Raw genomic sequence first — 115,006 nt, 5'->3', positions numbered from 1 at the left:
GGCGAAGCGGTCCTGCTCTCACACGGCGGAGTGCTCGAACTTCAGGTCGGCGGTCCCGAGCCGATTGTGGTTGACCCGCAAGCCTTTGTCGGCGTATACGGCAACGTGCAGACCGAGCTGAAAACGGCGATGTCCTGGCGTGACGCGGTGGGACGCGGATCGGGTGAAGCGATGCAACTCAGATGCGTGGGGCAGGGAATCGTGTACGTGCAGGCGTCGGAGGAGAAGCTGTGAGCCAAATCCTGAACCCGAACAACCTGCCGGGTGACGACAACATCCCGGACAACAACTATGCGTTCTGCATCGAACTGAACAATCCCTGGTTCATCCGCAAGGGCGCCATGATCGCCTACTACGGCCAGATGAACTTTCAGGCTCTGACCCATGGGCTGCAGGCGGGCCTGATGCACATGGTGTCCCAACAGTTTTCGGCACCGCTGTACTTCGGCGACTACACGGTCGCCGAAGGCTTCGGGAAACTGATCATCGGCGACCGCGGCTACGACATCAATTCCTACGACCTCGACGCCGGCAACCTGACCATCCGCGCGGCGAATCTGCTTGCCTTCCAACCTGGTTTGTCCCTCAACCAGTCCATCGTGCCCGGCTTCGTGACACTCATCGGCACCGGCAAATTCCTGGCGTCCTCTAACGGTCCGGTGATGTTCGTTCAACCACCGGCGCGCGTCGACCCCGAAGCGCTGGTCGGCTGGGCGGACTGCCCGTCACCGAGTCATCACTACGACCAGCGCTGGATCACCAGCTTCGTCGCGGCCGGCGCGGCCCGGTTGGGGTTCAACTCCGGTGAGGAAAGGCAGTTCGACTTCACCGGCGAGGGCACCATCCTGGTGCAGTCCAGCGAGAAGGTGCTCAACGACTCAATGATGGTGCGCACCATCGAGTCTCAGCTGTACGGACTCTCCAGCGGGGGTTTGCAGCGCCTGAACCAGGTGATCACCGCGCAGCTGTCCCAGCAGCACCGGGTCTAATTGTGGCGACCCGCGGCGCCCGGCTGCGCCGCGCTTGCGATCGCCACGGGCCTGACGCCTCAGTCTTTGCGCCCCGCCGTCCAGCGCAGACCCCAGCTGTAGGCCTGGTCGAGGATGCGCTGGCTGCCGTTGATGTACTGCACCTCGCGGTTGACGTGCAGCGCGCCCTGCGCGTAGTAGACCTGGGCGATCGCGCAGATGCGCGCCTCGTTGTTGGGCGAGTCCATCCGCACCTCGATCTGCGGACCCGACGTCGGGAACATCGTCACCACACCGTCAACCGCTGCCCAGTTCGGCGCGCCCTCGTAGATCATCGCAAAGATCAGGATCCGCCGAAAACGTTCCGGCACTTCGAGATTGATGCGCATGTTCTCACCGCCCGAGGAGGACCCGGACCGGTCGTCGCCGTCGAGTGAGATGTAGGGCGGCTGGTTTTCGCTCCCGAAGGAGTTGCCCAGCGCCTGCACGACGCCCTTTTGCCCAGTCGACAGTTCATAAAGGCAACCCAGGTCGAGATCGATTGCCCCGCCGTACGGGTTGGCGTTCCAGTTCAGGTTGACCCGCATAACCCCTTGTCGCTCACCGGCTTTGGTCAGGCTGATCCGCGGGGCATCCTTGGTCAGTTTGATCTTGGACAGGCTGACTCCGGGCGATGCCGGGGGAGCCTGAGACGGCGGGTAGGACGGGGGAGGGGGTGCCGCAGGCGGAGGTGGATAGGCCGGCGGCGCGGGTTTGGACTGCGGCCGCTTGTTGTAATCGATAGCCATGGCAACCCTTTCGTAGCGGAATCGGCCCGCTAATCGACCTCGGCAGGCTGACGTTCCGGAAGCTCTTCTTCATGTTCCCGGCGGTTGCGCACCACACTGGTAAGGAATGCGGCACCGATCAGCACCACGCCGATCGTTCCGGTAACGATCTCGGGGATCTCGATTGTTCCGGTGGTTATCAACAGGATCGTTGCCAGAGCGCCGATCGCCCAGTGCGCACCATGCTCTAGGTAGACGTACTCGGAGAGAGTTCCCTTGCGCACCAAGAAGATAGTGATCGACCGCACGAACATCGCACCGATAAAGCCCAGACCCAACGCGATCAGGATGGGGTCAGCGGTGATCGCGAACGCACCGATCACGCCGTCGAACGAGAACGACGCGTCGAGCACTTCCAGGTATAGAAACAGGAAGAAGCCAGCCTTGCCCGCCGCCTTGGCGGTTTCGGACGGCCCGCTGGTCACGGGCGCTTCGGAATCGGTGATCTCGTCGTCCACCTCGAACATCGACCCGAGTCCGTCCACCACGATGTAAACGATCAGACCGAGCAACCCCGACAACAGCACCGTGGCTTGTTTGTCCGGCCGGGCGATGAACTGGGAGGACAGGATGATCGCCACCGCGGCCACCGCCACCGAGAGCTGGTCGAGCTTGCCTGCCTTCGCCAACGGCCGCTCCAGCCAAGACAGCCAAGTAATTTCGCGTTCGCTGAAGATGAAGTTCAGGAACAGCAGCAGCAGGAACGCCCCGCCGAACGCGGCGATCTGCGGGTGCGCTGCGGTCAGCGCGGTTTCATAGCTGGGACTGCCGTCGGGAAAGTACGGGGCGTGGTCCGGCGGGGGATTGAGTGCTTTGTCGAAAGCCTGCTGCGGATTCAGACCGGCGGTAATCCAAACCACCGCGAGCGGAAAGACCAGCCGCATGCCGAACACCGCGACCAAGATCCCGACCGTCAGGAACATCCGCTGCCAGAAGTCGTTCATGCGCCGCAACACGGTCGCATTGATGACCGCGTTGTCGAACGACAGTGACACCTCGAGGATCCCCAGAATCGCACACAGGATGAGTGCCTGGACGCTGCCGTACAAGTAGGCAACGATCAGCGAGATAACCGTGACTAGTAGTGATGGCCAAAAGATCCGTAGCGCACTGGTCGCGGGAGCCACGCTAGACGTTCACTCCATAGTCGCGCGCGATCCCCGCCAGGCCCGACGCGTAACCCTGGCCGATGGCGCGGAACTTCCACTCGGTGCCGTTGCGGTACAGCTCGCCGAAGACCATCGCGGTTTCGGTGGATGCGTCTTCCGATAGGTCGTAGCGGGCCAGCTCGCTGCCGTTGGAGCGGTCGACGACGCGGATGTAGGCATTCTGGACCTGGCCGAAGGACTGGCTGCGAGCGTCGGCGTCGTAGATCGACACGGGGAAGAAGATGTTGGTGATGTTGGGGGGCGTGGCGGCCAGGTCGACGTTGATCACCTCGTCGTCGCCCTCGCCTTCACCGGTCAGGTTGTCGCCGGTGTGCTCGATCGTGCCTTCGGGTGAGCGCAGGTTGTTGAAGAACACGAAGTGCTGGTCCGATAGCACTTTTTTGGTCTCACCGGTCGCGATGGCGCTGGCGTCGAGGTCGAAATCGGTGCCCGTGGTGGTGCGCACGTCCCATCCCAATCCGACCGCTACCGCCGTCAGATTCGGCGCCTGCTTCGTCAACGAGACGTTGCCACCCTTGCTCAAACTGACGCCCATCAAACACCCCTCTATGCGGTCTACGGAACTTATACAGACTAGCTACCTGCAAACACAGGATCGGTGCCCACGCTAGTACACCGGCGGTGAAAAAATCGACGGCAAACCCAGGCGTATTTGATGACCCCGGTAGGATCGCTGTGTGCGCGGTCGGTGGTTCAGACGGTCACGCGAACCCCGCAACGACACGTCCTTCAACTCGGCGCAAGCCGACCTGACTGCTGCGTTCCTGGACATGGAAAACCGCCGGAACGTGGTGGAATCGGCATTTCAGGCCGCCGTCGCGGTCGCGCCGCAGCCCACGATCGAAGCCCAGTTGGACGTCGTGCGCAACGCCTGCTACGACGCCACGACGGCCTACCTTTCGGCGACGGGCAACGACACAGACTCGACCGGTCGACCCCTGAGTCCGTACGATCGCTCGATAGCTTCAGAACGTGCGCAGCAACTTCTCACTGCGGCTAGTCGCAGCCTGGACCACTTCCACGAACAGCACCGTGGGGCCTTGGATGCGATAGCGGCCCGCGGCGTTGCCGCGACCGCGGAAGCCGACGCCGCACTGGCCGAAGGCGACGAAGTCGCGAACCGGCTGGCGCAGACCGCCGACACACTGCGCGGCTACCCCTCGGTCCAACGCGCCAACGATCAATTCGTCGCGGCCTACCGTGACCTGCACTCCGCACGCGAGCGTCGAGACTTGACGGCTCTTGCGGAATCCAGTCGCCGGCTGCGGACCGCGGCCCACTCGGTCGTCGAAGCTTTGACCGAGGCGCCGAAGCGGGCGGATCAGGCGCGTCAGACGATGGCATCGCTGCGCACCCGCCTGGATGCGCTGCGCAACCGGGTCGACAGCGTCGATGCCAATCGCTCGGCGCTGTTGCGGGAGTTTCACAGCGACAGCTCTGCTGACCTGCTCAACAACGGACCTACCAGCCGAAATCATCTGGACCGCGCCGACGAGTTGCTGGCCAAGGCCACCTCCGCCGGTCGCGAGGGTCACCCGGAAATGGCGCTGGAGTTGGCCACCCATTCGCGGGCGGAGCTGACCGCGGCCGAGCACCTCATCGATGCCGTCGCCGACCGGCTCAGCATGCTGCGCGAGTTGCGCAAAGATCCGGCGAGCAAGGAACGCGAGGTTCGTTTCCGGCTGCGCGATGCCCAGCGACTGGCGGTCGACCGAGGCGTTGTCAAGGAATGGGGGTCCGCTCTTGATGCTCAAGCCGCCCGCATCGACCTGATCAAGGAAAAACTCGAGGCGACGCACCCCGACTATTGGTCCTATAGCCGGGAATTAGAAGAGGTTTCGCAGTTCGTTGCCACGATTGTGGCGCGCATCCGCAAAGGTGCGGCCAAGTGATACCCGCTGTGACGACAATCCGTCATTTCCATCATTTGTCCGACGCCGAACACCAACGGCTCTTCTTTCAAGCGCCCGAAGAGCTGGCGGCCGACGCCGACTGTGAGCTGCTCGCGGTCGCGTTGGGTGCCACCCTGTACATGCCCGCCGACCGTCCCGGACTCACCGCGACGGTGGCCCGTAGCGCTGGTCAAGGTGTGTGTTCGATGGTGCTGGACCTCGAGGACGCGATCGACGCGGGCGCAGCCGAGGCGGCGCTGGGCAATGTGGTGAGCGTCCTGGATGAGCTGGCCGAGACCCGGCAAGGCGCTCGGGCGATGCTGTTTGTCCGAGTCCGCAGCACCGAATGCATCAAGCGGATCGCGGGGACGCTGGCTGGTGGACGCGATGCGCTGACCGGCTTCGTGATACCGAAATTCGAGGCGGGCACCGGGGAGCAGTTCCTGCAGGAGGTTGCGCAAGCCGCGCAGGTGCTGGACAAACGGCTGTATTGCATGCCGGTCCTGGAATCGGCGGCCCTGGCCTATCGGCAGAGCCGTGATCGCGAGCTGACCGCAATCGGTGAGTTGTTGGCCGCATACCGGGACTCGGTGTTGGCGCTGCGCATTGGGGCCACCGACATGTGCGGCGTATTCGGGATCCGTCGCGATCGCGACCACACCATCTATGACGTGCAAGTGATCGCCGACGTGATCGGCGACATCGTGAACTACTTTGGTCGTGCCGACGGCACCGGGTTCGTCATCACCGGACCGGTATGGGAATACTTCGCCGATCATGAGCGACTGTTTCGCAGCATGCTGCGGACCACCCCGTTCGCCGAGCACGACGCGGTTCGGTTCCGTGACCAGTTGGTGAGTCGCGACCTGGACGCGCTGCTGCGCGAGCTGAGCCTGGATCGCGCAAACGGCCTGCACGGCAAGACCGTCATCCACCCGTCGCACGTCGCGGCGGTACACGCGCTGGCGGTGGTGACCCACGAGGAGTACCGCGACGCGGTCGACGTGATGGCGGCTGAGGAATCCGGGGTGCGCCGCTCGGAATACCGAAACAAGATGAATGAACCTCGCCCCCATCGGATTTGGGCTCAGCAAGTGCTGCGACGGGCGCAAGTCTTCGGCGTCACGCGCCAGGGCGTGTCGTTTGTGGATCTGCTGACGGTGCTTGCTGGCCGATGACTTCGTCGTCGTGGGCGACACGAAAATTCGGGTTCGCCGTACTCGATCGCGTTGCTACCGGCGCATTCCCGGTGACCGACTTGGTGTTGCCCGGTCTGCGTCGCAATCCGCGCCGCGCGCACCTACTGGTGTCGACCGTGTTGGGCAAACACATTGCCGTTTCCCCGGAGTCGGTGATCGATGCCGGGCATCAGTTGGGCGCCGTGGTGCGTGGGGTCGTCAACGACGACGTCGACGTGCTCGGAATGGCCGAGACTGCAACAAGTTTGGGACATTGTGTCGCCGACTGGCTGGACGCCGCCGTGTACCTGCACACGACACGGCGGCCGGCGCCGCCGGAGCGGATCTACGCCGGCTTCCAGGAGGGGCATTCCCACGCGACCGACCACACGCTACAACCCGTCGGCCCGTTCGAGTCTGAGCGTCCGCTCGTCATCGTGGACGATGAAATATCCACCGGCACAACGGCGCTGGCAGCCATCCGCACTTTGCATGTTCGACGTCCGCGGTCACGTTACGTGGTGGCTTCGCTGGTGGATGTCCGCGAGCCGCATCATCAGCAGACAGTGGCGCGGACGTCCGAAGAACTGGGAGTGCCGATCGACCACGTGAGCTTGGCGGCCGGCCGGGTTTCGCTGTCGCCCACCCTGATTGAGGAGGTCAATGCGCTGCCGGCGCCGCGGCTCAATTGCGCTTTTCGCAACCGGCGTGGCGATTCGCGCCGCATCGAGGTGTCGTGGCCTGCGGTGGTCCCGGAAGGCGGCCGGCACGGCTTTGCCCGAGCCGACCGCGCCGGGTTCGAAAAAGCACTGGAAGGCGCGGTCTCGCAGATCGATTCGTATCTGGACCCCGTCCGCCCCGTGCTGGTCGTCGGCCACGAGGAATTGATGTATCTGCCGCTGCGGGTGGCTGAGCTGCTTGCCCGGTCTGGTCGTTCGGTGCTCTTTCAGTCGAGCACCCGCTCGCCGGCCTATGTGCACGACGTGCCCGATTACCCGCTACGGCGCGGCTATCAGTTCAGTGCCTGCGAACCTGGTGACGACGCACCGCGGTTCCTGTACAACGGGTGGCCCGACTCCGATGCCCAGCTGCTGCTGATCGTGGACTCCGTTGCGGACACGGAGCGGCTCAACGAAACCGGTGGCATCGTCGACGTGTTGACCTCGGTGGGCTACGACGTCCTCGCCACGGCGGTACACGGCTCGTGAGGCCGCTCACCGGACCGTCCTTCGGCTCCTACGCGCCCGATGAGGTGAGCTGGCTGCTCACCGATCTGTCCGCGGTCCGGCTCGAAGCGGACACCGTCGAGCGGGAGCGCGAGATTCAAAGTGGCCGTGCCCATTACGCCGAATCGCTGCCAATCGAATACCAGCCCGACTCCGCCTACCGCGACCTGTTCAGCACGGTCTTGGCGGGGAGTGCGCGGCGATTGGCTGTCGCCGTCGGTGTGGTCACCGAACTCGTGCTCGCCGAGCGGGGCCACGACGTGGTGTTCGTTTCGTTGGCCCGGGCCGGCACCCCCATCGGCATTCTGATGCGCCGCTGGGTCCGACACCATCATCGCAAAACACTGCCGCACTATGCGATTTCGATCGTCCGCGACCGTGGAATCGACACCGTGGCGCTGGACTACCTTGTCGGCCAGCATGATCCGACCACGGTAGTTTTCATCGACGGCTGGACAGGCAAGGGCGCCATCACGCGCGAACTCAGCGCGGCGTTACGGGACTATCGTGGGGCGCCGTTCAACGACGACCTCGCCGTGCTCGCCGATCCTGGGCATTGCGTGCGCACCTATGGCACCCGTGACGACTTTCTGATCGCCTCGGCATGCCTGAACTCCACCGTCTCGGGCCTGGTCTCCCGCACTGTTCTGAACCGACGGCTACTGGCACCAGGCGACTTTCACGGCGCCAAGTTCTACCGCGAGCTCGCCGAGGATGATCAGTCCGCCACTTTCCTCGACTCAGTTTCGGCCCACTTCGATGCGGTGGCCGACGACGTGCGGCGCGGTGTTGCTGACGTCCAGAGCGGTGACCGCACGCCGACCTGGTCCGGGTGGGAAACGGTGGAGCGGATCCAGCACGAGTACGGCATCACCAACACCAACTTCGTCAAACCGGGAATCGGGGAAACCACCCGTGTCCTGCTGCGGCGGGTGCCGTGGCGAATCGTGCTGCGCGACCCCCAAGACCCAGCGCATCGGCATATCCGGATGTTGGCGCAAGCGCGCGGCGTGCCGATCAAGTGTGACCCTGACCTGGCGTTTGCCTGCGTCGGCTTGATCAAGGACGTGACCAGATGAGCGCGCTGATCGCCTGCGACCTGGACCGCACGCTGATCTACTCGGACCGGTCCTTCGGCGCCGCGACCACTGACCGCGTCTGCGTGGAGTACTACAACGGTTCGCCGTTGTCCTTCATGACTGCTCAGGCGGTTACCGGTTTGCGGGCCCTAGCGGCCGGCGGATTGGTGGTGCCGGCCACCACCCGCACCATTGCGCAGTATCAGCGAATAGATCTGCCGGGCAGTCCGTTTCGCTACGCGGTCACCAGCAATGGCGGCAACATCCTGGTCGACTCGGTTGCCGATGCCGACTGGAGCGCGGGGATGGCCTCCCGCATCAACGACGGTGGACCTCCGTTGCAGGACATCGTCGCCGCACTGCAGGACCGCATCAGTTCCGAATGGGTGCATAGCTTGCGCGTCGCCGAGGACCTGTTCTGCTATCTGGTCGTGGTCGAAGACAAGCTGCCCCGCGGTTTCGTCGACGACTGGGCCGGTTGGTGTGCTGAGCGTGGTTGGGTGGTGTCTCGGCAGGGCCGCAAGATCTACGCGGTACCTGAGGCGCTGCGGAAGTCGTACGCCGTCGCCGAGGTACGCCGTCGCCTCGCCGATGAGGGCCGCTTGTCTGACGCGGCACCCCTGCTGGCGGCTGGGGACGGGGCGCTGGACGTGGACTTGCTTAGCTACGCCGACCAGTCGATCCGTCCCGCGCACGGCGAGCTGCATGCCCTGGATTGGCGTTCGCCGGAGTTGGTGGTGACCGCAGCCAGCGGGGCTGCCGCTGCCGAGGAGATACTGGCCTGGTTGGCCAAACGTGCCGGTGTACCATCGCGGTCATGTCAGTGAATCTCACTAAAGGACAACGTATCTCGATGGTCAAGTCCGGCGGCGGCACGTTGATCCAGGTGCGGATGGGACTGGGCTGGGACGCGGTGAAGAAGCGCGGTCTGTTCCGCTCGAAGTCACAGGACATCGACCTGGACGCGTCCTGTTTGTTGTATGACCGCGCGGGAAAGCTCGTCGACGCGGTGTGGTTTATGCAGTTGCGCAGTAAGGACGGCACCGTCGTGCACACCGGCGACAACCGCACCGGCGCGGGGGAGGGCGATGACGAGTCGATCATCGTCGACCTGCAGGCGCTGAGCCCCAAGGTCGCCACATTGGTGTTCGTCGTCAATTCATTTACCGGCCAAGACTTTTCCCAGATCGAGAACGCCACCTGCCGGTTGGTGGACAGCACCAACGAGGCTGAGATCGCGCGCTACGTGCTGACCGGCTCGGGTACCCACAACGCGCAGATCATGGCCAAGGTGACACGCGATGGCAACACCTGGTCCATGACTGCCATCGGCGCGATCGCCAACGGCCGCACGTTCCACGACTTGGAACCTGCGGTCCGCCAGTTCCTCTGAACGCGCCGGTGGGGGAGAAGATGGCGCAAGATGCGGGCGGTCTTCGCGTGAGCTATACCAAGGCCGTAGCGACGGCATTAGCGACCCTTTCGGTGGTACTTGCCAGCATCGTCGGCTGCGCGGCTCCCGTCGCCGCCCCACCGCGCATCGTGTCGTCGACCTCGCTGCCTGCACCGTCAAGGTCCGAGCAGTCCGGCCACATTGCGCAACTGGTGAACTCGGTACCGGTCGTGGCGCAATTGCCGAATGTGCCCGGCTACCAGCGCAGCTGCAAAGCGGGCAAGGGCTGCGTCTTCGGACCCGCCTGGGCTGACACGCAACGAACCGGCTGCGATACCCGCAACCGGGTGCTCGCCGCGCAATTGACCAACGTCGTCTTCAAGCCCGGCACCAGGGACTGCAAGGTGATCGCCGGCGTGCTCCACGATCCCTACACCGGTGCCACCCTCACATTCGGTGTGCCGGCCAAAGACAAGATCGAGATCGACCATGTCTATCCGCTCGCACGGGCCTGGGATGCCGGTGCGGCGCGATGGGCCTACGACCGGCGTCTACAGTTCGCCAACGACACGGAGAACCTGCTCGCCGTCTCCGGCGCCGAAAACGGTCACAAGTCCGACAGCGGCCCGAGCGGCTGGCTGCCGCCAAACCGCCAATTCACTTGTCGGTACCTCGAGATCTACCTCGGCGTTGCCGCCAAATATCAACTGGCGATCACCGAAAAAGACAAGTCGGTGGCTGAAAGTAATTGCCCGAGTTGAGGTATCAGTTGTAGGCCGTGCTGCCCGCGACCGGATGCGTGGTGCTGACAATCTTGGCGATGCAATGATCCCGATCGAATCCTTTGCTCTTGCACCACACCAGCGCGCCCGCAGAGTTGCTGTAGGTGTCACCCGCGACCGTCACCCAATAGTTCGACTCGGAGAAGGTCGGCCAATCGCCCGAGACTTCGTATTTGCCAAAGGTTCCACCGACGAGTGACTTCATGCGCCTTGCCTTCCTCCGTTCGTCAGTGTGCAACGGGGGTCGGACACCCGGCCGGGCCGATATTGGCAGACTCGCCTACTTCCGCTTCAGCGCGACAATCTGATTGTTGCGGCCACCGACATAGACGGTCCCGACGTTGTCGACAGCCAGGCCCCACGGATTGTCCAAACCGGTGAAGTGCAACTCCTCCTGCGTCGACGATCCGGCGGGGAGTTTAAGCGTCCTGCTGTTTCCGGTGTCGGTGACGTACACGTTGCCCTGGCTGTCCAACGTGACACCGCCGGGTTTATTGAGGCCCGTAAATGGCAGTGGCACTTGCTTTTTAGTGTCCATAGGCAACATCAGCACCCGGTTGTTGCCGCCGTCGGACACGTAGACCGTCCCAGAGCCGTTCACCACCAGGCCGGTGGGTGCATTGAGTCCGGTAAACGGGATCTCGGTCTGAGCATTCGACCCTTTGGCGAGTGCGACCACGCGGTTCTTGGCGGTGTCGGTGACGTACACGGTGAAACTGCCATCCACCGACAGCCCGGTCGGGTTCTCGAGATCGGTAAAGGGCAGTACCTCCTGCTTGCCCGACCGAAGGACCAGCACCCGCTTGTTTCCGGCGTCGTTGACGTAGACGGTGCCGGTCTTGTCGGCCGTCACCCCCGTCGGATAGTTCAGCCCGTCGAAGGGCAGCACGACGGGGCTGTTCGAGCCCGCGAACAGCGCCAGAATCCGATTCTTCGGGGTGTCGGCGACATACACCGTGCCGCCGCTGTCGACCGAGAGGCCCTGCGGGTTGTTCAGCCCGACGAAGGGCAGCGTGACCTGCTCGTATTCGTCACCCTTGGGGCCACTACTGCTGGTGAAAACCACGATGGCCAGCACCACCGCCGTGATCACGGTGATGGCGCCCGCGATGGCGACGGCCTTGCGGCGCCACCAGGGCGGCGACGGCGGCGGTGGGGGCTGGGTCGTTCGCGATGCCGGGGGCTCCGGAGGTCCTGAGGTGGAGAACGCGGGCAGCGGTCGCGCCATCGTCGGTTGGTGATCCTGCTGCGGCGATGCCTCGGGATGCGAGGGGAGCCGGGGTGGCTGCTGCGGGGGCGGCGGTGTGGAAGGGCGCTGTGGCGGTGGCGCGGAGGTGCGCTGCGGCGGTGGCGCTGAGGTGCGTTGCGGTGGGGGCGCCGGTGGGCGTTGCGGTGGTGGCGCGGAGGTGCGCTGTGGCGGCGGCGCGGATGTGCGCTGCAGCGGTGGCTGCGTGGGGGACGAAGGGTGGGACTGACGACGGGTGTCGGGGCGGACGCCGTAGTCGTAGCCGGGCGCCTGTATCCGGAGTGTTTGCGGCGCGGGCGAGGCCAGGGCGTCCTGGGCGGCGCGGGCCAACTCCACGGCGGTGTCGTAGCGGGCTTCGGGGTGCTTGGCCATGCCTCGCGCGATGACGTCGTCCAATTCCCCTGGCAGTCCGGGATTGGTGCTCGAGGGCCGTGGCGGCGGCGCGGTGCGGTGGCCGGTGATCTGTTGCTGCAGCGTCTCACCAGGAAACGGTGACTGCGCGGTAAGACACTCGTACAGCACGCAAGTCAACGAGTAGATGTCCGAACGGGCATCGATGGAGGCCGCGGTAAATCGCTCCGGCGCCATGTAGTGATAAGTCCCGACGAAATTGCCGGTGGCGGTCAAGTGCAGGTCGTCGGCCGCACGCGCGATTCCGAAATCGATCAGATAGGCGAAGTCGTCGCCGTCGATCAAGATGTTGGACGGCTTGACGTCCCGGTGCAGCAGTCCGTCGCGGTGCGCGGAGTGCAGACCCTTGGCAACCTGTTCGATGATGCCTACCGCCCGACCGGCCGGCATGGGTCCGTGGCTTAGTTCGGCTTGTAGGTCGCGTCCCTCGATCAGGCGCATGTCCACATACAGTCGCCCACCGATTTCGCCGTAGGTGTGGATGGGGATCAGATGCGGGTTGTTCAGTCGCGCGGTCGCATGGGCTTCACGGCGGAAGCGCTGCTGGAACACCTCGTCGTTGGAGACGGCGGCAGGCAGGATCTTGAGCGCGACGATCCGGTCGGTGTCAGCGTCGTAGGCGCGCCAAACCTCGCCCATACCGCCGCGGCCCATCAATTCGATAAGCCGGTATTTACCGAACGACGTGTCCTGCAACAAACCCTCCAATAGAAACCGCCATTACCAGGGCAGACGATACCCTCAGCGAGTCCGATCAAGCCAGAATGGCCATCGAGCACCGCTTTGCTGAGCCAGCCGAATCGGGCAGCGCAACCCCTGCGGCGCTCAGAGTTGCTGGACCGCAGTACTTCCCGCATCGGTACCTGCTATCGGTGCGACGCGTACACGTGGCATCCGCGCGCGGGCAAGGCTTTCCAGGATGGCGTCCGAACGTCACACCGCCCTCCGCCACACTGGTCGCGCTACTCAACAACACTGGACCTGCCAGGATCGGCAAAGTCTCGCTCGCCGAGCTTTCAGCGCTCGACGATGCACTACGGCTTCATTTGGAATTGTGACTGGCTCTTGTGCAGCCAGACGAATTCGTCGATTCCGGCTAATTGCAGCATGATTCGCGTCCTCATCGGCCACGAGCGCAATGGTTCGGCCCCGGAAACGATCTCGGGACGCTCCAGCTGATAGGTCTGTCCCTTCCAGGTCAGCGCGCCGCCACCGGCGGCCACCAGGTTGCGGCACCAGTCCGTGGTAGGCCCGTAGGTCAACGGCACCAAGAAACCGTCGCCGTAGGCGTTCACGCCCACCGAGGTTTGGTAGCTGCGCCCACTGTGGCGGCCCACATGGGTGAGCAGTCCAACGGTCGACAGCGGTTTACCCGAACTGCTACGGGTCACCGCGTTGTAAGTTTTCAGCAGCGTGCGAAAGGAACTGTTTTCGAGCAGCAACTGTCGATGGTGCCGAAACTTTCGCACTAGCAACACCATCGACAGCGCCGCGGCACCAACAGCCAGAACGGCGTGCTTGCGGCTAACCGAGTTTGAAGGCATCCCGGGACACACTGAAGAAGTGCCCGCTGCGGCTATCGGTGCATCTCATCCCCGACTGCTCACTGGCACAAGTGAGGCTGCCGGCCGAGATGGTCTGGCCGTAGTTAAGGGTCGGTTCGCCTGGGAGTTCCAGGGTGTCCCCGTGGCACTCGATGGTGCCCGGTTTGCCAGGGGCCAGGGTGAACCGGCTGCCCCAGGAGATGTGTTGTGCGCACTCCGGGGGCGGGGGTGGGGTGTAGGTGTACTCCCGGATGTCGCATGCGGCTCCGTCGACGTCGATCACGCAGAAGATGTTGTTGGACGGAGACTTGAAATACTTTGAGTCCGCGTGCGCGGTGGCGGGAAAGGCGAGGGCGGCGGTCGTCGCGATCAGCGCGGACAGGAGTATTCGCATACCTCGGTCTTAGCACGCCAGCCGGGCACTCCGCCCGGGCCTATCGGCGACTGCGTATCTGGCGACGCGACAGGCTGCGATGCGTCGCAGCATGCACAGTCGGCGGGCACGTGAGGGGCAGGCCATCCGGCCAGATTGTTACCATCGCGCGGTGAGTCGATTTTCCAGGCGCGACGTGCTGAAATGCGCCGCCGCAGCAGCGGCAGCTTTCGTCGCAATCGGCACCTCACCGCGTGCCACAGCCGCCGGCATTGCCGGAATGAGCGTCTTCCTCGACCCGGGCCACAACGGCGTCGCCGACGCGTCGATCAACCAGCAGGTGCCCAACGGCCGCGGCGGCACCAAGCCGTGCAACACCTCGGGCACCGCGGCCGGCGACGGCTATCCCGAGCACGCGTTCACCTGGGACGTCACTACCATGGTCGCGGCCAACCTCGAACAACTTGGCGTACACACCCAGCTGTCCCGCGGTAACGACAGCTCGTCCGGTCCGTGCATCAACGACCGCGCCGCGCAAGCCAACGCGATGCATCCCGACGCAATTGTCAGCATCCACGCCGACGGTGGCCCCGCCTCCGGGCACGGCTTCCACGTGAACTACTCGAGCCCGCCACTCAACGACTCCCAATCAGGGCCCTCGGTTCAGGTCGCCAACGCGATGCGCGGCGCGCTGATCAGCGCCGGTTTCGTGCCGTCGAACTACATTGGGTCCGACGGCCTCTACGGCCGTGCCGACCTGGCCGGTCTGAATTTCGCCGAATATCCGGCCGTCCTCGTCGAACTCGGCAACATGAAGAACGCCGAAGACGCCGCCCTGATCGAAAGCACAGACGGGCGGGCCAGATACGCGAGCGCCGTCACTCAAGGGATAGTCGCCTATCTCCAAGCCAAGGCGGGTTAGCGCCCGACGAGTGGTCGCAGTCCTCGCAACGCTGGTGGTGGGGGCCGCTATCGTGACCTTTGCCGCCGTCTACGCCTATCGCCATACCCCCGCGCCACCCGCACACCCCATGCCTATGCCACCAAGTACGCCGCCGCCACCCAACGCACCAACCGATCTGGCGGCGGAATTCATCCAACTGGCCACTCGGCTCAACGCCTCGATGGGCCTGGCCGTCTCCGCGGTCGGCAGCAGCGAGGCGCCACTGACCTACGGAGATTGGCAGCAGGGACCGGCCTGGTCGACCAGCAAGGTGCCGCTGGCAATCGCCGCCTATCGCCAACAACACAAAGTCACCGACAAGATGAGGGCCGCCATCACCGAGTCCGATAACGCAGCGGCCGAAGCACTTTGGCAACAACTCGGTGACCCCTCGACAGCCGCGCAGAAGGTGCAGCAGATCCTGCAGGAAACCGGCGACCCCACGATCGTCGAATCCCGCAAAGTGCGACCAGAATTCACCGCATTCGGCCAGACCATCTGGTCGCTGGTCAATCAAACACGCTTCATCGCAAGCGCGTTCTGCAACAAACAGAACGAACCGATCTTCGCGCTGATGGGACAGATTGCGCCGCAACAGAGTTGGGGCATCGGCACGCTAACCGGCGCCCAGTTCAAGGGAGGCTGGGGTCCGTCGCCGTCGGGCAGGTACCTGGTACGCCAGCTCGGCATTCTCAACGCGCCATCGGGAAAACTGGCCGTTGCCATCGCCGCTGAACCCGCGTCGGGATCGTTCGAAGACGGCAGGCGCGCCCTGGACGAAGCCGCCGCCTGGCTGAGCATGCACCTTGCCCAGCTGCCGTCCGGCCAGTGCAAGTGAAAGACTTAGACCTCCACAGAAAGTGCCGCATAATCCGTACGGGAGGCTAGCGGTGGATCAGCGGGTGGGCACGACATTCGGCAAGTACACGATCACCGGCGTCCTGGGCAAAGGCGGAATGGGTGAGGTCTACGAGGCCTACGACAACCAGATCGGGCGGACGGTCGCCCTCAAGATCATCAAGAGTCAGTTCGCCCACGACCGCAAATTTCGCACCCGCTTCGAGCGGGAATCCCACGCCGCCGCGACGTTGCAAGAACCGCACGTCATTCCGATCCACGGCTTCGGCGAGATCGACGGCTCGCTGTTCATCGACATGCGCCTGGTCCGGGGCAAGGACTTGGAGAGCCTGCTGGCCAAGGCGCCGCTAGAGCCGGCGCGGGCGGTAGCCATCATCAGCCAGATCGCGGCAGCGCTGGATGCCGCGCACGCCGACGGACTGGTGCACCGCGACGTCAAGCCGCAGAACATCCTGGTCACCCCGGCTGACTTCGCGTACCTGGTGGACTTCGGGATCGCCGAGGTCATGGGCGAGCACACCCGGCTCACGGCGGCCAACATGCGCGTCGGCTCATGGGCCTACATGGCACCGGAACGGTTCGCCGACCAGGAAATCACTCCGGCCGCCGACATTTACTCCCTGGCGTGCGTGCTCTACGAGTCGTTGACCGGCCAGCTTCCGTTTCCCGCCCAAACCCAGGGCGGGTTCGTCGCCGCGCACCTGTCGTCGCCGCCGCCGCGGCCCAGCCTGGTAAACCCGCGAATCCCGAACGCCCTGGACGAGGTGATCGTGCGCGGCATGGCCAAGGAGCCCGACGACCGCTACGGCAGCGCCGGCGCATTCGGTCGGGCGGCCGAACGGGCGCTGCACAGCGGAGCGCGCACCGCAGTGGATCCGGTCGACGAGCCGACCCGGCCGGTGTCCTGGCAGCCGACACCGATGCCGCCTCGACCCCAACCGCACCAGCAGGTCTATTCGCAAACCTTCCCGCCGTCCGGGCCGCATCCGGCGGTACCGGCTCCGGTTACAGAAAAACCCTCCCGGCGATGGCTGGTGCCCGTCGCCATCGGCGTCAGCGCGGCATTGGTCCTCGCGGCGGTGGGCATCATCGTCGGGATGTTGGCAAAGTCGGAGTCCCCGGCCGCCCCGACGGCGACCGTCCCGCCCACCATTCCGCCCTACAGTGGCGAGCCGTCCTCAGCTACGCCGGAGCCGATCCCGTCGCGGCCCGCCAACGCTTCGCCGCCGCTGGTCACCGGGCCGGACCAAAGTGCTAGCCACCAAAGCTGCGACCAGGGCTTCCAACTCGGCACGACCGGGTTCGGGACCCACGGCGGGCGAGGCTCACCGCCGACGTCGTGCTACTTCGCCAACGCCGTGCTGCACGCCTACTGGAACACCTACGGCAATGCCACCACCGGAGCACGCACCGTGTCCTCGCCGGGGTCCGTCGACTGCTTCACCGTCCCGGGCGCCGACTGCGACCCGAGGAACACGACGAACTTTTTGATGCAATGCGCGGGCGACGGCGCCAATCCGTGGATCAGGTGCACCGGCGGCAAGGATGCCGTCGTGTATCTGTGGTAGCCGAAAACTGTTACAGCAGTTGAGCAATCGCGGTCGTGGCGATGAGCATCAAAGCTGCGAACCCGATGATGTTCACCTGGCGGCGCGCGGTGATGCGGGCCGGCAGGGGGCGGAGGGACAGCGTGTGCTGGCGTCGGCGAGCGATCACGTAGGTCGCCAACGCCGCGGCGCAGGCCACTCCGGCGGGCAGTAGCGCCCCCGGTCGCTGTCCGGCCCCGTGCACGTCCTGGAGAGCCAGAAGTACGCCATTAGCCAGGAACGCGAACGACGTCCGAGTCCAGGCCAGCGCTGTGCGTTCGGCCGGGCCGCCGGGCGTGGTCAACCCGTGACCGCCTTGGCGATCACCAGAGCGAGCGCGATCAGCCCAAGCACGATGAGCCCGATGGCGAGGAGACCAGGCGAAGGCTGCCGAGGCAGCGGTTCCCCGCGGCGCATCGCGCGATCCGCCTGGCGCCAGCGCTGCAACCCGATCCCGCTGGTGGAGATTGCCAGTGCGGCAAGCCCGATGCCGAGTACTCGGCGGGCGCCGACCACCACCAGTTCCGGGACGAAGTGCATGAGGGCGACCGCGGCGGCGAGCAGTCCCAGCGCCGTGCGCTGCCACGCCAGGAAGGTCCGCTCGTTGGCCAGGGTGAACCGGTAGTCGGGCTCCTGCTCGGTAGCTGCCGGGGCGGGTTCTTCATCGGTCACGATGGACATCGTAGATAGCGTGTTTTTGGGCGGGTGGTGAGTTTGACGTAAACGCTGGGGGTTTCGTCGATCTCGTACGCTGAGCCGCATGTCGGTATCCAAGGAGCAGTTGTGGAGGCAGCGCACCGAGTGGCCGCTGGCCATGGTCGCGATCGCCTTCCTCGTCATGTACTCGGTCCAGATACTGGCCCGGCCGCACGGGCTGGAGGCACGCGTCCTGTGGTTGCTGTGCTGGGTCGCGTGGGCCATGTTCGTAGGTGACTATTTGGCTCGCCTGCTACTGGCCGAGAACCGCCGGCAATGGTTCCTGCTGCACCTGATGGATCTGCTGATCGTCGCATTGCCGTTCCTGCGGCCGCTGCGGATGGTGCGCTTGATCGTGCTGCTGGGGGTGTTGCAGAAGGCCGTCGGTCATGCGGTTCGCGGCCAGATCCTGATCTACACCATTTCCGGGGTCGCCCTGCTGGTGTATGCGGGGTCGCTGGCAATTCTCGATGCCGAGCGCGCCGAGCCCGCGGCGACGATCAACTCGTTTGGCAAGGCCGTGTGGTGGGCGGTCACCACCGTCACCACCGTCGGCTACGGGAATCTGTACCCGATCACGGTGACCGGCCGGGTAGTCGCGGTGTGTTTGATGCTCGGCGGCATCAGCCTGATCGGCGTGGTTACCGCGTCGCTGGCCTCGTGGATAGTGCAGCGGGTTGAGGAAACCGACACCGCGAACCAGGTCGCGACGGCCGCTCAGATCGAGGAGTTGCGCGACGAAATAAGAGCTCTGTCCGAGCAACTCGGGCAACGGAATGCCTCGGACGCTTAGCGCTACTGGTAATTCGGTTGAGCTACAACGTCAGCGGCGCGCTGAGCCGGTGAGCAGCTGCCCGTTGGCACCCTGCAGCAGACAGATGACGGTGCTGGGCGTGGGATCGGCGCCCGTTCTGTCCATATGTGAGTCGATCAGCCACGCCACCGAATACGGGCTGCCGGCAACGGGTTTCCCGGTGTAGGGCACTACGCCGCCGGTACACGCCTGATCGGCGACGGTGCCGATGGCCGAATCCACCGCCACCGGTGCACGCAGGAAGACTTCGGCCAAATGTGGTGCGGCACAATCGGTCACGGTAACGGTGATCTGGCTCAGGTCGGCAGGGGGGAGGTCGGTAACGCACTGGCCGACCTGTAGGTCGATCCACTTCTGGGTCGATCCGGGGTCCGCGTGGGAAGGGGCGACGGAACCCGCCATCAATGACGCAGCTGCGCCGGCGCCGCACAGCATTAGTCGGACGCACATGGCGCGCCAGTCTATTCGTTCGTGATACGTTTTGCCGAGATGTTTCGCCGCGTCCTCTCTGAAGCCAAGCACGTTGTGCAGCCGGCTGTGCGACTGCGCGAACAAGCCGAGGCCCTAGCCGATTACGTCGGCGAGGGCGACACCGTTCTCGACGTTGGCTGCGGCACCGGACATCTCTGCGCTTACCTGCAAGACATGTACGGTGCGGTTCCGGCCGGCATTGACGTCAAGGACTTCCGCGAGGCCGACATTGCGTTCGACGAATTCGACGGCACGTCAATCCCGTTTCAGGACAACTCATTTGATCACGTCATCCTGAGTGAGGTGCTGCACCACAGCCATGACCCGGTCCGATTGATCAGTGAATGCCGCCGCGTCGCGCGCTCGCGCATCATCGTCTTCGAAGACATGCCCGACGGATTGCTCGGCAGGGTCGCCCTCTATGCCCACATGCAGGCGTTCGCCTCCTACCACCGCTACCCGTTCCGGCCCGCGGCTCTCGACGAGTACCGCAAGGCGCTGGCCTGGCTTGCCACCAATACCGACCGCGTTGCCCAAACTCCGCAGCCACCGGAATGGCTGACGGTCTATCCGCGCGTGCTGTACGTCTACCAGCTGCCTAACCGCTAATGGCTGCGATGGCCCAGGCGGGCATGATCGGTGCCCGGCAAAGCCCGTGGTCGGCCTGGCCGATGCTGCGCAGCAGCCACTGAACCCGCAGGATGCAGCAACCCATCCGCACCATCGAGAAGATCTCATACCAACCCAACGCCGTTAGCGGCCGGCCGATCATCTCCTCGAACCGTTCGATCACCCGTGCGCGGCTGTCGAAGCCGGGCAACTCGGGGTCGGCCTCGATCCCGTTGACCTCCATGGTTTGCCGGCGAGTGGCCAGCCACCAGGCGAAGTCGGTCTCGGCCGGGCACAGGCACGCCTGCTCCCAGTCCAGCACGCCAGTGATCCGCCCGTCGTCGTCGAAGATCGCGTTGGACAACCGCGCGTCGCCCCAACACACCACGAGTTCGGAGGGGTCGTCGGGCTGGTGGCGGAGCAGCCAGTCGAACGCATCGGCAATGAGGTCCGGCACCTGCCGGTCGGTTGCCCACTCGACATACTCGCGCCACCAGGCGAGTTCACCGCTGTTGCCGACACCTTGCGATCGGCGCAGCCACGGTGCCTGCTCGACCGGGACCCGCGTCAAGGCAGCCAAAGTGTCGAGGAACGAGTCGTGCACCCGACGCTGGGTTTCGATGCCGGCGCCGTGCAGCCAGCCGCGCGATGCATAGGACGTGTCCGAGGGCGTGTGTCCGACGATGCGTGGCATCACGAGGAAACTCGAGCCGAGCCACGACTCCTCGGGTTCGAAGTGGATGGGCGAGGGCGTGGCGATGCCGTAGTCGTGCAGGAACAGCTGGGTTTGGGTCTGGGCGGCCAGGTCGTACTCGGCGTAGATACCGCCGCCGGTGGGTGGGATACGGACCACGAACTCGCGCGAGCCATTCACGCTGAACAGCAGGCTTACGCTCGACCACCCGGCGGCACGATTGGCCGGACGCAGCTCACCGATGTCGACGGTTTCGCCGAACTTGTGCTCGAACCAACGCGCGAGTTGGTGACGGGTTGCGTCAAGGTCGCGTTGGACGAGAGACAGTCCAGCCATGGACAAACATTTACATACCGAGTACCAGATGTAAATAGACTGTGGTTACATCAGGCGTAAACGATGTAAAGGAGACTGTGGTGGCAGATCCGCTGGCCTTCGGTGATATCGAGGACATGTCGCGGCCACTGGCCATCGCTGTCCACGGCTTCCCCGACACTCCGCACACCTGGCGCCACCTGGGACCCGTCCTGGCCGACCAGGGGTACCGGGTGATAGCGCCGTGGCTGCCGGGCTACGACGCGCCGGCTAAGGGCCCGATCAGTGTGGGAACATATGTGCGCCAAATACTTTCGGTATACCGCGGCTACCGTGGCGACCAGCGTGCCGTGCTCATCGGCCATGACTGGGGCGCTCACGCGGCCTACGGAGCGGTAGGTGTCGATCCCGGTGCGTTCAGTCGGTTGGTGACGCTCGCCGTGCCGCCCAGTGCCGCGCTCGGCGAGTCGATGTTCAGCTATACACAGCTGAAGCGCTCGTTTTACATCTGGTTTATCCAACAAGTCGGTCTAGCCGAGACGGTGGTGGTGCAGCCAGGATTCTGGGAGCAACTATGGACCGACTGGTCTCCCGGCTACGATGCACAGCAGGACATTTCGCGGCTGCGTGAGCACGTCACAGCCGAAACCATCGCCGGGGTGATCGCTCCCTACCGGGCGACATTCAATCCCGAGTTCGCCGATCCGGCCGCCGAGCAGGAAGCCTCGGCAACCTTCATCGCACCGTCCGTGCCCACCCTGTACCTGCACGGTGTGAACGACGGTGGATTGGGCGCCGAGGTGGTGTCCGGCGCGACACATCATCTACCCGCGCCGGGGTCGAGATTCGAAATGATCGACGACGCAGGTCATTTCCTGCATCTTGAGCGACCCGATCTGATCGGAGAGCGAATTTGCGAGTGGCTAGCTGGCGGTCGTTGATTGTGATGCGGGACGATTGATGCCTGCGGCATAACGCAATTCGGCGAGAAATCGCTCACGATCTCCGCCGCCGACCAGATAGTGGCATACCGCGACCCGCGCCACGGTCGCCGCGGCCAACTCGGCGTTGTCGCCTGGGATCAGGCGCGCGATCCGCTCCTGCAGGACAGGCATCACCCGTTTCATTTGGGTGAGAACGTGTTCGGGCTCGGTATCTGCCAGAAAGCCCAGCGAGTAGGCGTGCTGAAAATCAACCACGAATTGCAGTGCAGCATCCAGTCTTTCGAGACCCTGCAGGCCCGCGATGGCAGACGCTATGCCGGCATCGAAATTGTCTTGCTCGTAGAGCCCGAACGCGGCGAGCAGATCGTCTTTCGAAGGGAAATACCGGTACAGCGTGGGCCGGGACACTTTGGCCTCCGCGGCTACTTCCGACAGCATCAGTCGCTTGCGGCCACTTCGTGCGAGGACCACAAACGTGGCGGCCAGGATCCGTCGACGGGTCGAGGGCTCGACACCAGGAGGGACGCGGCTGGGCACCTTACGTACTTTACATCTATACCGACAAATGTCACACTGCGAACTGAGACAGATTGATCTGAAACGTAAGGTACGAGGCGATGACGGACCTAGTAGTCCGGAAGATGTCCTTTCAGTTCGATGATCCGGCGTACAAGGTGCCGTTCATGTGGCAGCCCGCCAATCCGAACTTCGCGATCTTCTGCAACGCGTTCACCTTCATCGCGGTGCCGTTCGAGAAATACATCATCGCCGCACTGCGTGAAGCACAGGACCGTCTTCGCGAGGACCCAGAAGTTGCCGCGGAGGCCGACGCCTTCCTCAGGCAGGAGGCTCAGCACGCGGCGGCGCATCGCAAGCACATGCTTGCACTCATCGAGCAGTATCCGGGACTCGAACGCTGTTACGACCAGACGATGACGTTGTACAACCAGCTGATCGCCGCGCATCCGGTCGAGTTTCACGCCGCCTACATCGCCAACCTGGAAGCAACGTTCACTCCGATGTTCAAAGTCATTCTGGACCACCGGGATTCGCTGTTCGGCGGGGGAGATGAGCGGGTAGCCGGCCTGATGGTCTGGCACTTCGTCGAGGAGATCGAGCACCGCAGTTCGGGTCTGAAGCTGTACCGGCACCTGATGCCCGACCCCTGGTACCGGGTGCGCTGCATCAGACAAACGTTCCGCCACGTCGGCGTCATTGCCAACACCGTGGCAAAAGGTTTCGACGAACACGTCCCGTTGGCCGACCGCACTACGTCCGCGGAGCAGGTGATGGCGGACGCGTTGAGGAGCGAATTCCGCTACCGGGTACGCAAACACGGCGTCCGACCGATATTCCACGCCGTGCCCACGACACGGCTGCTCACCATGCTCTGGCGGCTTGCCTTGTCCCAAACACCGCACCATGACCCACAAGACCAGCCGCTTCCGGAATGGGCCAGCACTTGGATGGCGGAATACGACCGCGGCACAGATATGACAACCTATGCCGGGAAAGGCTGAGTTCGCTTGCTGTCAAACAACTACGGTGACCTGGTTCCCGAGGACGAGCATCTGACGCATCAGATCGTCGACACCTTCGCCACGGTCAGCCAGTCCGATCCGTCCTGGACGGAAAAGATTTGGTCGATTGCGCATGCGCGGGACAACTCGCTGCAACTGGTCCTGGGTATCGGCAAGTACACCAATAGGGGAGTGTTCGACGGTGCGGGCGGGGTATGCCGCGGCACCGAGCAGTGGACGGTGCGAGCCGGGCGCCGACTGTCCTCGGATCCGTCGAGCACCGACGTCGGTCCCATCCACTACCGCGTCGTCGAACCGCTCAAAGCCATCCGCGTCACCCTCGACACCAACGAGCACGCACCGATCGCCTTCGACGTGACCATGCGCGGCACGTTTCCCGCCGCTCTGGAGGACCCCTGGCCGGATCGCAGCCCGGACGGCTACCGAGTCACTCATAATGTGTTGCGCTACCACCAAATTGGTGTGGCATCCGGGTGGGTCGAACTCGAGGGCGTACGCACCGAAGTCAAACCCGAGGAATGGATCTCCATACGCGACCACTCCTGGGGACTGCGTCCCGGCGTCGGCAAGCCCATTCCCGGCCTGCCGCGAGGCGGCCGACGCATCAACCAGATGTTCATGACCTGGTGTCCGATGACCCTTACCCGCCCGGACGGATCGGCCTACTCGCTGTTCGTCTTCCTGCAGCAGGAGAAGGGCGACGGCTTCGAATCCACCCGCTTCCAAGCCGAGCAACAAAACGATGACGGCACTTCGCAGCGCTTCGCGGTTGTCGAACAGGATCTGCATTTCCATGACGCCAACCGGCGTCTTACCCACGGCACTATTACGCTGACCGAAACCGATGGAACCAGAAGGCCTTTGACCATCACTGCGGCCGGCCCGACCGGCTTTCATCTCGGTACCGGTGGCTACTACGGCTGGAACGACTGGATCTACGGACAGTGGGTGGGCGACTTGAAGGTGGAGGGCAGCCACGTCGCCAATTGCGACGATCCCGAGACCGCCCGCAAAGTACATCAACTCAGGGATCTGCTTGTGCGCGTGGATGATCCGGTCGGTGGTGGCACTGGACTGGGCAATGCGGAAACGTTCGCGATGGGCGCGTTCCCGGAGCGCGGCCTCACCGCCGAGCACTCGTTTTTGTAGGGCGAGCAGACGTAGAAGCGCCTGACACGCGGAGCGTGCCGGTGCTTTACGTCTGCTCGCCACCCCATGGGCTGGCATAGGCTTACTGGTATGCAACCCGGTCCGTTCGGCGGTTGGCCTCAGCAGCAGCCGCCGCCACCGCCACCGCGACCGAAGTGGGCGACACCGGCGGGCAAGGGTCGAAAGGCGTGGTGGATTTCCATAGCCGTCGGCGGCGTTGTCGTGCTGGCGACCGTGGTCGTGGCCGCTTTCGGGCTGTTCGGCTCGACTGGCGGCGACGCGTCGCCAGGTGACGTGGTGCGACGCTACCTTCAGGCACTGGCCGCCGGTGACGCACAGGCAGCGCTGTCCTACAGCGTCCAGCAGCCGACCTCGAAACAATTCCTGACCGACGCCGTCCTGAAGCAACAGGTGGCGAAATGGCCGATCTCAAATATCAGCATCCTCGACGACGATGCGTCCGCCAGGCAGAGCGGGCACGTGCACGTGTCGGCGACCTTCGGAGCCCAAACTTCGGACGCGACACTGGAAGTGACACCGGCGGCAGGCGGCTGGAAACTTAAGGCGGCGGCGGTTCAACTCTCGACAGTGGGCGCGGCCGCCAAGACGCTGACGATCTTCGGCAAGCCACTCGATTCCGCCACTTACGTATTCCCGGGTTGGGTCGAGGTAGGCACCACTAATTCCTCGGTCACGGTCAGCGCCACGCCGCCGTTGCTCGACGGTGTGTCCGCGGCGAAAGCCTGGCCGCTCGCGTTGTCCTTCACGCTGACCGAGCAGGGGCGCAGCGCGGTACGGGATCAACTCACCGTCGCGTTGGCGCAGTGCGAACGCTCTCACCTATTGGCACCGCCGGGCTGCCCTTTGCATCTGAACGCCGAGGACTTCATCGAAGGTTCGGCCTCTTGGGGGCCGTTCGACGTCAGCGAGGTCGAGATCGGCAATGTGGAAGCGGCCAATCTCGGGGTGTCCTTCTCCGGACCACTACGTTTCACAGTCACCGCTACAACTAGCGGCGGCGTCCCCAAGATGGGACTACTTACCAGGCCGTTGGCGGGAACCGCAGACCTGACGCAAACACCCCCGCAGGTGAGTTTCAGCTGAACTGGCTGAAACTACCAGGCGACCGGCAAGCTCTTGATGCCGTGAATGAACTGTGACAGCAGGCGCCTGGGTTCTGCGGTGGCGACGATGTCGGGCATCTCGCGGCGCAGTTCGTCGAACACCACCCTGATTTCACGGCGGGCCAGATTGGCGCCCAGGCAGAAGTGCGCGCCTCCGCCACCAAAGCCGACGTGCGGGTTGGGGTTTCGCGCGACGTCGAAGCGCCAAGGGTCGGCGAACTTCGTTTCGTCCCGGTTGGCCGAGTTGTACCACAGCGAAACCTTATCGCCCGCAGCCATTTTGGTGCCGCTCAACTCGAAATCCTGGGACAGGGTGCGGCGCATGTAGACCACCGGCGACGCCCAGCGCACGATCTCCTCAACCGCGCTGTGAGCCAGGGTGTCGTAATCCGTCCACCACTTTTCGCGTTCCTCGGGATAGCGGGACAGCGCCAGCACCCCGTGGCTGATGGCGTTGCGCGTGGTCTCGTTGCCGGCCACCACCAGCAGGATGAAGAACATGGCGATCTCCGAGGACGACAGTTGTTCGCCGTTGACCTCGGCTTCCACCAGGGCGGTGGTCAGGTCGTCGTGGTGGTTGACCCGGCGGTCCTCCGCCAATGCGGTGGCATAGGCGCCGATGTCCATCGAAATCTGAATGAACTCACCGAAATCGGTGACCAAATCCGGGTCGCCGAAGCCGAGAATCTCGTTGGTCCAATGGAATATCTTCTGGTGGTCCTCTTCGGGGACGCCCATCATGTCGCAGATGATCTGCAATGGCAGCGGCCCGGCGAGCTCGCTGACCAAATCTGCTTGCCGGTCGGGATGATTGGCGATCATCGACGCCACCAACCGGTGCGCCCGCTCGCGCACCGACGCTTCGATGCGGGCCACGACCTTCGGGGTGAACGCTCGGCTGACTATCGAACGCAATCGCTGATGCCGCGGATCGTCCATCACGATCATCGAACCGAAATACTCGGCCAACTCTGGTGTCTGGTCGTTGATGGTGATGTTGGGGCTGGAGCTGAAGACCTCCGGATGCCGGCTGGCGAAGAAGACGTCGTCCAATCGGGTGAGCGCCCAGTGCCCGTTGCCCGCGGTAAAGCCTTCCATTTCGATCGCGGGCCAGAACGAAATCGGTGCTTCGCGACGCAACGTGGCGAAGGCGGCGTCGCGGTAATCGTCGTCTTCGCCCCAAAACTCCAGCGAGCCAAGCGCGATATCGGCCAGCGGGATCTCCGGTGGGGGCGTCCCATTCACTCGGGGAGTCAGGCCCGTCGCGGACTTGAGGTCCATGCGATCCTCCTAAGCCCCCTTCCACATTGAAGGGGTGACACGGCCGAGCCTAGTCGCGTCAGTGTGAACAGACCGCGCGTCCCGGCGTTCCGGTCGAATGCGCGTCGTTGACGACGTTGCCGTCGAGCAGGATCTTGCAGGCGATGGTCCCTTGACCCTGGGCGCTGAGCACGAACACCTGCCCGCCGAACGCCTGGAATTCCGTGGACCATGGCAGCGGCACGTTGGCGATCTGCTTTTGGCCCTGCGGGGTTTGGAAAGAAATGTATTCGGCGACGCCGGTACCGCTGACCTCGTAGCGAGTTTGAGGGAACTCGCCGGGCTTGGGGGTGGCGCCTGCCACGCCGCAGGTGACCGCTGAGGCGGTACCGATGGCAAACAAAAGCGAAGCTGCGCGACGAATGCTCATGGTTGTTCATGTTGTCATCACGCGGGGGCGATTACGACCCCTTCGTGGCAATGAACTTATGGTGATTCCGGAACCGGGCGAGCGGAGGTGCTGATGGCGCAAACAGGCGTTGAGCGGGTAGTCCCAAGAGAGTCCCCAAAAAGGTCGTGGTGTGGGGCACCGGTTTTGTGGGGCGGATGGTGATCCCGGAGATCATCAAGCATCCGCTTTTTGAGTTGGTGGGCGTAGGCGTCAGCAATCCGGCCAAGGTGGGTCGTGACGTCGGCGAAATCTGTGGGCTCCCAGAGCAGGTCGGCCTCGCCGCCACCGACGATGTCGACGCGCTGATCGCGCTCAAGCCCGACGCACTGGTGCACTACGGTCCGACGGCGATGCACGCTAAGGACAACATCTTGCTGATGACGCGCTTTTTACGGGCCGGCATCGACGTGTGTTCGACGGCGATGACGCCCTGGATCTGGCCGACTATGCCGCAGAACCCACCGAACTGGATCACACCGATAACCGAGGCGTGCGAGCTGGGGGAGGCGTCCTGCTTCACCACCGGCATCGACCCCGGATTCGCCAACGACCTGTTCCCGATGACGCTGATGGGCTTGTGCTCGGAGGTGCGCAAGGTTCGCGCCTCCGAACTGCTGGACTACACCAACTACGAGGGTGACTACGAACGCGAGATGGGCATCGGTCGCGAACCCGGGTACAGCCCGATGCTGGAAAACCGCGATGTCCTGATCTTCGCGTGGGGCGCCACCATCCCGATGATCGCCCACGCCGCCGGCATCATGCTCGACGAGATGACCACCACTTGGGACAAGTGGGTAACCCCCACTGACCGCAAGTCCGCCAAGGGAGTCATCAAGGCCGGCAACGTCGCCGCCGTCCGATTCACCATCAACGGGCTCTACCAAGGCGAGACGCGCATCCAGCTCGAGCACGTCAACCGCATCGGAGCAGACGCCGCACCCGACTGGCCGACTGGCCACGACAACGACGTGTACCGGGTCGACATCGAGGGGACGCCGAGCATCTTCCAGGAGACGGCGTTCCGGTTCACCGACGGTTCGGGCCGCGACGCGGCAACCGCCGGCTGCCTGGCGACCGGCATGCGCGCCCTCAACGCCGTCCCGGCGGTCAACGAGCTATCGCCCGGGTGGGTTACCGCACTGGACCTGCCGTTGATCCCCGGCGCGGGTACTATCCGCTGACCAGCGAAGATGGGGGGCATACAGCTGGCGCATAGCCGACGCCAAGATTGGCTATAGCTTTTAGCGAAAAAATTGCGGTTAGCTTTGGGGGACAGGCGGGCAAAGCATGGGGATTGGACCAGATGGCAGACGGAGTTAGACCCGCGCTGGGCCTGTCGATCGGTGCCACCAATCTGGGCGCCGTCACTGCCGACCGCGCCATTACCCGCAAACCCGTCCTGACCCTGTACCGGCAGCGCCCACCCGAGGTCGGGGTGCCGTCGGAGAACGCCAGGTTGGACGAGCCCGGCCTGGTGATCAACGATTTCGTGGACCGGGTTGGCGACCGGGTCGGCATCGTGGCAGCCGACGGGTCCATGCACCGCAGCGAAGCGCTGGTGGCCGACGGGCTGCGGGCGCTGGCCTACGCGGCCTGCGGTGGGCGCGCGTTGCCAGACAATGTCGCGGTGACCTATCCGTCCCACTGGACGGCGACGGCAGTCGATGCACTGGGTGGCGCAGTAAGCCGGGTTTCGGAGTGGTCCCGCCAGGCCAAACCGCTGTCACTGATTCCTGATGCGGCGGCGGCGCTGTTTGCCACGCGGGCCAACCCGGGCATACCGGCACGCGGAATCGTCGCGCTCTGCGATTTCGGGGGCAGCGGAACCAGCATCACCCTGGTCGACGCCAACGGCGACTATCAGCCGATCGGTCCGACCGTGCGCCATCACGACTTCTCCGGCGACATGATTGACCAGTCGCTGTTGACCTACGTGATGTCGGAAATGCCGGCAACGGGTGCCTTCGATCCGTCGGGCACCGCGGCCATCGGCTCGCTTACCAAGTTGCGGACCGCCTGCCGTAACGCCAAGGAACGGCTCTCGGCGACCACGGTTACCAACCTGCCGGAGGCGGCGGCCGGTACCCGCGGCGACATCCGCCTGACCCGTACCGAACTTGAGCAGACCATTCGCGGCTCGTTGGACGGGGTCGTCCGGGTATTGGAACAATCGTTGGGGCGCAACGGGATTCATGAACTGGCCGCGATAGTCACGGTGGGCGGCGGCGCCAGCATCCCGGCGGTGACGACGACGCTGTCCGGGCACTTCGGGGTGCCGGTGATCACGACCCCGCGCCCGCACTTGACCCCGGCCATCGGCGCCGCGCTGCGCGCCGCGCGGGGACCCGCCGACACCAGCGCGACCGTGTTGACTCCGGCCGCACCCGCGGTCGCGCCGGCCGCGGCGGTGGACGCCGAGCACGACTACCAGGACTACACCGACGTTCCAGCCGACGCTGGGGCCGACCCTGGGGCCGACCCTGGGGCCGACCCTGGGGCCGACGCTCCGGTCTCGGCGATGCGGCCCGCCCTGGCTTGGTCCGAGGCTGCTAACGAATCCCGGGCCATTCCAGTCGCGTCGTCCGATTCTGAGCAGGGTGGTTCGGGATACACCGGAGCGCGGCCGCAGATGAAATTCGAGCGGGAAGCCCGTGCGGAACCGGAACGTAAGGCGTCACCGATCCCGTGGTATCGGCTGCCGGCGGTAATCCTCATCAGCACGGTGGTGGCGGTGGTGCTGGTTGGCACCGCAATCGCGATCGGGCTGACCTCGCACAACGAACCGGACACGAAATCCCCGGGGGTCAACACGTCACCGGTTACCCCGAGCGGGTCCGCGCCGCCTTCCACTCCGGCTCCAGGGACGGTCGAATCACCGCCTCCCACCGGGCCGGCAAGTGCGAGCCCTGAACCGCCCTCGCCGACTGCCGAGCCAGCGCCGACATCCCAGGTCCCGCCGGCTCCCACGCAACCTCCGAGCCCGCCTACGACCGAAGCGCCGCCGGCGACCACTCAGCCTCCGCCCACTACGCAACCTCCGGCTCCGCCCACCACGCAGCCGCCACCGACCGTTCAGGCCCCGCCCACCACGCAGCCGCCCGTCCCGCAGGCACCGCAGATACCCCAAGTGCCGAGTCCGGCCAACCCGAACCCGCCGGCGGTACCAGAAATTCCCCATATTCCGGGTGTGCCCGGAATACCGGGCGTGGGCGTGAATGTGCCTGGGCTGGTTCAGTTTCCGCGAGGCTGACCCGGTCAGCTATTTGTCGACGGTTTCCCGCTCTTCGCGGTCCTTCTTGGTTTCCTCGATAACTGCCTCGTTGAAAGCCTTATCGTCGTCGAAAGTATCTTTGACGCGTTCTTCGGCTTCTTCGTTCAGTTCTTCTTGGGACTTATCGCGGTCTCCGGCATTCTCGTCGGCAGCCGCGGCCCGTTCGCTCTCGTTCTTGGTGGAGCCTGTTCCGCTCTCTTCGCTGCCGGCATCGGCATCAGCGGACGCCTTCTCGGACGGTTCCTCGCGCTGGTTCTCCTCCGAATCGGCTCTCGGCCCTTCGTTGTCGCGCGACTCGTTCTCGGATTCGTCGCGCGACTCGTCCCCGGACTCTTTCTTCGCCTTGGCGGCGGGCGCGTCTTCGTCGTCGGCGTACTTGGGGTTACCTTCGTCGTCGATCCAGTCGTTGACGGCCGTGCCGGTGATGGTCTTTCCGGACCCAGGCAGCACCAGAGTTGGACGGTCCTCGTAGGCCGTCATCATCTTCTTGGCTTCTTCTTTGTGGTCCTCGTCCGGTTCTGGCTTCTCGGTCGCGTTCGCCGGGCCGTCGCTCTTCTGCTCGTCGTCCTTGGGCTCGCTTTTCTTTTCGTCGTCCTTGGGCTCTTGGGCGGTGTCCACTCCACCGGAGTCCTTGTCCTTATCCGCCGATTCGTCGTCGTGCGCGCCCATGTTGCTCGCCCCTTATTGTTTGCCGTTTGCGACCGACCCTGCACCCGGATTACCCACTGCGCGGCGTCGCCAAAACTTTCACAATCTCGAAGGGCGCTTGACCAGGACAATTGACGCAAGTGGAATGCGCATCGGCTCGGGCGCGCGGGCCAGCAGGTCGGCGACGGCGGCCTCGAGTTGCTGCACGAATTCAACCCCGCGCGGATCGTCGATTCCACCGTCGAGACCCGCCCGCAGCGTCGGAAACAGGGCGGCCCGGGCGAAGGCGGCCCACTGCGCGCCGAAAGCCTCTGCGTCCGAGTCCGATTGGTATCTGGCCCAGAATCGGTCCTCGGCGTTGAAGATTTCCAGGTGTTCGATGGTGAGCCCCTCGAACCATCCCCGCGGTGCGAAGGGCGCGCGAAAGTCTTTCTCGCTGCGCGCAATCACCGGAATCACCATGCGCCGCAACTCGTCGATGCTGATCAGGTGATCTCCGACGAGTTGGTGCAGCGCCGCCATGAGCGCCTCGTTCAACGGTCGGTAGCCGAATTCGTTGTCCTCGTCGAGAGCCATGGTCAGCACCACCAATCGCGCGCCGGGACACATCTCGCGACCGCGGAAGGCGACGAAGTTATTCCAGTCAATGGCCGCCTGCTGCTCGTAGGCTCGGCGAGCTTCGAGATTGTCGGTATAGGCGGCTTGTACGTGATCGGCGATTTCCGGGGCGTCTTCGGGTACTCGGCTCAGCCACTGAATCGCCCACGACGTCCAGCCCAGATTGACGGTGCTGGTCGGCAAGATCTGTTGGTAAAACGATCGGCCGATCGATGACGGAAAACTGGCCGCGTCGTGGTGCACATAACTATCCGGGTCATCGGCCAGGGTGTGGAACAGGCTGGTGAAGTCGTTGTCAGGTACGTCGGTGTGCGTCACCAGGATCGCGTGGTCGTGCCTCGTACGGCCACGCAATACCTGGATCGCGGCGCACATCGGCTTGAGTGAATTGTGCCCGGTGGCGGCTCCGTAGTCGGCGATGACAACCGGTTGGGGCGCTTTAGGCAACGGCACCTGCTCGGCCGCCTGCTCGAATAGCGTTATCGCAGGCAGCAATCCGGCGGCTTGCAGGCGCGACGATTGCGTGTAGGTCGCCGACTCCATCGGCTCGGGTCGGACCACGACGGAGGATTCGGGCAGCCGGATTTCGGGTCGCCCGGTTGATCTAGGCGGAATAGCTGACACCGGTGAGCCGTTCGGAGATTTCCCAAAGTTGTTTGCAGTCAGCATCATTGGCGGCACGAGTGGGAATCTTCGCCGTCGCCACGCCGCCGCCGGCGGCCTCGTAGAAGCCCCGCGGGCCGTAGAACGCACCACCTTCGGCTTGTGGCGTCACCGCCGCGTAAAGAACGGGCAGGATGCCCTCGTCGATTTCCTGCCAAAGAAACGGAGTGAACCGCCATGATGTCGTATAAAACCGCTGCATCAGCGACGGCTTCTCGCGGCCGTGCGACGGGCCGCTGATCTGCAGATTGGTCTTGGTCAGACCCGGGTGCGCGGCATTGGACACGATGCCCCAGCCGGACTGGCGGCTGCGCCGGTTCAGTTCCCGGGCGAACATCAAGACCGCCAGCTTCGACTGGCCGTACGCCGTCATCGCCGCATAGGACTTTTCGAACTGCAGGTCGTCGAAGTGGATGCGCCCACGCCGCGCGGCGATGCTGCTCAGCGAGACCACCCGCGCGCGCTGGGCCGCGCGCAGCAGCGGCAGCACATGCCCGGTCAACGCGAAGTGGCCGAGATGGTTGCTGCCGAACTGTAATTCGAAGCCATCGGAGGTGGTGTCACGTTCCGGCGGCGTCATGACGCCGGCGTTGTTGACCAGGACGTCGATCGGACGGCCGTCGGCGTTGAGTTGCTCGCCCAAGGCGGCGACGGATGCCAGCGACGACAAGTCCAGCGACTTGATGGACAATTTGGCGTCGGGCACCGATTTGCGGATCTCTTCGATGGCCGCCTCACCCTTGGCCCGGTTGCGGACGGCCATCACCACGTCGGCGCCCGCCGCCGAGAGCCGCCTAGCCACGCCGAGCCCCAGGCCGCTGTTGGATCCGGTGACGACGGCCAGCTTGCCGGACAGATCGGGCACCGTGGCGACGAGATCATTGGCCATGTGAGACACCCTTCCCGGTTCATCGGTTCGCTGTCGAAACCAGTGTCTCCTGTCGCCGGTGGTTACCGCTCGCCGCCCTATCGATCTCGGGTTTCCCCATGACACACTGCGTCAATGAACAGCAGACGCGTCGCCAAGCTGTCGCTGACCCTGGCCATCGTGATGCTGGTGGTAGCGGTGGCCGGTTTCATCATCACGTTGGTGCTCAATGCGTTTTTCCTGGACAAATACAACGCGTACGGCGAGGTTCCCATCCCGGGCACCGGCGTAGTGGACCTGCCCGCCGGGGAGGCCACCGTCAGCCTGCATGTCCTGGTCATCGGCGGTACTAACGGCGGGGGCCTGCCGGTGCCGCCGCTGCGTCTCTCGATTACCGCACCCGACGGCGGCCCTCAGCCAGAAGTAACCGAAAGCATCGGCAGCACAACGACAATCAATAACGATGCCCACGTGCGAGTGTGGAATGTTCGGGTGCCGGCCGCGGGTAGCTATAACGTTCAGACCGACGGCCAGGTCGGTGGATACATCAATCCGCGATTGGCTTTTGGTCACCAGAGCTCATACGGCTATCTGGTCTGGGTGTTCGTCGCGTTGTTCGTTGTCGGACTCGTCGACCTGGCGCTGTCGATCATGTGGCTCGCGCGCGTCCGGCGTCGCCCGGTGCCGGCTGTTGGCCAGCCCTACTTCGGCTTCTGAGCGCGAGCGACGCTCGCGGCGAACGGACTAATGCCCGCGGGCTACCCATTCCTCGTAATGCACGATCTCCTCGCCAATCGTCGTACTGTCGCCGTGGCCGGTGTGCACAACGGTCTCGCCGGGCAGCTTGCCCAACCGCTCCGAGATCGACTCCAGAATCGTCGGGAAATCGGAATAGGAGCGACCGGTCGCGCCAGGCCCGCCGGAGAACAACGTGTCGCCACTGAACACCACGCCCATGTCGTGGATGTACCAGCACACCGAGCCCGGGGAATGGCCAGGAGTATGAATAGCCCGTAACTCCGTGCCGCCAACCCGAACCGTTTCACCGTCGCCGATCGCGCGAAACTCTTTGTCCGGGTGGGTCATTTGCCACAGCACTTCATCGGCTGGGTGCAGGAGGACCGGCGCGTCGAGCTCGTCGCCGAGTTGGGGAGCGACCGTCACGTGATCGTTGTGGCCGTGCGTGCACACCACCGCCACCACATGCCGACCTGCGACGGCCTCGATGATCGGTGCGGCGTCGTGGGCGGCGTCGAACACCACCACGTTGGAGTTGTCGCCAACCAGCCAGATGTTGTTATCGACTTCCCAACTGCCGCCGTCTAGTTCGAAGGTGCCGTGGGTGACCACCCGGTCGATCGCGACCATTAGAGCACCACTACCGAACGCAATACCGTGCCTTCATGCATCTTGTGAAAAGCCTCCTCGATGCCGTCTAGCCCGATTCGCTCCGAGACAAACTCCTCCAGCGGCAGCCGGCCCTGCAGGTACAGATCGATAAGGGTGGGGAAGTCGCGCTCGGGCAGGCAGTCGCCGTACCACGACGACTTCAGCGCGCCGCCGTGGGAGAAGAAGTCCACCAGCGGCATTTCGAGACGCATGTCGGGCGTCGGGACACCGACCAGGACCACGGTTCCGGCCAGGTCGCGCGCGTAGAACGCCTGCTTCCAGGTCTCGGGACGGCCGACGGCGTCGATGACGACATTGGCGCCGAAGCCCTCGGTGAGGTCCTGGATGGTCTCGACGACATCTTTTTCGCGTGCGTTGACGGTATCGGTGGCGCCGAACTTGCGTGCCCACTCCAGCTTGGTGTTGTCGGTGTCGACGGCGATGATCTTCCGCGCTCCCACCAGGGCGGCGCCCGCGATCGCGGCGTCACCGACGCCGCCGCAGCCGATCACCGCGACGGTGTCGTCACGAGTCACGCCACCGGTGTTGATCGCCGCGCCGATGCCGGCCATCACCCCGCAGCCGAGCAGTCCGGCGACAGCGGGATCGGCCTCGGGGTTGACCTTCGTGCACTGGCCGGCGGCGACCAGCGTCTTGTCGGCGAAGGCTCCGATGCCCAGCGCGGGGGTGAGTTCGGTGCCGTCGGTCAGCGTCATCTTCTGTTCGGCGTTGAACGTGTCGAAGCAAAGATGTGGCCGGCCGCGCTTGCAGGCCCGGCACTGGCCGCACACGGCGCGCCAGTTCAGGATCACGAAGTCGCCCGGCGCGACGGCGGTGACGCCAGGCCCAACCGCCTCGACCGTGCCCGCGGCCTCGTGACCGAGCAGGAACGGGTACTCGTCGTTGATGCCGCCCTCGCGGTAGGTGAGGTCGGTGTGGCAAACGCCGCAGGCGATGATGTCGACGACCGCTTCGCCCGGCCCGGGGTCGGGGATGACGATGTCGACCAACTCGACGGGTTGACCCTTGCTGCGTGAAATCACGCCTCGCACTGTCTGACTCATGGCTTCAACCTACGGTGTAGCGTCCGTGAACATGACGGCACCCGAGACCACCTTGGAGACGACGGAGGCGTTCAGCGAGCGGATGGTCGCCGCGATCAACGGCGGCGCGTTGGCGATCCTGGTGAGCGTCGGACATCAGACCGGCCTACTGGAGACGATGGCTGGGCTGCCGCCGTCGACTAGTACGCAGATCGCCGAAGCAGCGGGTCTCAACGAGCGTTATGTCCGGGAATGGTTGGGCGGCATGGTGACTGGGCACGTCGTCGACTATGACGCCGCGACCGCGACGTACGCATTGCCGGCCCATCGCGCGGGTGTGCTCACGCGCGCGGCAGGAGCCAACAACCTGGCCACCGTGGCCCAATTCGTTCCGTTGCTCAGCGAGGTCGAGCAGAAGATCATCGGCTGCTTCCGGGCCGGCGGCGGACTGCCTTATAGCGAATATCCGCGCTTCCACGCGTTGATGGCCCAGCTCAGTGGGATGGTGTTCGACAACGCGTTGGTCGAGGTGGTCCTGCCGGTCGTGGACGGGCTCGTCGAGCAGCTGCGCGCCGGGGCGGAGGTGGCCGACGTCGGCTGCGGCAGTGGCCACGCCAGCAATTTGATGGCCAAAGCGTTTCCGGCCAGCCGGTTCACCGGCATCGACTTCTCCGAGGAAGGTATTGCCGTCGGCAAAGCGGAGGCGGCCCGACTCGGTTTGACTAACTCGCTATTCGAGAGCCACGACCTGACCCAGCTGGCGAAGGTCGACGCCTACGACGTTGTCACCGCCTTCGACAGCATCCACGATCAAGCCCATCCGGCCCGAGTGTTGGAGAACATCTACTGCGCGCTGCGGCCCGGCGGTGTCCTGCTGATGGCCGACGTCAAGGCGTCGAGCCGGCTGGAGGAAAACATGGGACGTCCGATGGCCACCTACCTCTACGCGACTTCGCTGATGCACTGCATGACCGTCTCGCTGGCGCTGGATGGCGCAGGCCTGGGCGCGGTGTGGGGACGGCAGCTGGCCACCTCGATGCTGGCCGACGCCGGGTTCGACAACGTCGAAGTGGCCGAGATCGAATCGGACCCGTTCAACTACTTCTACATCGCCAGAAAATAAGCCAGAAAATGAGCCAGAAAGTGAGCCAGAAAACAAGCCAGAAAATGAGCGCCCTGCAAGCGCTGGACGACTGGCCCGTTCCGCATGCGGCCGCTGTCCTCGTCGGCCCGACTGGGGTGCTGGCTACCCACGGTGACACCGGGCACGTGTTCGCGCTGGCATCGGTCACCAAGCCGATCGTGGCCCGTGCCGCGCAGATCGCCGTCGAGGAAGGCGTCGTCGACCTCGACACCGAGGCCGGCCCGCCCGGTTCGACGATCCGGCACCTGCTGGCCCACGTGTCGGGATTTGCCATGCACTCTGATGATGTACTGGCCCGGCCGGGCACCCGCCGAATGTACTCGAACTATGGGTTCACCGTGCTGGCCGAAACCATTGAGCGCGAGTCAGAGATCGAGTTCGGCCGTTACCTGAGCGAGGCCGTGTGCGAGCCGTTGGGCATGACAACGACCCGGCTGGACGGCGGCGCCGCGGAGGCTGGCTTTGGCGCGACTTCCACAGTTGCCGACCTGGCGCTGTTCGCCGGTGACCTGCTGCGTCCGTCGACGGTATCGCCGCAAATGCACGCCGACGCGGTGAGCGTTCAGTTTCCCGGCCTCGACGGGGTGCTGCCGGGGTACGGCGTCCAGCGGCCCAACGATTGGGGGTTGGGGTTCGAACTCAGGGATTCAAAATCCCCGCACTGGACCGGTGCGGGAAATTCGGCCCGCACCTTCGGTCATTTCGGCCAGTCGGGCGGTTTCATCTGGGTGGATCCCGCTGCGGAGTTGGCTTTGGTGGTGTTGACCGACCGTGATTTCGGGGAGTGGGCGCTGAAGTTGTGGCCGGCGCTTTCGGACGCCGTGCTCGATGAGGAAAATGCACACTAGCGCAACACAGGCATCACAGGGCACAATAGACACGCAAGACACATGAGAAATTGCTCAATCGGATTCACCAGGTCGTTGGGGAAGACGTCCCTCGTGGAACCGAAGGAGCAAAAAGATGCGTGCGTCGAATCAGTTTGCCGACGTGACGGCCGGTGTGGTGTACATCCACGCCTCGCCCGCGGCGGTGTGCCCGCATGTCGAGTGGGCGTTGTCGTCGACCCTGGGGTCGAAGGCGAATTTGGTGTGGACTCCGCAGCCCGCCATGCCGGGGCAGTTGCGCGCAGTCACAAACTGGGTGGGCCCCGTCGGGACCGGCGCCCGGTTGGCGAACGCGCTGCGCTCCTGGTCGGTGCTGCGGTTCGAGGTCACCGAAGATCCTAGTCCCGGTGTGGACGGCCACCGGTTCAGCCATACTCCGCAACTTGGGTTGTGGACCGGGGCAATGAGCGCCAACGGCGACATCATGGTGGGGGAGATGCGGCTACGGTCGTTGATGGCTCAGGGTGCCGATACCCTTGCCGCGGAGTTGGATTCGGTGTTGGGCACCGCTTGGGATGAGGCGCTTGAGGTCTATCGCGACGGCGGCGACGCCGGCGAGGTGACCTGGTTGAGCAGGGGAGTGGGCTAGGTAACTAGCGTCTGCTCGGCGAAATCAGCTGAGGAATGGGTTGAGTATCGGCGGGATGATTTCGTTGCCCGTTACGCCGGTGAATCGGACAAACATCTGCGCGGGGATGTTCAGAGTTTGGTAGATGCCGGCGCCGACCCAAGAGACCGGTAGTTGCAAGAAACTCGGCATTGCATGCACGAAGTTGTGAATCGGCTCGTATACCAGGTAGGGCGCTGAGGACGCGAGCGTGCGCGCCGTCAGCGTCACATTGGTCGCGATATCGGGATAGCCCTGTGCGGCGAAGTCGGCGCTAAGCACACTAAACAGGTTGCCGCCTGGATTCACATAGGTGCCATCGAAAACCGGGCTGGTAAGAGGCGCGCCTTGCAAGTACGGCATTTGCGGAAGGTAGAACTGATCCAAGACAGTTGGCGTGGTACTGACGATCTGCCATGAGTTGTTGATGAACCCATCGCGGGAATTGTCGAAGGCCTGGTCGAAAATTACGAAAGAAGCTGTCTCAAGGGGTGATTGGAAGCCGTGCGTGATGCCGCCCAACTGGGCGGGTCCTACTTGGCCATGGTCGGTGACTACGAGGATGGAAAACTCCTCGCCGAGGTTGTTGGCCTCCCACTGGGCTACCGCACCCAACAGTCCACCGCCGCCAACGGTGTGGGAACCGAGGTTGGCGTCCATGTTACGAAGCGCCGCCGCGTATTGCGGCGAATCACCGCCATAGGCATGTGCGTTGACGTCGGGACCCGTGAAGTACGAGAAGATCAGGTTGCTCTTGGTCGGATCGGCGAGTCCAATCGCGCCGATTGCCTTGTCAGCAACCAGATTTGACGTCGCTATCCAGTCTGTGTCGCCCGGGACCTGTGAGATGAAATGGATATTGTCAGCGGGGTTGGATCCCGCTGCAGCAATGTTGGTGATGACGTTCCAGTCAGCGATGACGGTGGTGTTGACCTGGTCGCCGTAGGCGTTCTCAAGAACGTTGTACATGGTCGGCCAGTCGTCGTATGTCCACGGCGTGAAGACGTTGTTGATCACCCCGGTCGTCTCGCCCCACACGCCGGTCTGGATGGTCGTCCACGAGGGGTTGGAGATAGTGGTGTGCCCGACGATCGTCGATGCCGAGGTGACGCTTCGCGTCATCAGTGCGTGGAAGTTCGGGGTGCCGAGTGGGTCGGCCAGGATTCTGCTCAGATTGGTGCCATCCGTGCCGATAACCAGGACATTCGCATCCGGTGTGGCCATGGCGTATTGAATGGCCTCCGCAAGCGTCGCGAACGGAACCGAGGAGGTCATCCCGGCTTGACCGGTCGCGCCATTCATCCCGAACAAGAAAGATCCGCTGCCGCCGACTCCGCCGGAACCGCCGGGGATGGTGGCCCCGGTGCCGAAGACGATGCCGCCGAGCCCTCCGGTGCCGCCGGCCCCGCCGTTTCCCAGCAGCAAACCGCCCGTGCCCCCGGCGCCGCCGACGCCGCCACGAAGCCCCCCGGTGCCGCCGGTGCCGCCGTTACCGATCAACCCGGCGTTGCCGCCGCGGCCACCTGCCTGGCCGGGTCCGCCCGATCCACCCGTACCGCCGTTGCCCCAAAGGATTCCGCCGTCTCTTCCCGCCTGCCCGGTGCCGGCCACGCCGTTTGCGCCGTCGCCGATCAGTGGCCGTCCCAGTAGGAAGTTCGTCGGCGCATTGATTACGTCGAGCACGGGCTGCAACGGTCCGGCGCTGGCCGCTTCCGCGGCCGCATACGCACCACTGGCGGCGTTCAATGCCCGCACAAATTGCTCGTACGACGCCGCTACCTGCGCACTGAACTTCTGGTATTCCAACGCGTGACCGGAAAACAGCGATGCGATCCCCGCAGATATTTCGTCCGCGGCAGCGGCCGTTAGCGCGCTGGTCGGCGCCAACGCCGCCAGGTTCGCCGCCCCGATCGAGGAGCCGATACCGGCCGCATTTGCCGCTGCTGTCGTAATGAGGTCCGGTGCGGCGAATAGATACAAAATCCTGGTCCTCTCACCCGCGAGACATGTTGACCATCGGAAGATGCGACGCGGCTCATGATTGCATAATTTCGAGAAATTGCGCGAAATTCATCGGAGGCTCAAACGAACCGCAACTCTCGGCTCGCCGCAACCGGGGTCCCCCAAAGGCTGCCCAGTTTCGCGGGCACTTCGGCTATGTAATCGGCGGCGAGACGGGCTTGGCCGATATCGGCATGTCGACGTTGCCCTTGCATGCGCCGCTGGCGATATCGGTGTGGAAGACGCCGGTGAGGATGCCGTATTGCCCTGGCGTGTAGACGGTTATCGACTTTGCCGGGGCGTATTCGATGGTGCCGTCGGGTAGCAGGCAGTCCCAGTTCCAGCTCATCTCCCGTACCCACTGCGAACCATTCCAGGTGAATTCAATTGTCCGGGGCATGGATTCGTTCTTGGGCGGCGTCGGGTTGTTCACGGTGGCGATGCAGACGCCGGCCGTGCAACTCGAGGTGATGGAAACACTAGTGCGATGGGCGAATTCGGGTTGACTGGCCGCCACGCTGGTGCCGGATTTCGCGTTGGCATTGAGCACCATGACGTACTCGCCGTTCCAGGACGCGACTTCACTTGCGAGCGCCAACGGAGCCAGACTCAGCGGCGCGATCAAGGCTGCCGATGCAACCGACGCGGACTTGACCAAACGCGACATGCTGGAGAAGTCGCGTTCGGTGACCCGATCGTTACACCTGTTTGGGGCGCAGCACCTGCAGCGCGGCCGGCACCGCGGAGATCTCGGCCGGCAATGGGCACGCGTAATCGCCGTCGGCGTAGACGTTGATGCCGGGGCACTCCACTTCCACCGTCTTGGCGCGCGCGGTGGTCACCTCGTCGAGGTTGACGTGGGTGCCTTTGATCGCGGAGGGGAAGAAGCGAATCATGCTGCTCCGAGACTCAGTCTTCACCATGGTCAGGTCGAGCAGTCCGTCAGTCCGATCTGCGTTGGGGCAGATCAGCATTCCGCCGCCGTAACTGCGAGTGTTACCGAAGGCCGTCATAGTCAGCTCGGCCTCGATCTCCTGCTGTCCGTCGATCACGAGCCGAAACGGCAATAGGCGCAGCTGCGACAGCTCGGCGATCATCGCCAGGTAGTAGCGCATCCGCCCGTGCGGCCAGGTCATGCGGTTCGCCCGATCGGTCACCAAAGAATCGAACCCCGTTGCCGCGACCGTGCCGAACCACTTGGTTGCTCCGGCTTGATCCCGGATCCGGCCCAGGTCAATCGTTTCCGTCCAGCCGTCCACCACGATGTCCGCGGCGGCCTCGGGATCCTTGGTGGGAACTCCGAATTCGCGGGCATGGTCGTTGCCGGTGCCGGCGGGGATAATCCCAAGCGGGACATCGGTTTCCGCCAGCACCTGCAGTGCGTTGGTGATGACGCCGTCGCCGCCGGTAACCACAACCGCGTCGGTGCCCTTCTCGACCGCGGCGTCGAGCAGATAGCGGGCGTCCTCGGCATTTTCACCGACGATCTCGATCACCTCCACACCGCGGTGATGCAATCGCGCGATCGCGCGTTGGGCGGCCTCGACCGCGGCGCCGTGCCCCGAGAGGGGATTGGTCAGCGCGGTGACCTTGCTGATCTCGCGCCTACCCAACTGTCCGGTGCTCGGATTTTCTCGGGTCACGGAATCAGCTTGCCCGGATTGAGGATTCCGGCCGGATCCAGTGTTGCTTTTACCGCGCGCAATACTTGCACGCCCAGTTCGCCCACCTCGTCACCCATCCAGGCCCGGTGGTCGGCGCCGACCGCATGGTGGTGGGTGATGGTGCCACCGGTTGCCATAATTGCGTCGCAGGCGGCCTTCTTGGCGGCCCACCACTGCTCGAGTGGGTTGCCACGTTGGCCGGCGACGACGGTGAAGTACAGCGAAGCACCCGTCGGGTAGACGTGCGACACGTGGCACATGACCAGCGCCGGGGTGCCAGATTCGGCCAGCGAGGTGGTGAGCGCTTCGGTGACGGCGGCCTTAAGTGCGGGGATGTTGGACCAGTCGGTGGCGGTTTCCAATGTCTCGCAGAGGGCTCCGGCGGCGAGCATGGCGTCGCGCAGGTAGGGCGCGCTGAATCTGCCGTGCTCCCAGGTCTTGGCCGGGCCTTCGCCCAAAGACGTGCCGCCGTGCGCCTCCAGCAAGGCGCGGGTCTCGGCGTGGCGGCTCTCGGTGTGTTCCTTGCTGCCCTCGAACAGGGTCAAACCCAAACAGCCACCGGCGCTTTGTTCTTCGCCGATCGTTTCGTGGGTGGCGAGGTTCACTCCGGTCTCGGCCTCGTCGGACAGTCGCACGACGGTAGGTCCGGTGCCGATCTGAGTGACGGCGCGCAACGCCGCGGTGCCGGTGGCGAAATCGGGGAAGGACCACGCTTCATAGCGGGTCGTTTCCGGCGCCGGATGCACCCGCAACCGCACCCTGGTGATGACGCCAAGCGTGCCCTCAGAGCCGATCGCGAGTTGACGCAGGTCCGGGCCGGCGGCCGAGGCAGCGACCCGGCCCAGGTCCCACACCCCCACCGGGGTGACCATGCGCAGGCCCAGGATCATGTCGTTGAACCGGCCGTAGCCCGCCGAGTCCTGGCCGGAGGAGCGGGTTGCCGCGAACCCACCGATGGTGGCGTACTCGAAGCTTTGCGGGAAGTGTCCCAACGAGAAACCGTGTTCGCCGAGCAGGCGTTCGGCGTCGGGGCCGGTGACGCCGCCACCGAGTTCGGCGATGCCCGATACCTCGTCCAGCGAATGCAGTTCGTCAAAGCGCCTGAGGTCCAGTGAGATCACCGCGTTGAACTGACCGCGGGTGGGGTCCAGCCCGCCGGTCACATTGGTGCCGCCGCCGAACGGAACCACGGCGATGCCGTTCTCGGAGCAATAGCGCAAGATCTCGGCGACGCTGTCGTCGTCTGCGGGCAACAAGACGGCATCGGGTGCATCTTGAACGTCGCGGTTCTTGCGACGCAACAGGTCCGGAGTGGACTTCCCGCCGGCGCGCAGCAACCGGTCCCGGTCGGCGGTACGGAAGTACTCCGCCCCGACGATCTTGGCAAGCGCTTCCTGATCTGTCTGCGACAGCGAACTCGGACGCAGCTTCACCTCGTCGGGCTGCAGCTCTGGCTCATCCGAATCCTCAAGTCCCACAACCTGCTTGAGTAGGCCGCGGATCCCCTCGGAGAGCGGCTTGGCCGCGGCGGGATCTCCCCACGCGTTCCATTTCATCGGCGGAAGGAGTTCGTCAAGTTGCGTCATGCGTTACAGTATTACACATGCTGTCAATGAGTAATGATCCCAATTGGGATACCGGGGATCGCATACTTGCGGCAGCGGCGAGCTGCGTGGTGGATTTCGGCGCCGACCGGGTGACGCTGGCAGAGATCGCCCGTCGCGCGGGCGTCAGCCGACCGACCGTGTACCGGCGGTGGCCGGACACGCAGTCGATCATGTCGACGTTGCTGACCAACCATGTCACCGACGTGATGCGCGCGGTGCCGTTCGACGGCAACGACCGAGAGGCGCTGGTTCGACAGGTCGTGGCAGTGGCCGACCGGTTACGGCGTGACGAACTGATCATGTCGGTGCTGCACTCGGAACTGGCCCGGGTCTACATCACCGAGCGACTTGGCACCAGCCAGCTATTCCTGATCGAGGGGCTGGCTGCACGGTTGGAACTGGCCCAGCAAGCCGGCAGCATCCGAGCCGGCGACCCCCGCCAGCTGGCGACCATGATCCTGCTGATCGCTCAATCGACCATCCAATCCGCCGACATCGTCAAACCCATCCTCGACGACGAAGCACTCGCCGCCCAACTCACCTACACACTGAACGGATACCTGTCCTGATGGAGAACCCGACCGCTCTTAACGCCGCACGCCGCACCGCCGACCTCCAGGCGCTCGCCGACGGTTCCGCGCCGCTGGACGTCGTCGTCATCGGTGGCGGTATCACCGGTGTCGGCATCGCCCTGGACGCCGCCGCACGCGGACTGCGAACGGCACTGGTGGAAAAGCAGGACCTGGCGTTCGGTACCAGCCGGTGGAGTTCCAAACTGGTGCATGGCGGCCTGCGCTACCTGGCCAGCGGCAATGTGGGCATCGCCCGGCGTAGCGCCATCGAACGCGGAATCCTGATGTCGCGCAACGCTCCTCACTTGGTCCACGCGATGCCGCAACTGGTGCCGTTGTTGCCGTCGATGAACCACGCGAGTCGCGCGTTGGTGCGCGTCGGCTTTCTTGCGGGAGATGCGCTGCGGGTGATGGCGGGCACGTCGTCATCGACTTTGCCTCGGTCCCGCCGTATTTCGGCGCGGCGGGTCGTGGAGATGGCGCCCACCGTGCAGCGCGAAGGACTGGCCGGCGGATTCGTCAACTACGACGGGCAATTGATCGACGACGCCCGTCTGGTGACGGCGGTTGCGCGCACCGCGGCCCAGCACGGCGCGCGCATCCTCACCTACGTGGCCGCATCGGAGGCCACCGCTGACTCGGTGCGGTTAACCGACCAGCGCAGCGGGGAGTCGTTCTCGGTCAGGGCGGGCGCGGTAATCAACGCGGCCGGGGTGTGGGGCGGCGACATCGACCCGGCGTTGAAGTTGCGGCCAAGTCGCGGAACGCATTTGGTGTTCGATGCGGCAGCTTTCGGCAACCCGACTGCGGCACTGACCATTCCGATTCCCGGAGAGCTGAACAGATTTGTGTTCGCAATGCCCGAGCAGCTGGGCCGGATCTATCTTGGCCTGACCGACGAGGACGCACCCGGCCCGATTCCCGATGTGCCAGAACCTTCTTCGGCCGAGGTGTCGTTCCTGCTGGACACGGTAAACACCGCGTTGGAGACTGCCGTTACGGCTTCGGATGTCATCGGGTCTTACGCGGGTCTGCGGCCGCTGATCGACACCGGCTCCGGCCGGACCGCCGACGTGTCGCGCGACCACGCGATCTTCGAGTCGCCCACCGGGGTGATTAGCGTGGTCGGCGGCAAGCTGACCGAATACCGTTACATGGCAGAGGATGTGCTCAACCGCGCCGTCAAGGTACGACAGTTGCGTGCCGCCCATTGCCGCACGCGTGACCTGCCGTTGATTGGGGCGCCGGCTAATCCCGGACCTGGAGGCGGCGTGGGCGACCTGCCGGAGTCGCTGGTGGCGCGCTACGGGGCCGAGTCTTCCAATGTCGTTGCGACCGCCACGTGCGAGCGGCCAACCGAGCCCGTCGCTGACGGTATCGATGTCACCCGCGCGGAGTTCGAGTACGCCGTCTCCCACGAGGGCGCACTGGATGTTGGCGACATTCTCGATCGCCGCACCCGCATCGGCCTAGTGCCGCGCGACCGCGAGCGAGTGGTCAGCGTCGCCGAGGAGTTCCTCGCCCTAGCTTGACGGGCGTCGCGAGCGTAACCGGGCTGCGAATTCAAGCGCGAAATTTCGCAGCCTGGTTACGCTCGCGGCCAGATTACAGCGGGATGTTCTTGTGGCGGCCGCGACGGGCGGGCGCTTGCGCAAGCGCCTCGCAGAGCTTGCTGCGGGTATGCGACGGGTCGATCTTCTCGTCGACCACACCGATGTCAATGGCGCTGTCCACACCACCGGCGATGCGCTCGTGCTCGGCGGCCAACTCGTCGTGCAGCGCTTCGCGCTCGTGCTCGGGCGCGGCGGCCAGCTTACGCTTGTGCAGGATGCCCACGGCAGCCTTCGCGCCCATCACCGCAACCTCGGCGTCCGGCCAGGCGAACACCTTGGTGGCGTTCAGCGAGCGGGAGTTCATCGCAATGTAGGCCCCGCCGTAGATCTTTCGCGTCACCAGGGTGACCCGCGGAACTGTGGCCTCACCGAACGCGTGCAGCAACTTGGCGCCGCGACGCACCACGCCGCCCCACTCCTGGTCGACGCCGGGCAGGTAGCCCGGCACGTCGACGACGACTACCAAAGGAATGCCGAACGCGTCGCACAGCCGCACGAAACGTGCTGCCTTCTCGGCACTTTCGGAGTTCAAGCAGCCACCCAGGCGCAGCGGGTTATTGGCCAGCACGCCAACCGTGCGGCCCGACAACCGGCCGAGCCCGACCACCATCGACGGCGCCCACTTGGCCTGGAACTCGTCGAACGGAGTGTCCGCGTCGAGAATCGCGGTGACAATCGGGTGCACGTCGTAGGCCCGTCGCGCCGACTCGGGCAGCAGCGCCCTGATGTCGGTGTCGCCGGCCTCAGCCTTGCTGCGGTCGAAATGCCCCTGCTGGCAGAACAATCCGACCAGCCGACGGCCGCGCTCGTAGGCGTCGAGTTCGTCGTCGGCGACGATGTGGCACACCCCGGACTTCTTGTGGTGGGTCTCCGGACCACCGAGGGAGGCCATGTCGACGTCCTCGCCGGTGACGCTTCGAACGACGTCCGGACCGGTGACGAACACCCGGCTGTCCGGCGCCATCACGATGACGTCGGTCAGTGCCGGACCGTAGGCCGCGCCGCCGGCCGCGAAGCCGACGACCACCGAGATCTGCGGAATGTAGCCCGATGCACGGATCATGGCCTCGAAGACCTGCCCGACCGCGTGCAGGGCGCGCACGCCTTCGGCCAGTCGGGCACCGCCGGAGTGCCAGATACCCACGATGGGGCTCTGCTCCTCGATCGCGGTGTCGTAGGCGTTGACGATGTGCGCGCAACCCTCGACGCCCATCGCGCCACCCATCACGGTCCCGTCGGTGCAGAACGCGATCGTGCGCACCCCGTTGACGGTGCCCGCCGCGGCCAGCACGCCAGAGCGGTCACGCTCGTGGAGCAGTTCGACGCTGTCGTTGTCGAAAAAGTTGCTCAGACGCAGCAGCGGGTCGCGGGGGTCGAGCGACTCGTCAACCGCCTCGGGGGCCATGAGTGTCATCGCAGGTCTCCTAGTTCGACAGTGGTGCTCTGGGTTTTATCCGGTAATCCTTGGCATTTTCTTGTCGCGCGGTCCTAATAGCGTCCAAACGTGATGGCCACGTTGTGGCCGCCGAACCCGAACGAGTTGTTGATCGCGTACTCGTAGTTGCCAGGTCGAGGCTTGCCCGCCACCACGTCCAGATCGATCTCTGGATCGAGGTTCACCAGATTCAGTGTCGGGGGAATGACCTGATCGCGCAGCGCGAGCACGGTCAAAATGGACTCCACTGCGCCGACCGCACCCACCGAGTGGCCGAGGGCAGACTTAGGCGCATACACCGCCGCCGAGTGGCTGCCCAGAGCGTTGTTGATCGCCCTGCCTTCGGCCACGTCACCGACCTGAGTGCCGGTGGCGTGGGCGTTGATGTGATCGATGTCCGACGGGACCAGGCCCGCGAGTTGGATCGATCGCGTCATCGCGTGCCCGGCCCGTTCCCCGTTGGGATCCGGCGCCACCATGTGGAAGCCGTCCGAGGTGATGCTGGCTCCCATGATGCGGGCCAGGATGTTGGCACCCCGAGCCTTGGCGTGCTCCTCGGTCTCGATCACCATCAACGCACCGGCCTCACCGAACACGAAGCCGTCCCGGTCCTTGTCGAAGGGGCGGCACGCGCCGGCGGGGTCGTCGTTGTTGGTGGACATCACGATGCGCATGTTGGCGAACCCGGCAATGGGCACCGCCTCGATGCGGGTTTCCACGCCACCGCAGATCGCCATGTCAGCCTCGCCGAGCACGACTTGCTGCCATGCCCGCGCGATGCCCTCCGAACCGGATGCACACGCCGACACCGGCGTCATGACACCGGCCTTGGCGTGGCGCTCCAGTCCGACGGCCGCCGCAGCGCCGTTGGGCATGTACTTCTGCACGGCCAGCGGTGAAATCGCCCGGAAGCCGCGCGCCCGCATCTCGTCGTATCCGAACACCAGCTCTTCGGCCGAACCCAATCCCGTTCCGATCGACACCGCCAACCTGTTGGTGTCCACCTCCGGGGATCCAGCGTTCTCCCACACCCGGCGGCCGATGACGGTGGACATTCTCTGCAGGTAGGCCGTGCGACGCAGTTCGACCCGCGTCAGTTGGCTGTCAAACTCTTCCAACAGGTGCCCACCGATACGGACCGGCAGGTCGAACTCCTCGACGAACGGGTCGTCGAGGGTCCGGATACCACTTTGACCGTCTAGCAACAACTTCCACGTGGTCTCCGCGTCCGTTGCCAATGCGGTAGTCATGGCGACGCCGGTGACGACCACGTTGGGTAGGGCTTTCCCGGTAACCAGCTCTGTCATGGCTCTTGCGAACCGTTCCTTCCGTCCTTCGTGGTGATCGCGACCACCACCGTCCAGCTTTAGTAACGCCCGAATGCAAGCGCCACGTTGTGACCGCCGAACCCGAACGAGTTGTTGATCGCGTAGCGGTACTCGCCATAGCGAGGCTCTCCCGCGACAACATCAAGGTCGATCTCAGGATCGGGGGTCTCATAGTTCAATGTCGGTGGGATGACTCCGTCCCGAAGGGTCAGCACCGTGAGCACCGATTCCAGCGCGCCGACAGCGCCGATCGAGTGCCCGAGCGCCGACTTCGGCGCATAAACAGCAGCGTTTTGACAACCGGCCACCCGCAGCGCGTTCGCCTCGGCCGCATCGCCGATCGGAGTAGCCGTTCCGTGGGCATTGACGTGGTCAATGTCGCTGGGGGACAGGCCCGCCAACTCCATCGACCGCTGCATTGCCCGGCCGGCACGTTCACCGTTGGGGTCCGGCGCCACCATGTGGAACGCGTCCGAGGTGATACCGGCACCCATCAACCGAGCCAACGGCTTGGCGCCGCGTGCTTTGGCATGCTCCTCGGTCTCAAGGATCATCAGCGCTCCGGCCTCACCGAACACGAAGCCGTCCCGGTCCTTGTCGAACGGCCGCGACGCGCGCTCGGGCTCGTCGTTGCGAGTCGACATGGCCCGCATCATCGAGAACGCCGCGATGGGCAGCGCCTCGATCGGACCTTCGACGCCGCCGCAGACGGCGAAGTCTGCGTCACCCATCACGATTTGGCGCCACGCGTGTGCGATGGCCTCCGAACCCGACGAGCAGGCCGAGACCGGGGTGATTACCCCGGCGCGGGCGCCCAGTTGCAGACCCACCACCGCCGCGGCGCCGTTGGGCATGATCATCTGAACGGCGAGCGGCGACACCTTGCGTGGGCCGCCCTCGTTCATCAGGTCGTAGCTCTCGACGATCCGCTCGGCCCCGCCGAGCCCAGTGCCGACGACCACGCTGAAGCGGTCCGGGTCAACCTCCGGAGCACCGGCGGACTCCCACAACTGACCGCTGAGCAACTTGGCCAACCGCTGGACGTAGGACATACGTCGCAAGTCCAAGCGGCCCATGTGGACGTCGACCGGTTCCTTGAGGTGCCCACCGATCTTGGCGGGCAGATCCCACTTGGTGACGAACTCGTCCTCGAGAACGTGGATGCCGCTTTCGCCGGCCAACAAGCCCTTCCACGTGCTCTCGATGTCCGGCGCGAGCGATGTCGTCGCCGTGACGGCGGTTACCACAACGTTGGGGTAACCGCCATTAGCAGTGGAAGGCTTGGTCACTTGTTCTCCAGCCTCGACTGAACGTTGGCCACGGCCTCGGGGTTCTCGGTCTCGAGCTTGGCGCGCAGCGCCTCGGCGGCCTCGGGGTTCTCTTCCTCGAGCTTCTGGATGTAGGCGACGACGTCACCGACGGTGCGCAGACCAGCAAGGTCCTCGTCCGGGATCTTCACGCCGTACTTGTCCTCGGTCTGCACGGCGATCTCAACCATCGACAGCGAGTCGATGTCCAGGTCGTCGACGAACGACTTCTCCGGGGTGACCTCCGACGGCTCGATACCGGTCACCTCTTCGATGATCTCGGCGATACCGGCGATGATTTCTTCCTGACTGACGGCCACAGTGGTTCCCTTCGTAATGTGTTGTGTTTGGATCGATTTGGGTCGTGCTTATAGAGCGGTTGTAGGTTCTGGCGCGAACCTGGCGATTAGATGGTCGCCAGTTCGTCCAGATCTGCGGGTGACTTGACGGCTCGCGTCGGAACCCCCCGAAGTTCGCGTTTGGCGATGCCGGCCAGCGTTCCCGCGGGCGGGAACTCCACGATCGCCTTGACATTGTTTTCGCTTTGTTCACGGATGTAGGCGGTGCACAGGTCCCAGCGCACCGGCCGGGTCAGCTGGGACACCAAGGTCTCCATGGCCACGGCGGCGTTGGGGACCGGCTTGCCGTCGTAGTTGGACAGCAGCGTGGCGGTGGGCTCGGCGGTGGCGATGCCGGCCGCAGCCGCGGCGTAGCCGTCCAGGGCGGCAGCCATGAACTCGGTGTGGAAGGCCCCGGCGACACCCAACGCGCGAACCCGCGCCTTGGCCGGCGGGTCCTCGGCGAGCTTTTCCAGCGCGGTCAGCCGGCCGGCGGCAACGATCTGGCCGACCGCGTTGCGGTTGGCCGGGACCAGGTCGAGCTGCTCGAGGCGGTTCAGCACCTCGGTCTCGTCGCCGCCCAGGACCGCGGACATGCCGGTCGGCTCGGCGGCACAGGCCTTGGCCATCTCGGCACCACGGGTGGCCGCCAGCATGACCGCATCGTCAGCCGCGATCACGCCGGCGATGGCGTAGGCCGCGATCTCACCGACGGAGTGGCCCGCGATGATCAGCTCCTGGTCATTAAAGAGGCCGCGCCGGGTGAGCTCCTGGTGGGCGAGCAGAGTGGCCGCCACGATCAGCGGTTGGGCGATCGCGGTGTCGGTGATCTCCTCGGTCGAGGCGGTCGTGCCCAGCCGCGCCAGGTCCAGGCTGCTGGCCTTCGACCACGCGGCGATCTGGTCTGCTGCGCCGGGCAGTTCCAGCCACGGCGACAGCATCCCCTCGGTCTGGGAACCCTGTCCGGGTGCAAGCAAAGCGATCACGTGTCTAAGAGAACACTGTGAAGACGGTTTTGCGGGGTGTAACAGATTATGAACCTCGTCTTAGGTTTTTGTATACCTTCTACAAAATAGCCCCGTAAGCTACATGTTTGAGATCCAGCCGCGATCTGTCATCTAGGTCACTATCGGCCAGACCCCGACCCTATACCCCCTCTGACCGGCGGCGGAAGGTGTGGCACTGGATTGTTAGCCGCACCGGATGGCTGCGTCGGATAGTTCAGTTGGCCGACGGTTGCCGCCACGCGCAGTACGTATGCGTCGCGCGGCTGGGTGGGATCGCGCCCAGTGAAGTCGGCGATTCGCTTGAGGCGGTACCGGACAGTGTTTGGATGAACGAACAACTTCCTGGCACAAGCTTCAATGGCGCCGCCACAATCTAAGAAAGCGTCCAAGGTTTCCACAAGTGTCGGCCCCGCGTCGGCGAGCGGGCGCATCACGTCGGTGTGCAGCGCAACGATCGCTGATGCGTCGCCCATCAAAGCCCGCTCCGGAAGGAGTTCGCGGGCCAGAACGGGACGCGGCGCGCCACGCCACCCGGCGACGGCGTTCATCCCCGAGATCGCCTCGCTGGCACTGTGATAGGCCGCGGTCAGCATCGGTGCCGTGGGACCGATGACCACTGGTTCGTCGGCGAACGCCCCCAGGAGATCCTTGAGGAACTTGTCAGTGGGCGACAGTTGACCGGAGACGATGGCCACCAGCCAGGTGCCGTGCACGTCGGTCAGCGCGGCGCGGCCGTGCCGAATCGCGATGTCGCGGACATCTTGGCTGGCCCGCTCGCTGCCCTGGCTTTGAGTGTTGGAAGCGTCGCGGCCGGGGGCCGGGGTGCCCACCACGACCGTCGCCGGCGCGGTGGTGTCCCAGTTCAGCGCGGCCGCCCGGGACAGCAGCTCGGGACCGGTGTCCCCGCGCACGACGGCGTCGACGACGCTGGCTTCCATCCGGCTGTCCCACGCGCCGCGGGCCTCGGCCGCGTCGGCGTAGGCGGTGGCGGCGGTGAAGGCCAGGTCGCGGCTGTACTTCAGGATGCCGACGGTGAGCGCGGTGAGCTGCTCTTCGGAGCGGGCCAGTAGCGGCACCACCTCTTCGAAGAACTCCATGGTGACGCGCACCATGTCCACGGTGTCGCGCAGGGCGATGCGCCGGGTCAGATCCTGAGGAACCAGTTCGAAGGCCTGAGCGGTGTAACTGACGTTGCTGTGCGGGTCCTGCATCCACTCGACGAAGTTGACGACCGCGGTTTGGACCACCAGCGCGACGCTGGCACGCTGGGAGGCTTCCAGGTCACCGAAGAACGGCAACCGCTCCTGCATGGCCGACACGGCTTCGGTGGCCAGCCGGCCCGAATACTGCTTGAGCCTGCGCAGCAGGGAATCGGGCACGGTGTCCAGCATTTCCAGCGGCGACCGGGGCCGTTGCTGCAGCTGCTGGGCAAACTGGTTGTCGTTCACACCTAAAAGCTACGCCCTATTTCTAGAAGGTTTCGCTAAAGAGCGGGGTGTGTGCGCCGCCGAGCGTCACGCTGGCGTGGCGCTGGTCGTCGATTGCCACTCTGGCGGGACGCTCGATGCGAACGGCGCGGGAGGACCCGCGGGAGAACCCGCGGGGACGGTACCGCGGGAGGGTTAGGCCACGCCGGGGTCGGAGGTCTGCTCGGGGGCCGCCAGGACGTCGTCGATCTTGTACTGCTCTGCGGCCGTGAACGCCTGCGACGGATCGATCTCGCCGTCGCGGGCCAGCGCCTCGAGCACCGCGACGACCAGCGATTCGGCGTCGGTGTTGTAGTAACGGCGAGCCGCCGGCCGGGTGTCGGAGAAGCCGAACCCGTCGGTGCCCAACGTGACGTAAGTGCCCGGCACCCACGGCCGGATCTGCTCCGGGACCGCGCGCATCCAGTCCGAGACCGCGACCACCGGGCCGCGGGTCTCCTTGAGAACCTTCGTCACATAGGCCTCGCCCGCCGGCTGGTCCGGGTGACGCAGCCGGTGCTTCTCCACTTCCACGCCGTCGCGGTTCAGCTCGCCCCAGCTGGTCACCGACCACACGTCGGCGGCCACATCCCATTCGTCGGCCAACATCTCGGCGGCCTTGAGCGCCGAAGGCATCGCGACCCCCGACACCAGAATTTGCGCCGTGCTGGCGCGCTTCTCCTTCGCCTCGCGGTAGCGGTAAATGCCCTGCAGCAAGCCCTGCGGATCGAAGTTCTCTGGCTCCGGCGGCTGCTGATAGGGCTCGTTGTACAGGGTGATGTAGAAGTAGACGTTTTCCGGATCCTTGCCGAACATCCGCGCCAGGCCGCTTTCGACGATGTAGGCGATCTCGTAGGCGAACGCCGGATCGTAGGCCACCACGGCCGGATTCGTGGCCGCCAACAGCAACGAATGGCCGTCGGCGTGTTGGAGCCCCTCGCCGACGAGTGTGGTGCGCCCGGCCGTGGCACCCAGCACGAAGCCCCGGGCCATCTGATCGGCCGCGGCCCACAGTCCGTCGCCGGTGCGCTGGAACCCGAACATGGAATAGAAGATGTAGAGCGGGATCATCGGCTCGTTGTGGGTGGCATAGGACGTGCCGACCGCGGTGAACGACCCCACCGACCCCGCTTCGTTGATGCCTTCGTGCAGGATCTGGCCGACTTCGCTTTCCTTATAGGCCAGCATCAGCTCGGCATCGACGGCGGTGTACAGCTGGCCGTTGCGGTTGTAGATCTTCAGCGACGGGAACCACGAGTCCATCCCGAAGGTGCGGGCCTCGTCGGGAATGATCGGGACGATGCGCGGCCCGATCTCCTTGTCCCGCAACAGTTCTTTGAAGGTGCGCACCAGCGCCATGGTGGTGGCGACTTCCTGGTTGCCGGAGCCTTTCTTCAGCACCTTGTACACGTCGCGCGACGGTAACTGCAGCGCTTTGGTCTTGGTTCGCCGTTCGGGGACGAAGCCGCCCAGGGTGCGGCGCCGGTCGAGCAGGTACCGAATCTCCGGCGCGTCCGCACCGGGGTGGTAGTACGGCGGTAGGTACGGATCTTCGTCGAGCGCGGCGTCGCTGATTGGGATCCGCATGGAATCCCGGAAACGCTTAAGGTCTTGCAGCGCAAGCTTTTTCATTTGGTGAGTAGCGTTGCGGCCCTGGAAGTGCGCACCCAGCGAGTAGCCCTTGATGGTCTTCGCCAGAATCACCGTTGGCTGTCCCTTGTGCGCAAGGGCGGCATGGTAGGCGGCGTAGACCTTGCGGTAGTCGTGCCCGCCGCGCTTGAGGTTCCAGATTTCGGAGTCGCTCATGTCCTGCACCAGTGCCTTGGTGCGCGGGTCGCGTCCGAAGAAATGGTCACGCACGTAGGCGCCGTCGTTAGCTTTGTAGGTCTGGTAGTCGCCGTCGGGCGTGGTGTTCATCAGATTGACCAGCGCGCCGTCCCGGTCGGCGTGCAACAGCGCGTCCCATTCGCGGCCCCACACCACCTTGATGACGTTCCAGCCCGCACCGCGGAAGAAGGACTCCAACTCCTGGATGATCTTGCCGTTGCCCCGCACCGGGCCGTCCAGGCGCTGCAGATTGCAGTTGATCACGAAGGTCAGGTTGTCCAGTCCTTCGAGCGCGCCGACGTGCAGCAACCCGCGGCTTTCCGGCTCGTCCATCTCGCCATCGCCCAAAAAGCACCACACGTGCTGGTCGGAAGTGTCCTTGATGCCCCGGTCATGCAGGTAGTGGTTGAACCGAGCCTGGTAGATGGCGTTGAGCGGCCCAAGGCCCATGGAGACGGTGGGAAACTCCCAGAAGTCATTCATCAATCGGGGATGCGGGTAGGACGGCAACCCGCCGCCAGCATGGCTGTGCTCCTGACGGAAGCCGTCCATGCGCTCACTGGTCAGCCGGCCTTCCAGGAAGGCACGGGCATAGATACCCGGTGAGGCATGGCCCTGGATGAACACCTGGTCACCGCCACCGGGATGCGACTTGCCGCGGAAAAAGTGGTTGAAGCCGACCTCGTACAGCGCTGCGGAGGACGCATAGGTCGAGATGTGGCCGCCGACTCCCACCCCCGGACGTTGGGCGCGGTGCACCATGATTGCCGCGTTCCATCTGATCCAGGCCCGGTAGCGACGTTCGACGTCCTCGTCGCCGGGAAACCACGGTTCCAGCTCGGTCGGGATGGTGTTGACGTAGTCGGTTGAGGTCAGCGCCGGGATGGAGACTCGTTGCTCACCGGCGCGCTCCAGCATTCGCAGCATCAGATAGCGCGCCCGCGCGGGCCCGGAACGCGCCAGCAGATCGTCGAAAGACTCCAGCCACTCCGAGGTTTCTTCAGGATCAATGTCGGGCAGATACGACGCCACGCCTTCGCGAATCACCCTCACGCGGTCGGGTTCGCTTGCGCTGCTTGGTGTTTTGGCCAGGTCCTTGCGGGCGAACTCGGTGGTCAACGCGCTACTCCTGTAGTCGGCGGGGTGATGCTCGAGTGATCCTGCCTCTATCGTGCCGCACCGGTGTCCGTTGCGGATAGCCATGTGCGGCGTCGGCCCCAACCCCCGAAGTAGGTGCTTGTGGGGCAGATGGGATCGCGACCCGGTAACGTCACACCCCGTGAGGCACGTGGGGGGGTTCCCCAAGCGAGGAGCCTTGGCGCTCGGCTGCATTGCGGTGCTCGTGATCGGCATCGTCGGCTGTACCAAGGTCACCGATGGCACGGGTGCAGCCGACACCAGCATCGCCCCGGCGTACCGGTCATCGGTGTCGGCGTCGGTGTCGGCGTCGTCGGTGACATCCAGCGTCCGGGAATCGCAGCGCCAGCAGTCAGTGACGACCAGGGCGATGCGCACCTCCTGCGATGCGCTGGCGACGACCAGCAAAGAAGCCATCGACAGGGTGAACGAGTTCGTCGCTGCCTACAACGGCGGCAAGAACACCGGCCCGACCGAGGGCCCGGCCATCTCAGCGCTCAATGCCAGCGCCACGGCGGTGGAGAACAGCTACAGCGACGCATTGCCAGCCCAGATGCGTGACGCGTTCAACACGTACAACGACGCCGCACGTCAGGTGGCTAATGCGATCGGTACCCACGCGTCGACCGGGGAGTTCAACAAGCGTGTCGACCGCCTCAACGACGCCAAGACCAAGGCGCTGAAAATGTGCGTGGGTTAGCTGTATGAAGTGGGCTACGCCTGTGCGACGATAACGTTCGTCGCTTGTCGTGCGGTTGTCTGAGGGAGGTTCCACGGTGGTCGCGGCGGATCACGCTCGCAAACTGGGCATCCAACGGGACCAAGTCGTCCAAGAGTGGGGTTGGGACGAGGACACCGACGACGACATCCGCGCCGATGTCGAAGATGCCTGCGGCAGCGAGTTGCTCGACGAGGACACCGACGAGGTCGTCGACGTCGTGTTGCTGTGGTACCGCGACGACGACGGTGATTTGGTGGACATCCTGATGGACGCCATCAGCCCGCTCGCCGAAGACGGCGTCATATGGGTGCTGACACCTAAGACCGGCCGTCCCGGCCATGTGCTGCCCGCCGACATCGCCGAGGCGGCCCCGACCGCGGGCCTGATGCCGACATCGTCGGTCAATTTGGGTAACTGGAGCGCCAGCCGTTTGGTACAGCCGAAGTCCCGGACCGGGAAGCGCTGATGCTCGACGTCGGAGCCACCGCCCCCGACTTCACCCTGCGCGACCAGAACCAGCAACCGGTCACGTTGAGCGCGTTCCGGGGCGCCAAGAACGTGCTGCTGGTGTTCTTCCCGCTGGCCTTCACCGGGATTTGCCAGGGCGAACTCGACGCGCTGCGGGACAATCTGCCCGAGTTCGAGAACGACTCGAGCGCGGCGCTGGCCATCTCGGTCGGACCGCCGCCCACCCACAAGATCTGGGCGGTGCAGAGCGGGTTCACCTTCCCGGTGCTGTCCGATTTCTGGCCGCACGGCGCGGTGAGTCAGGCTTACGGGGTGTTCAACGACGTGGCCGGCGTCTCCAACCGCGGCACTTTCGTGGTCGACCAGTCGGGGATCATCCGCTTCGCCGAGATGAAACAGCCCGGTGAGGCGCGCGATCAGAGCTTGTGGACTGGCGCGTTGGCGGCTTTGGCGGGGTAAACGTTTTGGGGGGTTGGGGTGTGGGCGTGTAGCCTGCGCCGGGGTTATAAGGGCGCGTAGCTCAGTGGTAGAGCTCTGGTTTTACACACCAGCGGTCGGCGGTTCGATACCGTCCGCGCCCACCCTCTTCGGTGGTGAGTTCCCGTTCTTTTCAGAGCGAGCGGTTCGGTGAACTGTTGCTACAGCCCATGATTGACGCGGTGTGGCAGCGGGTGGCCGGCCCGGAGGATTCGGCCAGGCCCACATTGACCGTCCGCGTCGAAGGCTGAAGGCGGCTGATACGCATCGCACCTCGCTCAGATGCGAACCGCGAAAGATAAACCACTGCGACTGATTGCGGCGTGTCGTGTGCGTGGGTTATATGTCGGCGACGCGGCGAGGCGGCAAGGCGGCGAGGCAGCGAGGCAGCGAGGAAGCGGCGAGGCAGCGAGGAAGCGGGGGCCGCGGGCTCGCTCAGGGAGACAGGTCACCGATCGCAGCGCCCCCTGCTGGTGCTGAGATCCAGGACCGGGCCCCGGCAAGTACGGAAGTATGGACCGCGCGCGCGATGCGGGCGCCGAATGTCGAGCGCGGTCCACCGAATGCTTCCGCAACCCCGGTGGTCGGACAGTGCACGACGATCGCATCCGAAGCCGTCCCGGTGGCCCGCACCCCGATTTCGTACAACGCCTGCACCTTCGCCTCCGTTGCGGTGGCCACGGCGTTGACCAGCGCCGCGTGCGAGAGCCGCACCGGCACCGCTACCACGATGTTGATCGTCCCCACCCGGTAGTCGTCACTGTCGGTGAGCGGTCGGTACTCGACGGTCCGGTAATCGAACGCCGTCGTTTGCACGCCGGCGGGCAACTCGCGACGGAAGTCTTGGTCGGGCGCGGCAGCCCAGGCCGGGTTCGAGAGTCCGACAGTTGCGGTGGCATGTACTCCGCTATCCGCGGCGAGGTGGTAGCGAGTCACGTCCACAGCGGTGAGCAGTCCGCAGCCGACGCCAACGAGCCCGAGTGCAGCGCCAATCTCGGTCAGGTGACGGTCCGGGTCGGTTCGGCCGTAATCCAGCGGGACCGTTGCATTGGCCACCCAGGCCCGGGCGCCAATACCGCCGCCGAGCGGGCCCGACGAGATGCACAGTCGAGGCTCGGCGAATTGCCAGAGCAGGACCGGCATCGGGCGAGTTTGTTCCACTCGTGCGGTCAACCTGGGTTGCATGGCTCTCATCCTGGCGGGCGGCCGCGGGTTTGCAAATCGGCGATAGGGCGCGACGCCCCGGAGCGCGTTGCGGTAGCAATCGCGTCTAGTTGCTCGCGCGGTGACCGGGTGCTGGAATCAGGTAATGACAGCGCAAGAACCCCTGACCATGCCGCTGGAAGAAGCTATGCGTACCCAGCGTGCGATCCGTCGGCTCAAGAGTGACCCGGTCGACGATTCACTCGTATTGCATCTGCTCGAGCTGGCGATGAAGGCACCGACCGGTTCGAATGCCCAGAACTGGGAGTTCATCGTTCTCAAAGACCGCGAAGCGGTCGCCAAACTCGCTCGGTTGAATCGCCGGGCGCTCAACGTCTTTGGCCCGCTGTACAAACGAACTCTGAACAATCGGATGGACGAAAAGATGCTTCGCATCGAGAAGGCGGTGCGCTGGCAGGCCGATCATTTCGAGGACATTCCGGTCGTCGTGGTCGCGTGCCTCAAAGGCGTCATTGCGCCCTATCCAACGATCGCTAGCAGCAGCGCCTACGGTTCCATCTATCCCGCCGTGCAGAACCTGTTGCTCGCGGCGCGTGCGGCCGGGCTCGGCGCGGCGCTGATCACCATGCCGCTGTGGAGCACGGTGTTGGCAAGGCGAGCCCTGGGGTTGCCGTGGAATATCACTCCGGTTGCGGTGGTTCCGATGGGCTGGCCGAAGGGTAAGTACGGCCCGACCACACGTCGGCCGGTCGGGGAGTTCGTTTCGCTGAATCGCTATGGCAATCGGGCATTTCGGTAGCCCGTGAGAGGCGCTCGCCCCGCTGTGGTTACCTTCGCGCCCGGGCGCCCCACGAGGAGAATCGGGTGGCGACCGAGTCGCGTACCACGGGCTTCTTGAGACTTGGGTTGCTGACCAGCGGCTCGCCGGACGCTTCGGCGATAACTTGACGAACCTGCGCGCGCGCCGCGGCCAGTGCGGCCAGGTCGCTGGCCGGGCAGTCCAGCCGCACGGCAGGCAGCACCTGCACTTCCAGCGCGGCGGGTCGGTACGGCCGTCCCCGCATCACCTCGCGCGGACCCCGCAGGGCCAGCGGGACGATCGGAATCCCTGCGGCGGCGGCCAGTTTGAACGCGCCGAGTCTAAAGGGGTAGGTGCCGGGTGTGTCGCGGCGCTCGCCCTCGGGGAAGATGTGGATCGATTCGCCTTGTGCCAGAAGAAGTTCCAGCCGTTCGTAGGACGTCAGCGACGCTTCCAACGAGCCCGGCTCGACGGGGATGACGCCAAGGCGACGGGCGAGTAGCCCGAGCGGGCCTTGCAGCAGTCGCGCTTTCGCGGTCATGCACACCGGTCGGTCGAACGCACTGAGCAGCAGCAGCGGATCCATATCGGTCGGGTGATTGCTGACATAAATGGCCTGCCCATCCGGTAGCGGCACACCGGTCCGTCGGAACGACATTCCGGTGGTGGCGAACAACACCCGCAGCATGCGACGGGTGAAGCGCCACGTTGCGGTGCGGCTGCGCAACAACGCCGACGCGCCGGCCGAGACCAACACGACGGCCATCGTTGCCGTGGCGATGTAGCTGCCGACCAGCTCGTCGCGGCGCCTCCCGATGAACGTCCGCACCCGGTAACGGGCCAGGCGGGCCACCAACAGGACAACGCCCCGGCGCGAGGCGCGTCTTCCCAAAGTCCCATCCCGATAGGCCAGCCGGGTCTCTTGACGGCGCAGCTTGCCGCTGGAGGTCTTGAGTATGCTGCCGCGCGAAATCAGTACGACGTCGTCGGCCGACGTGCCTGTCGCCTCTACGACCGCGGCCCGGATCAGCGCCTTGATTTCGTCGTATTTCGCTCTGTCCGTGGTGGTTTCGGCGACGACTACGAGACCCTCACCCTGGTCGGTCGGCTCGCCGAACGCGATCACACAGCCTTTGCGCACTCCAGGCAGCTCACCGACGGCGTGTTCGATGTCTTGTGGGTGATAGTTGCGGCCCGCCTTGATGATCAGGTCCTTGACCCGGCCGGTGATGAACAGTTCGCCGTCGGCCAGATAACCCAGATCCCCGGTGTCCAGCCAATCGCCCAACAGCACCGCCGCTGTGGCGTCCGGGCGGCCGAAATAACCCGACATCACCGACTTCCCGCGCACCAGGACCCGTCCCTCCAAGCGCTCCGCGAGCGGTGTCAGCCGGTCCGTGGACTCGACTATGCGAATCTGCTGATCTCCCATCGGCGTCCCACAGGACACCAGGCTGCGGATGCGTGAGCCCTGACCCGCGGGCAGGGCGCGACCCTCGTCCGCCAGCCGATCGGCATCGACGTGATCGACTCGCGGCCGCTGCTCGCCGCCGGCGAACGTCACCCCGACGCACGATTCGGCAAGTCCATAGGCCGGCGCGACAGCGCCGCGGCGAAATCCGTAGTTTTCGAACCTGCAACAGAATTCGTCAATCGCTTTAGGCCGCACCGGTTCCGCGCCGATCACCACTGCCTTGAGGCTGGAAAGTTCTATTCTCGCGATGTCTTGGTCCAAGACGCGTCGCCTGACGTGGTCGAGTCCGAAGGTGGTGGTGGGGGCGGTCGTCGCGCGAAACCGATCGATAGCCCACAGCCACAGTGCCGGCTTGGTCAAGAAGTCGATCGGCGACATCAGCACTATGGTTGCTCCGGTGAAGATCCCCACCGACATCCACATCGCGATCAGCCCGAAGTCGTGGTAGAGCGGCACCCAGGACACCACCACGTCTGAGGGGCTGCAGCCCGCGCGCGTAATTCCGTCGCTATTTGCCCGCATATTGGCCAGCAGATTGCCGTGGGTGAGAGCGACACCCTTGGGGTCGCCGGTGCTTCCCGAGGTGTACTGGATGAGCGCGAGGTCAGGGGGCGTCGTGACACAGAACGGTGCCGTACCGCTGCCGCGCAGAGATGCCAGCGTGACGGATTCCCGTAGCGATGGGGTGGCCGTGCACAGCAGGTCCGCCGCCGACTTAAACTGCGGATCAGAGATGACGAATGCTGTTGTGGCACTTTGCAAAATGCGACTCTGCCGGTCGACATAGTTGCCCAGGTCGTCAAGTCGTAAAGGAGGATAGATCGGTACCGGGACGCCGCCCGCGCATAGGACACCCACGAATGCGACGAAGAAATCGGGACCCGTTGGCATGACGATTGCGACCCGCTCGCCCCAGGTCAGGCCGAGGTTGGTCAAGCCCGCGGCCACACACCTGCCTTGGTCCCATAGCTCGCCGAAGGTCAGGGTGCTCACCTGCTTGTCCGCGGTGAGGAACTTCAAATGGGGAAACTGGCTGTGTTGCTCGGCGCGAGTGCGTAGCGCATCAAGCAAGGACATCGGCGCAGGCTCCATCGCGGCAAGGCTTGCGATGGATGCATCTTGTTCGGGGGCCGCAACTGGCCGCTCGATGGGATGGCGCGTGAAAGCAGCTGCGCCAAGAGCCTTTTCGACGGCATCCAGCAGGTCGCGCGGCCGACGAAACATGCCTATTTCGTCCGAGGGCAGTTCAACGGCGTAGGCCCTGCCAACCCGGATGAACAGGTCGGCGAGTTCGATGCTGCCCAGGCCGAGTTGCTCGGCGAAATCGAAATCGAGAATATTGGGATCATCGATCTGCCCTAGTCCGGCATCTCTGAGCACACCGGCGAGCTCGTCACGTAGGCATTGTTCTGTCCGCATTCGTTTGAAGCCCCTTCCGATGCGCCATTCCCGACGCGGCAGAAGTATAAATAAAGTTCCGCATTATGAATAGCGAATTTTGTGCCATTATGATGCTTTATTAATTTGCCGTTGTGGCTGCATATTCAATTTCGCTCGCACTGTTTATGATCCAGGCCGTGACGCCCAGCACGCAATATCCCGGCTCGCTCGACTATCTCAATTCGCGGGATGCACTCGCCTTTTCACGCGGCGGGGCATCGCAGAGTCAACTTATTTCGATTTGCTTTGCCGAACGTCCCACCGACGATGCGGCGTCGGTACTCGAACAAGTGCGAAAGCGGGTCCGCGTCCGGGCGCCACTTATTCCTCGGTTGATGCAACGCATAGTCGCCACGCCATGGGGCGTGGCTCCGCCCGCGTGGTTTGACGCAGAACTGTTCGATATCGACTATCACGTGCAAAGCAGGCAGGTCCTTGGCGGCGGCATTCCCGAGTTGATGCACGTGATCGAAAGCGTCATGGGCCCACTGGATTTGCGACGTCCGCCGTGGCGGATCTACGTCGTCGAAGGCTTCGACGACGGCAAGTGGGCATTTATCGTTCAGGTGCACCACGCCGTCGGCGACGGCGCGGCATGCATCGCACTGTTCGGTGCGGTGCTGCTCGACCTCGACTTTGCGGTGCCCTCGGAAGCGACACGATCAAAGGTGTTCGCGCCACCGAAGCTCAGACTAGTCGCGCCCGGTCTGGCCTGGCGCGGTCGCGGCGTGGTGCACAAGACGAAACACGCACTGCGCGTGATCAGTTCGCCTAGCCGTGTGCGGGCCGCGGTGCACGACGTGCGGCGGCTGACGAACCTGCTCCGACGGGAATCCCGTCAGCCATATACACCGACCGGCATCAACGTGCCTGCGACCGGCGACTGGGTTTGCCGTCTGACAACCCGTCCGCTCGACGAGGTCCGGGCGCTCGCCCGAAGCAACCCGGGAGCGACGGTGAACACCGTCTACCTGTCGGCGGTGGCCCGAGGCATCGAGACGGCCCTAAAGACCGCCGGCATGCCGCTGCAAGCACCGCTGAAGATCGGGGTGCCCAAGAATCTGCGTCAGGACACCGACCGTGTATTCGTCGATTCCTCCACGCAGACAGGCAACTTGGTGGTCACCGCGCCTCTGGGCCAGGACGACCCGTCCGAGGTCCTGACGGCGATCACCGATCGGTTGCGGCACGCGCTGGACTCCGATGAACCCGGCATCCGTGCCATGCTCGGCAAGGGTGGAGCCGTCCAGAAGTGGCCGCTGAAGTGGAACGTCACCGCGACATTGGTGCACGGCCCCCCGTTCGCCCCGGACAGTCTTGGTGGCCGCGTCGAACGCTGGCTGCTCACCGCGCTGCCCGGCGGCACCAAGGGCCTGGGCTTGATTGCGATGGCCTACGACGGGATCCTGACGATCTTCGTGGTGGCAGACAGATCGCTGGCCGCGACCGCAGACGGTGTGTGCGAGGGCATGCAGGCGTATTTCAACGACCTGGCAACCGCGGTAGGTCACGGTGCCGAGCCGCTTATGGACGTCGTTTAGGCGTGCCGCGTCGCCTCCTGCGCGAGCTGCACACGTGAGGTCAATCCGAGTTTGGTGTAGATGTGCGTGAGGTGAGCCTGCACGGTGCGGGGTGAGATGAAGAGCTTGCCGGCCACCTCGCGGTTGCCCAGTCCTTGGCTGACCAGCTTGACGACGTCGAGTTCGGCGCGGGTCAGCGACGCCCAGCCGCTGCTGGCGCGGCTACGTTCACCGCGCCGATGTTGGGCATAGGCGATCGCCTCCTCAAGAGACAACGCGGCACCCTCGGCCCAAGTGGCCTCGAACTCGTCGTCACCTAAAACCGCTTGTAGCGCAGCAATTCTGGCCTCGTCAGCCTGCGCAAGAACCGGAAAGCGCACCAAGCCCATGCGTTGGTAGGCGGCGTCTGCGGCTGCGAAAAGGCGTACCGCCACTTGGTGATTGCCGGCTTCGGTCACCGTGCCGGCAAGGCAATCCAGGACGATCGGAATTAGCAGGTCGCCTCCCAGATGGGCCGCCAGGTCGAGGGCGTCGAAAGCATCGCGTTCGGCTGCGTCGAAAGCGCCCTGAGCGATCTCGACGCGCGCCCGCGTGGCCAGGGATGCCGCCCGACTCCACCCCCGGGTGGCGGCGACAACCTCATCGGCCCAGCGGCGCGCCGCAGCCAGATCACCGCAAGCCAGCGGAGCCAACGCCGCATAGATGTGCATCGGGGCCAATTGGGGATCCATCAAGGTGTGCTCGCGCGCGGTTTCGAAGGCCTGCCAGGCGGCGGATGGCTCGCCCGCGGTTAGGAGCACGTGGGCCATCGACGCGTCGACGATTCCGCGGAACGTAGGAAAGAGGTCGGTCACCCGCTGATAGGCGACCGCGGCCGCCTCCCGAGCCGCCTCGATCTTTCCCAGGTAGGCAAACCCGATGGCTTGGATCGACACCGCAACCGTCGAGTACATGGTGTAACGGGCGGCAGTGCACTCCTCGTCGATTTCCCGGAGCTCGATCAGCGCATCGGTAAGTTCGCCGCGCAAAATCTGTGACCACGCCAGGACATAACGGCATTGGTAGAAGACGAAGTTGTCGCCGATCCTCTCGGCGATCCGAAGAGCCTCCTCGGCGGCCGCCGGAACTGCGACGGGTTCGCCGAACAACAGCGCGAACACTGCCTCCAAGTTGAGCGTCTGGCCCAGCCACCACGCATCGCCGCTCTCGCGCGCGGCCTGGGCCGCCTCGGTGAAGTAGGCGATCGACAATTCGCGATCGTCGGCGGCGCGGCAGGCGCAGGCGGTCAAGGCCCGCGCCAGTAGTCTTTGGTCACCGAGTTCGCGGGCCGCGTCCAAAGTCCGCTTGGCTGAATCGAAGTCAATGCTCAGGCCACGGAACGATTCCAGGACGCTGACGCTCACCGCGGCCCGAACCGTGTGCATCGGCCCGTCGAAACCGTCGCGTTCTGCGTCGGCGAGCGCCGCCCCCAGCCAGTTGAGTCCTTCCTGCATTTGCCCGTGCGACACCCAGAGCGGTACCAAAGCACAACCGAGCGTCAATGCCAGCTCGGTGTCGGAGTTCTCGCGGGTCCATGCGAAAGCTGCTCGCAGGTTGTCGATTTCGGTTGCTGCCTGTTGGAGGCGCCGGTCATGGTCGGTCGCTGTCGGTGCATCGAGCAGCTTGGCCATCGCGATGTAGTGGTCGCGATGCCGGGTGCGCACGTCGCTGCCTTCGCGGGACTCGTGCAGCTTCTCCTGGGCGTACTGACGCACGGTCTCCAGCAGTCGGTAACGGGTAATTTGCGCGCTGTCGTCGGCGACTACCAGCGACTTGTCGACGAGCAGCGTGAGCAGGTCGAGCACCTGGTAGCGCTCCATCTCGGTTGCCAAGGCCTGCGCGGCGTCAAGGTCGAATCCGCCAAGAAACACCGCGAGCCGGCGGAACAGAAGCTGTTCGGGTTCTGACAGCAGGGCATGTGACCAGTCCACAGAGGCGCGCAGCGTCTGTTGCCGCCGTACCGAGGTGCGGGCGCCACCGGTGAGTAGCCGGAAGGTGTCGTGCAAGCTGTGCAGGATCTCGTTGGGGGACAGGGCCCGAATGCGTGCGGCAGCAAGTTCGATGGCCAGCGGCAGGCCGTCGAGCCTGCGGCAGATCTCGAGAACGGTCTCATTGTTGGCTGCGGTGATGCGGAATTCGGGTTTGATGCGTCGCGCGCGGTCGCTAAAGAGTTCGAGCGCTTCGTCATTCAGTGACAGCGACGGCACCCGCCAGCTCACTTCGCCGGGCACGCCGATAGGTTCACGGCTGGTGGTCAGCAACCGCAGTCCCGGACAGCGGGCCAACAAAGCGGTGATCAATTCGGCGCTGGCGTCGAGCAGGTGCTCACAATTGTCTAGGAGCAGCAACACTTCTCGGTCGCGCAGGAATCGCTGCACTACCTCGGTGCCGGACTGCCCGGGCTGGTCGCTCAGCCCGAGAGCTCGGGCCACGGTTACCGGTACGGCGTCGGGGTCGGTCAGTGGCGCCAAGTCGACGTACCAGACCCCATCCGGGTACGTGGCGGCGACCTGCACCGCCAGGCGCGTCTTACCGGCTCCGCCGGCACCGGTGAGGGTGACCAGCCGGTTGCCCGCGACGGCTTCGCGGATGCCCCGCATCTCGGCTTGGCGCCCGATGAAACTGGTCAACTGCACCGGAAGGCATTCGGACGCAACGGTATTCATGGTTCGTAACGGCGGAAAGTCATTGTGCAGATCCGGGTGGCAGAGTTGCACCACGCGTTCGGGCCGCGGTATGTCCCGCAGCGGATAGGCACCCAGGTCGGTGAGCGTGACATCGGCTGGGAGTTGGTCGAGGACAAGGGGTTCGGTGGCACCGGATAACACCGTCTGTCCGCCGTGGGCTAGATCCCGCAGTCGCGCGGCCCGGTTGATGGTAGGCCCGATGTAGTTGCCCTCATCACGCAACTGGACATCACCGGTGTGGACCCCGATGCGAAGCTTGATCGGCGCCAACGGAGCTAGTTGCAGGTCCAAGGCGCAGGCCACCGCGTCGGCGGCGCGGGCGAAGGCGATCACGAAACTGTCGCCCTCGCCCTGCTCGATCGGCCGCACACCGTGACGGGTCGCGACGGTTGCGGACAGCGCTTGATCCAGCCGTGCGACCGCGCTTTTCATCGCCTCAGGTTGGGTTTCCCACAACCGTGTCGAGCCTTGGACGTCGGCGAGCAGCAAAGTCACGGTTCCAGTCGGTAATCCGGACGGTAGCTCGCTCATATCTGGCCCGCTCCAGCTCGTTTCGCTCATGCTAGCCAGCATGCGGCGCAAAATGAGGTCCGAGCATCGGCGAAAACGCCGATAGTTGCACCCTGGGTATGCGTACGCGTCCCCGATACTTGACCCCGATGGCTACTTACGACTTCATCGTGATCGGCGCCGGTTCGGCCGGATGCGCGGTCGCCGGGCGACTGGCTGACGAATCGTCGGCGACGGTGCTGCTGATCGAGGCTGGTGGCTCGGACCGGCGGCTGACAGTACGCGCGCCGCTCGCCTTCCCGCGCCAACTCAACACCGCGCTGGACTGGGCGTACCAAACCGAGCCCGAGCCCGGCTGCGCCAATCGTCAGATCCAGCAGCCGCGCGGCCGGGTGCTGGGCGGCACCAGCGCGATGAACGCGATGGTCTGGGTCCGGGGCAGCAACCTCGACTACGACGGCTGGCAGTTGCCGGGCTGGGCGTGGGCCGACGTGGCGCCGGTCTTCGAGCGCATCGAGCGGGGACCGATGCGGATCACCCGCACAGCCGAGCCCGACGAGGTGACCCGGAGGTTCGTCGCCGCGGCGCGCGCAGCAGGAATCGCGGCCACCGACGACGTCAGCGGGCCCGAACTCGACGGCGCTGCCCTCAGCCCGGTCACCATTGACCGCGGCCAGCGGTGGAGCACCGCGCGCGGATATCTGCGCAAGCAACCGAATCTGACCGTCGTCACCAAGGCCGACGTCGGCCGGGTCGTCATCCGCAACGGACGAGCGGTCGGCGTCGAATACCGTCGCCGACGGGGTGCCCGCACCACCATTGCTTTCGCCGGCGAGACCGTGCTGAGCGCCGGAGCCTTCGGCACCCCGCAGCTACTGCAACTGTCCGGCATCGGCCCCGCCGACCACTTGCGCAGCCTCGGCATCCACGCGCTCGTCGACAACCCCAACGTCGGCCAGGGCCTGGCCGATCACCCCAACATGTTCGGCATCTGGAAGTTGACGCCCGGATTCGTTGGCCTGGCCGACGCGACGAACCCAAAGTGGTTGCTGCAGTGGTTGTTCCAGCGCCGCGGCAAGCTCTCCAACAGCGGGGTGGAGGCGGTGGCCCATATCCGGTCCGCCACCGGACTCCCGGCCTGCGACTTCCAGCTCGCCTTCAGCCCCGGTGACGCCTCGGCCGATCCCAAAGTCGGGAAATTCGAGCCCGCGTTGACCGTGATCCACTCGCACTGGACCCCAGCGAGCCGGGGCAGTGTGCTGATCCGTTCGACGGATCCCGCAACGCCGCCCGCGATCCGGCTGAACATGTTCACCGAACGCGAGGACCTCGAAGCGATGACCCGGGCGATCGCGCGCAGCCGGGAGATCATGGCCACCGAGCCGATCGCCTCGGCCGTCGACCGCGAGGTGTTACCCGGGCCAGGTGCCGACCTCGAAGAGTCGATCAGGAACAACGCCATCACCACCGCACACCCGGCCTGCAGCGTCGCAATGGGTTCACAGCCCGACAGCGCTCTCGACGAACAACTCCGCGTCCGAGGCGTGGCGAACCTTCGGGTTGCCGACGCGTCGGCACTGCCCAGGATTCCCCGCGCCAACACCAACGCCCCGGCGATCATGATCGGCGAGCGATGCGCCGATTTCCTGCTCGCGGGTAGCTCGCCGCACTTTGGTTTTGGACGTGTTTAGCCAGGTATGGCACGCTCGTGAACGTGGGTGACCTACCTGGTTCGCAGAGTGACGGCACGGCACGGCAGACATCGGGACCGCCGGTGCGGTCATTGTCGGCCGACCAGCAGCCGGCAACCAAGGCCGACCTGTACGCCGCGGTCGATGCCATGCGCGCCGACATGCGTCAATTGCTCGAGCAGATCAGCACGCTGATCAAGGACGCACAGAAGTAGGGTGCAGCGGTGTGAAGCCGTTTCGCATCGACGTACCCGACGACGTTCTCGACGATCTGCAAGCCCGCCTGGCGCGCACCCGGTGGCCAGAAGCCGAATGCGTGGACGACTGGAGCCAAGGCATCCCGCTGCGCTACACCCAGGACCTCGCCGCCTACTGGGCTGAGCAGTACGACTGGCGGGCGCGGGAAGCGGCGCTGAACCGCTTCGACCAGTTCATCGACCAGTTCGACGGGCTGGACATCCACTTCATCCATCAGCGGTCCCCGCACGAGGATGCGTTTCCGCTGTTGATCACGCACGGCTGGCCGGGCTCGATCGTGGAGTTCCACAAGGTGATCGAACCGCTGACCAACCCGACCGACCACGGCGGCCGTGCCGAAGATGCGTTCCACGTGGTGTGCCCGTCGCTGCCCGGCTACGGCTTCTCCGGGAAGCCGGGACGCACCGGGTGGGGTGTGGAGAAGATCGCTGAGGTTTGGGACGAGCTGATGGGCCGCCTTGGCTACGACCGCTATGGAGCCCAGGGCGGCGACTGGGGCGCGGCCGTGACGAGCCAGATCGGACGTAACGGCGGCTCAGCTGGCGGCAATTGCGCGGCCATTCACCTCAACATGCCGTTGGGTATGCCCAGCGCCGAATCGCTAGCCGATCCGATCCCCGAAGAGCAGGCTGCGATTGCCGCGTTGGCCGAGCACCGCAAGACCGGCACCGGCTATTCCAAGCAGCAGTCCACGCGTCCGCAGACGGTGGGCTACGGACTGGTCGATTCGCCGGTGGGCCAACTGGCCTGGATCGTGGAGAAGTTCTGGGCCTGGATGGACTGCGACGGACACCCCGAGAATGTGCTCACGCGAGATGAGCTGCTGGACAACGTGATGCTGTACTGGGTGACCGGAAGCGCGGCGTCGTCGGCCCGCCTCTATTGGGAGAGTTTCCGCAAATGGGGCGACACGACCCGGGTCGAATTACCCACTGGCGTCGCGGCTTTCCCCAAAGAGGTGTTGCGGGCGCCGCGTCGCTGGTGCGAGCCGAACTTCAACATCACGCACTGGACGACGATGCCGCGGGGCGGACACTTCGCCGCTTTCGAGCAACCCGAGTTGTTCGTGCAGGATCTCCGGAAATTCTTCGCGACGGTGCGCTAATCCCTTTCGCCGAGTGTGAATTTGACGACGGGACACGCCGCTTGTGCGTCGTAGGGTGCACAGTCGAGCGACGGGGGCTTTAGACGATGCGCCGACCGCGGCGCGCGCGAAACCTCATGTCCCACAAGTAAAGCCGGTAGCCAAGTATCCAAGCCTGGTGTGGAATCACCCGGTCGGCCAGCCGCAGCGCCGACAACAACAACTCGAACCGTCGCTGCTGGGACTCCGACCATTCCAGCCGCATCATCGCCCGGAATTCGGGCGCCAGGAAACCCGTCGTGGCGAACAGGTTGAACGGTCCGGCCAGTGTCCGTAACGGCCACGGCAGAAAGACCACTGAGGCGACGCCAAGTAAATGCTCGCGCACGGGCGGGTCGATCTGCAGTTCGTCCAGGGATCGTTTCCAGTACTCGTCGAAGGCGACCCGGTCTGCCGGCCACATCCGCTCTGGCATCTGCAGCATGGTGCCGAGCCGTTTTGCGTCCTGGTAGACGGCGTCGGCGGCAGCCTCATCGAGCGGGCCGTGCAGGAATTCATGCTGTTCGACGAAGTAGCGATACAGACACGCCGCTACCCACAGCTGCAGCTTGGGGTTGAAGGCGTTGTAGGAAACCGGACTCGACGCCGTCGACCGTACCTGGCGGTGTGCCACGTCGACGGCGTCGCGGATCAGTTTGCGGTCCGCCTCGGTCCCGATGGTCGCCACCGCCAGGTAAGTACCGGTGGTGCGGGCCCGTTTGAACGGGTGGATGTAGACGTTGCCGCTGTCCACCGGGCTCTCCAGCACGCCGTAGCCGACTCCCGGCAGGGCTAGTTGCATGATGACGTTCGCTGCGGGCAGCAGCGTCGCCGCGGGGTTCAACAGGTCGGCGACCCTAGTCACTGGCCGCCTCATTGCGGTTCGCACTCCATGGGATCGAGTAGAACACGTGTGAGAGGCTGCCGGGGTGTTTGGGTCGACGCGGCGGGTCCGCATCGTCGGCGTGCTGGCGGGATACCTGGCCGACGTCGCGTTCGGCGACCCGGCGCGCGGCCATCCGGTGGCCTTGTTCGGGACGGCTGCCGCGAAGTTGGAGCGGGTCAGCTACCGCGACGCCAAGACCGCTGGCGTGGTTCACACGGTCCTGTTGCTCGGGACTGTCGGGCTGGTCGGGTTGGTTGTGCAACGTCGGGTCGGCGGTGGGGTAGCCACCGCGCTGGCCACCTGGGTGTCGCTGGGCGGAACCACGTTGGCGCGCACCGGAAATCAGATGGCGCAGTTGTTAGACCGCGGCGACATCGACGGGGCGCGACGGTTGCTGCCGTCGCTGTGTGGGCGCGACCCGGCACTGCTGGACGGACCCGGTCTTACCCGCGCGGCGCTGGAATCGGTGGCCGAAAACACTTCCGATGCCCAGGTGGCACCGCTGCTGTGGGCCGCCGTCGGCGGCGCGCCCGCAGTGCTGGGGTACCGCGCGGTCAACACCCTCGACGCCATGGTCGGCTACCGCTCGCCGCGCTACCACCGGTTCGGTTGGGCCGCAGCGCGATCAGACGATGTGGCGAACTATGTGGGCGCGCGGGTGACCGCGGCATTGGTGGTTGTCTGCGCGCCTTTGGTAGGCGGGTCCTGCGCGGGTGCGATCCGCGCCTGGCGACGAGATGCCGGGCGTCATCCCAGTCCCAACGCCGGCGTGGTGGAGGCGGCGTTCGCCGGCGCGCTCGGAGTCCAACTCGGCGGGCCCACCCACTACCGTCACGAACTGCAGATCCGGCCGACGTTGGGTGACGGTCGAGCGCCCACGGTCGCCGATCTGCGGCGCGCGGTGCGGCTCTCGCGGCTGGTGCAGGCGGGCGCAGTGGCGGTGGCGGCTGCGTTGAACGTGTTCTGACGTCAACGGCGCCGGCCGTACCGGTCGGCAAGCTTGTCGTCGACGCTCACGGGTGTCGAGGGCGACGGCTCGTCCTTGACCGCGTTCTGTTTTTCCCGCCGACGAGCGCGGAGTTCGGAATAGACGAAGTAGCCCAACGCAATTGGAGCTAGTACGCCGAACAGAATCCACTGAATGCCGTAGGAGAGAAAAGGCCCGGCGTCCAGGCGCGGCACCCCGATCACCCCGAGCCCACCGGGCTGATCCTCGACCAGCTGCAGATAGGACCCGGTCAGCGGCACGCCAGTCAGGGCTGAAACCTGCTCGGTGCTGATCGAATACACCTGCTGATAGCCATCTCTGGTGAACGGCTCCTTGCCCGGAAGGGTCGGCTCGGAATCACGGAGTCGAGCGGTGATGGTCACGGTGTGGTCCGGCAGCGGCGGAATCGGCGGGATGTGCGAGCCCGTCTCGGGACGCACGTACCCGCGGTTGACCAGCACCGTCGGACCGTCCTCAACGACGAAGGGCACCAACACCTCGAACGCCTGATTGCCCTCGACCGGGCGCAGTCGCGCTACCACCCGTACGTCCGGCAGGTAATGCCCGGTGGCCGTCACCTTGTGCCACTGCGCGCCGGAGGCAATCGAATCTTGCTGCGGAAGAACCGTTTTCAACGGCACCGGGGCGGTGTTGACCGAATCGGCGATCTGCTGGTTCTCCCGCGACGTCGTGGTGTTCTTGCCCAATTGCCAGGGCGCGAGCACAGTGAAACACAGGTAGGTGAAAGCGACGCACACCAGCATCAGCGCTATCCAGCCCGGTCGCAGGATGAACCCCAGTCCCCGAATTCGCTTGGGCATCAACCCGAGCCGTTCTGCGCGAGTTTCTCGTCGACCCAGTCATGCAGACCGGGCAGAGCGGCCTCGATGACGCGGAACACCGACTCGAAGTCCCGCTGATCTCCGTAGTAGGGGTCGTCGACGTCGGGGGTGTGGGCACCGGAGCGGGGATCAAACCAGCGCAGCATCCGCAGCCGGCTCTCATCGACACCTAGGTCGCGCAGCAACCGCTGATGGTTGCGTCCGAGCGCGACGACCAGATCAGCCGAGAGATGGTCGTCGTCCAGCTGCGCGGCCCGGTGAGCGGTGGGGTAGCCATGATCGCGCAGCACCCGCTTGGCCCGGTGGTCGGCTCCCTCGCCGGCATGCCAGTTGCCGGTGCCGGCACTGCTGACCCGCACCACACCGTCGAGGCCGCGTTCCTGGATCTGGTGGGCAAACATTTTCTCGGCCATCGGCGAGCGGCAGATGTTGCCCGAGCAAACGAACGTGACGTGCAGCTGCTCAGACACCGAGCGCCCTCCGCAGTTCCTCGATGGTGTCGACATGCGTGACGCCGGTGAACTCGATCCGCTCGGCGAAGTCGCCGCGCCCGTAACCCCAGCCGACGACAACGGTGTCGATGCCGTGCGCGGCCGCGCCGTCGACGTCGTGGCTGCGGTCGCCCACCATGACGACACGTTCGGGCAGCGGCTCCAACTGCGCGAGCGCGTGCGCCAGCACATCGGTCTTGGACTTGCGCCCGCCGTCCGGACAGGCGCCGGCGATGACCTCGAAATACTCGTCGAGCTCGAAATGGGCGAGGATGCGGTGCGCGGTCGGCTCCAGTTTCGAGGTGGCCACCGCCAGCCGGACGCCGGCCGCCTGCAGGTCGGCCAGCAGCGGGGCGATGCCGTCGAACAGGCTGTTCATCGCCCAGCCCCGGCTGCCGTACTCAGCACGGAACGCGGCGAACGCCTCGTCGGCGCGGCCCTCGAGCTCCATCGCGTGGAACGTCTCGTCCATCGGCGGCCCGACTATCCGAGCGGCGAGATCACCTTCCGGGATGGCCGCACCGATGTGGGCCAACGCATGCCGGAAGCTGGCCACGATGCCGGCCGCCGAGTCGGTGAGGGTGCCGTCGAGATCGAAGATCACCAGCTGCGGTGCCGAACTTGTCACGCTCTTATTGTGGTCGATGCGGCTTGGCGCGCGCGCCCCTGGTGCGCCGGATGCCTGGCCTTCGGATCCGCGCACTAATGTTTCTTTGATGGCGGGTCTGGACCACAGCGCGTCGACGGGCATTATGCGGGCGCGCTATCACGGTGATCAAGACGTCGTCGCAGGCATGCTCGATTTCGCCGTCAATGTCCGTCATGCGCAGCCACCACCCTGGCTGCTGCAGCGGCTCAGCGCACGGCTGACGGATCTGGCCAGCTACCCGAGCTGCGCCGACGTGCACGCCGCCCAGGAGGCAGCCGCGGCCCGGCACGGCCGAACGCGCGACGAGGTGCTGCCGCTGGCCGGGGCCGCCGAGGGATTTGCGTTGCTGAGCAACCTGCGGCCGCGGCGGGCCGCAGTCATCGCACCCTCGTTCACCGAGCCGGAGGCGGCGCTGAGCGCGGCCGGGGTGCCGATAGACCACGTCGTCCTTCGGCCGCCGTTCACTCTGGACGGCGCGGAGGTCCCCGAGGACGCCGATCTCGTCGTCGTCGGAAACCCGACCAACCCGACCTCGGTACTGCACCCACGCGAGCAGCTGCTCGCGTTGCGCCGGCCCGGCCGGTTGCTGGTGGTCGACGAGGCGTTTGCCGACTCGGATCCGGGCGAGTCGCAGTCGCTGGCCGGCGACGCGCTGCCCGATGTGCTGGTGCTGCGCAGCCTGACCAAAACCTGGGCGCTGGCCGGACTGCGGGTCGGCTATGCCCTCGGGGCGCCCGACGTGCTGGCCCGGTTGACCGCGCAGCGCCCGCACTGGCCGGTGGGCACGCTGCAATTGACCGCGATCCAAGCGTGCTGCGAACCGAATGCCGTCGCCGAGGCGGCCGCCGACAGCGCCCGGTTGATGACGCTGCGGTCCGCGATGGTAGCCGCCCTGCAGGCCGCCGGCGTCGAGGTGGTCGACGGTCAGGCGCCGTTCGTACTGTTCCGGGTCCCGGCTGCCGAATCGTTACGGGAACGGTTGCGGGACAAGGGAATTACAGTAAGACGCTGCGACACCTTCGTCGGTCTGGACGACACTTACCTTCGGGCCGCGGTGCGATCCGAGTGGCCCCAATTGGTCGAAGCGCTGGCATGTGTGGGGAGTCGCCGATGAGCGTGCGACTGGCCGATGTGATCGAGGCGCTGGACGAGGCGTACCCGCCGGGGCTTGCCGAGTCGTGGGATTCGGTGGGCCTGGTGTGCGGGGACCCCGCGGACGTGCTCGACTCGGTCACCGTTGCGATCGATGCGACCGAGGCCGTCGTCGACGAGGTGCCCGAGGGCGGTTTGCTGCTGGCCCACCATCCGCTGCTGCTACGAGGGGTCGACACGGTCGCGGCGAGTACCCCGAAGGGCTCGCTCATCCACCGCCTGATCCGTACCGGACGCTCGCTGTTCACCGCCCACACCAACGCCGACTCCGCCACACCGGGGGTATCCGATGCGTTGGCCGAGGCGCTCGGGCTGAGAGTCGAGGCTGTCCTGGACACCACACCCAGCGCGGCGACCCTGGACAAGTGGGTCATCTACGTGCCGCAGCAGCAGTCAGAAGCGGTGCGGGAGGCGGTCTTTGCGGCCGGCGCCGGTCAGATCGGCGACTATTCGCACTGCAGCTGGAGTGTCGCCGGTATCGGCCAGTTCCTCCCGCACGACGGCGCTTCCCCCGCGATCGGCAGCGTCGGCACCGTTGAACAGGTCCCCGAGGACCGAGTCGAGGTCATCGCGCCCGCGCGCGCCCGGGGCGAGGTATTGGCGGCAATGCGCAGCGCCCATCCGTATGAGGAACCGGCCTTCGACATCTTTGCCCTGGCGCCGCCACCCGCCGGCACCGGGCTGGGCCGGGTGGGCAGATTGGCCCAACCCGAAACGTTGGGTGAGTTCGTCTCCCGCGTCAACACCGCGTTGCCGCCGACCTCCTGGGGGGTACGCGCCGCTGGCGATCCCGACCTGCCCGTGTCTAGGGTGGCTGTCTGCGGAGGCGCCGGTGACTCATTGTTGAGTGCGGTAGCCGGCGCGGACGTGCAGGCTTACGTCACCGCCGACCTGCGGCACCACCCCGCCGACGAGCACCGCCGCTCTTCGCAGGTGGCCTTGATCGACGTCGCGCATTGGGCAAGTGAATTTCCCTGGTGCGCCCAAGCTGCGGAGGTGCTGCGGTCGCGCTTCGGGACGTCGCTCCCGGTGCGCGTCTCCACCCTCCGCACCGACCCGTGGAACCTGGGGACAGGCGAACGAGTGCTGATAACGAGACCTGGAGATCATCAGTCATGAAGGCCGACGTAGCCCAGCAGCGGTCGCTACTCGAATTGGCGAAGTTGGATGCTGAGCTGTCCCGGATCGCTCATCGGGTTAACCATCTGCCCGAACGGGAAGCCTACGAGCGGTCATTGGGTGCCCACACCGCCGCCAGTGACCGGCTCGGGGCCGTGCGGATTGCAGTGGAGGATTTGGACGCCCAGGTGTCGCGATTCGAAGCCGAGATCGACGCGGTGCGCAAGCGCGAGGACCGCGATCGCGCCTTGCTCAGTTCGGGCGCCACCGATGCCAAACACCAGGCCGACCTGCAGCACGAGCTGGAGACCCTGCAGCGTCGCCAAGCCAGCCTGGAGGATTCCCTGCTCGAGGTGATGGAGCGCCGGGAGGAGCTGCAGGCGCAACTGGCCGCCGAGTCCGAAACCATCGCGGCATTGCAGGACGAGCTGACCGTCGCCCAACAAGCCCTCGACGCCGCCTTGGCCGAGCTCGAACAGACCCGCGACGAACACGCGTCGCGCCGGCAATCCCTGAGCGCGGGCTTGAGTTCCGACCTTTCGACGCTGTATGAACGGCTGCGCGCCGGGGGAGGGCCGGGGGCCGGTCAATTGCAGGGTCACCGCTGCGGTGCCTGCCGGATCGAGATTGGTCGCAGCGAGTTGGCGCGCGTCACTGCCGCTGCCGAGGACGAGGTGTTGCGCTGCCCGGAATGCGGTGCGATCTTGTTGCGCGTCAAGGGTTTTGATCAATGAAGGTGGTCGTCGAAGCCGACGGCGGTTCCCGGGGCAACCCGGGGCCGGCGGGGTATGGCGCGGTGGTGTGGACCGCGGACCGCCGGACAGTGCTCGCGGAGTCCAAGCAAGCCATCGGCCGGGCAACCAACAATGTCGCCGAGTACCGGGGGCTGATCGCCGGTCTGGACGACGCCCTGCACCTGGACGCCACCGAGGTATCGGTCCTGATGGACTCCAAGCTCGTGGTGGAGCAGATGTCCGGGCGCTGGAAGGTCAAGCACCCCGACCTGGTGGAATTGCACGCCCAAGCGCGGTCGCTGGCGTCGCAGTTTCGCCGGATCAGCTACACCTGGATCCCGCGGGAGCAGAACGCATACGCCGACCGGCTGGCCAACGAGGCGATGGATGCGGCCGCTCAGACCGACCGGCGGGTCGACAAGGTCGCGGTGCCGGTCACCGAAGCGGCCAGAAAAGCCCAGTCCGACAGCCGTGCACCGGAAACCCCGCCAGACCCCACCGGTCCGGGTTGGACCGGTGCTCGGGGCACCCCGACCCGGTTGCTGTTGCTGCGGCACGGGCAGACCGAGTTGTCGGCGCAACGTCGATACTCCGGCCGGGGCAACCCGCCATTGAACGAAGTCGGTTGGCGCCAAGCAGGTTTGGCGGCGCGCTACCTGAACCAGCGGCGCGGAATCGCCGCGGTGTATTCCTCGCCGCTGCAGCGCGCACTGGACACCGCGACGACGGCCGCAAGAGCGTTGGGCCTGGACGTGACCATCGACGACGATCTGATCGAAACCGACTTCGGTGCGTGGGAAGGCCTGACCTTCGCCGAGGCCGCCGCGCGCGATCCGGAACTGCACCGTCGCTGGCTTTACGACACGGGCGCATTGCCGCCCGGCGGCGAAAGCTTCGACGACGTATTGCGCCGCGCCCGGCGCGGCCGGGACCGCATTGCGGCCGCGCACCCCGGCGCGAACGTGCTGGTGGTCTCGCACGTCACGCCGATCAAGTCGCTGCTGCGTCTCGCGCTGGATGCCGGATCGGGCCTCCTGTACCGGCTGCACCTGGACCTGGCGTCGTTGAGCATCGCCGAGTTCTATCCCGACGGCGCCTCCTCAGTGCGCTTGGTCAACCAGACGGGTTATCTCTAGCTAGCCGCACTCTTCTTTGTGCAGCGCTGTACAGCGGGTACCGTGTTCGACGCGGACGAGTTGGCTGGACGACCGCGGCTCGCGTCGATCCGCAAGGATCGCCCGGGTCGAGGAAAGTCCGGACTTCACAGAGCAGGGTGATTGCTAACAGCAATCCGAGGCGACTCGCGGGAAAGTGCCACAGAAAACAGACCGCCGCCCTCGTGGCGGTAAGGGTGAAACGGTGCGGTAAGAGCGCACCAGCATCCCGGGTGACCGGGGTGGCTCGGCAAACCCCACCCGAAGCAAGGCCAAGAAGGCAGCACCGAAAGTGCTGCCGCGCAGACGTTCGAGGGCTGCTCGCCCGAGTCTGCGGGTAGGCCGCTCGAGGCACCCGGCAACGGTGTGTCCAGATGGATGGTCGTCGCCGTGCCGCCGTGGTTAGGCCGTGGCGGTGGGGAACAGAATCCGGCTTACAGGCCAACTCGTCCGCCCGTCAGCGCCGGCTGCGGCGGACCGCCTTGTCCAGTTTGCGCAGCGCGGCGTCCAACTGTTCGTGGGCGCGTTCGGCGATGTCGGTCTCCTGCTGATAGAGCAGGCCGTAAGTGAACGTATCTTCTCCGGCGACATGGGCCGCGTGAGCCTGGGCGAGCAGGTGTTCGCGACTCACCACACTGTCCTGATGGTCACCCAGCAACGTCTGAATCGCTTTGGCCTGCTGGGAAACCTGGTCGGCGCCGGTGGCGGCCGCGGTGTAGCGCAACCGCTTGGCGCGCTTACGGATCACGTGCAGCGCCGTGTCGGCGTCTTCGGCTCGCTCGGCCGCCTTAGCCGCCTTACTGGCTTTGCGCACACGCCGGTAGGCGGCGTCGATGGTCACCGGCGCCGCATCCTGGCCGAAGGTGCTCACCGGCGGCTCGGCCACCATCGCGTCCAGCGCGTCGAGCAGCCGGAAGTACCGCTTGGTCCGCATGGCCGCTAACGAACGCCGAAGACCTAGTTGATAGCGCCGCTGGGCGCCGCTGACCAGACGTTCTGACACCGGCCCGCGGACAAGCGCGGGGTCCAATCGCGTCAGTTCACGCTCGTACCGCTCGGCGAGCACCTCGGCGTCGCGGGCCACGCCCAATACGCCCGCCAGTTCGCGGAGTTCGTCGAGAACCCAGGCCCCGTCGGCCAATCCGAACGAGTCCTGGGAGTCCTTGAGCAGGCTGCGGATCTTGCGGATGGTGACCCGCATCTGGTGCACGGAATCGTCGACGTCGTCGCGCACGGCGCGGTCCCAAACCAGCAGTTCCTCGATCTGGCGGGCCACCGCCTGGTGCACCGGGTCCTTTGACGGCGGTGCGGCAGCAGGGGCGGAAAGCCCGGCGGAGTCCAGTACCCGCGCCAGCTTCGAGCCGTGCCCGGCGGGAGCGGCGCCGGCATCCAACAATCGATTGCTCAGCCGATTGAGTAGCTCATGGCTGGTGCTTTCGGATTCGCCGTTTTGCACCTCCAGTTCCCACTCGCGCCACTGCTGATCGGCGGGTTCGGGCTCGGAGTCCTCGGCGGTGGGGGCCGACCACGCGGTGACGTGGTCGTTGCAGAACTCCGCCAGCGCCGCCCCGTCGCTGCCATAGAGGATCTGGTTCTCCCGCCTGGTCGTGATGCGCGCGACCGGCTCGAGGCCGCGGTCACGCACGATCGCCAGCACCACATCCAGCAACTCATCCGGCACGGAATCGGTATCAGCTTCTGTATCAGCATCGGTATTGCTCTGGAGGGGGGCATGCACCTCGGTGCGGGAGTCCGGTCCGGCCGGCAACTTGAGGTGCCAACCCGCGTCGGACCCGCCGGTGCGACGGCGCAGGGTGATCCGGTGGCGGGCCAGGTCCTGCCGCGGTGTGTCGAAGTAAACCGCGTCGAGTTCCTGGGCGGGCGGGGTGTCGACACGGGCGATCGCGGCGATGCCCTCGAACGACGGTGTCACCGCGGACTCGCCCACGTCGAACTTGCGCTCGACTTCCAGATGGCGCGCCGCTTTTGGCGCTTTAGCGGGCATCTTGTTCTCCGTGAGAGCGGGGCAGGCCCCCATAGAGTGCCATATCAGGGTTACGAGGGCGCAGCGCGGCGCTTAGAAGCAGTGCTCCTCGGCCGGGAACGCCCCGGTGGCCACGTCCTCGGCGTATTGCATTGCGGCACGGCGCAATTCGCTGCCCACGTCGGCGAAGCGCTTGACGAACCGGGCGGCCTTCCCGCTGCTCATTCCCGCCATGTCCTGCCAGACCAGGACCTGACCGTCGCAGTTGGGACCCGCGCCGATGCCCACCGTCGGGATGGTGAGTTTGCCGGTGATCTGGGTGGCCAGTTCGGCCGGCACCATCTCCATGACCACCGAGAACGCCCCGGCTTCGGCGACCGCGATCGCGTCGGCAATGGTTTGTTCGGCCGCGTCGCCACGCCCCTGCACTTTGAAGCCGCCGAGGGTGTTGACGCTCTGCGGAGTAAAACCGATGTGTGCCATGACCGGAATGCCCGCGGCGCTCAGGCAAGCGATCTGCTCGGCCACCCGCTCGCCGCCCTCGAGCTTGACGGCGTGCGCGCCGCCCTCCTTCATGAACCGGGTGGCCGAGGCCAGTGCGGCCGCCGGTCCCGCCTCGTAGCTGCCGAACGGCAGGTCGGCGACCACCAGAGCGTGCGGCGCGCCCCGCACCACGCCGCGGACCAGCGGGATCAGCTCGTCGATCGAGATCGGCACCGTGGTGTCGTATCCGTACACCACGTTGGCCGCCGAGTCGCCCACCAGCAGCACCGGAATCCCGGCGTCGTCGAATACTTGGGCGGTGGAGTAGTCGTAGGCCGTCAGCATGCCCCACTTGTGGCCTTCGGCCTTCCATTTCTGCAGGTGGTGGGTGCGGATCTTGGGCCGGGGGCCGGTAGCGGCCGAACTCGAGCCATAAATGTTTTCAGACATCATTGTCCCTATTTGTTTCGTCGGGTCGATCCTCGTGGCCCTTGATCGGGTCCCCGGGTTCGTCTGACCCCAATAGTCTGCCATCTGGGCCGAACAGATGCACCGTGGCGTGCGCCACGCACATACGATCGGCGCAGGAGGTTCACATGCAACGCCTAAGTGGTCTCGACGCCAGCTTCTTGTATCTGGAGACCGACTCTCAACCGATGCACGTCTGCTCCCTCATGGAGTTGGACACCACCACGATGCCCGGCGGCTACAGCTTCGACCGGCTACGTGAGGAGTTGTCGGCACGGATCAAAGCCATGCCCGAGTTGCGCGAGAAGCTGGCGAACAGCCCGCTGAACCTCGACCACCCGGTGTGGGTAGAGGATTCGAACTTCGACTTGAACCGTCACGTGCATCGGATCGGCCTGCCGAGCCCGGGTGGGCGGGCCGAACTCTCCGAGATCTGCGGACACATCGCGTCGTTGCCGCTGGACCGCAAGCGGCCGCTATGGGAGATGTGGGTCATCGAGGGAGTAGCGGGCGTAGCCGATAACCGGATCGCCTTGATGACCAAGGTGCATCACGCCGGGGTCGACGGCGTTACCGGCGCCAACCTGATGTCGCAGCTGTGCACCACCGAAGCAGACGCGCCCGCACCCGAGCCGGTGGCCGGTACCGGCGAGGCCAGCGGGTGGCAGATCGCCGCCGGCGGACTCTTCCGATTCGCCACCAGACCCCTGCGATTGGCAAACGTGCTGCCCGACACCGTGAATTCAGTGGTCGCAACGTTGCAGCGCGCCCGGGACGGCCTGACCATGGCGCGTCCGTTCGCCGCGCCGCGCACGGTGTTCAATGCCGCCATCAGCGGCCGGCGCACGATCGCCTACGCCGAACTGGACCTCGAGGACGTCAAAACCATCAAGGACCACTTCGGGGTCAAGGTCAACGACGTGGTGATGGCACTGGTGTCCGGCGTGCTTCGCCAGTTCCTGGCCGACCGCAATGTGCTGCCGGAAACATCACTGGTGGCGTCGGTACCGATCTCGGTGCACGGCCAGTCCGACCGTTCCGGCCGCAATCAGGTCTCGGCCATGTTCTCCTGCCTGCACACCCAGATCGCCGACCCGGTGCACCGCCTCAAAGCCATTGCCGAGGCCAATTCGATTGCCAAGCAACACAGTTCAGCGATCGGCGCCACGCTCTTGCAGGACTGGTCGCAGTTCGCCGCCCCCGCGGTCTTCGGCGCCGCCATGCGCCTCTACGCCATGAGCCGGCTGACCGAAACCCTGCCGGTGCACAACCTGGTGGTCTCGAACGTCCCGGGTCCGCAGATCCCGCTATATCTGTTGGGCTGTGAGGTCAGGGCGATGTATCCGCTCGGGCCGATCTTCCACGGCTCGGGTCTGAACATCACCGTGCTGTCGCTGAGCGGCCACCTCGACGTCGGGCTCATCGCCTGCCCGGATTTGCTGCCGGACCTCTGGGACATGGCCGACGAGTTCGCCATCGCAATGGAAGAACTGCTGAGCGCAACCGGCTAAATCCCACCCCGCGTATGGGTTGACCAGGATCGAGGTCGCTCTCTGGCACCATAGGGTGCCATGTGCCTGAATCGCCGCGACAAGTTCGCGCGCATGCTCCTGATCTGGACCACGCTGTCCGCCGTGGTGCTGGTCGCGGCGGGTTGCGTGCGCGTCGTCAGCGGCCGGGCGCACATGTCTGAGCCACGGCTGGGCGCCCCGGTGGTGTGGACGCCGTGCCGCAGCACCAATCCGCAAGCCAAGATTCCCGGCCATGCCATGTGCGGCAAACTCGCGGTCCCCGTCGACTACGACCATCCCGACGGTGACGTGGCGTCGCTGGCGCTGATCCGGTTCCCCGCCAGCGGCGACAAGATCGGTTCGCTGGTGATCAACCCGGGCGGACCCGGCGAGTCCGGCATCGAGGCGGCACTGGGTGTCTTCCAATCGCTGCCCAAGCGAGTGCATGAACGCTTCGACCTGGTGGGCTTCGACCCGCGCGGGGTGTCCAGCTCGCGCCCGGCGATCTGGTGCAACTCCGACGCCGACAACGACCGACTCCGGACCGAACCGCAGGTCGACTACAGCCAGGCCGGCGTGGACCGCATGGAGAACGAAACCAAGCAGTTCGTCCAGCGCTGCGTCGACAAGATGGGCAAGAATTTCCTGGCCAATGTGGGGACGGTCAACGTCGCCAAGGACCTGGACGCGATCCGCAAGGCCTTGGGCGACGCCAAATTGACCTACCTCGGCTATTCCTACGGCACCCGCATCGGCTCGGCCTACGCCGAGGCGTTCCCGCAAAACGTTCGTTCGATGATCCTCGACGGCGCCGTGGACCCCAACGCCGACCCGATCGAGGCTGATTTGCGGCAGGCCAAAGGCTTTCAGGACGCGTTCAACGACTATGCCGCCGACTGCGCCAAGGATTCGAGCTGCCCCCTCGGCAACGATCCGACCAAAGCCGTCGAGGCCTATCACAACCTGATCGACCCACTGGTCGATCCCGACAACCTGGCGGTCAGCCGGCCGGCGAAAACCAAAGACCCACGGGGGTTGAGTTACAGCGACGCCATCGTCGGCACCATCATGGCCCTGTATTCGCCGAACCTTTGGCATCACCTGACCGACGGTCTCAAAGAGCTGGCCGACGATCAGCGCGGTGACACCATGCTCGCGCTGGCCGACATGTACATGCGTCGGGATTCCAAGGGCCACTACAACAACTCCACCGACGCCCGCGTTGCGATCAATTGCGTTGACCAGCCGGCGATCACCGATCGCGCCAAGATCATCGACGAGGACCGCCGGGCCCGCGAGCTGGCCCCGTTCATGAGTTACGGCAAATTCACCGGGCATGCGCCGCTGGGCACCTGCGCGTTCTGGCCGGTGCCGCCGACGAGCCGGCCGCACGCCGTCTCGGCGCCGGGCCTGCCGCCGACGATCATCGTCTCGACCACCCACGACCCCGCAACTCCGTACCAAGCCGGTGTCGATCTGGCCAGCCAGCTGCACGGCTCACTACTGACGTTCAACGGAACCCAGCACACTGTCGTGTTCCAGGGTGACAACTGCGTCGACGACTACGTCACTGCCTATTTGATCGACGGCACCACGCCGCCGGCCGGCGCAACCTGCTAGCCGCCTCATTGCGCCGACTGTGCGTTCGGCGACGCGTCACCTGCGTGCGCGTCGTGAGATTCACTCTCGGCGGGCGAGCGGGCGAGCGGGCGCTGGCGCTCGGCGGCGCGCCCACTTGTGCGGATTAGAGACCAAGGCGTAATCGTTTCGCGTCCAACGGCGGTATTCGAAATGAGACGATTTCCGCCATGTTGCGCCTGAGACTGGTGAGCTCGGCGCTGTTGTCGATTGGACTGGTGTTCGCTGGACAGTCGGCGGCATTGCCGCGTGCCGCAGCTACCCCCGAACCCGATACCGGCACCGGGCAAACGCAAATTCCCGCCCCTCCCGCCGCAACGTCACAACAGAGCTGGGGTTCCTGCCACGACTTCATCGGAGACACCGCCGACCTGCCGACCGCGCGGTGCACGACGGTCTCGGTCCCCGTCGACTACGACAAACCCACTGGGGCACAAGCGAAGTTGGCGGTGATCCGGGTTCCGGCGACGGGTCAGCGCATCGGCTCGCTGCTGGTCAATCCGGGCGGGCCCGGCGCCTCAGCGGTGGACTTGGTGGCGGGCATGGCACCCGACCTCAAGGACACCGACATCGCCCGCCATTTCGACCTGGTCGGTTTCGACCCCAGAGGCGTCGGCCACTCGACTCCTTCGCTGCGGTGCCGCTCTGATGCCGAATTCGACGCGTACCGCCGCGACCCCATGGTCGATTACAGCCCGGCCGGCGTGGCACACATCGAGCAGATCTATCGGGAGCTAGCCCAGCACTGCGCCGACCGGATGGGGCAATCCTTCCTGGCCAACACCGGCACCGCGTCGGCTGCCCGCGACATGGACATGGTCCGGCAGGCATTGGGCGACGAGCAGATCAACTACCTGGGCTACAGCTACGGCACCGAGTTGGGCACCGCCTACATCGAGCGGTTCGCCCCGCACGTGCGGGCGATGGTGCTCGATGGCGCCATCGACCCGACCATCGGCCCGATCGAGCAGACGATCAATCAGATGGCGGGCTTCCAGACCGCCTTCAACGACTATGCCGCGGACTGCGCCAAGTCGACCGCCTGTCCGCTGGGCACCGACCCCGCCCAATGGGTGGCCCGCTACCACGCCCTGATCGACCCGCTGGTGACGAAGCCGGGCAAGACATCGGACCCGCGTGGGCTGACGTATGCCGACGCGACCACCGGCACCATCAACGCGCTCTACACCCCGCAGCACTGGAAGTACCTGACCAGCGGCCTGCTCGGATTGCAGCGCGGCACCGACGCGGGCGACCTGCTATTGCTGGCCGACGACTACAACGGCCGGGACCGAGACGGCCACTACGACAACGGCCAGGATGCGTTCAACTCGATCCGTTGTGTCGATGCGCCGACGCCGACGGACGCTGCATCGTGGGTGACGGCCGACCGACGCATCCGCGAGGTGGCGCCGTTCCTGAGCTACGGGCAGTTCACCGGATCGGCCCCACGTGATATTTGCGCGCTATGGCCGGTGCCGGCCACCTCGACGCCACATGCCGCCTCGCCGGCGCCGGCGGGCAAGGTCGTGGTGGTCTCCACCACCCACGACCCGGCCACCCCATACCAGGCCGGGGTCGACTTGGCTCGTCAGTTGGGCGGCTCGCTGATCACCTTCGACGGCACCCAACACACCGTGGTGTTCAACGGCAACCAGTGCGTGGACCCGGTCATCACGCGATACCTGCTGGATCTCACACTGCCGCCGCCCAATATGCGGTGTCAGGGTTGAGCGTCGCGCAACGTGTCTGGCGTGGCATCCGTAACATGGATTTAACAGAGCGTGCCTAGGGTGCGGGGTATGGATCGGCAGAAGGAATTCGTCCTGCGCACATTGGAAGAGCGCGACATCCGGTTCGTCCGGCTGTGGTTCACAGACGTCCTCGGATTCCTCAAGTCGGTCGCGATCGCGCCGGCCGAGTTGGAGGGCGCATTCGAGGAAGGCATCGGCTTCGACGGGTCGTCGATCGAGGGCTTCGCGCGGGTCTCGGAATCCGACACCGTCGCGCATCCCGATCCGTCGACCTTCCAGGTGTTGCCCTGGGCCACCAACGCCGGCCACCACCACTCCGCCCGCATGTTTTGCGACATCACCATGCCGGACGGCTCGCCGTCCTGGGCCGACCCGCGCCACGTGCTGCGGCGCCAGCTGCAGAAAGCCAACGACCTCGGGTTCTCCTGCTATGTGCACCCCGAGATCGAGTTCTTTTTACTCAAGCCGGGTCCGGAGGACGGCAGCGAGCCGGTACCAATCGATAACGCCGGCTATTTCGACCAGGCCGTGCACGAGACCGCGTCGAAGTTCCGTCGGCACGCCATCGAGGCGCTCGAGTTCATGGGTATCTCGGTGGAGTTCAGCCACCACGAAGGCGCCCCCGGCCAGCAGGAGATCGATCTGCGGTTCGCCGACGCGCTGTCGATGGCCGACAACGTCATGACCTTCCGCTACATCATGAAGGAGGTCGCGCTGGAGGAGGGCGTCCGGGCGACCTTCATGCCCAAGCCATTTGGGCAGCATGCCGGCTCTGCGATGCACACCCACATGAGCCTGTTCGAGGGCGACGTCAACGCCTTCCACAGCGACGACGATCCGCTGCAATTGTCGGAAGTCGGCAAGTCCTTCATCGCCGGGATCCTTGAGCACGCCTCGGAAATCAGCGCCGTCACCAACCAGTGGGTGAACTCCTACAAGCGCCTGGTGCACGGCGGCGAGGCGCCGACGGCGGCTTCCTGGGGAGCCGCCAACCGCTCCGCGCTGGTGCGGGTGCCGATGTACACGCCGCACAAGACCTCGTCGCGGCGGGTCGAGGTGCGCAGTCCCGACTCGGCGTGCAACCCCTACCTGGCTTTCGCAGTACTGCTGGCCGCCGGGCTGCGCGGAGTGGAAAAGGGTTACGTGCTGGGCCCGCAGGCAGAGGACAACGTCTGGGACCTCACCCCCGAGGAACGCCGCACCATGGGCTACCGCGAATTGCCGACCAGTTTGGACAATGCGCTGCGGGCGATGGAATCTTCGGAGCTGGTCGCGGAGGCGTTGGGGGAGCACGTCTTTGACTTCTTCCTACGCAACAAGCGCGCCGAGTGGGCCAACTACCGCAGCCACGTGACGCCGTTCGAGTTGCGCTCCTACCTGTCGCTGTAAAGGGCGGTCCGGGGCCTCGAACGGGTTGCGCTACCGTCAGTATCGTGACTAGGCCCGCGACGCAGCGACCCAGGTTGCCGAGCGTCGGGCGGCTGGGTCTGATGGATCCCCGGGCCGCCAGCGAATTGACGCAGCTGGGCTGGGATCAGCATGACGACCAGGCACACGTCGATCTGCTGTGGTCGCTGTCGCGCGCGCCGGACGCCGACGCCGCGCTGCGCGCACTAATTCGCCTGTCGGAGAATCCGGACGCCGATTGGGACGAGCTGAACGCAGCGTTGCTCACCGAACGCAGCCTGCGTGGGCGGTTATTCGCCGTGCTGGGTTCCTCACTGGCGCTGGGGGACCACCTGATCGCCCACCCAAAGTCCTGGAAGTTGTTGCGCGGCAACGTCACACTGCCTTCCCACGACCAGCTGCAGCAACGCTTCCTCGACTGCGCGGAAGAAGAATCCTCGGGTGCGCCCGGCTCGATTGTGCACCGGCTACGCGAGCTCTACCGCGACCACCTACTGCTGATCGCCGCGCTCGATCTCGCTCCGACTGTCGAAGACGAACCGGTGCTGCCGTTCACCCGCGTCGGTGAGCAGCTGGCCGACACGGCGGACGCCGCATTGGCCGCGGCGTTACGGGTAGCCGAGCACACGGTGTGCGGCGAGGACACACCGCCGCGCCTGGCAGTCATCGCGATGGGCAAATGCGGTGCGCGGGAACTGAACTACGTCAGCGACGTCGACGTGATCTTCGTGGCCGAGCGGGCCGACTCGACCAGCATCCGCGTGGCCGGCGAGATGATGCGGCTGGCCTCGTCGGCGTTCTTCGAGGTAGATGCCGCGCTGCGTCCGGAGGGCCGCAGCGGCGAACTGGTCCGCACCGTCGAATCGCACGTCGCCTACTACCAGCGCTGGGCCAAGACCTGGGAGTTCCAGGCGTTGATGAAGGCGCGCGCGGCGGTAGGCGACGCCGAACTCGGGCAGCGCTACCTCGAAGCGCTGATGCCGATGGTGTGGACGGCCTGCGAGCGCGAAGATTTCGTGCCCGAGGTGCAGGCGATGCGGCGCCGGGTCGAGCAGCTGGTGCCTGCCGATATCCGGGGGCGTGAGCTCAAACTCGGTAGCGGTGGGCTGCGCGACGTCGAGTTCGCCGCGCAGCTGCTGCAGCTGGTGCACGGTCGGCGTGATGAATCGCTGCACGTCGCTTCGACGGTGGATGCGTTGGCAGCGTTGGGAACCGGCGGCTACGTCGGGCGCGAGGACGCGGCGAACATGATCGCCTCCTACGAGTTCCTGCGCCTGCTCGAACACCGCTTGCAGTTGCAGCGGCTCAAGCGCACCCATCTGCTGCCCGAACTCGACGACGAAGAGGCCATGCGCTGGCTGGCCCGTGCCGCACACATCCGTCCCGACGGCCGCAACGACGCGGTCGGGGTGTTGCGTGAGGAACTCAAACACCAAAGCGTCCGGGTGTCCCGGCTGCATTCCAAGTTGTTCTATCAGCCGTTGCTGGAATCGATCGGACCCGCTGGGCTGGAGTTGGTCGGCGGGCGGATGACCCCGGAGGCCGCCGAACGACAGTTGGCCGCATTGGGTTACGAGGGTCCGCAGACGGCGCTGAAGCACATGTCGGCCTTGGTCAACCAGAGCGGACGGCGTGGCCGGGTGCAATCGGTGCTGCTGCCGCGACTGCTCGACTGGCTCTCCTATGCGCCCGATCCCGACACCGGGCTGCTGGCCTATCGCCGACTCAGTGAGGCATTGGCCTCCCAAACCTGGTACCTGGCTACGCTGCGCGACAAGCCGACGGTGGCCCGCCGGCTGATGCACGTGCTGGGCACCTCGGCATACGTGCCGGATCTGCTGATGCGGGCACCAGAAGTGATCCAGAGCTACGGCGACCGCCCGTCGGGTCCGATGCTGCTCGAGACCGAGCCCGCCACCGTAGCCCGTGCCCTGGTGGCCTCCGCCAGCCGCCATGCCGACCCGGCGCGCTCCATCGCCGCCGCGCGCACCTTGCGCCGGCGCGAGTTGGCGCGCGTTGGATCCGCGGATCTGCTGGGCATGCTCGAGGTCACCGAGGTGTGCAAGGCGTTGACCTCCATTTGGGTGGCCGTGCTGCAGGCGGCGCTGGACGCGACGATCCGGGCCAACCTGCCCGAGGACGGCCGGGCGCCGGCAGCTCTTGCGGTGATCGGCATGGGTCGGCTGGGCGGCGCCGAACTGGGCTACGGCTCCGACGCCGACGTGATGTTCGTGTGCGAACCGGCCAGCGGTGTCGAGGATTCGCAGGCGGTGAAATGGACGACGACGGTCGCCGAGCAGGTCCGGACGCAGCTGGGTACCCCCAGCGTGGATCCGCCGCTGGAGGTCGATGCCAATCTGCGCCCGGAGGGGCGCAACGGCCCGATGGTCCGCACCCTTGCCTCCTACGAGGCCTACTACGCGCAGTGGGCGCAGCCGTGGGAGATTCAGGCGCTGCTGCGCGCGCACGCGGTGGCAGGCGACCAGGAGCTGGGTCAGCGGTTCCTGCTGATGGTCGACCACACGCGGTACCCGCCCGACGGTGTCTCGGCCGAAGCCGTGCAGGAGATCCGGCGCATCAAGGCCCGTGTCGAGTCCGAGCGGCTGCCGCGCGGCGCCGATCCCAACACGCACACCAAGCTCGGACGCGGGGGACTGGCCGACATCGAATGGACGGTGCAGTTGCTGCAGTTGCGACACGCCCACGAAATTCCGGCGCTGCACAACACTTCGACGCTGCAGTCGCTGGACGTGATCGCCGAGAACGGGCTGGTGGAAACCGAGGAAGTGGATCTGCTGCGGCAGGCTTGGCTGACCGCCACCCGGGCCCGCAACGCGCTGGTGCTGGTCCGCGGCAGACCCACCGATCAGCTGCCCGGACCGGGACGGCAGCTCAACGCTGTCGCCGTCGCCGCGGGCTGGCGCAACGGCGACGGTGGAGAATTTTTGGACAACTACCTTCGGGTGACGCGACGGGCGAAAGCGTTGGTGCGCAAGGTGTTCGGCAGTTGAGTCAGGAGATGGGAGCGCTGGGCGGCGTCGAGTTCGAGGAATTGAGCGCCGCGGAGGCAGACCGTGTGATCGCCGTGTACGCGCCGCTGGCGCAAGCCGTTCGGGAACTCGTCGACGCGACCATCCGCACCGAGGCCGATGACGACGTCATCGCTGCGGCAACCGCCTCCGTCGCGGCGGTCACCGAGTCGCTACAGCAACGAACCCGGCTCGCTAGGGTCAGCTACCGCATCGGCGACCGTCCGCTGCCGCTGGGCAATGCCGTTGTGGGAGTTTGTAATCCGATCGCGCCACCAATCGTCGTGCAGCATGAGGGCGGCGGACGGTGCTGGGCCGAGTTCGTCCTGGGCACCGCCTATGAGGGCCCGCCCAGCCTGGTGCATGGCGGGGTCAGTGCCCTGGTGCTCGACCACATGTTGGGCGAGGCCGCCAGCGAGGGACTGGCCAAACCGCGCTTCACCGGCACGATCACCGTCAAGTACCTGCGCGGCACACCGCTGGGTCCGCTACGTTGTGATGCCTGGATAGAGCGGACGGAAGGCGTCAAAGTGTTTGCGCGTGGCACTATTTCGGACGCTGCCGGTGTCACCGTAGAGTCCGACGGTGTCTTCATCGAGCCCTCCTGGGTGAGGAACGGGCAGTGAAGTTCTACGTCAGCACCGCCTTCCTGAACACCCCAGAAATCATCGAGATAGCCAGAGCTGCCGACGAACTCGGCTACGACGGCATCGGCATCCCGGACCACGTCGTCAACCTCGAGACACTTGAGACCCCGTACCCGTATACCAAGGACGGACAGCGGCGCTGGCAGCCGTTCACCGACTGGCCCGATCCGTGGGTTCTCGTCGGCGCGCTGGCGCAGGTAACCACCCGGCTCAAATTCGTCACCACCGTCTACATTCCGGCGATGCGCAACCCGTATTCTGCGGCGAAAGCGATTGGCACGGCGGCACTTTTGGCATCCGGTCGGATAGAGCTCGGGATCGGGGTGGGCTGGTGTCGCGAGGAATTCGCGTTGATGGGAGAACAGTTCGCGGCGCGGGGCAAGCGAACCGACGAGATGCTCGAGCTGATGCGGGAGCTGTGGTCACCGGGATGGACCGAATTCGACGGCGAGTTCTATCAGGCGCCGCGATTGGAGATGCAGCCGACGCCGCCACCGATACCGGTGTACGTGGGCGGTCTCAGCGACATCGCGCTGCGTCGTGCGGCCCGCTATGACGGCTGGATCGGTGACCTGATCACCACCGACCGCGCCATCGAAAGGGTGCGACGGCTCCGGGAGCTGCGCGTTGAAAACGGTTTATCGATGGACGATTTCACGATTCTGACGCCCTTGACCGACTCCTTCACGCCAGCGGACTATCAGCGCGCCGAGAATGCCGGTATCACCGGCATCATCACCATGCCGTGGATGTTCTACGCCGGGCCGAATGCGACATTGGCCGAGAAGATCGACGGCTTGCGCCGGTTCCGCAAGGACCTCGGCCTGGGGTAGCGCGGTGTTCAGCGGACCGGGACGGCGGTCTGCAGGGTGACCTCGGAGATGTCGGAATGGCTCCTACCGCCGGTTGAGCCCAGGGTGCTTATCCAGACCAGCACCAAAGTTGTTGGTGTGGCGGCGGTTAACGTGATGACGTTGTGGCCGGGGTGCACAGCTGTCGGCGCGCTGAGTTCGACGGTGTCGCCGAGTTTTGCGGGTATGGCGGTGGCCGAACGTATTTGGATCACGGTGCCGGTGCTGTTGAGGTCGACGGTTACCGCACTCAGCGGCGTCGGGCCGGAAAGTTCTAACAACAGTCCGACGCCGTCCTTGAACTTGGGGAACGGCTGCGGGTCAAAGTAGGTGTCGGTCGACCACGCGGTGGCGGGATCGCCGTCGACCGACAGGCCGGCCGAGGCCGGACTGTCTGGTGCCCCGCCGGGGGAGAACACCGAAGCCTTAACCGGTTTGACCGCTTCGGGCCCGGCGGCCACTAAAGACGGCTGTGGCGAGGGCAAGGTGGGCTGAAGCCCCAGCTTGTCGCCGTTCATCGCCACGTCGGTGTCGAAGTTGCCCACTATTCGATTGATGGTCGTCGCGAAGCTGAGTAGGACCACCAGAACAATCACCGCCGCGGTCCCAAGGCAGGTCTTCACCAATTGCCGTCGAGCGTACTGCGCCCGCTCGGCGGGTCCGAAATTGCGGAAGTCCGCGTAGTGGCCCGGCGCCGGGAGCGCCAGCAGTTCCCTGGTGAGGGGTTGATCCGCAGGGTTTCGGGCCTCCGCGCTCGCCTCACGCAGCAGCGTCGTGATGGTCTTCGCACTGCGGATGTTGTCGCGGTCGCGCACCAACGCCGCAGCGGTTGACGAAAGCAGGAACGGAATACGTGGGTCGACGATGGCGGGCTCTTGAATACGGCCGTGTCCGTCGACTTCGGCGCTACGCCAATCTTTGTCTGCGGCTTGATTTTTGAACGGCCAGCGATTGACCAGCAACGCGTACATGACCGCGCCGATGCCGCATAGGTCATCCTGTGGCGTGGCGTCCGGCATCGTCGCGGGAAAGGCCAGCACCGCGCGCCCGTCGACGCTCACCCGGATTCGGGCCGGATGGTCGATGGACAGCGCTAGACCGGCGCGGTGCGCCGCCTCGACGGCCTCAACCAAGGACAGCACCGCGTCGGCGACACCTGTGGCCGAGGGTGCGGTGTCGGCCACTTCTTTCAAGGTGGCACCGCGGATCCACTCGGCAACCACGACTCCGCCGCAATAGTCGCGACCTACGTCGATCACGGTGGCTAGGAATGGCGAGTCGATCCCGCGCAAACTTGCGCTGCGGGACAGGATTGCATCGACATCAGCGGTCGGCATCGTGTGCTCGGGGTCGACCACCGTAATGGCGAGATGCTGCCCGGTTATTGTGTCGGCCGCCTGCCAGAACTGCAGATGCGCGGCCTCGCCGTAGAACAGCAGCAGGCGGATCCGGCCGCCCGCGATGGTGGCACCGGCGACAAGCGGATTGTCTTGACCGCTGGGTGTGCGCGGTTCTGCCCACAGGTAGGGGATGTGTGCCGTCGCAACTTCCGGCGCGATGGGTTGGCTGGCGGTCATCGCTTCGTCTCGCTCCCGCAGGGCACCGGCCGCATCGGCCCAGACGCGACCGGATGCTGAAACTGGTCGTCCTCTGACATAGCCGGGTACGGGCACTTCCAAACCGCCCGCCCGGGGTGGGGTCAAACACAGGTCAGCCAGCATCCTCGAGTTCTGCTCGGGCCCGGTCGATTTGGCCGTAGGCGTACGCCGCGATGGCAGCGATGGTCATCGTCTCTGCCGGACGGAGCAGCGCCTCGAAGGCGTGGTCGCCCAAGCCCTCACGCAGTCGCGTTGTGAGTGCCGCCAGTTCAGGTAGAGCCACGCCCACAAACATGGATATGGCGCGACCGAGGCAAAAGCCGCCTGGAACAAAGCGCGTTCCAAGCGGCTTTTGCGTCAGCTAGCCAGTGCTTACACGTCGTAATACAGCGCGAACTCGTACGGCGTGGGCCGGATCTGGACCGGCAGGATCTCGTTCTCCCGCTTGAAGTTGATCCACGTCTCGATGAGGTCCGTGGTGAACACGCCACCTTCGGTGAGGTACTCGTGGTCGGCCTCGAGCCGGTCGATGACCGCGGACAACTGGACGGGTGCCTGCGGGATGTTGGCAGCCTCCTCCGGCGGCAACTCGTAGAGGTCCTTGTCGACCGGCGCCTGCGGCTCGATCTTGTTGCGGATGCCGTCCAGGCCGGCCATCAGCATGGCCGAGAACGCCAGGTACGGGTTGCCCGACGAGTCGGGGCAACGGAACTCGAGACGCTTGGCCTTCGGGTTGCTGCCGGTGATCGGGATACGCACGCACGCACTCCGGTTGCGCTGGCTGTAGACCAGGTTGATCGGGGCCTCATAGCCCGGCACCAGACGCTTGTAGGAGTTCACCGTCGGGTTGGTGAACGCCAGCAGCGACGGCGCGTGGTGCAGCAGGCCGCCGATGTAGTGGCGGGCCGTGTCCGACAGGCCGGCGTACCCGGTCTCGTCGTACATCAGCGGGGTGCCTTCCTTCCACAACGACTGGTGGGTGTGCATGCCCGAGCCGTTGTCGCCGAACAGTGGCTTGGGCATGAACGTGACCGTCTTGCCGTTGGCCCACGCGGTGTTCTTGACGATGTACTTGTACAGCTGCATGTCGTCAGCCGCGTGCAGCAGCGTGTTGAACTTGTAGTTGATCTCGGCCTGACCGCCGGTACCGACCTCGTGGTGGCCCTTCTCCAGGCTGAAGCCGGCGTTGATCAGGTTGGTGAGCATCTTGTCGCGCAGGTCGACGTAGTGGTCGACCGGGGCCACCGGGAAGTAGCCGCCCTTGGGACGGACCTTGTAACCGCGGTTCGGGCTGCCGTCGGCCTCGTTAGCCGCGCCGGTGTTCCACCAACCCGAGATCGCGTCGACCTCGTAGAACGAGCCGTTGGTGCGCGAGTCGAACGCGACCGAGTCGAAGATGTAGAACTCAGCCTCGGCGCCGAAGTAGGCGGTGTCGGCGATGCCCGTGCTGATCAGATAGTTCTCGGCCTTGCGGGCGACGTTGCGCGGGTCGCGGGAGTAGGGCTCGAGGGTGAACGGGTCGTGCACGAAGAAGTTCAGGTTCAGCGTCTTGGCTTCACGGAACTGGTCAATGATCGCGGTCTCGGGGTCTGGCAGCAACAGCATGTCGGATTCGTGGATCGACTGGAAGCCACGGATCGACGAGCCGTCGAAGGCCAGGCCGTCGTCGAACACGCTCTCGTCGAAGAACGAGATCGGAATCGTGAAGTGCTGCATGATGCCGGGCAGGTCGCAGAAACGGACGTCGACAAACTCGACGTTCTCGTCTTTGGCAAGTTTGAAGACGTCGTCGGGCGTCTTTTCCGTCACGGAAGGCTCCTTTACTCAATGATTCGCGGCCGACGGTAGGGAGCAGATGTTGCCCGTCAGTCAACCCCGTGTTGCGCAGAGGTTACGCACCACGACGCCCGCAAGCGGACCCGGGCGAACACCGGGCCCTATTGTGAAGGCCATGGCCGGCAGAATCGTAACTCGCCCCGGCTCGGGTCCGCGCGGCCTGCCTGTCCGGCGGGCTGCATGACGGAGCAGTCGAGCGGCACGTTAGGCCCTAGCTACCCGGGGGAAGCGCTGGGCTTGCCACGGAACGGATCGGGGTCGCTCGCGTCGACGGGACGACGTCTCGGTGCGTTACTGATCGACTGGCTGATTGCCGCGGGCCTGGCGCTGCTGGCCTTGACGCTCGGCGCGATCTCCGAGGCGGTGTTGTCGACTGTGCAGCTGGTGGTGTGGCTGGTGCTGGGGGCGGTGTCGGTGCGCCTGTTCGGTTTCTCACCGGGTCAATTAGCGCTCGGCCTGCAGGTGGGAGCGGTGGATGGCAAACTGCCGATCGGAATCGGGCGAACGCTAGCCCGGGGACTATTGATCTTTCTGCTGGTCCCGCCGCTGTTCACCGACGCGGACGGGCGTGGGCTGCAGGATCGGCTGACCAATACCGCAGTGCTGCGTCGCTGATTTGGGGCTGATCTATTTGCGGCGGACGGTGCGCTGCACGCCGCGCATCTTGCCCGCGTTCGGCAACGGACCCTTGGGCATCATCGCGGCACCGGCGCGCGAACCCAACGCGGTCAACCGAGACTCCAGGGCGTCCATCTGTTTGACGGTGATGTTGGCCGGGAGACGATTGAGGTGGCGTTCCAACTTGGCCAGCGCAACCTCGCCGTCGCCGTTGCCCACGATGATGTCGTAGATCGGCACGTCGCCCACGACGCGTGCCGTGCGCTTCTTCTCCTGGGCAAGCAGCGGCTTGACCCGCCCCGCCGAACCTTCGCCGACCAGGATCACCCCGGGGCGTCCCAGCACCCGGTGCACCGCATCGAAATGTCCGGTCGCGGCCACCCCGGGAGTGACTCGCCACTTGCCGCGCAGGTTGTCCAGCACCCACGCCGCCGCGCCGGTCTGACCTTCGGCCTGCCGGAACACGCTGCGCTGGGCGCGGCGGCCGAAGATGATGAACGCGACCAGCGCACCGAGTACCAGGCCGAACACCGGCATCATGATCATCGTGAGCCCGCCGGCCCAGACGCCGACCCCGATAGAAACCCCCGCGATCAGCACGAACGCGCCGATCATGTAGGGCAGCAGGCGCTTGTCCTGCTTGCGCTGCATGTTGAACGCCTGCCACAGCTGAGCGCGGCGCTGTTTGGAAGCGGCCTTCCGGGCCGCCGCCGCCTCGGCCTTGGCGGCCTTGTTCTCCGCCGCAGTTCGGGTTTTCGCCATAGTTACCAAGGATATCGGGCGCGCCGAGCGGCTTTTCCCGTCGCGGTCAGCTTTGGGGCGCCGTGCTGTTAGGCGTGTTGCTGTTGCCGTCGGTGTCGGTCCAGGGCCTGCCGATACAGTCGGCCCGCCCGGTAGGACGAACGGACCAGCGGTCCGGCCAGCACGCCGGCAAAACCCAGTTCTTCGGCGTAGGCCGCAAACCCCACGAACTCATCCGGCGTTACCCAGCGTTCGACGGGGTGGTGGCGTGCCGAGGGGCGCAGGTACTGGGTGACGGTGATGATGTCGCATCCCGCGGCGTGCAGATCCTTTAGGGCGGTGTGCACCTCGTCGGGGGTTTCACCCAGGCCCAGAATGAGGTTGCTCTTGGTGACCAGGCCGAAGTCGCGGGCCGCGGTGATCACATCCAGACTGCGCTGATAGGTGAAAGCGGGTCGAACCCGTTTGAAAATGCGGGGCACCGTTTCGACGTTGTGCGCCAACACTTCCGGGCGGGACTCGAACACCTCGGCCAGCCGGCCCGGCTCGCCGTTGAAGTCGGGAACCAACAGTTCGACGCCGGTGTTCGGGTTGAGTTCCTTGATGGCGCGCACCGTTTCGGCGTACAGCCACGCGCCGCCGTCGGGAAGATCGTCGCGGGCCACGCCGGTGACGGTCGCGTAGCGCAAACCCATGGTCTGCACGCTCTCGGCGACCCGGCGCGGCTCGTCGCGGTCCAGTTCGGCGGGTTTACCGGTGTCGATCTGGCAGAAATCGCAGCGACGGGTGCACTGGTCGCCGCCGATCAGGAAGGTCGCTTCCCGGTCCTCCCAACATTCGAAGATGTTGGGGCAGCCCGCCTCTTCGCAGACCGTGTGCAGACCCTCACGCCGGACCAGGCTCTTGAGCTCGGTGTACTCCGGGCCCATCCGGGCGCGTGTCTTGATCCACGGCGGCTTGCGCTCGATCGGAGTCTGGGCGTTGCGCACCTCGAGGCGCAGCAGTTTCCGGCCCTCCGGAGCGACAGTCACCTCGACGATGTTACGCGGTCGCCTACCGGCAGCCGGCCGTCCAGCGCATCGCAGACCGCCTCGGCGACGGCGACGCGGACGTCGTCAACAGTGACAGGGCGGGAGAGTTCTGCCGACAACGACGTCACGCCGGCATCGGTAATCCCGCACGGGACGATCCTGGTGAACGAGGCCAGGTCGCAGTCGCAGTTCAGCGCGAACCCGTGCAGCGTCGTCGCGCGTGCCACCCTTACCCCGATGGCGGCGATCTTGCGGGCGGGGCGTCCAGAGACCCAGACCCCAGAGCGTCCTTCCACCCGGCCCACCTCAAGACCCAATCCGCAGCAGACCTTGATCAGGGCTTGCTCGAGGCGGCGCACGTAGTTGACCACGTCCAGCGGCTCGGCCAGTCGGACGACCGGATAGCCCACCAGCTGCCCGGGGCCGTGCCAGGTGATCTTGCCGCCGCGGTCGGTGTCGACGACGGGCGTGCCGTCGACCGGCCGTTCATGGGACTCAGTGCGACGGCCGGCGGTGTAGACCGCAGGATGTTCCAGCAGCAGCAGCGTGTCGGTGCCGCCCGCTACTCGCGCGTCGGCCAGCTCGCGCTGCAGTTGCCAAGCCTGCATGTAGTCGATCGTCCCGAGCTGTCGGATATCGATCGGCGCCGGACCGGACCGGATGGAACCCGTCACGTCCGCGAGGTTACTGCAACCACGGGCGCGACGCCGCCGTGCTGGGTCCTCAGTCCCGCTCGCGGCGGGCGGTGACGTAGTCGAGCGCCTCGCCAATTGTGTTGTGGTGGAACACAAAACCGGCCTGCTCCAACGCCGTCGGAATAGCGCGTTGCCCGATCAGCAGTCCCTCGTCGGCGAATTCACCGAGCGCCGCACGCACCGCGAAGCCGGGCAGCACCAACGGTGTTGGACGATTGACAGCGCGGCCGAACGCGGTGGTGAACTCGGCGTTGGTGACCGGCGCCGGACCGGTCATGTTCACCGGTCCCGAGAGGGTGGGGTGCGAGATCGCGAACAGCAGTGCCCGCACCTCGTCCTCGAGGCTGATCCACGACATGTACTGACGGCCGCTGCCGATCCGGGCGCCCAGGCCCACGGAGAACACCGGTCGCATCATCCGCAGCGCACCACCCGCCGGAGCCATCACCAGGCCGGTGCGGGCCAACACCACTCGGGTGCCCGCGTACTGGGCCGGCAGCGTGGCGGCCTCCCAGTCCACGCACAACTGCGCCAGGAATCCGCGTCCGGCTGGGTCGTTTTCGTCGACCACACGGTCGCGGGTGTTGCCGTAGTAGCCCACCGCGCTGGCATTGATCAAGGTGCCGACGCCCGCCTCGGCCACGGCGGCGGCCAGCACCTCGGTCGGAGCGAGGCGGCTGTCGCGCAAGCTCTGCTTGAACGCGCCCGACCAGCGGCGCTGACCGATGTTGACGCCACACAGATTGACCACCACGTCGACATCGGCGAGCGCGTCCGGATCGAACTCGCCACTTTCCGGATTCCAGTGCAGCTCTTCTGATTTCGCCGGCGTACGCCGCACGATCCGCAGCACTTCATGGTCGGCGGCGCGCAGCGCCGCGGTCAGTGCGGAACCGATGAGGCCGGACGAACCGGCAATAGCGACTACTGCTTTGGGAACGGCTTGAGCCACCTTCTCAGAGCCCTAAGTCGGCCTCGAAGGCTCCCTCTTCGAGCCGCTGCTTGATCGTGGTGACAAAGCGCCCGGCGTCGGCGCCATCGATAAGCCGATGATCGTAGGTCAGCGGGAGATAGCTGACCGATCGCACGCCGATCGACTCGTTGCCCATGTCGTCGACGATCACCCTGGGCCGCTTGACAATGGCGCCGGTGCCCAGCATCGCCGCCTGCGGCGGCACCAGGATCGGGGTATCGAACAACGCGCCCTGGCTGCCGATATTGGTGATGGTGAACGTGCCGCCGGACAACTCGTCGGGCTTGAGCTTGTTGGACCGGGCGCGGGCGGCGATGTCGGCGATCGCCCGGGCCAGCCCGGCCAGCGACAGATCGCCGGCGTTGTGGATGACCGGCGAGAGCAACCCCTGCTCGGTGTCGACGGCGAACCCAAGGTGCTCGGCGTCGTAGTAGGTAATCTCCTTGGATTCCTCGTTGTAGCTGGCGTTGACGTTCGGGTGGACCTTGAGGGCGTCGATGACCGCCCGCGCGATGAACGGCAGGTAGGTCAAATTCACCCCTTCCCGTTCGGCAAACGCGGTCTTCGCCCGCGCCCGCAGCGCCACGATCTTGGTCATGTCGACCTCGTGGGTCTGGGTGAGCTGGGCGGTCAACTGCAGGGATTCGCGGGTCTTCTTGGCGGTGATCTGGCGAATCCGGGTGGCCTTTTGGGTGGTGCCGCGCAGATGGGCCAGCGACGGCGCGGGGGCCGCGGACTTGGCCGCCGGGGCCGAGGGTTGCGCGGCCGGCTTTTCGGTGCCCTGCTGCGGCTGTTGCTTCTTCTCTGACTTCTTTTCGGCGGCGGCGAGGACGTCCTGCTTGCGGATGCGGCCACCGACACCGGTGCCGGTCACCTCTGCGAGGTCGATGTTGTTCTCCGCGGCCAGCTTTCGCACCAGCGGCGTCACATACGGGGCACCGTCGGACTCGGCAGTTTCGGGCTCGGATTTGGCCGGCTCGCGCTTAGGTTCTTCTTTCTTCGGCTCGGGCTTGGCTTCCTCTTTGGGCTCGGGCTTGGCTTCCTCTTTAGCCTCGGGTTCCGGCTCGGGTTCGGGTTCCGGCTCGGGTTCCGGCTCGGGCTTGGCTTCCTCTTTCGGCTTGGCTTGCTCGGTAGACTTTTCGGACGGCTGGGCGTCGCCACTGCCGATCTTGGCCAACTCGCCGCCGACCTGGACGACGTCGTCTTCCTCTGCGGTGATGCTGACCAGCACCCCAGCCACCGGCGACGGGATCTCGGTGTCCACCTTGTCGGTAGAGACCTCCACCAGCGGTTCGTCCACCTGGACCGAATCGCCGACCTTCTTCAGCCAACGGGTGACGGTGCCTTCGGTAACCGATTCGCCCAATTCGGGCATCGTCACCGGCGTCGCGTCGCCACCGCCGGACGACTCACCGGACTTCTCCGGCTTGGACTCCGGCTCCGGTTCGCTTTGGGACTCCGGTTCGCTCTCGGGCTCCGACTCGCTTTCGGACTCTGCTTGTGCCGGCTCCTCGGACTTGGATTCCTCCTGGGCGGGCTCGGAGTCATCTCCGCCATCCTGGCCCGAATCGTCGTCGGAATCGCCGATCACGGCGAGTTCGCCGCCGACCTCGACCGTGTCGTCCTCCTGCGCGACGATCTTGGTCAGCACGCCCGCGGCCGGCGACGGAATCTCGGTGTCCACCTTGTCGGTCGAGACCTCGACGAGCGGTTCGTCGACTTCGACCGTGTCGCCTTCCTGCTTGAGCCAGCGGGTGACCGTTCCCTCGGTGACGCTTTCACCAAGTGCCGGCATCTGGACTGAGAAGGCCATCTCTGTTGACTCCTCGAACGGTCGTCGGATCGGCGCAGGTCCACCTCTGGCTTACCACAACATCACCAACCCGATGCGGCACCCATCGCGAGGTCAAGACATATCCTGTCACTCTGCCACCAGCGGCCTACATTCAGGGCGCGGCGACTTCGGGTGCGTGTCGCGCCGAACGTCCTTGCTACCGTGTGGCCACTGATCGCAGACAGCAAATCGCAGGTGGCGGAGGTTTCATGCCGGCAACACAGCACGCACCCCAGCAATTCGTCGACAGCGCCGACGGAGCCCGCATCGCGGTGTACGAAGAGGGCAATCGCGAAGGCCAAACCGTCGTGCTGGTGCACGGCTGGCCGGACTCACATGTGTTGTGGGACGGGGTTGTTCCGCTGCTCGCGCAGCGCTTTCGGATCATCCGGTACGACAACCGCGGTGTCGGCTTGTCGTCGGCACCGAAGCCAGTTTCCGCGTACGCCATGGCCCGCTACGCCGATGACTTCGCCGCCGTCATCGGCGAGTTGAGCGCCGGAGAGCCAGTCCACGTGCTGGCCCATGACTGGGGTTCGGTGGGGGTGTGGGAATACCTGCGCCGGCCCGGAGCCAGCGACCGCGTCGCGTCATTCACCTCGGTGTCCGGGCCGGCACACGACCAGCTGGTCAATTTCGTGTTCGGTGGCCTGCGGCAGCCGTGGCGGCCGCGCCAGTTTGCCCGGGCGGTCAGCCAGGCCGCGCGCTTGACCTACATGGCGTTCTTCTCGATACCGGTGCTGGCGCCGCTGCTGCTTCGGCTGGCGTTCCGCAGTGCCACGGTGCGGCGCAACGTCGTCGACAACATCCCGGTCGAGCAGATCCGCCACTCCGACAACATCGCCAGCGACGCAGCGAATTCGGTGAAGGTGTATCCGGCGAACTACTGGCGCTCGTACTCGGGCAAGTTCCGCCGTCAAGACGTGCACGTCGTGGACGTACCGGTGCAGCTGATCGTCAACACCAGGGACAAGTATGTGCGGCCGCACGGCTACGACGAGACCGCGCGCTGGGTGCCGCGGCTGTGGCGACGCGACATCCGGGCGGGCCACTTCTCGCCGATGTCGCATCCGCAGGTGATGGCGTCGGCGGTGCACGACTTCGCCGATCTGGCCGAGGGCAAGCCGGCCAGCCGGGCATTGCTGCGCGCGCAGGTCGGCCGCCCACGCGGATACTTCGGCGACACGCTGGTGTCGATCACCGGCGCCGGCAGCGGCATCGGGCGGGAGACGGCGATCGCTTTCGCGCGCGAGGGCGCCGAAATCGTCATCAGCGATATCGACGAAGCCACCGTCAAGGAGACGGCGGCCCAGATCGCCTCGCGTGGCGGCGTCGCGCACCCATACGTGCTCGACGTGTCCGACGCTGACGCAGTCGAGGCGTTCGCCGAACGGGTCTGCACCGAGCACGGTGTGCCCGACATCGTCGTCAACAACGCCGGCATCGGCCAGGCCGGTGGATTCCTGGACACCCCACCCGAACAGTTCGAACGGGTGCTCGACGTCAACCTCGGCGGCGTGGTCAACGGCTGCCGGTCGTTCGGTCGGCGGCTGGTTGCGCGCGGCACCGGCGGCCACATCGTCAACGTGTCGTCGATGGCGGCCTACGCGCCGTTGCAGTCGCTGAACGCCTATTGCACCTCGAAGGCGGCGACGTTCATGTTCTCCGACTGCCTGCGTGCCGAACTCGACGCCGCCGACGTCGGCCTGACCACGATCTGCCCGGGAGTCATCGATACCAACATCATCGCGGCCACCCGATTCGACGCGGGCGCGAAGGGCGACGAGCACGTAGACGGCCGGCGTGGCCAGCTGGACAGGATGTTCGACATCCGCAGGTTCGGGCCCGACAAGGTCGCCAACGCGATCGTGTCCGCGGTCAAGAAGAACAAGCCAATCCGTCCGGTCACGTTCGAGGCCTACGCGCTGTACGGAGTGTCGCGGGTGCTGCCGCAGGCGTTGCGCAGCACCGCGCGGATGCGGGTGATCTAGTCGATCTAGACGCCGACCGGCTTGCCCTCGGTGCGCCGCATCAGCAGGACACCGGCAACACCGAGTAGGCCAATCACCGTCAACGGGATCGTCCACGTCCGGCGACTCGACACCGCGGACTCGCATTCGGCCACGAAGTCGGTGTGCGGAACGATCTGATTGAGGATCGGAATATTGGCGACGCTGCGGTCGTTGGCCGCCCGCGCGCCGTCGAGATCGCTGACAACCCCGTTGCCGCAGCTAATCGAACCGCCGTTGCTGTTCGCCACCGTCACGGGGACCAGCAGGCCGATAACGCCAGTCAGCAAGAGCACCGCCCCTACAGCGATAATCAACCTTCGCTTAGTCATCATCGGGGTCATCATCGGGCCTTTCGGAGAACGATTCCGTTGCCCGCATGGATTAGCCGCTGCATCTCGTCGCTAAACGGAGTTAGAAGTTCGCCACTTCCGGCGGTACTTTCCGGCGCCGGGGGTACCCGTGATGCCATGACATTGACCAAAGAACTGAGCACCGTCCGGGACGTATCGGCGTCGCGCCAAGCCGTATGGGACGTGATAGCTAACGGGTGGACGTACACCCAGTGGGTGGTGGGCAACAGCCGGACTCGGGCGGTCGACGCGAACTGGCCGGAGCCGGGTTCGGCTATCAAGCATTCGGTCGGGGTGTGGCCGCTGGTGATCGACGACCAGACCGAGGTCGAAAGCTGCACACCCGGCGAAGAACTCGTCTTGAAAGCGCGCATCGGATTGTTGGGCGCCGCCCGTATCACGCTGCGGCTCAGTGATATTGCCGACGGCTGCCGGATAGAGATGATCGAGGTGCCGGTGACCGGGCCGGCGAGTCTGATGCCGAATCGTCTCTCGCTGGTGGCGGTCTACCCGCGCAATCGAGAGTGTCTGTGGCGCCTGGGAGCACTCGCCGAACGTCTCAAGCCCAGCCAGGTCGGATAGCGGTGCAGTCGACCGCCACGGTCGACGCGGTCGTGATCGGAGCCGGACACCACGGATTGGTTGCGGCCGCACTGCTAGCCGACGCGGGTTGGGACGTGCTGGTATTGGAGGCTCAACCCGAGCCGGGTGGCGCGGTGCGCAGTATCGAGCTGACGCCGGGCTACATCACCGATTTGTTCAGCTCCTTCTATCCCATGACCGTCGCCTCGCCAGCCATCGCGGCCCTGCAGTTGGAGGACCACGGGTTGCGCTGGTCTCATGCTCCGGCGGTGGTGGGCCATCCACGCAGCGCCACCGACGACGACCCGCCGATCATCTACCGCGACCCGGCGCGCACCGCGGCGGAGTTCGAGCGTCGCGAACCCACCGATGGCGACAACTGGTGGCGGATAGTACAGCTGTGGCAGAAGATCAGATCGCCACTGCTGCAAGCATTGTTGGCGCCATTTCCGCCGGTGCGTCCGTTGATTTCGCTGCTGCTCAAGCTCGGCACGTCCGATGCCGTGCGATTGGCCAATCTGTTGGTGCAGCCCGCCAACACCATGGTGGACCGGCTCTTTGCCGGTGAAGCACCGCGACTGATGTTGCTAGGCAACGCGTTACATGCCGATATCCCACTGGACGCGCCGCTGAGTGGGGTGATGGGACTGCTGATGTCCATGCTTGCCCAGGACGGTGGTTGGCCGGTGCCGGTGGGCGGTTCGGGTCAATTGACCGCAGCCTTGGTAAAGCGCGCGTGTTCGGCAGGCGCGCAGATCGAATGCAACCAGAACGTCGCTCGCATCCAGGTGCGCGGGGGCCGGGCGGTAGGAGTCGAGACGACCCAGGGGCGATCGGTTCGGGCCCGTCGCGCCGTCGTGGCAGACGTAACGGCACCGCGGCTGTTTTGCGACATGGTGCCGGCCGGTGCGGTTCCGCCTGGCCTGCGCAGCGAACTCGAGCACTACATCTGGGATCCGCCCGTGGTTAAGGTCAACTACGCACTCGATCATCGCATCCCTTGGCGCGCAGCAAATTTGGCCAACGTGGGTACCGTCCATCTCGGCGCCGACGGACCCGGGTTGGTGCGCTGGATGGCCGACGTCAACACCCGGGTGGTCCCGCGGCACCCGTTCATGCTTTTGGGTCAGACCACCACCGCCGACCCGAGTAGATCACCGACCGGTACCGAAAGCGTCTGGGCCTACACGCATTTGCCCCGCAACGTGGCCGACGACGCCGCTGCGGAAAAACTCGCTGACTCGATGGACGAGGTAATCGCCGAACACGCACCGGGTTTCGGTGCCCACGTGTTGCACCGTTTTGTGCAACGGCCCTCGGATTTGGAAGCCAGCGACGCCAACCTGCACCTGGGCGCGCTGAACGGCGGCACCGCGCAACTACAGCAAATGCTGATCTTTCGCCCGGCGTCCGGCATGGGCCGGGCCGAAACCCCAATCGAGAGGCTGTATCTGGGTAGCGCCTCGGCAACTCCGGGTGGCTCTGTGCACGGCGCCTGCGGTCGAAACGCGGCCCGTGCGGCGCTGGCAGCCGACGGCATCAGCGGCTGGCCGCGGCGTCGGGCGAATCGAGTCGTGACGTCGCTGCTGACCAAGGGCCGCGGGTTCAACCGTTAATGGCTAACCGTTTTCGCAGATGTCCTCGAGCACCGCGAAGATGGTCCGGGTCGGCACGCCGGTAGCGCCCTTCGGGGTGGCGCCCCACGCGCTGCCGGTGTTGTAGGCGGGCCCGGCCACGTCGATGTGCGCCCAGTCCACCGAGTCGGCGACGAACTCGCGCAGAAAGACCCCGGCGACCAGCATGCCCGCGAAACGTTGCCCGCTGATGTTGGACAGGTCGGCCACCGTGGACTTCAGGTCATCCTTGAGGTCGTCGGGCAGCGGCATCGGCCAACCGTTCTCGCCCACCCGCTGGGAGATCGCGGCAACGCGGTCACGGAACTTTTCGCTGCCCATTACACCGGGAATGCGGGCGCCCAGGGCGACCGTCTGTGCGCCGGTCAGGGTGGAGGTCTCGATCAGGTAGTCCGGGTTGTCCTCGCAGGCCCGCACAATCGCGTCGGCCAGGATCAGGCGGCCTTCGGCGTCGGTGTTCTGCACTTCGACCGTGATGCCGCCGTACTGGGTCAATACGTCGCCGGGCCGCTGCGCGGTGGCCGAGGGCATGTTCTCGGCAATCGGCACGGTCGCGATCACGTCGATCGGCAACTCCTGCTGCGCGGCCAGGGTCACCGCGGCGATCACCGCGGCCGCTCCGCCCATATCCGAGGTCATGTGGTGCATCCCGGCGGCCGGCTTGATGGAGATACCGCCGGTGTCGAAGGTGACACCCTTGCCGACCAGCGCCACCTTCTTGGCCTGCTTGGGGTTCTTGGCCAGCCGCGAGCCACGGTGGATCAACCGCACCAATCGCGGCGGCCGCGAGGAGCCCTGGCCGACGCCGATCACACCGCCGTATCCGGCCTTCTTCAGCGCCTTGTCGTCGAGCACCTCCACCTCAAGGCCCACGGACTCGCCCAGTTCCTTTGCACGCCTTGCGAATTCAGCGGGAAACAGATGGCTTGGGGGAGTGTTGACGAAGTCGCGGGCGGTGGTGACCGCGGCGGCCACGGCGGCGCCGTGCGCGCTGGCCTTCTTCGCGTCCTTAGCGCTCGACAACACGGTGATCTTGCGCAGCCCGGCGTCCTTGGGCGCGGTCTTGGCGCTGCGGAAAGCGCTGAACCGGTAGCTGCCCAGGATTAAACCCTCGACGACGGCTGCGCAGATCTGCTCGCCGGGCAAGTCGGCCAGTGTGGTGATCACGGCTTCGGCGGTGCCGAGTGAGCGCGCCGCAACCCCGGCAGCGCGGCGTAACAGGTCCGCCGGCCATTCGGAGCGCGCTTTGCCCAGCCCGACCGTCAGCACGCTGGCTACCGGCAGCGACGACACCACCAGGCGGTGCACCTGCTCGGTGCTGCCGGTGGCGCCCAGGGCCGCCAGGCCTGCCTCGATCTCCGCGACCGCTTCGGCGGGCAGCAGCTCTGCCGCGACGGCGGGGACCGACGCGTTGCCGGGCCCGTCGTCCTGGCCGGACGACACGACCGGCACCAGCAATACCGTCGCGCCCAAACCGCGTTTGGGCAGCGACGTGGCGGCGTTGACAGTGGGAGCCTGGTACCCCGATGAGCTGGTGGTCACGGGCATCAACCCTAGTCGGGCGGCCGAGGCCCGCCGCGCCAGCGTCGCGCTATGCGGGTCGCTCACCAAGTTCGAAGGCTGGTACCGGGGCGCCAAAACCCTTGAGCGTCAACGGTCCACGCGGCGTCGCTGGCCAGTCCGGCAGGCGCTCGCGCAAGGCTGAATCGGCAAGGATCTGCCTGGGCGTCGCTGCTGAAACCAATCGCGCAGCCAGGTTGACGGGGTTGCCGAAGTAGTCGCCGTTGATGGCCAGGACGGTGCCGAACGCCAACCCGGCGCGGACCTGCAACCCTTCTTCGCTTGCCTTCGGATGGTTGACAAGGTCGGTGGCGGCGTTGGCGAGCTGCTCGGGTCTCGCACTCACCCACATCACCTCGTCACCGATGAACTTCACCACCCGACCGCCATCGGCATGCACCACATCGGACACCGCGCCGGCGAACTCGTTGAGCAACTCCGACAATTGCGCCGGGGTGAGCGCCTGGGTGAGCGCGGTGAATCCGGACAGGTCGGCAAAACCTATCCCGCACACCACGCTTGCCGTCGTGTCACGGATGACGCCCTCGAAATGGGTTCGGGCACTGGACAGATGATGTCGGTGCACGATGTCCATCAGTGCCCCGATCCGCGGCACGAACTCCGCGACCGAGCGGTAGGCCTGGGCCGTGGCGAACTCGTCATGGGTGTGCGTCATCTGGATGTCGGGTGTGCCGGTGCGGATCAGCGTCGACTCGGCCTCGGCCAGCCGAGCCATTGTGGCGCCCAGAACGCGCAGCAGGCCGAACGCGCCGTCCTCGCCGACCACCGTCTTGAGGGCCACCCAGGTCGCAAGGGCGTCGACGTCGGCCTGACTGAGCGCCGGCACATCGGGTCCGGCGAACGTCAGGCCCAGGAGTGCCCAGGCGTGCGCAACCTCATCGGTCGACAGCCCGAGTTGTTCGGCCGCGCCCGCGACCGTGTAGATCGGTGGGCCCGACCATTGCAGGACGTCGCCGGCCAGCCCGAACAGGCGGCCGCGTCGCTCGGCCTCGGCCATCTGGCCGACGGTGAAGCCGAGGTCGTCGAGGTACTTGATCAGGTCGGCGCGCTCGCGCGGGTTCGCGATACCGGCGGCTTCCAGCGCGTCCCAGTCGAACACCTGCCTCAGTGTGCCAGCCGAGCCCCTGGTTTAGGGTGGGACGCCGTGACCGATGCGCCGGAATTGTTGCAGGGACCGCTGGAAGACCGCCACCGCGAGTTGGGGGCGAATTTCGCCGAATTCGGCGGCTGGCTGATGCCCGTGTCGTATGCCGGGACCGTCGGAGAGCACAACGCAACCCGCGAGGCGGTCGGGCTGTTCGACGTCAGCCACCTGGGCAAGGCGTCGGTCAAAGGGCCCGGAGCGGCGCAGTTCGTCAACGCCGCTCTCACCAACGACTTGGCCCGCATCGGACCGGGTAAAGCGCAATACACGTTGTGCTGCAACGATTCCGGGGGCGTGATCGACGACCTGATCACCTACTATGTCGACGACGACGAGATCTTCCTGGTGCCCAACGCAGCCAACACCGCCGCCGTAGTGCAAGCGCTGCAGGCCCATTCGAGGGCCGATCTGACCATCACCAACCTGCACCGCGACTACGCGGTGCTGGCCGTGCAGGGACCCCGATCGACCGACGTGCTCAGTGCGCTTGATCTACCCACCGACATGGACTACATGGGATACGACGACGCGACGTATTCGGGTGTGCCGGTGCGGGTCTGCCGTACCGGGTACACCGGCGAACACGGTTACGAGCTGCTGCCGCCGTGGGATTCCGCGGCGGTCGTATTCGATGCCCTGGTGGCCGCCGTCGCCGACGCCGGCGGGCAACCGGCCGGTCTCGGCGCGCGCGACACGCTGCGCACCGAAATGGGCTACCCCCTGCATGGGCACGAACTGTCCCTAGACATCTCGCCGCTGCAGGCCCGCTGCGGGTGGGCGATCGGCTGGAAAAAGGACGCGTTCTTCGGCCGCGACGCGTTGCTGGCAGAAAAACAAGCCGGGCCGCGGCGGCTGCTGCGCGGGCTGCGCATGGTGGGTCGCGGGGTGCTGCGCCCGGGCCTGAACGTGCTCGACGGCGACCAGACCGTCGGGACCACCACGTCGGGAACGTTTTCCCCGACCTTGCAGCGCGGCATCGCGCTGGCGCTGATCGACACCGACGCCGGGATCGAAGACGGCCAGCAAATCACCGTCGACGTCCGCGGCCGCGCCGTCGAGTGCGAGGTGGTGCGCCCACCATTCGTCGAACTGAAAACACGCTAGGCAGGCATTTCGCGTGGCAAAAACCCGTTCGCGCACGGTTATAGAATCTTCCCCATGACCAGCGGCCCTCTCGACTTCACGGTTTCGCGCGCGGAGAATCCCGCGACCGAGACCGAGCGGGCAGCGATCCTGGCAGACCCCGGCTTCGGCAGGTACCACACCGATCACATGGTCTCCATCGACTACGTGTCGCCGGATGTGGGCGGGCAGGGTTGGCACAACGCTCGGGTCATCGGCTACGGCCCGATCGAGCTGGACCCGTCGGCCATCGTGTTGCACTACGCGCAAGAGGTGTTCGAGGGTCTCAAGGCCTATCGATGGACCGACGGTTCGGTGGTTTCGTTTCGCGCCGACGCCAACGCGGCCCGGTTGCGCTCGTCGGCGCGGCGCCTGGCGATGCCGGAGTTGCCCGACGAGGTGTTCCTGGAATCGTTGCGCCAACTCGTCGCCGTCGACAATGTCTGGGTGCCCAAGGCCGGCGGTGAAGAGGCGTTGTACCTGCGGCCGTTCATGATCGCCACCGAGCCGGGGCTGGGCGTGCGGCCGGCCAAGGAGTACCGCTACCTGTTGATCGGTTCACCGGCCGGTGCCTACTTCAAGGGCGGCATCAGCCCCGTCACCGTGTGGATCTCCACCGAATACGTGCGGGCGTGCCCGGGCGGCACCGGCGCGGCCAAGTTCGGCGGCAACTACGCGGCCTCGCTGCTGGCCCAGGCCCAAGCCACCGAGAACGGCTGCGACCAAGTGGTCTGGCTGGACGGTGTGGAACGCCGCTACGTCGAGGAGATGGGCGGCATGAATCTGTTCTTCGTGCTCGGCAGTGGCGGCTCGGCGCGCCTGGTCACCCCCGAGCTGTCCGGTTCGTTGCTGCCTGGCATTACGCGAGATTCGTTGCTGCAGTTGGCACTTGATGCCGGCTTCGCGGTCGAGGAACGCAAGATCGACATCGACGAGTGGGAGAAGAAGGCCGGCTCGGGGGAGATCACCGAGGTGTTCGCCTGCGGGACCGCCGCGGTGATCACCCCGGTCGCGCGGGTCAAGCACGGCGATGGGGAGTTCACCATCGCCGACGGCAAACCCGGCGAGGTGACCATGGCGCTGCGGGACACGTTGACCGGCATTCAGCGCGGCACCTTCGCCGACACCCACAACTGGATGTCGCGCCTCGGCTAGCCTGCTCACGCAGCTAAGGCGACCGCCGCAACCGTCGTCGTCACCTCGATCACCGCACCTAGCACGTCACCGCTGATGCCGCCGAACCGGCGCACGCAATGTGCGACCAATGCCGCCCCGCAAGCCAGCGCCAGCAGCACGGCCACCGGGCCCTGCCAGGGCCTGGGAGCCGCCAGCACCGACCCGGCCACCAGGACGGCCGTCCACGCCAGCACCACCGCGACCGGTTGGGTTCCGGCGACCTGGACACCCAACGCGCTGCCCTCGGCCGCGGGCACCGAGCGCCGCGCGGCCAGCACCGCGCCCACCCGACCGCAGGACACGGCCACGACGATCCCCACCCACCCGAGCATCGAAAACGCCACGCCCTGCACCGCGATGACCACGACGACGGCAGCGACCCCGAACGGCCCGGACGAACCGTCGCGCATCACCGCCAGCGCCCGCGCCGGTGGCCCGTAGCAGCCCAGCCCGTCGGCGGTATCGGCGAGGCCGTCGATGTGCAGCCCGCGCGTGGCCAGCAGCAGTACCGCCACCGCGAGCAGTCCGGACAACGCGCTGGACGGGCCGAACGCCAGCGCGCCCGCGCGGTCCACCGCCGCAGCCAGCACGCCCAGCGCGGCGCCGACCACCGGTAGCGCGGTCATCGCGCCGCGGCCCATCGGCCCGGCTGCCGAAGACGGCAACACTGTTGCGAACGCGAAAGCCGTTGCCAGCGAACGGATCACGATGTCGGATTGGCAGGTCCGGACACCCCGGCCTCGGTGAACGTCGCCATTGATGACAGCGCCGCCACCGCGGCCCGCAGCACCGGCAGGGCCACGGCGGCGCCGGTGCCCTCGCCCAACCGCATCCGCAGATCCACGATGGGCTCCAAGTCCAGAGCCCGCAGCGCCAGCGTGTGTCCCGGTTCGGTGGACCGGTGACCGGCCTGCCACCATTGCCGGGCACCCGGCGCCAGCCGCTCGGCGACCAGGGCCGCGGCTGTTACCGCCATGCCGTCCAGCAGCAGCGGGGTACGCCGGACCGCGGCCTGCGCGCAGAAGCCGGCAATCGCAGCGAAATCCGCGCCGCCGCAAGTGCGCAGCAGGGCGACCGGATTGTCCTTGATCGGATGGGCCCGGAACAGCGCGTCGCGCACCGCGGCCGTCTTGCGTGACCAGGCGTCGTCGTCGATGCCGGTGCCGAAACCGACGACCGCGACCGGTTCGGTACCGGTCAGCGCCGCCACCAAGGCCGCCGCGGGGGTGGTGTTGCCGATACCCAGATCCCCGGCGATGAGCAGGTCGGCTCCCGCGTCGACCTCGTCGTCGGCGATCTGCTGACCGGCTGCGATGGCGCGGGCGGTCTCGTCGTCAGTGAGCGCGTCCTCGACGGCGATGTCGCCGCTGGCACGCCGAATTTTGTCGCTGAACTTGTCCACAGCGAGATGCTCGTCGGTGTCCACCGCCAGATCGGCCACGCGCACGGTCGCCCCAGCCATCTCGGCCAATGCGTTGATCGCCGCTCCGCCAGCCTGAATATTGGCGACCATCTGCGCGGTGACCTCCGGCGGATACGCCGAAACGCCGGACCGGGCGACGCCGTGGTCGCCGGCGAACACCACCACCCGGGGGCGCTCGAACTGCCGTGGCGGGCACTGACCCTGGCAGGCCGCCACCCAGACCGACAGGTCCTCAAGGCGGCCCAACGCACCCCGTGGTTTGGTCAGCGTGTCCTGGCGGGCGCGGGCGGCTGCTTCGACGCTCGGGTCGGGCGGCGAAACCGGTGCGAAGCCGATCACGTCGGTGCCTTGACGGTCAGGGCCTGCCCGGCCACCACCAACACCACCCGGTCACACACCCGGGCCACCCGCTGGTTGAGGTCGCCCAGCTCGTCGGCGAACCGGCGCCCGGAAGCGGTAGCCGGCACGACGGTCAGTCCAACCTCAGGGCTGACCAGCACCAGCGTCGAGCAGAAGCCGTCGATCGCGGCCAGCAGCTGCTCGACTTGAGATTCGATCGATCCGCCGTCCCAACCGTGGTACCGGTCCAGCACGCTGGTCAGCCAGGTGCCCAGGTCATCGACCAGCGTCGGGGTGGCGGGGGACTGCCGCAACTCGGCGGCCACCTCGTCGGTTTCGACCGTCGTCCAGTGCCCGGGCCGACGCTCGCGATGCTTGGCGACGCGTTGGCGCCACTGCGGGTCGCTGTTCTCGGCCGGACCCGCGGCCAGATAGCGGACCGCGTGATCGGGGGCCGACGCGTGCGCGATCGCTTCCTCGGCCCAGCACGACTTGCCCGACCTGATGCCGCCGAGTACCAGCGTTCTCACTTGGGGTCTGGCCGCTTTCAGCTGATCTTGCTAGTCGACATGGGCCCCGCGCTCGACCTGAGGCTTCGGCGCCCGCATACGACGCATCTGCGAGGCGCGGCCGGCCGCGTAAATGCCTAACTTCCAATGACTTTCGGTGTTCTTCGGGAATTTCTCGTCCACCCGCCGGCCCACAGTGCGGCCCAGGATGACCCCGTCGAGCGTCATCAACGTCATCAACAGCAGCATCGCGGGCGACATGTAGAGCTGCAGCTGCGGAAGGGCGAACATGATGAACAGCAATCCCAGCGCGCACGGCATGAACAGGCCGAGCACATTGCGTCGCGCGTCGACTATGTCCCGGACGTACCGCCGCACCGGGCCTTGGTCGCGCGGCAGCAAGTAGCCCTCTTCACCGGCCATCATGCGTTCGCGTCGATCGGTCATGCGGGCCCGGCTCGCCGTGCGTTCGGCGCGGCGTTCCTCGCGGCTGAGTTTGGGGCCGGCCAGCGACTTACGCCGCGCACGCGCCTCGGCCGTGGTCATCGGGGCCGGCGCGACCGGGCCTTTGCGGCCTTGCCGCCTGGCCTCGTTGCGCTTGGGTGTGGGTCGGCCTTTGGGCCCGGTGCGCGAACCGCCAGCCGTTTCGGCCGTTTCGTCGGCCCCCTTGGAGCCCTCCTCGTGCGCCACCGGCGCCTCGTCACCCTCGTCACGGTCCTTGCGGCCTAGCAGCTTCACATGCGTCAGGTTACTTCGCCTGCGGCGACCCAGCTCTTAGACCTAGTCTGACGGTGATGGACGGCTCGCAGGCGGGGGGTGATGCTGCCGGTGGCCTCGGGCCCGGCAGACTGCAGCTGCCTGCGATGCGGGTACTGGTGGCACCGGATTGCTACGGCGACAGCCTGTCAGCGGTGGAGGCCGCCGCCGCCATCGCCACCGGCTGGACCCGTTCCCGGCCCGGAGATTCGTTCATCGTCGCGCCACAGTCCGACGGCGGGCCGGGGTTCGTGGAGGTGCTGGCCAGCCGGATCGGGGGCCTGCGCCGGCTGCGGGTGAGCGGGCCGCTGGACACCGATGTCATTGCCAGCTGGGTGTTCGACGAGCACACCCGGACCGCGTATTTGGAATGCGCCCAGGCCTGCGGGCTGGCGCTGCTGGGTGGTCCGCCGACCCCGGAGACCGCGATGGCTGCGCACAGCCGGGGCGTGGGCCAGCTCATCGGCGCCGCGCTGGAAGCCAGGGCTGTGCGCATCGTGGTCGGACTGGGCGGCAGCGCGTGCACCGACGGCGGGCAAGGGATGGTCGACGAGCTGGGCGGACTGGACGCGGCCCGCAAGTGGATGGCCGGCGTCGACCTGATCGCCGCTTCCGACGTGGACTATCCCTTGCTGGGACCGTGGGGTTCGGCGCGGGTGTTCGCGCCGCAGAAGGGCGCGGATACCGCTACCGTCGCGAAGCTGGAGGTCCGCCTCGAGGCGTGGGCGCTGGTGCTGGACACCGTCGCTGGGCGTGACGTGAGCGCCGAGCCCGGAGCGGGAGCGGCGGGCGGTATCGGGGCGGCGCTGCTGGCGCTGGGCGCACGGTGTGAATCCGGTGCCGCGATTTTCGCCGAGCTGACGAATTTCGACGACGATCTGGCCGACGCGGACATGATCGTGACCGGC

At 65.7% G+C, this 115,006-nt stretch carries 108 protein-coding genes, 1 tRNA gene and 1 other RNA gene (1 of these 110 cut by a window edge); 56 read left to right on the top strand and 54 right to left on the bottom strand.

The window, feature by feature from the left end:
- Both A5634_RS11050 and A5634_RS11045 read left to right on the top strand, forming a co-directional pair.
- Window positions 1–234, top strand: the 3' portion of a protein-coding gene (locus A5634_RS11050) for an AIM24 family protein (RefSeq protein WP_065144074.1). Its footprint begins 474 nt before the window's first position; 234 of the gene's 708 nt are visible here — the last part of the coding sequence; its start codon lies beyond the left edge, outside the window; its stop codon occupies window positions 232–234.
- The gene (locus tag A5634_RS11045) at window positions 231–989 is read left to right on the top strand and encodes an AIM24 family protein (RefSeq protein ID WP_065144073.1); all 759 of its coding nucleotides are present in this window, start codon (window positions 231–233) and stop codon (window positions 987–989) included. Before A5634_RS11050 ends, A5634_RS11045 begins: the two co-directional genes overlap by 4 nt.
- Window positions 990–1,048: 59 nt before the next feature.
- On the opposite strand, the gene A5634_RS11040 is transcribed toward A5634_RS11045, so the two are convergent.
- From A5634_RS11040 to A5634_RS11030, 3 genes are read right to left on the bottom strand one after another with little or no spacing between them, the layout of a single operon-like run.
- On the bottom strand, window positions 1,049–1,756 hold the full coding sequence (locus A5634_RS11040) for a TerD family protein (RefSeq protein WP_081290353.1): 708 nt from the start codon (window positions 1,754–1,756) through the stop codon (window positions 1,049–1,051).
- 29 nt (window positions 1,757–1,785) lie between these two features.
- Window positions 1,786–2,922 carry a DUF475 domain-containing protein gene (locus A5634_RS11035; protein WP_065144072.1) on the bottom strand — a complete coding sequence of 379 codons (1,137 nt, stop codon included), beginning with the start codon at window positions 2,920–2,922 and terminating at the stop codon, window positions 1,786–1,788.
- A 1-nt stretch (window position 2,923) separates the two neighbouring features.
- Complete coding sequence (locus tag A5634_RS11030) at window positions 2,924–3,499, bottom strand: TerD family protein (protein ID WP_065144071.1); 576 nt, start codon at window positions 3,497–3,499, stop codon at window positions 2,924–2,926.
- Between the two features lie 142 nt (window positions 3,500–3,641).
- Here A5634_RS11030 and A5634_RS11025 point away from each other — a divergent pair, with 142 nt between their 5' ends.
- The 7 genes from A5634_RS11025 to A5634_RS10995 are packed head-to-tail and all read left to right on the top strand — an operon-like array spanning window position 3,642 to window position 10,493.
- A complete protein-coding gene (locus A5634_RS11025) occupies window positions 3,642–4,856 on the top strand; it encodes a hypothetical protein (RefSeq protein WP_081290352.1) in 1,215 nt (404 codons plus the stop codon).
- Window positions 4,853–6,034: an HpcH/HpaI aldolase/citrate lyase family protein gene (locus A5634_RS11020; RefSeq protein WP_155769481.1), complete on the top strand. Its 1,182-nt coding sequence runs from the start codon at window positions 4,853–4,855 to the stop codon at window positions 6,032–6,034. Before A5634_RS11025 ends, A5634_RS11020 begins: the two co-directional genes overlap by 4 nt.
- A complete protein-coding gene (locus tag A5634_RS11015) occupies window positions 6,031–7,242 on the top strand; it encodes a phosphoribosyltransferase family protein (RefSeq protein ID WP_065144070.1) in 1,212 nt (403 codons plus the stop codon). The genes A5634_RS11020 and A5634_RS11015 overlap by 4 nt, the downstream gene beginning before the upstream one ends.
- Window positions 7,239–8,339, top strand: coding sequence for a cysteine protease StiP family protein (locus tag A5634_RS11010; RefSeq protein WP_065144069.1), 1,101 nt, complete (start codon window positions 7,239–7,241; stop codon window positions 8,337–8,339). The genes A5634_RS11015 and A5634_RS11010 overlap by 4 nt, the downstream gene beginning before the upstream one ends.
- On the top strand, window positions 8,336–9,166 hold the full coding sequence (locus A5634_RS11005) for an HAD family hydrolase (protein ID WP_065144068.1): 831 nt from the start codon (window positions 8,336–8,338) through the stop codon (window positions 9,164–9,166). Before A5634_RS11010 ends, A5634_RS11005 begins: the two co-directional genes overlap by 4 nt.
- Window positions 9,157–9,732 (top strand): TerD family protein, encoded by a 576-nt coding sequence (locus tag A5634_RS11000; RefSeq protein WP_065144067.1) that lies wholly within the window; start codon window positions 9,157–9,159, stop codon window positions 9,730–9,732. The genes A5634_RS11005 and A5634_RS11000 overlap by 10 nt, the downstream gene beginning before the upstream one ends.
- A 47-nt stretch (window positions 9,733–9,779) precedes the next feature.
- The gene (locus tag A5634_RS10995; protein ID WP_253861548.1) at window positions 9,780–10,493 is read left to right on the top strand and encodes an HNH endonuclease family protein; all 714 of its coding nucleotides are present in this window, start codon (window positions 9,780–9,782) and stop codon (window positions 10,491–10,493) included.
- Window positions 10,494–10,497: 4 nt separating this feature from the next.
- On the opposite strand, the gene A5634_RS10990 is transcribed toward A5634_RS10995, so the two are convergent.
- The 4 genes from A5634_RS10990 to A5634_RS10975 all read right to left on the bottom strand — a co-directional run bounded on the left by A5634_RS10990 (window position 10,498) and on the right by A5634_RS10975 (window position 14,109).
- On the bottom strand, window positions 10,498–10,719 hold the full coding sequence (locus tag A5634_RS10990; protein WP_065144065.1) for a hypothetical protein: 222 nt from the start codon (window positions 10,717–10,719) through the stop codon (window positions 10,498–10,500).
- 75 nt (window positions 10,720–10,794) lie between these two features.
- The gene (locus A5634_RS10985) at window positions 10,795–12,879 is read right to left on the bottom strand and encodes a protein kinase domain-containing protein (RefSeq protein WP_437339964.1); all 2,085 of its coding nucleotides are present in this window, start codon (window positions 12,877–12,879) and stop codon (window positions 10,795–10,797) included.
- 326 nt (window positions 12,880–13,205) lie between these two features.
- Window positions 13,206–13,715: a nitroreductase family deazaflavin-dependent oxidoreductase gene (locus A5634_RS10980; protein ID WP_155769480.1), complete on the bottom strand. Its 510-nt coding sequence runs from the start codon at window positions 13,713–13,715 to the stop codon at window positions 13,206–13,208.
- Window positions 13,696–14,109, bottom strand: coding sequence for a DUF6636 domain-containing protein (locus tag A5634_RS10975; protein ID WP_065144064.1), 414 nt, complete (start codon window positions 14,107–14,109; stop codon window positions 13,696–13,698). Before A5634_RS10975 ends, A5634_RS10980 begins: the two co-directional genes overlap by 20 nt.
- Before the next feature lie 151 nt (window positions 14,110–14,260).
- Between A5634_RS10975 and A5634_RS10970 the strand changes: the two genes are divergently transcribed.
- Genes A5634_RS10970 through A5634_RS10960 form a run of 3 tightly spaced genes read left to right on the top strand, consistent with a single transcriptional unit; the run spans window position 14,261 to window position 17,457 of the window.
- Complete coding sequence (locus A5634_RS10970) at window positions 14,261–15,010, top strand: Rv3717 family N-acetylmuramoyl-L-alanine amidase (RefSeq protein WP_065144063.1); 750 nt, start codon at window positions 14,261–14,263, stop codon at window positions 15,008–15,010.
- A 10-nt stretch (window positions 15,011–15,020) separates the two neighbouring features.
- Window positions 15,021–15,869, top strand: a complete 849-nt coding sequence (locus tag A5634_RS10965) for a serine hydrolase (RefSeq protein ID WP_253861547.1) — start codon at window positions 15,021–15,023, stop codon at window positions 15,867–15,869.
- A gap of 52 nt (window positions 15,870–15,921) precedes the next feature.
- Window positions 15,922–17,457, top strand: coding sequence for a serine/threonine-protein kinase (locus A5634_RS10960; RefSeq protein WP_065144061.1), 1,536 nt, complete (start codon window positions 15,922–15,924; stop codon window positions 17,455–17,457).
- Window positions 17,458–17,467: 10 nt separating this feature from the next.
- Here A5634_RS10960 and A5634_RS10955 read toward each other — a convergent pair whose 3' ends face one another.
- Together A5634_RS10955 and A5634_RS10950 are read right to left on the bottom strand one after the other, a co-directional pair.
- Complete coding sequence (locus A5634_RS10955; RefSeq protein WP_065144060.1) at window positions 17,468–17,779, bottom strand: DUF202 domain-containing protein; 312 nt, start codon at window positions 17,777–17,779, stop codon at window positions 17,468–17,470.
- A complete protein-coding gene (locus A5634_RS10950) occupies window positions 17,776–18,156 on the bottom strand; it encodes a YidH family protein (protein ID WP_065144059.1) in 381 nt (126 codons plus the stop codon). The genes A5634_RS10955 and A5634_RS10950 overlap by 4 nt, the downstream gene beginning before the upstream one ends.
- Window positions 18,157–18,235: 79 nt before the next feature.
- Here A5634_RS10950 and A5634_RS10945 point away from each other — a divergent pair, with 79 nt between their 5' ends.
- Window positions 18,236–18,964, top strand: a complete 729-nt coding sequence (locus A5634_RS10945) for a potassium channel family protein (RefSeq protein ID WP_065144058.1) — start codon at window positions 18,236–18,238, stop codon at window positions 18,962–18,964.
- A 30-nt stretch (window positions 18,965–18,994) separates the two neighbouring features.
- Here A5634_RS10945 and A5634_RS10940 read toward each other — a convergent pair whose 3' ends face one another.
- The gene (locus A5634_RS10940) at window positions 18,995–19,420 is read right to left on the bottom strand and encodes a hypothetical protein (RefSeq protein ID WP_437339965.1); all 426 of its coding nucleotides are present in this window, start codon (window positions 19,418–19,420) and stop codon (window positions 18,995–18,997) included.
- A 54-nt stretch (window positions 19,421–19,474) separates the two neighbouring features.
- Here A5634_RS10940 and A5634_RS10935 point away from each other — a divergent pair, with 54 nt between their 5' ends.
- Window positions 19,475–20,065: a class I SAM-dependent methyltransferase gene (locus tag A5634_RS10935; RefSeq protein WP_065144056.1), complete on the top strand. Its 591-nt coding sequence runs from the start codon at window positions 19,475–19,477 to the stop codon at window positions 20,063–20,065.
- Here A5634_RS10935 and A5634_RS10930 read toward each other — a convergent pair.
- Window positions 20,055–21,095 (bottom strand): phosphotransferase family protein, encoded by a 1,041-nt coding sequence (locus A5634_RS10930; protein ID WP_065144055.1) that lies wholly within the window; start codon window positions 21,093–21,095, stop codon window positions 20,055–20,057. The genes A5634_RS10935 and A5634_RS10930 overlap by 11 nt on opposite strands.
- 80 nt (window positions 21,096–21,175) lie before the next feature.
- Here A5634_RS10930 and A5634_RS10925 point away from each other — a divergent pair, with 80 nt between their 5' ends.
- A complete protein-coding gene (locus A5634_RS10925) occupies window positions 21,176–22,015 on the top strand; it encodes an alpha/beta fold hydrolase (RefSeq protein WP_065144105.1) in 840 nt (279 codons plus the stop codon).
- Here A5634_RS10925 and A5634_RS10920 read toward each other — a convergent pair.
- A complete protein-coding gene (locus A5634_RS10920; protein ID WP_065144054.1) occupies window positions 21,998–22,555 on the bottom strand; it encodes a TetR/AcrR family transcriptional regulator in 558 nt (185 codons plus the stop codon). The two genes, A5634_RS10925 and A5634_RS10920, sit on opposite strands and share 18 nt — an antisense overlap.
- A gap of 80 nt (window positions 22,556–22,635) precedes the next feature.
- Between A5634_RS10920 and A5634_RS10915 the strand changes: the two genes are divergently transcribed.
- From A5634_RS10915 to A5634_RS10905, 3 genes are all read left to right on the top strand, one after another.
- The gene (locus A5634_RS10915) at window positions 22,636–23,538 is read left to right on the top strand and encodes a metal-dependent hydrolase (protein WP_065144053.1); all 903 of its coding nucleotides are present in this window, start codon (window positions 22,636–22,638) and stop codon (window positions 23,536–23,538) included.
- 6 nt (window positions 23,539–23,544) lie between these two features.
- The gene (locus tag A5634_RS10910; RefSeq protein WP_065144052.1) at window positions 23,545–24,708 is read left to right on the top strand and encodes a hypothetical protein; all 1,164 of its coding nucleotides are present in this window, start codon (window positions 23,545–23,547) and stop codon (window positions 24,706–24,708) included.
- Between the two features lie 90 nt (window positions 24,709–24,798).
- A complete protein-coding gene (locus tag A5634_RS10905) occupies window positions 24,799–25,812 on the top strand; it encodes a DUF4878 domain-containing protein (RefSeq protein WP_065144051.1) in 1,014 nt (337 codons plus the stop codon).
- Between the two features lie 11 nt (window positions 25,813–25,823).
- Here the strand turns inward: A5634_RS10905 and A5634_RS10900 are convergent, their stop codons facing one another.
- Together A5634_RS10900 and A5634_RS10895 are read right to left on the bottom strand one after the other, a co-directional pair.
- Window positions 25,824–27,113 carry a cytochrome P450 gene (locus A5634_RS10900; RefSeq protein WP_065144050.1) on the bottom strand — a complete coding sequence of 430 codons (1,290 nt, stop codon included), beginning with the start codon at window positions 27,111–27,113 and terminating at the stop codon, window positions 25,824–25,826.
- A 58-nt stretch (window positions 27,114–27,171) separates the two neighbouring features.
- A complete protein-coding gene (locus A5634_RS10895) occupies window positions 27,172–27,522 on the bottom strand; it encodes an MmpS family transport accessory protein (protein ID WP_065144049.1) in 351 nt (116 codons plus the stop codon).
- 176 nt (window positions 27,523–27,698) lie between these two features.
- On the opposite strand from A5634_RS10895, the gene A5634_RS10890 reads away from it, so the two are divergent.
- Window positions 27,699–28,727, top strand: coding sequence for an NAD(P)H-dependent amine dehydrogenase family protein (locus tag A5634_RS10890; protein ID WP_065144104.1), 1,029 nt, complete (start codon window positions 27,699–27,701; stop codon window positions 28,725–28,727).
- A gap of 122 nt (window positions 28,728–28,849) precedes the next feature.
- Window positions 28,850–30,796, top strand: coding sequence for an Hsp70 family protein (locus A5634_RS10885; RefSeq protein WP_065144048.1), 1,947 nt, complete (start codon window positions 28,850–28,852; stop codon window positions 30,794–30,796).
- Window positions 30,797–30,805: 9 nt separating this feature from the next.
- On the opposite strand, the gene A5634_RS29345 is transcribed toward A5634_RS10885, so the two are convergent.
- The 3 genes from A5634_RS29345 to A5634_RS10870 all read right to left on the bottom strand — a co-directional run bounded on the left by A5634_RS29345 (window position 30,806) and on the right by A5634_RS10870 (window position 33,635).
- Window positions 30,806–31,486, bottom strand: a complete 681-nt coding sequence (locus A5634_RS29345) for a hypothetical protein (protein WP_065144047.1) — start codon at window positions 31,484–31,486, stop codon at window positions 30,806–30,808.
- Window positions 31,487–31,564: 78 nt separating this feature from the next.
- Window positions 31,565–32,626, bottom strand: coding sequence for an SAM-dependent methyltransferase (locus A5634_RS10875; protein ID WP_065144046.1), 1,062 nt, complete (start codon window positions 32,624–32,626; stop codon window positions 31,565–31,567).
- Window positions 32,627–32,687: 61 nt separating this feature from the next.
- A complete protein-coding gene (locus A5634_RS10870; protein ID WP_065144045.1) occupies window positions 32,688–33,635 on the bottom strand; it encodes an SDR family oxidoreductase in 948 nt (315 codons plus the stop codon).
- Between the two features lie 114 nt (window positions 33,636–33,749).
- Here A5634_RS10870 and A5634_RS10865 point away from each other — a divergent pair, with 114 nt between their 5' ends.
- On the top strand, window positions 33,750–34,331 hold the full coding sequence (locus A5634_RS10865; protein ID WP_253861545.1) for an SHOCT domain-containing protein: 582 nt from the start codon (window positions 33,750–33,752) through the stop codon (window positions 34,329–34,331).
- 27 nt (window positions 34,332–34,358) lie between these two features.
- Here the strand turns inward: A5634_RS10865 and A5634_RS10860 are convergent, their stop codons facing one another.
- Together A5634_RS10860 and A5634_RS10855 are read right to left on the bottom strand one after the other, a co-directional pair.
- Window positions 34,359–34,982, bottom strand: a complete 624-nt coding sequence (locus A5634_RS10860) for an MBL fold metallo-hydrolase (RefSeq protein WP_065144044.1) — start codon at window positions 34,980–34,982, stop codon at window positions 34,359–34,361.
- Window positions 34,982–36,067 (bottom strand): S-(hydroxymethyl)mycothiol dehydrogenase, encoded by a 1,086-nt coding sequence (locus A5634_RS10855; protein WP_065144043.1) that lies wholly within the window; start codon window positions 36,065–36,067, stop codon window positions 34,982–34,984. Before A5634_RS10855 ends, A5634_RS10860 begins: the two co-directional genes overlap by 1 nt.
- A gap of 31 nt (window positions 36,068–36,098) precedes the next feature.
- Here A5634_RS10855 and A5634_RS10850 point away from each other — a divergent pair, with 31 nt between their 5' ends.
- The 3 genes from A5634_RS10850 (at window position 36,099) to A5634_RS10840 (ending at window position 38,666) form a co-directional block, all read left to right on the top strand.
- Window positions 36,099–37,169: a class I SAM-dependent methyltransferase gene (locus tag A5634_RS10850; RefSeq protein WP_065144103.1), complete on the top strand. Its 1,071-nt coding sequence runs from the start codon at window positions 36,099–36,101 to the stop codon at window positions 37,167–37,169.
- A gap of 44 nt (window positions 37,170–37,213) precedes the next feature.
- Window positions 37,214–38,038 carry a serine hydrolase domain-containing protein gene (locus tag A5634_RS10845; RefSeq protein WP_065144102.1) on the top strand — a complete coding sequence of 275 codons (825 nt, stop codon included), beginning with the start codon at window positions 37,214–37,216 and terminating at the stop codon, window positions 38,036–38,038.
- A 115-nt stretch (window positions 38,039–38,153) separates the two neighbouring features.
- Window positions 38,154–38,666, top strand: a complete 513-nt coding sequence (locus tag A5634_RS10840; RefSeq protein ID WP_065144042.1) for a DUF3145 domain-containing protein — start codon at window positions 38,154–38,156, stop codon at window positions 38,664–38,666.
- 24 nt (window positions 38,667–38,690) lie between these two features.
- Here A5634_RS10840 and A5634_RS10835 read toward each other — a convergent pair whose 3' ends face one another.
- The 4 genes from A5634_RS10835 to A5634_RS10820 form a co-directional block, all read right to left on the bottom strand.
- The gene (locus A5634_RS10835; RefSeq protein ID WP_081290348.1) at window positions 38,691–40,667 is read right to left on the bottom strand and encodes a PE domain-containing protein; all 1,977 of its coding nucleotides are present in this window, start codon (window positions 40,665–40,667) and stop codon (window positions 38,691–38,693) included.
- 172 nt (window positions 40,668–40,839) lie between these two features.
- Complete coding sequence (locus A5634_RS10830) at window positions 40,840–41,352, bottom strand: hypothetical protein (RefSeq protein WP_065144040.1); 513 nt, start codon at window positions 41,350–41,352, stop codon at window positions 40,840–40,842.
- A gap of 31 nt (window positions 41,353–41,383) precedes the next feature.
- Window positions 41,384–42,328, bottom strand: coding sequence for a diacylglycerol kinase (locus tag A5634_RS10825; RefSeq protein ID WP_065144039.1), 945 nt, complete (start codon window positions 42,326–42,328; stop codon window positions 41,384–41,386).
- Window positions 42,325–43,905: an FAD-binding oxidoreductase gene (locus tag A5634_RS10820; RefSeq protein WP_155769482.1), complete on the bottom strand. Its 1,581-nt coding sequence runs from the start codon at window positions 43,903–43,905 to the stop codon at window positions 42,325–42,327. The genes A5634_RS10825 and A5634_RS10820 overlap by 4 nt, the downstream gene beginning before the upstream one ends.
- A gap of 47 nt (window positions 43,906–43,952) precedes the next feature.
- Between A5634_RS10820 and A5634_RS10815 the strand changes: the two genes are divergently transcribed.
- Window positions 43,953–44,525, top strand: a complete 573-nt coding sequence (locus A5634_RS10815; RefSeq protein ID WP_065144037.1) for a TetR/AcrR family transcriptional regulator — start codon at window positions 43,953–43,955, stop codon at window positions 44,523–44,525.
- Window positions 44,525–46,060 carry a glycerol-3-phosphate dehydrogenase/oxidase gene (locus A5634_RS10810; RefSeq protein ID WP_155769478.1) on the top strand — a complete coding sequence of 512 codons (1,536 nt, stop codon included), beginning with the start codon at window positions 44,525–44,527 and terminating at the stop codon, window positions 46,058–46,060. Before A5634_RS10815 ends, A5634_RS10810 begins: the two co-directional genes overlap by 1 nt.
- A gap of 73 nt (window positions 46,061–46,133) precedes the next feature.
- On the opposite strand, the gene A5634_RS10805 is transcribed toward A5634_RS10810, so the two are convergent.
- The 7 genes from A5634_RS10805 to aceE form a co-directional block, all read right to left on the bottom strand.
- The gene (locus tag A5634_RS10805) at window positions 46,134–47,555 is read right to left on the bottom strand and encodes an acyl-CoA carboxylase subunit beta (RefSeq protein ID WP_065144035.1); all 1,422 of its coding nucleotides are present in this window, start codon (window positions 47,553–47,555) and stop codon (window positions 46,134–46,136) included.
- Between the two features lie 74 nt (window positions 47,556–47,629).
- Window positions 47,630–48,883 (bottom strand): 3-oxoacyl-ACP synthase KasB, encoded by a 1,254-nt coding sequence (gene kasB / locus A5634_RS10800; RefSeq protein WP_065144034.1) that lies wholly within the window; start codon window positions 48,881–48,883, stop codon window positions 47,630–47,632.
- Between the two features lie 59 nt (window positions 48,884–48,942).
- Entirely contained in the window at window positions 48,943–50,193 is a 1,251-nt protein-coding gene (gene kasA / locus A5634_RS10795; protein ID WP_065144033.1) for a 3-oxoacyl-ACP synthase KasA, read from the bottom strand.
- A complete protein-coding gene (gene acpM, locus A5634_RS10790; protein WP_065144032.1) occupies window positions 50,190–50,531 on the bottom strand; it encodes a meromycolate extension acyl carrier protein AcpM in 342 nt (113 codons plus the stop codon). The genes kasA and acpM overlap by 4 nt, the downstream gene beginning before the upstream one ends.
- 86 nt (window positions 50,532–50,617) lie before the next feature.
- Window positions 50,618–51,535, bottom strand: a complete 918-nt coding sequence (locus A5634_RS10785; RefSeq protein WP_065144031.1) for an ACP S-malonyltransferase — start codon at window positions 51,533–51,535, stop codon at window positions 50,618–50,620.
- Between the two features lie 140 nt (window positions 51,536–51,675).
- A complete protein-coding gene (locus tag A5634_RS10780) occupies window positions 51,676–53,004 on the bottom strand; it encodes a PucR family transcriptional regulator (RefSeq protein ID WP_065144030.1) in 1,329 nt (442 codons plus the stop codon).
- Between the two features lie 174 nt (window positions 53,005–53,178).
- Window positions 53,179–55,968: a pyruvate dehydrogenase (acetyl-transferring), homodimeric type gene (gene aceE, locus A5634_RS10775; RefSeq protein ID WP_065144101.1), complete on the bottom strand. Its 2,790-nt coding sequence runs from the start codon at window positions 55,966–55,968 to the stop codon at window positions 53,179–53,181.
- A gap of 169 nt (window positions 55,969–56,137) precedes the next feature.
- Between aceE and A5634_RS10770 the strand changes: the two genes are divergently transcribed.
- The 5 genes from A5634_RS10770 to A5634_RS29895 all read left to right on the top strand — a co-directional run bounded on the left by A5634_RS10770 (window position 56,138) and on the right by A5634_RS29895 (window position 57,903).
- Window positions 56,138–56,686, top strand: a complete 549-nt coding sequence (locus A5634_RS10770) for a hypothetical protein (RefSeq protein ID WP_081290347.1) — start codon at window positions 56,138–56,140, stop codon at window positions 56,684–56,686.
- Between the two features lie 76 nt (window positions 56,687–56,762).
- Window positions 56,763–57,173, top strand: a complete 411-nt coding sequence (locus tag A5634_RS10765; RefSeq protein ID WP_065144028.1) for a DUF3052 domain-containing protein — start codon at window positions 56,763–56,765, stop codon at window positions 57,171–57,173.
- Window positions 57,173–57,634 carry a peroxiredoxin gene (locus A5634_RS10760; RefSeq protein WP_065144027.1) on the top strand — a complete coding sequence of 154 codons (462 nt, stop codon included), beginning with the start codon at window positions 57,173–57,175 and terminating at the stop codon, window positions 57,632–57,634. The genes A5634_RS10765 and A5634_RS10760 overlap by 1 nt, the downstream gene beginning before the upstream one ends.
- Before the next feature lie 50 nt (window positions 57,635–57,684).
- Window positions 57,685–57,756, top strand: a tRNA-Val gene (locus tag A5634_RS10755).
- 12 nt (window positions 57,757–57,768) lie between these two features.
- Window positions 57,769–57,903 carry a hypothetical protein gene (locus A5634_RS29895; RefSeq protein WP_301337105.1) on the top strand — a complete coding sequence of 45 codons (135 nt, stop codon included), beginning with the start codon at window positions 57,769–57,771 and terminating at the stop codon, window positions 57,901–57,903.
- Between the two features lie 184 nt (window positions 57,904–58,087).
- Here A5634_RS29895 and A5634_RS10750 read toward each other — a convergent pair whose 3' ends face one another.
- A complete protein-coding gene (locus tag A5634_RS10750) occupies window positions 58,088–58,837 on the bottom strand; it encodes an adenosylcobinamide amidohydrolase (RefSeq protein ID WP_172831679.1) in 750 nt (249 codons plus the stop codon).
- 124 nt (window positions 58,838–58,961) lie between these two features.
- Between A5634_RS10750 and A5634_RS10745 the strand changes: the two genes are divergently transcribed.
- The gene (locus tag A5634_RS10745; protein WP_253861543.1) at window positions 58,962–59,615 is read left to right on the top strand and encodes a nitroreductase family protein; all 654 of its coding nucleotides are present in this window, start codon (window positions 58,962–58,964) and stop codon (window positions 59,613–59,615) included.
- 28 nt (window positions 59,616–59,643) lie between these two features.
- Here the strand turns inward: A5634_RS10745 and A5634_RS10740 are convergent, their stop codons facing one another.
- Window positions 59,644–62,508 carry an AMP-binding protein gene (locus A5634_RS10740; protein ID WP_065144025.1) on the bottom strand — a complete coding sequence of 955 codons (2,865 nt, stop codon included), beginning with the start codon at window positions 62,506–62,508 and terminating at the stop codon, window positions 59,644–59,646.
- A gap of 158 nt (window positions 62,509–62,666) precedes the next feature.
- Here A5634_RS10740 and A5634_RS10735 point away from each other — a divergent pair, with 158 nt between their 5' ends.
- On the top strand, window positions 62,667–64,070 hold the full coding sequence (locus A5634_RS10735) for a wax ester/triacylglycerol synthase domain-containing protein (protein ID WP_172831678.1): 1,404 nt from the start codon (window positions 62,667–62,669) through the stop codon (window positions 64,068–64,070).
- Here the strand turns inward: A5634_RS10735 and A5634_RS10730 are convergent.
- Window positions 64,067–67,336, bottom strand: a complete 3,270-nt coding sequence (locus tag A5634_RS10730) for a LuxR family transcriptional regulator (protein WP_253861542.1) — start codon at window positions 67,334–67,336, stop codon at window positions 64,067–64,069. The two genes, A5634_RS10735 and A5634_RS10730, sit on opposite strands and share 4 nt — an antisense overlap.
- Window positions 67,337–67,434: 98 nt before the next feature.
- Between A5634_RS10730 and A5634_RS10725 the strand changes: the two genes are divergently transcribed.
- Genes A5634_RS10725 through A5634_RS10715 form a run of 3 tightly spaced genes read left to right on the top strand, consistent with a single transcriptional unit; the run spans window position 67,435 to window position 70,339 of the window.
- Window positions 67,435–68,976: a GMC family oxidoreductase gene (locus A5634_RS10725; protein ID WP_065144022.1), complete on the top strand. Its 1,542-nt coding sequence runs from the start codon at window positions 67,435–67,437 to the stop codon at window positions 68,974–68,976.
- A gap of 23 nt (window positions 68,977–68,999) precedes the next feature.
- Entirely contained in the window at window positions 69,000–69,191 is a 192-nt protein-coding gene (locus tag A5634_RS10720) for a hypothetical protein (RefSeq protein WP_155769475.1), read from the top strand.
- Window positions 69,192–69,202: 11 nt separating this feature from the next.
- The gene (locus A5634_RS10715) at window positions 69,203–70,339 is read left to right on the top strand and encodes an epoxide hydrolase family protein (protein ID WP_065144020.1); all 1,137 of its coding nucleotides are present in this window, start codon (window positions 69,203–69,205) and stop codon (window positions 70,337–70,339) included.
- Window positions 70,340–70,418: 79 nt separating this feature from the next.
- Here A5634_RS10715 and A5634_RS10710 read toward each other — a convergent pair whose 3' ends face one another.
- The gene (locus A5634_RS10710) at window positions 70,419–71,234 is read right to left on the bottom strand and encodes an oxygenase MpaB family protein (RefSeq protein WP_065144019.1); all 816 of its coding nucleotides are present in this window, start codon (window positions 71,232–71,234) and stop codon (window positions 70,419–70,421) included.
- Window positions 71,235–71,286: 52 nt separating this feature from the next.
- On the opposite strand from A5634_RS10710, the gene A5634_RS10705 reads away from it, so the two are divergent.
- Entirely contained in the window at window positions 71,287–72,210 is a 924-nt protein-coding gene (locus A5634_RS10705) for a cobalamin biosynthesis protein (RefSeq protein WP_065144018.1), read from the top strand.
- Between the two features lie 2 nt (window positions 72,211–72,212).
- On the opposite strand, the gene A5634_RS10700 is transcribed toward A5634_RS10705, so the two are convergent.
- Genes A5634_RS10700 through A5634_RS10690 form a run of 3 tightly spaced genes read right to left on the bottom strand, consistent with a single transcriptional unit; the run spans window position 72,213 to window position 74,168 of the window.
- Window positions 72,213–73,052 (bottom strand): SURF1 family cytochrome oxidase biogenesis protein, encoded by an 840-nt coding sequence (locus tag A5634_RS10700; RefSeq protein WP_065144017.1) that lies wholly within the window; start codon window positions 73,050–73,052, stop codon window positions 72,213–72,215.
- Window positions 73,052–73,543: a low molecular weight protein-tyrosine-phosphatase gene (locus A5634_RS10695; RefSeq protein WP_065144016.1), complete on the bottom strand. Its 492-nt coding sequence runs from the start codon at window positions 73,541–73,543 to the stop codon at window positions 73,052–73,054. The genes A5634_RS10700 and A5634_RS10695 overlap by 1 nt, the downstream gene beginning before the upstream one ends.
- Window positions 73,536–74,168, bottom strand: coding sequence for an HAD-IA family hydrolase (locus tag A5634_RS10690; protein ID WP_065144099.1), 633 nt, complete (start codon window positions 74,166–74,168; stop codon window positions 73,536–73,538). The genes A5634_RS10695 and A5634_RS10690 overlap by 8 nt, the downstream gene beginning before the upstream one ends.
- A gap of 112 nt (window positions 74,169–74,280) precedes the next feature.
- Here A5634_RS10690 and cobC point away from each other — a divergent pair, with 112 nt between their 5' ends.
- From cobC to rnpB, 5 genes are all read left to right on the top strand, one after another.
- Window positions 74,281–75,327 carry an Rv2231c family pyridoxal phosphate-dependent protein CobC gene (gene cobC / locus A5634_RS10685; protein ID WP_065144015.1) on the top strand — a complete coding sequence of 349 codons (1,047 nt, stop codon included), beginning with the start codon at window positions 74,281–74,283 and terminating at the stop codon, window positions 75,325–75,327.
- Window positions 75,324–76,484, top strand: coding sequence for a Nif3-like dinuclear metal center hexameric protein (locus A5634_RS10680; RefSeq protein ID WP_065144014.1), 1,161 nt, complete (start codon window positions 75,324–75,326; stop codon window positions 76,482–76,484). Before cobC ends, A5634_RS10680 begins: the two co-directional genes overlap by 4 nt.
- Window positions 76,481–77,218: a zinc ribbon domain-containing protein gene (locus A5634_RS10675; RefSeq protein WP_065144013.1), complete on the top strand. Its 738-nt coding sequence runs from the start codon at window positions 76,481–76,483 to the stop codon at window positions 77,216–77,218. Before A5634_RS10680 ends, A5634_RS10675 begins: the two co-directional genes overlap by 4 nt.
- On the top strand, window positions 77,215–78,354 hold the full coding sequence (locus A5634_RS10670) for a bifunctional RNase H/acid phosphatase (protein ID WP_065144012.1): 1,140 nt from the start codon (window positions 77,215–77,217) through the stop codon (window positions 78,352–78,354). The genes A5634_RS10675 and A5634_RS10670 overlap by 4 nt, the downstream gene beginning before the upstream one ends.
- A gap of 56 nt (window positions 78,355–78,410) precedes the next feature.
- Window positions 78,411–78,825: RNase P RNA component class A (gene rnpB, locus A5634_RS10665), an RNA gene on the top strand.
- 4 nt (window positions 78,826–78,829) lie between these two features.
- Here the strand turns inward: rnpB and A5634_RS10660 are convergent.
- Window positions 78,830–80,377, bottom strand: coding sequence for a CYTH and CHAD domain-containing protein (locus A5634_RS10660; protein WP_065144098.1), 1,548 nt, complete (start codon window positions 80,375–80,377; stop codon window positions 78,830–78,832).
- A gap of 72 nt (window positions 80,378–80,449) precedes the next feature.
- Complete coding sequence (gene panB / locus A5634_RS10655; protein WP_065144011.1) at window positions 80,450–81,292, bottom strand: 3-methyl-2-oxobutanoate hydroxymethyltransferase; 843 nt, start codon at window positions 81,290–81,292, stop codon at window positions 80,450–80,452.
- A gap of 143 nt (window positions 81,293–81,435) precedes the next feature.
- On the opposite strand from panB, the gene A5634_RS10650 reads away from it, so the two are divergent.
- The 7 genes from A5634_RS10650 (at window position 81,436) to A5634_RS10620 (ending at window position 92,126) form a co-directional block, all read left to right on the top strand.
- Window positions 81,436–82,818, top strand: a complete 1,383-nt coding sequence (locus tag A5634_RS10650; RefSeq protein ID WP_065144010.1) for a WS/DGAT/MGAT family O-acyltransferase — start codon at window positions 81,436–81,438, stop codon at window positions 82,816–82,818.
- A gap of 60 nt (window positions 82,819–82,878) precedes the next feature.
- Entirely contained in the window at window positions 82,879–84,438 is a 1,560-nt protein-coding gene (locus A5634_RS10645) for an alpha/beta hydrolase (protein ID WP_065144009.1), read from the top strand.
- 179 nt (window positions 84,439–84,617) lie between these two features.
- The gene (locus tag A5634_RS10640) at window positions 84,618–86,189 is read left to right on the top strand and encodes an alpha/beta hydrolase (RefSeq protein WP_155769473.1); all 1,572 of its coding nucleotides are present in this window, start codon (window positions 84,618–84,620) and stop codon (window positions 86,187–86,189) included.
- Window positions 86,190–86,258: 69 nt separating this feature from the next.
- Entirely contained in the window at window positions 86,259–87,599 is a 1,341-nt protein-coding gene (gene glnA / locus A5634_RS10635; protein ID WP_065144007.1) for a type I glutamate--ammonia ligase, read from the top strand.
- A gap of 101 nt (window positions 87,600–87,700) precedes the next feature.
- A complete protein-coding gene (locus tag A5634_RS10630) occupies window positions 87,701–90,628 on the top strand; it encodes a bifunctional [glutamine synthetase] adenylyltransferase/[glutamine synthetase]-adenylyl-L-tyrosine phosphorylase (protein WP_253861552.1) in 2,928 nt (975 codons plus the stop codon).
- Window positions 90,625–91,272, top strand: a complete 648-nt coding sequence (locus A5634_RS10625) for a PaaI family thioesterase (RefSeq protein WP_081290346.1) — start codon at window positions 90,625–90,627, stop codon at window positions 91,270–91,272. The genes A5634_RS10630 and A5634_RS10625 overlap by 4 nt, the downstream gene beginning before the upstream one ends.
- Entirely contained in the window at window positions 91,269–92,126 is an 858-nt protein-coding gene (locus A5634_RS10620) for a TIGR03619 family F420-dependent LLM class oxidoreductase (RefSeq protein ID WP_065144005.1), read from the top strand. The genes A5634_RS10625 and A5634_RS10620 overlap by 4 nt, the downstream gene beginning before the upstream one ends.
- Before the next feature lie 8 nt (window positions 92,127–92,134).
- Here A5634_RS10620 and A5634_RS10615 read toward each other — a convergent pair whose 3' ends face one another.
- The 3 genes from A5634_RS10615 to glnA (A5634_RS10605) all read right to left on the bottom strand — a co-directional run bounded on the left by A5634_RS10615 (window position 92,135) and on the right by glnA (A5634_RS10605) (window position 95,551).
- On the bottom strand, window positions 92,135–93,721 hold the full coding sequence (locus tag A5634_RS10615) for a protein kinase family protein (RefSeq protein WP_155769472.1): 1,587 nt from the start codon (window positions 93,719–93,721) through the stop codon (window positions 92,135–92,137).
- A gap of 133 nt (window positions 93,722–93,854) precedes the next feature.
- Window positions 93,855–94,025, bottom strand: a complete 171-nt coding sequence (locus A5634_RS10610; protein ID WP_155769471.1) for a hypothetical protein — start codon at window positions 94,023–94,025, stop codon at window positions 93,855–93,857.
- Between the two features lie 89 nt (window positions 94,026–94,114).
- The gene (gene glnA, locus A5634_RS10605; protein WP_065144002.1) at window positions 94,115–95,551 is read right to left on the bottom strand and encodes a type I glutamate--ammonia ligase; all 1,437 of its coding nucleotides are present in this window, start codon (window positions 95,549–95,551) and stop codon (window positions 94,115–94,117) included.
- A gap of 207 nt (window positions 95,552–95,758) precedes the next feature.
- Here glnA (A5634_RS10605) and A5634_RS10600 point away from each other — a divergent pair, with 207 nt between their 5' ends.
- Complete coding sequence (locus tag A5634_RS10600) at window positions 95,759–96,193, top strand: RDD family protein (protein ID WP_065144001.1); 435 nt, start codon at window positions 95,759–95,761, stop codon at window positions 96,191–96,193.
- A gap of 12 nt (window positions 96,194–96,205) precedes the next feature.
- Here A5634_RS10600 and A5634_RS10595 read toward each other — a convergent pair whose 3' ends face one another.
- The 5 genes from A5634_RS10595 to sucB form a co-directional block, all read right to left on the bottom strand.
- A complete protein-coding gene (locus tag A5634_RS10595) occupies window positions 96,206–96,958 on the bottom strand; it encodes a DUF4191 domain-containing protein (protein WP_065144000.1) in 753 nt (250 codons plus the stop codon).
- Between the two features lie 68 nt (window positions 96,959–97,026).
- Window positions 97,027–97,968 carry a lipoyl synthase gene (gene lipA, locus A5634_RS10590; RefSeq protein WP_065143999.1) on the bottom strand — a complete coding sequence of 314 codons (942 nt, stop codon included), beginning with the start codon at window positions 97,966–97,968 and terminating at the stop codon, window positions 97,027–97,029.
- Window positions 97,965–98,642, bottom strand: a complete 678-nt coding sequence (gene lipB / locus A5634_RS10585; protein ID WP_065143998.1) for a lipoyl(octanoyl) transferase LipB — start codon at window positions 98,640–98,642, stop codon at window positions 97,965–97,967. The genes lipA and lipB overlap by 4 nt, the downstream gene beginning before the upstream one ends.
- 49 nt (window positions 98,643–98,691) lie before the next feature.
- Window positions 98,692–99,615, bottom strand: coding sequence for a TIGR01777 family oxidoreductase (locus A5634_RS10580; RefSeq protein WP_065143997.1), 924 nt, complete (start codon window positions 99,613–99,615; stop codon window positions 98,692–98,694).
- Window positions 99,616–99,619: 4 nt separating this feature from the next.
- The gene (gene sucB, locus A5634_RS10575; RefSeq protein WP_065143996.1) at window positions 99,620–101,449 is read right to left on the bottom strand and encodes a 2-oxoglutarate dehydrogenase, E2 component, dihydrolipoamide succinyltransferase; all 1,830 of its coding nucleotides are present in this window, start codon (window positions 101,447–101,449) and stop codon (window positions 99,620–99,622) included.
- Between the two features lie 230 nt (window positions 101,450–101,679).
- Here sucB and A5634_RS10570 point away from each other — a divergent pair, with 230 nt between their 5' ends.
- Window positions 101,680–103,461, top strand: coding sequence for an SDR family oxidoreductase (locus A5634_RS10570; protein WP_065143995.1), 1,782 nt, complete (start codon window positions 101,680–101,682; stop codon window positions 103,459–103,461).
- A 5-nt stretch (window positions 103,462–103,466) separates the two neighbouring features.
- Here A5634_RS10570 and A5634_RS10565 read toward each other — a convergent pair whose 3' ends face one another.
- On the bottom strand, window positions 103,467–103,811 hold the full coding sequence (locus tag A5634_RS10565) for an aminopeptidase (RefSeq protein ID WP_065144096.1): 345 nt from the start codon (window positions 103,809–103,811) through the stop codon (window positions 103,467–103,469).
- Window positions 103,812–103,949: 138 nt separating this feature from the next.
- Here A5634_RS10565 and A5634_RS10560 point away from each other — a divergent pair, with 138 nt between their 5' ends.
- Both A5634_RS10560 and A5634_RS10555 read left to right on the top strand, forming a co-directional pair.
- Window positions 103,950–104,414: an SRPBCC family protein gene (locus A5634_RS10560; protein WP_065143994.1), complete on the top strand. Its 465-nt coding sequence runs from the start codon at window positions 103,950–103,952 to the stop codon at window positions 104,412–104,414.
- A gap of 2 nt (window positions 104,415–104,416) precedes the next feature.
- A complete protein-coding gene (locus tag A5634_RS10555; RefSeq protein WP_065143993.1) occupies window positions 104,417–106,030 on the top strand; it encodes a phytoene desaturase family protein in 1,614 nt (537 codons plus the stop codon).
- Window positions 106,031–106,033: 3 nt separating this feature from the next.
- On the opposite strand, the gene A5634_RS10550 is transcribed toward A5634_RS10555, so the two are convergent.
- Together A5634_RS10550 and A5634_RS10545 are read right to left on the bottom strand one after the other, a co-directional pair.
- Window positions 106,034–107,590: a leucyl aminopeptidase gene (locus A5634_RS10550; RefSeq protein WP_437339963.1), complete on the bottom strand. Its 1,557-nt coding sequence runs from the start codon at window positions 107,588–107,590 to the stop codon at window positions 106,034–106,036.
- Between the two features lie 49 nt (window positions 107,591–107,639).
- Window positions 107,640–108,737, bottom strand: coding sequence for an adenylate/guanylate cyclase domain-containing protein (locus A5634_RS10545; protein ID WP_155769470.1), 1,098 nt, complete (start codon window positions 108,735–108,737; stop codon window positions 107,640–107,642).
- A 36-nt stretch (window positions 108,738–108,773) separates the two neighbouring features.
- Here A5634_RS10545 and gcvT point away from each other — a divergent pair, with 36 nt between their 5' ends.
- Both gcvT and A5634_RS10535 read left to right on the top strand, forming a co-directional pair.
- On the top strand, window positions 108,774–109,877 hold the full coding sequence (gene gcvT, locus A5634_RS10540; RefSeq protein ID WP_065143991.1) for a glycine cleavage system aminomethyltransferase GcvT: 1,104 nt from the start codon (window positions 108,774–108,776) through the stop codon (window positions 109,875–109,877).
- 54 nt (window positions 109,878–109,931) lie between these two features.
- Window positions 109,932–111,050 (top strand): branched-chain amino acid aminotransferase, encoded by a 1,119-nt coding sequence (locus A5634_RS10535; RefSeq protein WP_065143990.1) that lies wholly within the window; start codon window positions 109,932–109,934, stop codon window positions 111,048–111,050.
- A 5-nt stretch (window positions 111,051–111,055) separates the two neighbouring features.
- On the opposite strand, the gene A5634_RS10530 is transcribed toward A5634_RS10535, so the two are convergent.
- From A5634_RS10530 to A5634_RS10515, 4 genes are read right to left on the bottom strand one after another with little or no spacing between them, the layout of a single operon-like run.
- Window positions 111,056–111,778 carry an adenosylcobinamide-GDP ribazoletransferase gene (locus A5634_RS10530; protein WP_065143989.1) on the bottom strand — a complete coding sequence of 241 codons (723 nt, stop codon included), beginning with the start codon at window positions 111,776–111,778 and terminating at the stop codon, window positions 111,056–111,058.
- On the bottom strand, window positions 111,775–112,833 hold the full coding sequence (cobT, locus tag A5634_RS10525; protein ID WP_155769469.1) for a nicotinate-nucleotide--dimethylbenzimidazole phosphoribosyltransferase: 1,059 nt from the start codon (window positions 112,831–112,833) through the stop codon (window positions 111,775–111,777). The genes A5634_RS10530 and cobT overlap by 4 nt, the downstream gene beginning before the upstream one ends.
- A complete protein-coding gene (locus A5634_RS10520; protein WP_065143988.1) occupies window positions 112,830–113,363 on the bottom strand; it encodes a bifunctional adenosylcobinamide kinase/adenosylcobinamide-phosphate guanylyltransferase in 534 nt (177 codons plus the stop codon). The genes cobT and A5634_RS10520 overlap by 4 nt, the downstream gene beginning before the upstream one ends.
- A gap of 30 nt (window positions 113,364–113,393) precedes the next feature.
- The gene (locus A5634_RS10515) at window positions 113,394–114,032 is read right to left on the bottom strand and encodes a DUF3043 domain-containing protein (RefSeq protein ID WP_253861551.1); all 639 of its coding nucleotides are present in this window, start codon (window positions 114,030–114,032) and stop codon (window positions 113,394–113,396) included.
- Between the two features lie 173 nt (window positions 114,033–114,205).
- Here A5634_RS10515 and A5634_RS10510 point away from each other — a divergent pair.
- A partial coding sequence (locus A5634_RS10510) for a glycerate kinase (protein ID WP_065144093.1) occupies window positions 114,206–115,006 on the top strand: 801 nt, incomplete at its 3' end.

The sequence above is a fragment of the Mycobacterium asiaticum genome, from assembly GCF_001673365.1.
GTDB lineage: Bacteria > Actinomycetota > Actinomycetes > Mycobacteriales > Mycobacteriaceae > Mycobacterium > Mycobacterium asiaticum_A.
The sequence above is the reverse complement of the archived record's forward strand: the minus strand, read 5'-3'. Positions and strand labels throughout refer to the sequence as shown.

Bases quoted from the DNA above. Each gene is read 5' to 3' on its own strand.
- A5634_RS10855 (WP_065144043.1), bottom strand. From the start codon at position 36,067: ATGAGTCAGACAGTGCGAGGCGTGATTTCACGCAGCAAGGGTCAACCC.
- A5634_RS10645 (WP_065144009.1), top strand. From the start codon at position 82,879: ATGTGCCTGAATCGCCGCGACAAGTTCGCGCGCATGCTCCTGATCTGG.
- A5634_RS10990 (WP_065144065.1), bottom strand. From the start codon at position 10,719: ATGAAGTCACTCGTCGGTGGAACCTTTGGCAAATACGAAGTCTCGGGC.
- A5634_RS10860 (WP_065144044.1), bottom strand. From the start codon at position 34,982: ATGGTCGCGATCGACCGGGTGGTCACCCACGGCACCTTCGAACTAGAC.
- A5634_RS10565 (WP_065144096.1), bottom strand. From the start codon at position 103,811: ATGACTAAGCGAAGGTTGATTATCGCTGTAGGGGCGGTGCTCTTGCTG.
- A5634_RS10830 (WP_065144040.1), bottom strand. From the start codon at position 41,352: ATGTCGCGTTTGGTCAAGTCCGCGTCGGTTGCATCGGCAGCCTTGATC.
- A5634_RS10630 (WP_253861552.1), top strand. From the start codon at position 87,701: ATGGATCCCCGGGCCGCCAGCGAATTGACGCAGCTGGGCTGGGATCAG.
- sucB (WP_065143996.1), bottom strand. From the start codon at position 101,449: ATGGCCTTCTCAGTCCAGATGCCGGCACTTGGTGAAAGCGTCACCGAG.
- A5634_RS10975 (WP_065144064.1), bottom strand. From the start codon at position 14,109: ATGCGAATACTCCTGTCCGCGCTGATCGCGACGACCGCCGCCCTCGCC.
- A5634_RS11005 (WP_065144068.1), top strand. From the start codon at position 8,336: ATGAGCGCGCTGATCGCCTGCGACCTGGACCGCACGCTGATCTACTCG.
- A5634_RS10700 (WP_065144017.1), bottom strand. From the start codon at position 73,052: ATGCCCAAGCGAATTCGGGGACTGGGGTTCATCCTGCGACCGGGCTGG.
- A5634_RS10760 (WP_065144027.1), top strand. From the start codon at position 57,173: ATGCTCGACGTCGGAGCCACCGCCCCCGACTTCACCCTGCGCGACCAG.
- A5634_RS10710 (WP_065144019.1), bottom strand. From the start codon at position 71,234: ATGAGGCGGCCAGTGACTAGGGTCGCCGACCTGTTGAACCCCGCGGCG.
- kasB (WP_065144034.1), bottom strand. From the start codon at position 48,883: ATGACAGAGCTGGTTACCGGGAAAGCCCTACCCAACGTGGTCGTCACC.
- A5634_RS10740 (WP_065144025.1), bottom strand. From the start codon at position 62,508: ATGCGGACAGAACAATGCCTACGTGACGAGCTCGCCGGTGTGCTCAGA.
- A5634_RS11030 (WP_065144071.1), bottom strand. From the start codon at position 3,499: ATGGGCGTCAGTTTGAGCAAGGGTGGCAACGTCTCGTTGACGAAGCAG.
- A5634_RS10600 (WP_065144001.1), top strand. From the start codon at position 95,759: ATGACGGAGCAGTCGAGCGGCACGTTAGGCCCTAGCTACCCGGGGGAA.
- A5634_RS10595 (WP_065144000.1), bottom strand. From the start codon at position 96,958: ATGGCGAAAACCCGAACTGCGGCGGAGAACAAGGCCGCCAAGGCCGAG.
- A5634_RS10660 (WP_065144098.1), bottom strand. From the start codon at position 80,377: ATGCCCGCTAAAGCGCCAAAAGCGGCGCGCCATCTGGAAGTCGAGCGC.
- A5634_RS10905 (WP_065144051.1), top strand. From the start codon at position 24,799: ATGCAACCCGGTCCGTTCGGCGGTTGGCCTCAGCAGCAGCCGCCGCCA.
- A5634_RS10950 (WP_065144059.1), bottom strand. From the start codon at position 18,156: ATGTCCATCGTGACCGATGAAGAACCCGCCCCGGCAGCTACCGAGCAG.
- A5634_RS10680 (WP_065144014.1), top strand. From the start codon at position 75,324: ATGAGCGTGCGACTGGCCGATGTGATCGAGGCGCTGGACGAGGCGTAC.
- A5634_RS10900 (WP_065144050.1), bottom strand. From the start codon at position 27,113: ATGGACCTCAAGTCCGCGACGGGCCTGACTCCCCGAGTGAATGGGACG.
- glnA (WP_065144007.1), top strand. From the start codon at position 86,259: ATGGATCGGCAGAAGGAATTCGTCCTGCGCACATTGGAAGAGCGCGAC.
- A5634_RS29345 (WP_065144047.1), bottom strand. From the start codon at position 31,486: ATGGGCGCGCACGACGACGAATCGGCGGATAAGGACAAGGACTCCGGT.
- A5634_RS10885 (WP_065144048.1), top strand. From the start codon at position 28,850: ATGGCAGACGGAGTTAGACCCGCGCTGGGCCTGTCGATCGGTGCCACC.
- cobC (WP_065144015.1), top strand. From the start codon at position 74,281: ATGGCGGGTCTGGACCACAGCGCGTCGACGGGCATTATGCGGGCGCGC.
- A5634_RS10570 (WP_065143995.1), top strand. From the start codon at position 101,680: ATGCCGGCAACACAGCACGCACCCCAGCAATTCGTCGACAGCGCCGAC.
- A5634_RS10650 (WP_065144010.1), top strand. From the start codon at position 81,436: ATGCAACGCCTAAGTGGTCTCGACGCCAGCTTCTTGTATCTGGAGACC.
- A5634_RS10930 (WP_065144055.1), bottom strand. From the start codon at position 21,095: ATGGCTGGACTGTCTCTCGTCCAACGCGACCTTGACGCAACCCGTCAC.
- A5634_RS10870 (WP_065144045.1), bottom strand. From the start codon at position 33,635: ATGGCCAATGATCTCGTCGCCACGGTGCCCGATCTGTCCGGCAAGCTG.
- A5634_RS10875 (WP_065144046.1), bottom strand. From the start codon at position 32,626: ATGGAGTCGGCGACCTACACGCAATCGTCGCGCCTGCAAGCCGCCGGA.
- A5634_RS10615 (WP_155769472.1), bottom strand. From the start codon at position 93,721: ATGACCGCCAGCCAACCCATCGCGCCGGAAGTTGCGACGGCACACATC.
- A5634_RS10895 (WP_065144049.1), bottom strand. From the start codon at position 27,522: ATGAGCATTCGTCGCGCAGCTTCGCTTTTGTTTGCCATCGGTACCGCC.
- A5634_RS10750 (WP_172831679.1), bottom strand. From the start codon at position 58,837: ATGCAACCCAGGTTGACCGCACGAGTGGAACAAACTCGCCCGATGCCG.
- A5634_RS10935 (WP_065144056.1), top strand. From the start codon at position 19,475: ATGTTTCGCCGCGTCCTCTCTGAAGCCAAGCACGTTGTGCAGCCGGCT.
- A5634_RS10560 (WP_065143994.1), top strand. From the start codon at position 103,950: ATGACATTGACCAAAGAACTGAGCACCGTCCGGGACGTATCGGCGTCG.
- A5634_RS10725 (WP_065144022.1), top strand. From the start codon at position 67,435: ATGGCTACTTACGACTTCATCGTGATCGGCGCCGGTTCGGCCGGATGC.
- A5634_RS10890 (WP_065144104.1), top strand. From the start codon at position 27,699: ATGGTGATCCCGGAGATCATCAAGCATCCGCTTTTTGAGTTGGTGGGC.
- A5634_RS11040 (WP_081290353.1), bottom strand. From the start codon at position 1,756: ATGGCTATCGATTACAACAAGCGGCCGCAGTCCAAACCCGCGCCGCCG.
- A5634_RS10915 (WP_065144053.1), top strand. From the start codon at position 22,636: ATGACGGACCTAGTAGTCCGGAAGATGTCCTTTCAGTTCGATGATCCG.
- A5634_RS10805 (WP_065144035.1), bottom strand. From the start codon at position 47,555: ATGACACTCATGGCCCCCGAGGCGGTTGACGAGTCGCTCGACCCCCGC.
- A5634_RS10845 (WP_065144102.1), top strand. From the start codon at position 37,214: ATGAGCGCCCTGCAAGCGCTGGACGACTGGCCCGTTCCGCATGCGGCC.
- A5634_RS10730 (WP_253861542.1), bottom strand. From the start codon at position 67,336: ATGAGCGAAACGAGCTGGAGCGGGCCAGATATGAGCGAGCTACCGTCC.
- A5634_RS10810 (WP_155769478.1), top strand. From the start codon at position 44,525: ATGGAGAACCCGACCGCTCTTAACGCCGCACGCCGCACCGCCGACCTC.
- A5634_RS10945 (WP_065144058.1), top strand. From the start codon at position 18,236: ATGTCGGTATCCAAGGAGCAGTTGTGGAGGCAGCGCACCGAGTGGCCG.
- A5634_RS10670 (WP_065144012.1), top strand. From the start codon at position 77,215: ATGAAGGTGGTCGTCGAAGCCGACGGCGGTTCCCGGGGCAACCCGGGG.
- A5634_RS10820 (WP_155769482.1), bottom strand. From the start codon at position 43,905: ATGAAATGGAACGCGTGGGGAGATCCCGCCGCGGCCAAGCCGCTCTCC.
- A5634_RS10815 (WP_065144037.1), top strand. From the start codon at position 43,953: ATGCTGTCAATGAGTAATGATCCCAATTGGGATACCGGGGATCGCATA.
- A5634_RS10940 (WP_437339965.1), bottom strand. From the start codon at position 19,420: ATGCTGTGCGGCGCCGGCGCAGCTGCGTCATTGATGGCGGGTTCCGTC.
- A5634_RS10535 (WP_065143990.1), top strand. From the start codon at position 109,932: ATGACCAGCGGCCCTCTCGACTTCACGGTTTCGCGCGCGGAGAATCCC.
- A5634_RS10675 (WP_065144013.1), top strand. From the start codon at position 76,481: ATGAAGGCCGACGTAGCCCAGCAGCGGTCGCTACTCGAATTGGCGAAG.
- A5634_RS11000 (WP_065144067.1), top strand. From the start codon at position 9,157: ATGTCAGTGAATCTCACTAAAGGACAACGTATCTCGATGGTCAAGTCC.
- A5634_RS10850 (WP_065144103.1), top strand. From the start codon at position 36,099: ATGACGGCACCCGAGACCACCTTGGAGACGACGGAGGCGTTCAGCGAG.
- A5634_RS10840 (WP_065144042.1), top strand. From the start codon at position 38,154: ATGCGTGCGTCGAATCAGTTTGCCGACGTGACGGCCGGTGTGGTGTAC.
- A5634_RS10980 (WP_155769480.1), bottom strand. From the start codon at position 13,715: ATGCCTTCAAACTCGGTTAGCCGCAAGCACGCCGTTCTGGCTGTTGGT.
- A5634_RS10865 (WP_253861545.1), top strand. From the start codon at position 33,750: ATGAACAGCAGACGCGTCGCCAAGCTGTCGCTGACCCTGGCCATCGTG.
- A5634_RS11015 (WP_065144070.1), top strand. From the start codon at position 6,031: ATGACTTCGTCGTCGTGGGCGACACGAAAATTCGGGTTCGCCGTACTC.
- panB (WP_065144011.1), bottom strand. From the start codon at position 81,292: ATGATGTCTGAAAACATTTATGGCTCGAGTTCGGCCGCTACCGGCCCC.
- A5634_RS10745 (WP_253861543.1), top strand. From the start codon at position 58,962: ATGACAGCGCAAGAACCCCTGACCATGCCGCTGGAAGAAGCTATGCGT.